Genomic DNA, 110,356 nt, shown 5'->3' on the forward strand with positions numbered 1-110,356 from the left:
CGGTTACATTCCGAACCCGGAAGCTAAGCCTCACAGCGCCGATGGTACTGCAGGGGGGACCCTGTGGGAGAGTAGGACGCCGCCGAACAATTTTTGAGGAGAGGGCTCCACACTATGGTGTGGGGCCCTTTCCGCATTTCTAGAGACTTTTTCGACCTCCGCTGACCCCTGCCCGCAGGGGGAACAGCCCGGGTCAGGCAGGGCTGACCAGCTTTGTGTCGTACGCCAGGATGACGGCCTGGACCCGGTCGCGGGCTCCCGTCTTCGCCAGGATCCTCGAAACGTGGGTCTTCACGGTGGATTCCGCGAGGTGGAGACGGGCGGCTATCTCCGTGTTCGTCCAACCCTGGCCGATGACCGTCAGGATTTCCTTCTCCCGCTCGGTGAGGGCGGCGATGCGCTGATCCGGGGCCGGGGTCTCCGTCGGGGCCGTCGTCGGGAGGTGGTGAGCGAACGTGTCCAGCAGCCGGCGGGTGAGGCTCGGGGCCACCACGGCGTCGCCCGTGGCGACGGCACGGATGCCGGCCAACAGTTCCTCGGGGAAGGCGTCCTTGATGAGGAAGCCGGAAGCGCCCGCGCGCAGGCCGTCGTAGGCATACTCGTCCAGGTCGAACGTGGTCAGGATGAGGACCCGAGTGCGGTCGCCGGCCGCCACGATGCGGCGGGTCGCCTCGATGCCGTCCAGGCCGGGCATGCGGATGTCCATCAACACGACGTCGGGGTTGAGCTGGGAGACGAGACGGACCGCCTCGGCGCCGTTCGCCGCCTCGCCCACGACCGTCATGTCGTCCTGGCTCTCCACGAGCATGCGGAAGCCGAAGCGCTGCATGGGCTGGTCGTCGGTGATGAGCACGGTCGTCACGGGGTGGTGTCCTTGGGTACGGGGAGGTGGAGGTGGACGCGCCAGCCGCCCCGCGGATCCGGGGCGGCTTCGAGGGTGCCTTCGTAGAGCGCGGTGCGTTCGCACATGCCGGGGATGCCGCGGCCGCCCACCGGCGACGGCGTCTTCCGGGGCGGGCCGGTGTCCGTGACCGTGGCGGTCAGCGAACCGGGGGCGTGGGTGAGCTGGACGGTGGCGGTGGCGTCCGGGCCGGCGTGCTTGAGGGTGTTGGTCAGGGCTTCCTGGATGACGCGGTACACGGTGAGCTGTTGGCCGGGCGGCAGCGGCTGAGGTCGTCCTTGGGCGATCAGGCGGACCGGGAGGCCGGCGGCGCGTACGCCGTCGACGAGCTGGTCCAGGTCGCTGAGGGCGGGCTGGGGCGCGCGGGGGGTGGACTGCGGCTCCCAGGGGCCCGTGCCCGCCACGGATGCGGTGTCCTCGCGGAGGACGCCCAGCAGCCGGCGGAGTTCGGTCAGGGCGGTGCGGCTGGTGGTGGAGATCGCGTCCAGCGCTTCCGCCGCGCGCTCGGGGGACTTGGCCGCCGCATAGCGACCGCCGTCGGCGAGACCGGTGATGACGGAGAGGTTGTGCCCGATGATGTCGTGCATCTCCCGGGCGATCCTGGTGCGTTCGGCTGCTGCGGCGAGTTGGGCCTGTTGATCGCGTTCGACTTCGAGGCGCTTGGCCCGCTCCACGAGGGAAGCGGTGTACTCCTGGCGGGAGCGCACGGCGATGCCGAACAGGGCGACGATCGTGAAGGCGTACAGCATGGGGACGAACTGCATGTCCCAACTGCCCACCGGATAGCGGGAGGTGCCGACCACGAGGGGGACGACTATCGCCCCCAGGATCAGCACGAGGATCCGCAGCCGGAGCCGGAGAGCGATGCTGAAGACGAAGACCATCTGGAGCAACGAGGCTTGGAGGTGTGCTCCGGTCCAGGCGCTCAGGATCGTGAACGGAAGCACCAACAGCATGGCCGTGAGCGGGCGGCGGCGACGTAGATAGAGCGGGAGCGTGAGACCGAAGGACATCACCCACACCAGCCACAGGGGGGTGTCGTCGTTGTTGTGGGGGATGCGCTGCCAGCCGCCGCTGGTGACGTCGATCAGGGCGGCCGTCAGCCAGAAGCCGGTGACGGCGGTGTCCCAGATCCAGGGGCGAGCGGTGTCCACGGCCCGGACGCGACGGGTGAGGTCGGTGATCCGGTGGGTGAGCGGATGGGCGCCTGCGGTCTGCTCGGCGGCCGGTGGTGGCCTCTTCAGCGTCTCCTCTCCCTTCTTCGCCTTCGCCATGTGCTTCTTCTCCCTTCCCTCCTTCTCCCGCTCGTCGTAGACGCTCGGCCCGTTGGCTCCTTCTGGCGCCTGCTCGCTGCCCTTCATCCTCGTACGCAGGGTGGTCACACGTCACGCCGTTTCAGCAGGAGCGCCGCCAGGACCAGGGAGCCCGCCGCCCACAGGGCGAGGGAGAGCAGCGCCGTGCCGGGGGAGGCCGCGTCCGCGAGGGGTTGTGCGGTGTTGAGCGAGGCGAAGGCTTGGGCCGGGAAGTAGTCGACGGCGTCGTCCAGGGCGTCGAACGGCAACATCATCAGGACCTCGGGAAGGATCAGCAGGAGGCCCACGAACGCGCCGATGGCACCGGGGACGGAGCGCAGGAGGGCGCCCAGCCCGAGCGCTATCACACCGAGCATGGTCAGTCCGGCGGCGCTGCCGAGGATGCCGCGCAGGATCCCGGCGTCACCGAGGGCCGCCTCCTGCTCGGTGCCGGAGAAGAAGAACTGGGCGGCGAGGAAGGTGACGAAGGTGGTCGCGAGGGTGACGGCGAACGTCGCGGCTCCGTAGACCGCCGCCTTGGACCACAGGACCGGGGTGCGGCGGGGGACCGCGGTCATGGAGGCGCGGACCATGCCGGTCGCGTACTCCCCGGCGGTGACGAGGACGCCGAGGACGGCGATGGCGACTTGGGCGAACTGGAAGCCGATGAGGCTGAGCGTCAGGACGTCCATGTCGGCGTCGCCGCCGCCCTCTTCGTAGGTGGCGCCCATCGTGATGCCCAGGCCCAGGGTGAAGGCGACGGCGACCAGGAACGTGATCCAGGTGGACCGTACGGTCCACAGCTTGTACCACTCGGAGCGGAGCAGACCCGTGGTGCTGAGGCGGTACGCGGTGCTCATGCGGCTGCTCCTTGGAGGACGGGGGTGGACGCCTGGTACTCGACGGAGCTGTGGGTGAGGTCCATGAACGCCTGCTCCAGGGAGGCGGTGCGCGGGGTCAGCTCGAACAGGGGGAGGGCGTGGGCGGCGGCGGTGCGGCCGATGTCTTGGCTGTCGAGCCCCTGGACCTCCAGGGCGTCGGGGGCGTCGGAGGTGATCCGTATGCCGGGGCCGGCCAGCAGCTCCGCGAGGCGGTCGGCCTCGGGGGTGACGACGCGGACGGACGCGGCGCCGGCGGAGCGGACGAACTCGTCGACCGTGGTGTCCGCGAGGAGCCGGCCGCGACCGATGATGACGAGGTGGTCTGCGGTCAGCGCCATCTCGCTCATCAGATGGGAGGAGACGAGGACCGTGCGCCCCTCGGCGGCGAGGGACTTCAACAGGGTGCGGATCCACAGCACGCCCTCCGGGTCCAGTCCGTTCACCGGCTCGTCGAGGATGACGGTGGCGGGGTCGCCGAGGAGGGCGGCGGCGATGCCCAGGCGCTGGCCCATGCCGAGGCTGAAACCCTTGACCCGGCGGTGCGCGACCTCGGTCAGGCCGGTGAGGTCGAGGACGTGGGCGACGCGGCTGCGGGGGATGCGGTGGGTGTGGGCGATGGCCGTCAGATGCTGGTGGGCGCTGCGGCCGGGGTGGACCGAGCGGGCCTCCAAGAGGGCGCCGACCTCGTGCAGCGGGGCGCCGTGCGCGGCGTACGACCGGCCGCCGACGGTGGAGTGGCCGCGGGTGGGGGCGTCCAGGCCGAGGATCATGCGCATGGTGGTCGACTTGCCGGCGCCGTTCGGTCCGAGGAAGCCGGTGACGGAGCCGGGCTTGACGGTGAAGCTCAGGCCATCGACGACGGTCTTGCCGCCGCGGCGCCCGCCCTTGCCGCCTTTGCCCTCGGCTGCGTCCCTGCCCTTTCCGACGCCGCGTGTGCGACCCGGGCCGTACCTCTTCGTGAGTCCGTGTGCTTCGATCATGTAATCGATGGTGATGCCGCGGCTCCGACGGATCGTCCGCCCACGGATGACACCTGAACCCCCGCACGTACAACCCGGGTACTACGGGCCGTAACCGCGTTGCCTCAGAGTTCGGGCATCGGACAGTATCCGTGGATGGAGCATGTGATTCGGGCCGTGCGGGCCGACGAGTGGGCGAAGGTCAAGGACATCAGGCTGGCGTCCCTCCGGGACCCCGTGGCGCACCTGGCCTTCCTGGAGACGTACGACACGGCGGCGGCGCGGCCGGACTCGCTCTGGCAGGAGCGGGCGGCGCGGGCGGCCGAGGGGGTCGCGGTGCGGCAGTTCGTCGCGGAGGCGCCCGACGGCCGGTGGGACGGCACGGTGACCGTGCTGGTGGAACGGCCGGGCGAGGACTCGGTGTTCGGTGAGCCGACGACGATGGACCAGACGCAGGTCGTGGCGGTGTTCGTCCGCCCGGAGGCCCGCGGCGCCGGGCTCGCGGACGAGTTGTTCCGCGCGGCCCTGGAGTGGTCGTGGGAGCTGGCGGGTCCGCCCGTCCTCCGCGTACGGCTGCACGTGCACGAGGAGAACGCGCGGGCCGAAGCCTTCTACCGGAAGTTCGGCTTCGTGGCGACGGGGCGGCGGGTGGACGAGCCCGGGCAGCCGGGCGTACAGGATCTGGAGTACGAAGTGCGGCGTCCCGCGTCCTGATCCGCCTGGTCCGGCCGCCACCGGTCGACTGCCCGCTCGGGGTCCGCTACTGGGGGAGCGGCTCCTGCCAGCGTGCGCGGGCCTGTTCCATCGAGCGGAGCAGGACGAACGTCGACAGGCCCTGGTCCGGGCCGGTGGTCAGCAGTTGGGGTAGGCGGGGGAGCGGGGCGACGGCTGCCGCGTCGTCGAGGACGAGCGTCATTGGTGGGTCGAGCCGGCCGGCGGATGACCGTGCGGCCATGCGGCGGCCGTGCTCGACCACGTCTGACGCCAGTGCGGTGAGCAGCGGCATCGCTCCGGGGTGGGCCTTGGGATCCTCAATGGGCTCGCCCACCAAATAGAGGGTTCCCCCTTCATTGATAAATGATTCCAAGGCGAGCGCATCAGTTCGGTTCGGAGTGCATGCCTCGCGGATGTGGATCGAGGAGAGCGAGGACAGCGCGCGGGCCACCAACTGCTGGGCGATCTCCCGCCGTTCCGGGTGCGCGGTCAGCGCGGCTTCGAGCAGCCCGGCGAGCCCGCTGGTGGCCTTGGGGTGGGTGCGGAGTATCCGTACGGACTCCTGCGCGTTGATGCCCTGGGCCCAGCGGTGCACCTGTTTGAAGGGCCGGCCGGCCACGGCGGCGGCGTGCAGCCAGCAGCGCAGCAGGGTCTCCGCGGTGTCGGCCATCGCCGCGTCGATGCGGGCGTGCGGGCGCACGGGCGCGAGGAGCGCCACGGCCCGCTCCTGGGCGCGGGCCACGTCCTCGCAGCCGACCGTGGGGTTCCAGTGCAGACGGGCGGGGGTGTCGCAGAGGTGGCCCGGGTCGTACACCAGCACCGGGCCGTACTTGGCGCGGGTGTCCTTGGTGTCCGCCCACACCGTCGGGTCGGAGGTGACGACGAGGGCGGGGCCGGCGGCGTCCTGGAGGGCCTGGAGGGCGGCGGGGCGGCGGGCGGTGGGGGTGCCGAAGAAGACGCGGGGGGTGCGGCGGGGCGCCGGTACGGACACGTCGTCGGACGCGACTTGGGCGTACACAACGTCCGCGCCGCCCGGGGGCCCCTGGTCGGCCGCGGCCGGCGCCGCCGGGGGCGGGAAGGCGTCCGGAGTGCTCTTCCCGGGGTCGTACGAGGGTTCGTCACCGGACTGGCGGGCGGGTTCGGGCGCGTGGGCGGGTTCGCGGGAGGGCTGGATCGGAATGCCGCCCGGCGTGGTCCTCTGATGCGCCGGGGGCTCTGGATGCGCCGGCTGCTCTTGAGGCGCCACATGCGCCTGAGACGCCTGCGGTGCCTGCGGTGCCTGAACCTCGTGTTGTTGTTGAGGAACCCGCCCCGCCGACCGCCCCGCCGCCCGCTCCGCCTTCCGCGCCGAGCGCACCGTCTTCCAACGCGCCAAGGTCCCCACCACGAAGACCGTCAGCACGGCGAGGACCATCAGCAGCCCGATCGCCAGCCCCCAGAAGAGCCCGTACTCCGACAGTTGGTCGGCCGGGGTGTTCGGCCAGGCCGCGGCGAGGTCCTTCGGGTCGCCCGCCAGCGAACGCACCGCCTGCGGCGCCCTGCTGAACGTGATGCCGTCGGGCCAGGAGCCCTTGGCGAACAGGCCGGCGAGCCCCGCGGCCACCCAGACCACGAACAACAGGCAGAGACCGAGCCCGAAGACCCCGACGATCAGCCCGTCCGGGACGCCGCCGCCCGAACGGCGCGGACCGGGACGCCCGCCGCCGTTCGGCCCGTACCCCGGTCCGTAACCGTGCTCGTCCCGCACGTCAGGCGACCGTGGACTCGGAGGAGTCGTCGTAGCGCTGTCGCTCGATGAGCGCGGCCCGCTGCTCGGCCTCCCACTCCGCCGCTTCGATCTCCGCCGGGAGCGGATGGGACGATTCCGTCATGGCGCGGTCGGTGAAGACCAAGGGCCGCTCGGCCTCGGTGACCAGGTGTTTGACGACCTGCACGTTGCCGTTGACGTCCCATACCGCGATGCCGGGGGTGAGCGTCGGAATGATCTCCACGGCCCAGCGCGGCAGCCCGAGCACCCGACCCGTCGCCCGTGCCTCGTCGGCCTTCTGCGCGTAGATCGTGCGGGTGGACGCCATCTTCAGGATCGCCGCGGCCTCCTTCGCCGCCGCCCCGTCCACGACGTCCGACAGGTGGTGCACGACCGCGACGAAGGAGAGCCCGAGCCGCCGGCCGAACTTCAGCAGCCGCTGGAAGAGTTGGGCCACGAACGGGCTGTTGATGATGTGCCACGCCTCCTCGACCAGGAAGATGCGCTTCTTCCGGTCGGGGCGGATCCAGGTGTGCTCCAGCCAGACGCCCACGATCGCCATCAGGATCGGCATGGCGATGGAGTTGCGGTCGATGTGCGAGAGGTCGAAGACGATCAGCGGGGCGTCCAGGTCGATGCCGACGGTCGTCGGACCGTCGAACATGCCCCGCAGGTCACCGTCGACGAGCCGGTCCAGCACCAGGGCGACGTCGAGCCCCCAGGCCCGTACGTCGTCTATGTCGACGTTCATCGACTCGGCGGACTCCGCCTCCGGGTGGCGCAACTGCTCGACGATGTCGGTGAGGACGGGCTGCCGGTCGGTGATGGACTCGTTGACGTACGCGTGGGCGACCTTCAGCGCGAAGCCGGAGCGCTCGTCCAGGCCGTGCCCCATGGCGACTTCGATGATCGTGCGGAGCAGCGCGAGCTGGCCGGTGGAGGTGATCGACGGGTCGAGGGGGTTGAGGCGGATGCCGCCGTCGAGCGCGGTCATCGGGTCGAGCCGGATGGGCGTGATGCCCAACTGCTCGGCGACCAGGTTCCACTCGCCGACGCCGTCCTCGCCCTGGGCGTCCAACACCACGACCTGGCGGTCCCGGAACCGGAGCTGGCGCAGGACGTACGTCTTCTCCAGCGCCGACTTGCCGTTGCCGGACTCGCCGAGCACCAGCCAGTGGGGGGCGGGGAGCTGCTGCCCGTACAGCTGGAACGGGTCGTAGATGTAGCCCTTCCCGCTGTAGACCTCACGGCCGATGATCACGCCGGAGTCGCCGAGGCCGGGGGCCGCGGTGGGCAGGTAGACGGCCTGCGCCTGGCCCGTGGAGGTGCGCACGGGCAGCCGGGTCGTCTCGACCTTGCCCAAGACGAAGGACGTGAACGCCTCGGTGACGGCGGACAGCGGATCTCGCACGGTGGCCCCTAACGGCGGATGCCGGTCGCGAACGGCAAGGTGTTCACAAAGGCCCGGTGGTGCTCCCGGTCGCACCATTCGAGCTTCAGATACGACTTGCCGGCCGAGGCCCGGATCGTCCGCTTGTCCCTGGCCAGGGCCTCGGGCGTGCGGGACGACACAGTGATGTACCCGACGAGGTTGACGCCGGCCGCACCGCTGGCGAGATCTTCACCCCGCTGGTCGAGACGGCCGTGGGCGGCGACGTCGCGCGGGTCGACCGTGCGGTTCATCTTGGCGGCGCGGCTGGCGTCGGCCTCGTCGTTGGTCTTCTCGGTCAGCATGCGCTCGATGGCGACCTCGGTGGGTTCGAGGTCCATGGTGACCGCGACGGTGCGGATCACGTCCGGGGTGTGGACGAGCAGCGGGGCGAGGAAGTTGACGCCGACGGGGGTCATCGGCCACTCCTTCACCCAGGCCGTGGCGTGGCACCAGGGCGCGCGGGTGGCGGACTCGCGGGTCTTGGCCTGGAGGTACGTGGGCTCCACGGCGTCGAGCTCCGCGGGCCAGGCGTTGCGCTTGGTCATCGCCTGGATGTGGTCGATGGGGTGGTCCGGGTCGTACATCGAGTGCACCAGGGAGGCGAGCCGGCCCTGGCCCAGCGGCTGGCGGACCCGGATGTCGGCCTCGGCGAGGCGGGCGCAGATGTCGGTGAGCTCGCGGGCCATGACGATGGCGAGGCCGGCGTCCTTGTCGAGGCGGCGGGCCTTGGTGGCCTGTCGGGTGGCGCGGGCCATGGCGTTGGCCTCGGCGGCGAGTTCGCGCGTGTAGTGCATGCAGGCGACGAGGTACGCGCGGTGCTGCTCGCTGGAGGTGGAGACCATGGACTGGAGCTGCTCGTACGAGTCGCGCAGCCAGACCGGGGAGCGCTGGTCGCCGCGCTGGGCGACGTCCTTGGCGTGCGCGTCGGGGTCCGCGGGCAGGGTGCGGGCGAGCATCTGGATGCGGGTGACGAAGCCGTCGCCGTTGGCGACGTGCTTGAGGAGGGTGCCGAAGCGGTCGACGAGGGCTTCTTGGTCCTCGCTGTCGCGCAGGCCGACGCCGGGGCCCTCGATCTCGATCGCGGCGGTGACGGTGCGCCGGTCGGCGTGGAGCAGCACGGCGATCTCGTCGGGGCCGAAGGGCGCGGCGAGCCAGCTGATCCGGCCGATGCCCGGCGGCGGGCCGACCTCCACCTCGCGCCCGTCGAGGCGGGTGCCGGCCTCGGCGGCGGTGGAGCGGTAGGCGGCGTTGGAGCGCACGGTGCGCTTGAAGCTGCGGTTGATCTCGAACCACCGGTAGAAGGTGCGCTGTTTGTACGGGACGTAGACGGCCGCGAGCGCGAGCATCGGGAAGCCCGCGAGCAGCACGATCCGCGGGACGAGGTAGGGGACCAGGAGTCCGCTCATCATGCCGAAGAACGCGCCGGCGACGATCAGGGCGATCTCGCCCGTCTCGCGGTTCTTGCCGATGATCGCGTTCGGCCGGGCCCGGCCGATGAGGTACGTGCGGCGGGGCGCGATGGGATGGGACTGGGTGGTCAACGCCCTCCACCTCCTGTGCTCTTGCGGTTGCTGTGCGGGGTGCTGCTGCCGGACACGCCGGAGGGGCTGCTACGGGGCGGGGGCGCGGCGGCCGGTGCCGCGCCGCCCGTGCCGCCGCCGGTGGGGCGGCTGCCGTGGGCGGCGACGCCGGTGCCGACGGGGTTGGCGGGGCGGGGCGTCGAGCTGCCGCCCTCGGCCTGCGCGCCGCCCGCGCCGCCGCGGGCGCTGTGGGTCTTGATGCCCTGGGAGACGAGGGCGGCGGGGGAGCTGATGACCGCGGCGGCGCGGCCCTCGACGGCGCCCTGGATGCGGTTGTTGCGGGAGGCCACGATCTCGTCGCCGAAGCCGGGCACGAAGCGGTAGATCATCGCGGAGGCCACGATCGCCAGGATGATGATGGCGAGTCCGGAGACGACGGCGGAGACGGAGTCGGGGCCGTCCTGGCCGGCGAGCGCGCCGGCGAGGCCGAGCACGATCAGGATGACCGGCTTGACCAGGATGATCGCGATCATGAGGCCGGCCCAGCGGCGGACGTGTCCCCACATGTTCTTGTCGACGAGGCCGGAGTAGACGACGACGCCGAGGAGCGCGCCGACGTACAGCAGCACGGCGCGGATGAACAGCTCCAGGTAGAGCACGCCGGCGGCGATGATCGTGACGAGGGAGACGACGATCAGCATGATCGGGCCGCCGCCGATGCCGGTGCCCTTCTCCAGGGCTTCGGAGAACGTGCCGAAGAACTGGTCCGTCTGGTCCTTGGTGCCGCCGGCGACGACGTTGGAGATGCTGTCGGTCGCGGAGACCAGGGTGTAGAGGATCAGCGGGGTGAAGGCGGAGGCGAGGACCGTCAGCCAGAGGAAGCCGACGGCCTCGGAGATCGCGGTGAGCAGGGGGACGCCGCGGATGGCCCGCTTGGCGACCGCCAGCAGCCAGATGATCAGCGTCAGGACGGTGGAGGCGGCGAAGACGACCGCGTACTGGGAGAGGAACGTCGTGTTGGTGAAGTCGACCGTGGCGGTGGACTTCACGGCCTTGGCGAGGGTGTCGACGGTCCAGGCGGCGGCGTCGGCGCAGCCGCGGGCGAGGACGTTCAGCGGGGTGAGTTCGTCGACGGGGTTGTTGGTGGTGCTGGCGCCGCCTTCGCCGGTGCCGTTCTCGCACAGGTCCCTGGCCTGGCCCTGGATGAGGCCGCACTGGTCGTTGCCGCCGCTGGGGCGGGGGCTCGGGGAGTTGCCGGGGGACGGCGTCGGCTCCGCGGCGGCGGACGGCGCGAGCACGACGGACGCGACGACGGTCGCGTGGAGGGCCGCGAGGGCGCCCAGGGCGCGCGCGTGGGAGCGGCGGAGCAGTTGGGGGGTGCGGCTACCGGGCATGGGTGAAGCCTCCGTATCCCGCGACGGCGCTGGCGATCTCCTCGGCAGTGGAGGCGCGGTTGTCGCCGTTGACCGGCGTCGGACCTTCCTGCTGGGAGGACGAGGTGATCTTCCAGTCGCCGTCGACCCACTTCAGGTTCTGGGTGAGGGTGAAGTAGGAGGAGGTGACCGGCTTGGTGGACTCGGGACCTGCGAGCCCGATGAGCCCGGTGCACCACACCTCGACCGTGGCCGTGCCGTCCTTCTGGTCGGTCACCTTGGTCCCGATGGGGATGGTGCGGGAGACGAAGGCGAGGCCGTCCGGGGCGGTGCCGTCCGGCCCGAGGCCGACGGCGCCGAGGAACTCGGTGGAGTACGCCTTCGCCAGCTTCGTCAGCAGTTCTTCGGCGACCGCCGGGTCGTGCACGGTCCGCACGATGTCGCCGCGGCTCTTCTCCTGGAACATGCCGTCGGACCCGAGGGCGACGGCGTAGTTCGCCGCCGCGCTCTGTGCGCCCTGGGCGTCCTTCGCGTATCCCGTGGGGATGCCCGTCCCCGCCGCCTTGCCCTTCACGGGCTTGACGCCCGTCGGCGCGGTGGGGGCCGCCTCCCGGCCCTTGGCGCCGTCGCCTTCGCCGCCGCCCCCGCCGTCGTCGCCGCCCCGGTTGGCGAAGGCGATCGCGGCGATGAGCAGCACGACGACGCCGACGACGGTGATGAGGGAGCGGGAGGTGCGGACGGGGCGGCGGGCGGCGCCGTAGCCGTCGTCCCCGCTGCCGGGCAGGCGGGTGCGGGTCTGGCCCGTGCCGCCGTAGGGGTCGTCCGGGTCGCTCCCGCCCGTGCGGTACCCGTGATCGTCGCCGTGGTTCATGGCGCCGCCTCTCCCTCGTGTCCCTCGTGCTCGCCCACGCGCCCGGGTACGCCGTCGTGCCCGGTGCGGGTGCCGTGTCCGGGGTGGGACGTCGTACGGCACGGTTCGGTGCCCGTGCCGCCGTCGTACGACGCTGGTGGTCGTACGGCGGTGCGCGCGGACGCGCTGTGGTGTCTCGACGTCAGGCGCAACGGGGACGTCGGCTCGGACGTCGGCTGGGACGTCGGCTGGGACATCGGCTGGGACATCGGGGGGACGCAACCTCTGAGGGTGGGCCGGGCTCGCTCGGGGAGGAGTGCGGATGGGGGAGTGCGGGCTTGGGTCTACGGGCTGATGGGGAGTGAGGTCACACGGCCATCCCGTAGACGATGGTGAACAGGGTCCCCAGGGAGCCGATGATGAAGACGCCGGTCAGTCCCGCGACGATCAGGCCCTTGCCCTGCTCCGCGCTGAACGTGTCCCGGAGCGCGGTCGCGCCGATGCGCTGCTTGGCCGCCCCCCAGATCGCGATGCCGAGGCAGATGAGGATGGCCACGGCCATCACCACCTCGATCATCACCCGTGCTTCGTTGCCCAGACTCCCGAACGGGCCCCAGTTCGGGGCGATACCGCCGATGATGGTGTTGATGTCGCCCTTTTCGGCTGCCAGGATCATGTGTAACTCACCGCCCCTGTCGGGTCTTTCGCCGCCCGTGCCCCTCGGCATGGGCCATCGCTCTATCTTCGCTGATGAAACCGCCCGCGTATGCCGACTTGGCGGGTCTCTTTACCCGATCTCCGCACGTATGACCGATGATCGCCGCTCTGACCTGCGGCGAAGCGGATCGGATCGGGTCGGAGTCATGGCGAGGAGCCCGTATTGTCACTCTGTGTATCACGCTGCGTGACTCCGGGCAATGACTGTCGTTGTTCCACCTTTGGGGCGCTCCTCACGTTTCGTCCGCGCGGTGTCCGCTTTGTTTGCCGCGCTGGTGCGTCGTCATGTGGTGAACGGGGCGGGGGCGGTAAGGGTGCCCGGGGGTGCGGCGGTGCCCATGGTCGCGCCGGCCCGATGGCCGGGACAGGGCGCACGGGGAGCGCAGGGTGGGAGGCGGCGGGCGGGCGCCGCCGGGCGGTGGCGGGTCGAGGGGGTCGGCGTGCGAAGGCGCGCTTCCCCGGCCGCCTCCTGAAAGCCCGGTCGTCGACCTACACTGACGCGAAGTGGACTCCGGTGGCGGGAAGGGCGGTTGACGGTGCGTAAGGCATGGGTTGTCGCGGGCCTCTCCGTCGGGGTGTGCATGGCCTTCCTCGCGCTGCTCTTCGTCGGGACCTTCACCATCGCGGGCGGGGCCTTCGGGGCCGGGGCCGGGGCGCAGGGCAAGTCCGTCGCCCTCGCCAAGGGCGCTGTCCCGGCGCGGTACCAGGCGCTGGTGCAGAAGTGGGGCAATCTGTGCCCCGCGATCAACCCGGCGCTGCTGGCCGCGCAGCTCTACCAGGAGAGCGGGTGGAACCCCCGGGCGCAGAGCCACGCGGCGGCCCAGGGCATCGCCCAGTTCATCCCGGGCACCTGGGCGGCGCACGGCATGGACGGGGACGGGGACGGGGACCGGGACGTCTGGGACCCGGCCGACGCGATCCCGTCCGCCGCTTCGTACGACTGCAAGCTGGCCGGGTACGTGAAGAAGGCGCCGGGCGACCCGACGGCGAACATGCTCGCCGCGTACAACGCGGGCGCGTACGCCGTCATCAAGTACGGCGGGGTGCCGCCGTACAAGGAGACCCAGCACTACGTGAAGATCATCCGCACCCTGGAGAAGAGCTTCGCGAAGCCGGTCGGGCGGGTGGATCCGTCCCGGCAGGCCGCGGGGGCGATCAACTTCGCGCAGCAGAAGCTCGGCACCAAGTACCTGTGGGGCGGCAACGGAACCCCCGAGCAAGACGGGCGGTTCGACTGCTCGGGGCTGACGCAGGCGGCGTACCGGACGGTGGACATCGAGCTGCCGCGGGTGGCGAACGACCAGTACAACGCCGGTCCGCACCCTTCGCGGGACGAACTGCTCCCGGGTGACCTGGTGTTCTTCTCGGACGACTTGACCAATTCGCGGGCCATCCGGCACGTGGGGCTCTACGTCGGTGGCGGGTACATGATCAATGCACCGCGACCGGGGGCCGTGATCCGCTTCGACAAGATCGACACCCCGGACTACTTCGGGGCCACCCGGGTCACCGAGGAGGGCGCGAAAGCGCTGCCCAAGCACCCCCCGACGGCCTGACGGGGCGTCCGGGGTGGCCGGAAGTCGCCTGATGGCCCCGGCCCTGAGCTGCGGCGATCTATCTCTCTTCGGTAACGTCATGGTGATCGTTCGGTGGAGAGTGGAACGCGGGCGGCCGGTTGACCGTTCCCTGGGAGCGGAGGCACCGCGAAAGACGATGCAGGATCCGCGACGGACGTGCGACCGTCACCACACGCTGATCACGGGGGTGCAGGGCGAGCGGCGCGCGCGGGCGCGCCGCCGTTCACGACAGGGCAATTGAGGCCGGTAGAAGGCCGAGACAAGGCAAGGGGCCGCATCAGATGGCTGGACTCGCCCCGGGGGTCTCCCCGGCGGAGTCGGAGGTGGGTTTCTCCCTCGCGGAGTCGAGTGGGGCCTCGGGGCCCGACGTCGACCTGCTCCACGGCATCAACGACCTCGCGAAGGCCGCCCCGCCGTGGTTCGACCGGATCATGGGCTTCGTCGGCGAGTTCGGCATCATGTTCGGACTCGTCGCCCTCGGCTTCTGGGCCTGGTGGCTGCTGCGCTCCCGCGGCACGGTCGAGGACTCGGTCTCCGGCGCCGCCGCGGTGGTGTGGGCGCCGCTGGCCGCGGCGGTCGCGCTGGTGATCAACATCCCCATCCGCGAGCTGGTGGAGCGGCCACGGCCGTTCGTCCACGACAAGTCCCTTGAGGTCCTCGTCGAGGGCAAGACGGACTTCTCCTTCGTCAGCGACCACTCGACGATGGCGATGGCGATCGCCGTCGGCATCTTCCTCGCCCACCGCAAGCTCGGCTTCGTCGCGCTCGGGCTCGGCTTCCTGGAGGGCTTCCTCCGGATCTACATGGGCGTGCACTACCCGACCGACGTGATCGGCGGCTTCGCGCTCGGCACGGCGGTCACCCTGCTCCTGGCGCCCCTCGCACAGCTCCTGCTGACGCCGGTGACGCGGGCGATCGCCGGCTCGAACAAGGCGGGATGGATGGTGCGCTCCAAGAAGGCGGCGTCCGGCGCGGACGGCCGACGCCAGGCGGAGCCCCTCGACATCCCGGAGCCGCGGACGGACGGCCCGCGCGACAAGGGCCTCGCGGCGTAGCCGCCTGCGGCGGTGCTCGGCCGGGGCGCCTCGGGGTGCCCCCGCCATGCCCCGCCCGGCTGGCCGGGGCTGGCGCCGCGCTTCTTCTCGGGGCCGCTTCAAGAGGGCCGTCGCCCAGCCTTCGCGGGCGCGGTTCGGCCGTGCGGCGAGCTGCGTTACGGCGTCTGCGGGCCGTCTGTGGCTTGTCGCGCAGTTCCGCCCCCCATGACCCAGAGGGCATGGGGGGCGGAACTGCGCGAACAGCCACAGACGGGCCGTGGAGACCGGCGTTCCCGCAGAGCAACGGCGGCTAGGTCCGAAGGCCGAAGAATCAGCGGCGGTTGCGGTGGCGGCGGATGATGTAGATCGCGCCGGCCGCGCCGAGGATTCCCGTCGCGCCGACGGAGAGCGAGCTCTCTATCGGGCCCTCCGGCTTGGACGCGACCGGCGCGGCCGTGGCCGTGCCGGTCAGCAGGGGGAGGGCGAGCGCGGTGGAAGCGGCGGCGGTGGCTATTCGACCGGCCGTGGCCAGGGGTGCGGGCATGGCGCGTCCTTAGAACGACGTGACGTTGCGAGGCGGCGGGACGGACGGGTACGGGCCGCGAACGGCACCGTCGTCCAGGGGTCCCGTAATCCAGCGCACCCGCACCCGCCCCGCCCGGCCATCCAGCCGCGCCCGTCCGGGCGACGCGCCGCCGTCGGCGCCCCGGTCAGAGGGACTGGGGGAAGGCGAAGACGCCCTCGGGGTCGTACTGCCTGCGCAACCGCCCCAGCCGGTCCGCCGCCGGGCCGAAGTACGCCGTGCGCCAGCCGCTCAGCGTCGCGTCGGCGTAGTTCTGGTACGCCGCGCCGGAGACGTGACCCCGCATCGCGCCGTGCGCGTCCCGCAGCCAGGAGCGTTCGGCCGCGCCCGCCGTCCCCTGCGCCCACGAGGCGAGGTACTGCACCAGCACCCGCGAGCGCCGGTGGACGAAGGACGTGGCCAGCGGATCCACCCGGTTGACCGCGCCGCCGAGCGCAGTGAGCTGGATCGAACCCTCGCCGCGCCCCGTCGGGAGCCGGGTGAACCGCTCGGTCCGCGCGATCAGCTCCCGTACCGCCGCGGCCGAAACCTCCCGGTCGAAGAAGTCGGACGCGGCGGCGTACGTCTCGCGCCCCAGCGCGCCCGCCCTGCTGCGGCCCGGGACCGCCCCCGGCAGCGCGCACTCCTCCGCGCTGCGGGTCGAGCAGCCCGCGTACCCGAGCATGGCGGCGAGGTGCGGGCGGGTGCGTAGCGACACGGACGACGCGCTGGAGCCCGCGGCGTCGGCGAGCCGGTCGACGGCGTTGCGCACGGTGCCCTCCGTCCCGAAGGAGCACACGGCGACCGAGAGGCGCGGCGCCGCCCCGCCCGCACTGCCCGCGGTCAGGTGCGCGGCGGACCAGGTCTCGTCCGGCTGGTCGGGCCCCCAGCGCTGCCAGGCCGTCAGCACGGCCGCCGCCTTCCGCCACGGCCAGCTCAGATGGGCCACGACGAGCGGCGGCGCCGGATGCGTGCGGAACCGCAGCTCCGTCACGACGCCGAAGGAGCCGTGGCCCGCGCCGCGCAGCGCCCAGAAGAGGTCCCCGTCCCGGTCGGCGCCGATCCGCCGCACCTGCCCGTCGGCGGTGACGACCGTGGCCCCGGTGAGGCTGTCGCAGGTCAGCCCGTACGCCCGGGAGGTCACCCCGTGCCCGCCGCCGAGCGCGAGACCGGAGACGCCGACGGACGCGCAGGAGCCGGCGGGCAGGGTGCGGCCCCGGGCGCCCAGCGCTCGGTAGACGGAGACGAGCCGTGCGCCGGCGCCGATCGTCGCGGCGTCGGAGCCGCCGGTGGTGACGCGGTCCAGCGGCGATACGTCGATGACGAGCCGGCCGTCGCCGGAGGAGTGGCCGGCGTAGGAGTGGCCGCCGCTGCGGACGGAGACGGGGACGCGGTGGGCGCGGGCGTAGCGCAGGCACTCCTGGACGTCGGCGGGGCCGGACACGTACGCGACGGCTGCGGGCCTGAGGGAGTCGAACCGGGTGTTGTAGAGCTGGCGCGCGGTCGAGTAGTCGGCGTCGTCGGGGAGCACCAGCCTGCCTTCGAGGCCGCGGCCGAGCGCCCGCAGGTCGCGGGCTGGGGACGGGGAGGGGCGGGAGCCCTGCGGCGGGGACGGGGACGTGCGCGGCGACGGCACGGTGGTCGCGGGGGCCGACCCCGACGGCGGCGCGCCGGTGGAGCCCCGCTCCTTGGTGCAGGCGGCGGTCGTCGCGAGGGCGACCGCGGTCGTGAGCAGCGCACGCCGATCCATCGGACCTCCTGGGCGTTCCGAGCGTTCTGGTGGTGCTCTTCGTGACCAGACGCACCGAAGGCGCCGTGAGGTTTCGCGGCCCGGCGCGGAAGTCGTGCGGGTGGACGCCGTCGATCCGGGTTTCAGGCGGCGGGCTGCGCTGCGGCGTGCGCGGTGGCGTCCGTACGGGCCCGGTCCCGCGAGCGGCGGGCCGGCCCGCTCCAGCCGCAGTCGCAACGGGCCAGCGCGAAGGAGCCGCGTTCCGTCGTCGAAGTGCGGTGGGGGGACGTGGGGGTGGAGGTGGGGGCGGGGCCGTCTTCCGTGGGGGCATGCGGTGGCACGGTTCCACGGTACTGGCCGCCGGCGCCCGTAGACAGTGCCGGTGGCGCCGCCGGCGTGACGGCGGCCCCCCGCGGTCGTTAGTGAGGACGGGTGGAGGTCTCTCGCAAACGAACGTGTCGAATCAGCGATCAGCGGTTTCGGTGTTGGTTGGGGGTCACAGGCCATGGTGGAGCAGCGGCAGGGGCGCAAGGGCGGGGCGGTCGTCGTCTCCGCGGCCGTCTTGGGAGCGTTCGCCGTCACCGGCTGCGCGGGCGGCGACGGTGCTTCGGGCCAGGCAGTGGCGGACGACCGACCCAGCTCGCGCGCGGTCAGCGATCGCGCGGTGCTCACCGCCGCGGACGCCCTCGTCGCGGCCGGCAGCGCCCGGGCGCGCACGTCGATGGAGACGGCGTCCGGCGGCACCCGGGTCACGATCCAGGGCGAGGGCGGCTACGACTTCCGCCGGGTGGTGGGGCAGCTCACGGTCGTGCTGCCCAGGGACCCGGCCGGCGCGGAGGAGCACCGTCCGGTCACCGAGCTGATGACCCCGGACGCGCTCTACATGAAGAACCGCGGTGCGGGGGTGCCCGCCGACAAGTGGGTGCGGATCGACACCGCGACCGTCCAGGACGGGAACCTGGTCACGGGCGGTGCGACGGACCCGCTGGCGGCGGCGGAGCTGCTGCGGGGGGCGCGCGAGGTGTCGTACGTCGGCAGCGAGCGCGTCGAGGGCGTGTCGGTGCAGCACTTCCGGGGGCGTACGGACATCGCGGAGGCGGCCCGGGCCGCCCGGTCGCCGGTGCGCACGGCGCTGGAGGCGGCGGCGAAAGGGTTCACCACGGTGACGGTGCCGTTCGACGCGTACGTGGACGAGGAGGGGCGGCTGCGGAAGGTGAAGCACCGCTTCAGCTTCAGCAACGGCAGGACGACCGTGGCCGTGACGTCGACCACCGTGCTGTTCGACTTCGGGGCGCCGGTGGCCGTGCGGCTGCCGGACCAACGGGACATTTATGCGGGAAGAATCAGGGCCTAAATGGTCCGGACGTGCCATGCGCGGTCCGTGCATCGCTCCCTACGCTAGGAAGTCGACACCGGAGGAAGAGGTGAATGCACGTGGCTCCGCCCAGTACGACGTTGGTCCAGGACCACGTGGCCCTCGCCGAGATCGAGCTGTGCGGTGAGTTGATCATCGCGGCGTCCGCCGCGGACGGGGAGCGGCTGAGCCCGGCCCGTATCGACGAGGTGCTGAAGGTCGCCACCGAGCGGGCGGCGCTCGGCCGACAGGACTGACGGACCGCGACCGGAACGACGGACGGCCCGACCGGACGACTGGACAGTCATCCGGAACGGGCATCCGGAACAGGCAATCGGAACGGTCGATGGGCGGGGACGCAGTGCGTCCCCGCCCGTCGGTGCGCTTGCGGGTGCGTCCGTGAGGACCGCGGGTGCGCAGGTCGACGCGTCAGGTGCGCATCATCCGGGCGATCGCCTTGGTGGCCTCCTCGACCTTCGCCTCGATCTCGTCGCCGCCCTTGACCGCCGCGTCGGCGACGCAGTGGCGCAGGTGCTCTTCGAGGAGTTGGAGGGCGAAGGACTGGAGGGCCTTCGTGGACGCCGAGACCTGGGTGAGTATGTCGATGCAGTAGACGTCCTCATCCACCATGCGCTGGAGGCCGCGGATCTGGCCCTCGATCCGGCGCAGGCGCTTGAGGTGCTCGTCCTTCTGCTTGTGGTAGCCGTGGATGCCGCGGTCGTGGTCGGTGACCGGGGCATCGGCGGGGTGGGTCTCGGTGACCGGGGGGCCGGCCGCCTCGGTGGTCGTCATCGGGTCCTCCCGTTGTCCTGGCGTGCTACGTGCTCGTGGTGGCGTGCTTCGTGCGCTCGTCGTGCGCGGCATGCGGGGTTCGTATACCCCTCATGGGTATATGGTACCGGGTCGTGCGTGATCACGGAGGAAAGCGTTTCACGAGGCACCGGCCCGGTGGACGGCTTCGTGACCTGCTCGGGGGAGTGCTCGGGCGGCCGGAGGGGAAGGTGCCACGGGGGGCCGTGCCGGTCGGGGCCGCCCATCGGCGACACTGAAGAACGCCGGTTCGCCGCGGCCGGATGAATGCGCCTAGCATCAGCCTGTCCGAATCCAGCGCACCACAGGGACCTCACGTGCGATTTCGTCTGACCCCACGGGAGACGAGCTTCTACGACATGTTCGCGGCCTCCGCGGACAACATCGTGACGGGCTCGAAGCTCCTGATGGAACTGCTCGGGGCCGACGCTTCCTCCCGGAGTGAGATCGCGGAGCGGATGCGGGCCGCGGAACACGCGGGTGACGACGCCACCCATGCCATCTTCCACCAGCTCAACTCCTCCTTCATCACGCCCTTCGACCGCGAGGACATCTACGCCCTCGCGTCGTCCCTCGACGACATCATGGACTTCATGGAGGAGGCCGTCGACCTGGTCGTCCTCTATCAGGTCGAGGAACTCCCCAAGGGCGTCGAGCAGCAGATCGAGGTGTTGGCCCGGGCCGCCGCGCTGACGGCCGAGGCGATGCCGCACCTGCGGACCATGGAGAACCTCACCGAGTACTGGATCGAGGTCAACCGGCTGGAGAACCAGGCGGACCAGATCCACCGCAAGCTCCTGGCCACGCTCTTCAACGGCAAGTACGACGCCATCGAGGTGCTGAAGCTGAAGCAGATCGTGGACGTCCTGGAGGAGGCGGCGGACGCCTTCGAGCACGTCGCGAACACCGTGGAGACCATCGCGGTCAAGGAGTCCTGACCTCCGTGGACACCTTCGCCCTGGTCGTGACGATCGCCGTCGCGCTCGGATTCACCTACACCAACGGCTTCCACGACTCCGCGAACGCCATCGCGACCTCCGTCTCCACGCGGGCGCTGACCCCGCGCGTCGCGCTGGTGATGGCCGCGCTGATGAACCTCGCGGGCGCGTTCCTCGGGCAGGGCGTGGCCAAGACCGTCAGCGAGGGGCTGATCGAGACCCCGCAGGGCAGCAAGGGGATGGGCATCCTCTTCGCCGCCCTCCTCGGCGCCATCGTCTGGAACCTCGTCACCTGGTACTTCGGGCTGCCGTCGTCCTCGTCGCACGCCTTGTTCGGCGGCATGGTCGGGGCGGCGCTGGCCGGTGGCACGGAGGTCATCTGGTCCGGTGTGCTGGAGAAGATCGTCATCCCGATGTTCGTCTCGCCGCTGGTCGGGCTGGTGGCGGGGTACCTGGTGATGGTCGCCATCCTGTGGATCTTCCGTAGGGCGAACCCGAACAAGGCCAGGCGCGGCTTCCGGATCGCGCAGACCGTCTCCGCCGCGGCGATGGCCCTCGGACACGGCCTCCAGGACGCCCAGAAGACGATGGGCATCGTGGTGATGGCGCTGGTCATCGCGGACGTCCAGCAGTCCGGCGACGAGATCCCGGTCTGGGTGAAGATCGCCTGTGCGGTGATGCTGTCGCTGGGCACGTACGCCGGCGGCTGGCGGATCATGCGGACGCTGGGGCGCAAGATCATCGAGCTGGACCCGCCGCAGGGCTTCGCCGCCGAGACGACCGGCGCCTCGATCATGTTCGGCTCGGCGTTCCTCTTCCACGCGCCGATCTCCACCACCCACGTCATCACCTCGGCGATCATGGGCGCGGGCGCCACGAAGCGGGTGAACGCGGTGCGCTGGGGCGTCGCCAAGAACATCGTCATGGGGTGGTTCATCACGATGCCGGCCGCGGCGGCGGTCGCCGCGCTGAGCTACGGCGTGGTGTGGCTGGTGTTCGGCTGACAGCTGGGCGGGGGCTGCGGCCCCGGCCCGGTGCGCGTGGTGCGTAGCGGGGTGGGTACGGCGGGCAGCACTTCAGGCGCGTATACGGGTCCACGGCACTTCAGGCACCGCGTACGAGGAGCGCGACGGGCGCGGAGGGCAGGCGCGTACGGATCGCACCGCGCCCCTTGGACGTAGGCGCACCCCTGGACGTAGGCGCACCCCTCCGAGAACGCAAGCGGGCCCGCCCCCGGGAAGGAAGTGGGGGCGGGCCCTTCGTCTTGCGGTGGCACCGCCATGCAGCACCGCAGGACGGCTGGAGCGGCTGGCGCGTACGGACTCGTGGGGCCCTCGGGCCCGCTGGTCCCGTACGCGCCGGGGCAGCCGGGGCTCGCGCGACCGGGGCTTGCTCAGCCGGGGCTCGTGCGACCGGAGCTCGCGCAGCCGGGGGCTTGCTCAGCCGAAGCGACCGGAGATGTAGTCCTCGGTGGCCTGGACGGACGGGTTGGCGAAGATCCGCTCCGTGTCGTCGATCTCGATCAGCTTGCCGGGCTGGCCCACGGCCGCCAGGTTGAAGAAGGCGGTGCGGTCGGAGACCCGGGCCGCCTGCTGCATGTTGTGGGTGACGATGACGATGGTGAAACGCTCCTTCAGCTCCCCGATCAGATCCTCGATCGCGAGGGTCGAGATCGGGTCGAGCGCCGAGCAGGGCTCGTCCATCAGCAGCACCTCGGGCTCGACCGCGATGGCGCGGGCGATGCACAGCCGCTGCTGCTGACCGCCGGAGAGGCCGGAACCCGGCTTGTTGAGCCGGTCCTTGACCTCGTTCCAGAGGTTGGCGCCCCGCAGGGACTTCTCCACCACGTCCGCGAGCTGGTTCTTCTTGTACGAGCCGTTGAGGCGCAGCCCCGCCGCGACGTTGTCGAAGATCGACATGGTCGGGAACGGGTTCGGCCGCTGGAAGACCATGCCGACCGTGCGGCGCACGGCGACCGGGTCCACGGAGGAGGCGTACAGGTTCTCGTCGTCGAGCATCACCTTGCCCTCGACCCGGCCGCCGGGGGTGACCTCGTGCATCCGGTTGAGGGTGCGCAGGAACGTCGACTTGCCGCAGCCGGAGGGGCCGATGAAGGCCGTCACCGAGCGGGGCTCCACGGTCATCGAGATGTCCTCGATCGCCTTGTGGGAGCCGTAGTAGGCGGTCAGTCCGCTGACGTCGATTCGCTTGGCCATGAGTTCAGTTCACTTCCCAGTTGCCGCGCGTCAGCGGCCGGTCTTCGGGGCCTTCCAGCGGGCGATGCCGCGGGCCACCAGGTTGAGGATCATGACGAAGGCGATCAGGACCAGGGCGGCGGCCCAGGCGCGGTCGTACGACGCCTCGCTGCCGACCCGGTACTGCTCCCAGATGTAGAACGGGAGCGAGGACTGGGCCCCTTCGAACGGGTTGGTGTTGATCAGCTGGCTGCCGAAGACCAGCAGCATGATCGGGGCGGTCTCGCCGGCGATGCGGGCGATCGCGAGCATCACACCGGTGGTGATGCCGCCGAGCGCGGTCGGGATGACCACCTTCACGATGGTGCGCCACTTCGGTACGCCGAGGGCGAGGGACGCCTCGCGCAGCTCGTTCGGCACGAGCTTCAGCATCTCCTCCGTGGAGCGGACGACGACCGGGATCATCAAGATCGCCAGCGCCAGCGCGCCCATCAGGCCGGACGGGCTCAGCTCGAACATCAGCATGATGGAGAGGAGGAAGAGGCCGGCGACGATCGACGGGATGCCCGTCATGACGTCGACGAAGAACGTCACGGCCTTGGCCAGCGCGCCCTTGCCGTACTCGACCAGGTAGATCGCGGTCAGCAGGCCGATCGGCACCGAGATGAGGGTGGCGAGGCCGACCTGCTGGAGGGTGCCGACGATGGCGTGGTAGACGCCGCCGCCCGCCTCGAAGCCGGGCACGCCGGCCATGGAGTGGGTCAGGAAGTACCCGTCGAGGACCTGCACGCCCCGGCTGACCGTCACCCAGATCAGCGAGCACAGCGGGATGACGGCGAGGATGAAGCAGACCCAGACGACGCTGGTCGCCAGCTTGTCCTTGGCTTGGCGCTTGTTCTCCACCACGGAGGTCGCCGCGTACGAGAGGGCCACGAAGAAGAGCGCGGAGAGCAGTCCCCACTGGATCTTGCTGTGCCAGCCGGCGACCGCGCCGAGGCCGCAGCCCAGGGCGATGCCGGCGGCGGCGAAGCCGACCGGGGCCCAGCGGGGGAGGGACCGGCCGCTGAGGCCGGCCGGGGCGATCGCGCCGGCGGGCGTGGGCGTGCTGTCGTGCAGTGCTGTCTGGCTCATGCGTTGGCCCCCGAGTACTCCTTGCGGCGGGCGATGATCATGCGGGCCCCGCCGTTGACCAGCAGGGTGAGGATGAAGAGGACGAGGCCGGAGGCGATCAGGGCGTCCCGACCGAGCTCGTTGGCCTCGTCGAACTTCGCGGCGATGTTCTGGGCGAACGTGCCGCCGCCGGGGTTGAGCAGGTGCCCGGAGATGATGAAGCTCGGCGACAGCACGGTCGCCACCGCCATCGTCTCGCCGAGTGCCCGGCCGAGGCCCAGCATCGAGGCCGAGATCACGCCGGAGCGGCCGAAGGGCAGCACCGACATCCGGATGACCTCCCAGCGGGTGGCGCCGAGCGCCAGCGCGGCCTCCTCGTGCATCTTCGGGACCTGGAGGAAGACCTCGCGGCTGACGCTGGTCACGATCGGCAGGATCATGATCGCGAGCAGGATGCCCACGGTGAACAGCGAGCGCGCGACGCCGATCTCGGTCTTCTCGAAGATGTACGTCCAGCCGAAGTAGTCGTCCAGCCAGAGGTTGAGCCCCTCCAGGTACGGAACGAGGAAGAGCGCGCCCCAGATGCCGTAGATGATCGACGGCACGGCGGCGAGCAGGTCGACGACGTACGCGATGGGCGCGGCGAGCTTGCGGGGCGCGTAGTGCGAGATGAAGAGCGCGATGCCGACGGCGATCGGGACCGCGATGACCATCGCGATGACCGAGCTGACGACCGTGCCGAAGAGCAGCACCGCGATGCCGAACACCGGCGGGTTGCCCGCGGGGTTCCAGTCGAACGTGGTGAGGAAGTTGCCCTCGTTCTCGGAGAGCGCGATGGCGGCGCGGTAGGTGAGGAACGCCGCGATCGACGCCATGATCACCAGGAGCAGGATGCCCGAGCCGCGGGACAGGGCGAGGAACACCTTGTCGCCGGCGCGCCCGGTCGAGGAGCTCTTCGCGGCGAGGGAGCCGGCGGGGCCGCCGCGGGGGGCACGGTCGCCGGCGCCGGGCCGGCCGTCACGGCCGGGGGGCAGGGGGTCCTGGGGTTCTATGGGTGTCGTGGAAGCCATGGTCTTTCCGGTCTGTGTGGGGGAGCGGGCTCCCCTGGCGGCGGTGCACCGGATGGGCGGACGGGTGCGGATGCGGACACGGAGCGGGTGGGGGCGGACGGTGGGTGGGGGGATGGGGCGCGGTCTGCGGTCTTCGGTGCGGCCCGGCGGGCGCGGACAGGCGGAGGGTGGTCGAGCCCTCCCCCCCCGCCTGTCCTGTTCCGTTGTGGTCCTGAGCGGTCCCGGTGGGCCGCGGCGCCCGGCCTACGGCCTACGACTTGCGGGTCTCGGGCGTCCGAGCCCGGGGCTCGGGCGTCCGGGTCCGGGTCAGTTCAGGCCGGCGACGGTCTCGCGGACCTTCGCGTTGATCTCGGCCGGGATCGGCGCGTAGCCCGCGTTCGACAGGACCTTCTGGCCCTCCTCGCTCGCGGTGTACGTCAGGAAGGACTTGACCGTGCTGAGGGTCTCGGGCTTGTTGCCGGTGTCGCAGACGACCTCGTACGTCACCAGGATGATCGGGTAGGCGCCGTCGGCCTTGGTGGCGTAGTCCAGCTCCAGGGCGAGGTCCTTGCCGGTGCCCTTGACCTTGGCGGCGGCGATGGCCTTGGAGGCGTTCTCCGAGGTGGCCTTGACGGGGGCCGCGGCGCCCGTCGCGATGTCGACGGTCGGGATGGACTGCGAGGTGGCGTACGAGAGCTCGAAGTAGCCGATCGCGCCTTCGACCTGCTTGACCTGGGCTGCGACGCCGGAGGAGCCGGAGGCGGCCTGGCCGCCGGGCGCCGGCCACTTCTTCTCGGCCTCGTACGGCCAGTCGGCCTCGGCGGTGGCGCCCAGGTACTTGCCGAGGTTCTGGGTGGTGCCGGAGTCCTCGGAGCGGTGGAACGCCTGGATCGCCTTGTCCGGCAGGGACTTGCCCTCGTTGAGCTTGGCGATCGCCGGGTCGTTCCACTTGGTGATCTTGCCGTTGAAGATCTTGGCGACGGCGGAGGCGTCCAGGGTCAGGTCGTCGACGCCGGGCAGGTTGTAGCCGATCGCGATCGGGCCGCCGACCATGGGCAGGTTGATGCCCTGGCCGCCCTTGCACATCTTCTTGGACTCGGCGACCTCTTCGGGCTTGAGCGCCGAGTCGGAGCCGGCGAAGCCGACGGTGCCCTGGTTGAAGGCGACGATGCCCTCGCCGGAGGACGAGGACTTGTAGTTGATCTCCACGCCGGAGCAGGCGGCCATGTAGTTCTTCACCCACAGGTCCATGGCGTTCTTCTGAGCGCTGGAACCGGAAGCGAGGAGCTTGCCCTTGGCGCCGTCGCAGGAGATGTTCGACGCTGCGTTGCTCTTGCCGCCGCCGCTGGCGCTGCCCGTGTTGTCGTCCGAACCACACGCCGTGAGGACCAGGGCACCGGTCACAGCGAGGGCACCGAGCGCGGTGGCGCGAAGCCCGTTCTTGCGCTGAAGCTTCACTTTCGGGTGTTTCCTTCCAGGAGCCGCCTGGGCGCTGGCCGTTGCCGGGACCTTGGGCGGCGTGTGTCGGGGGATGGGGCCACCGGCTCCGTGCCGGTCACCTCGTAGGGCCGAAATTAAGCAGATCAGGTGAAGTGCCCCAAGGTGGCGAGTGAACGGGAGGTGAACCGTGCTGGGCGGCTGGGTAATCGTGCCGAGCCACCCCGGAAGGGGCCGGTCCGCGCGTGTGGCCTGGGGTGTTGTCGCGCTACGGGTAAGTGCATGGTTCACGGGGTTCGTACGGGGAGGGGGGCGTCGGAGGGTGTCACCGAGCGCAACCTAGCGCGCTGCGGGGGGTGTCGTGACGGCCGTTACCCGTACGAGTGGCGGGCGTTCGGGCGAGACGCTCGGATGGGTTGACGCGGCGTTTCGGCGGGGGCAGCGCGGCGCGGGGCTTCCGGCGGGGGTGTGCGGCGGGTGCGCGGGGCTTCCGGCGGGTGCGCGGGGCCGGGTGCGTACGCCGGGTGCGTGCGACGCGGTCCGTGGGGTCAGGTGCTCACGGCGGACAGCAGGTCCGTGACCAGCTCCCGGTCCCGCTCCTGGGTGAGCCGCGCCCGGGCCTCGTCCGGGGGGAGCCAGACGATCCGGTCCACCTCGCTGTTGGGTGCGAAGGCGCCGCCCGTCGCCTCGGCGGCCCAGTAGCGCACCTCCTTGGGGCGTCCCTCGACCCGGTAGTGCGCGGTCGGCAGCGCGGGCCCGAGTGCACACGTCATCCCGGTCTCCTCCAAGACCTCCCGGAGTGCGCCGGCGTGCGGGGGCTCACCGCGTTTGAGCTTGCCCTTGGGGTGCGACCAGTCGTCGTACTTGGGACGGTGGACGACGCAGATCTCCAGGTGGTGGGCGGAGTCGCGGGGCGCGCGGCGCCACAGGACGCAGCCCGCGGCGAAGATGGGCGCGCCCTGGTCGGGGGCGTCCCGTTCGCGGCTTTCGGCGCTGGTCACGGGAGCCTCGCCGACAGCGCGACGGCGCCCGGCCAGACGTCCTGGAAGGCGAACCGCGCGGCTTCGACCTCGTGGCGCTGGTCGGCGTGGAGCACCCCGAGGGCGTACGCCGTGGCCGGGGAGATGCGCGGGGTGCGCGCAGCCGCGGCGGCGGCTTCGGCGGCCTCCGCCGCGTCGCGGTGGCGGTCGAGCAGCCGGCCGGCGCGGGCGAGGACGTCCGCGGTGGCGTTCGGGCGCAGCGGCACCAGCACCTCCAGCGCGTAGCGGTGCAGCCGCAGCAGTCGGCGGACCTGGTGCCAGGGGGCGTCCTGCGCCTCTTCGGCGGGCGCCGGGGCCAGACCGTACACCAGCGCGTCCGCGTTGTACGGGTGGCCGGCGCGGCTGAGGGGGAGCGTGGTGACGGCCTCCAGCAGCCGGCGCTCGGTCGTCTCCGCGGCGGGGAAGAGGGAGTCCTCGGCGCGGGCGGTGGCGACCGGTCCGAGGGGGAGTTCGGAGGCGAGTACGGCGACGGCGTCGGCGACCGCGTGGAAGCGGGCGGAGCCGAGGGCCTGGAGCGCGGCGGAGTGGGCCCGGGTCCTGGCCAGCGTCAACTGGCGTTCCAGGAGTGCGCCGGCGCGGGTGGCTCCGACGGTGAGGGCGCCGGCGCGGGACGCGGTGGTGGTCGCGGTCGCCGTGGGCTCACCGTGGGGCGGCTCCGCGGGCAGTACGTGCCGGGCCGCGGCCTCGTTGCGGGCGGCGGGGAGCGGGGTCGGGGCGGCGCCGGAGAGCCTGGTCAGGGCGTCGAGGAGGCGGGTCAGCCGAGAGGTGCAGGCGTGTTCCTGGGCGAGCGTGGTGGACAGCCAGGCCAGCTCCGTGCGCAGCCCGTCCGCCCAGACCGGGTCGAGGAGGGGCCGGAAGGTGTGCAGCGTGCCGCTGATGCGGCGGGACGCGGTCCGCAGCGAACGGGCCGCATCGGCGACCGCCGCGGTGTCGGCACCGCTCTCCTCGTACAGCCGCAGGCTGCGGAGGAAGTCACCGGCGCGGGCGTGCAGATAGACCGCGAGCACCTCGCCGGTGCCGGCCGGTGGGGTCGGGCCCTGGGGTGCCGTCGGGTCGCCCGCCTCCGCCGCCGCGTCCGGCATCGGCCCGAGTGGCACCGGCACCGGCATCGGCCCTGGCGGCTCCGGCGCCGCGCTCGCGACGGGGCCCGTGGTCATCACGGGTCCCGAGGTCGTGGTGCGCGCCGGACCGCTGCGGGCCGACAGTTCAGGGTTGTGCACGCCTGCGCCTCCGGGCGTCGATGAGCATCTCCTGGACGTTCTGCAACGGCCGCCCGTCCGCGTCGGTCGAGTGCCGGGTCCAGGCGCCGTCCGGGCCCAGGTGCCAGGACGACGTGGTGTCGGCCATCCCCGTCTCCAGCAGACGGGTCAGGGCCGCGCGGTGCGCCGGGTCGGTGACCCGGACCAGCGCCTCGATGCGGCGGTCGAGGTTGCGGTGCATCATGTCGGCGCTGCCGAACCAGACTTCGGGCTCGCCGCCGTTGCCGAACGCGAAGACCCGGGAGTGCTCCAGGAAGCGCCCGAGGACGGAACGCACCCGGATGTTCTCTGACAGACCGGGCACACCGGGGCGCAGCGCGCAGATGCCGCGTACCCAGATGTCCACCGGCACGCCGGCCATCGCCGCGCGGTAGCAGGCGTCGACGATCGCCTCGTCCACCATCGAGTTGACCTTGATGCGGACGTACGCGGGCCGGCCGGCGCGGTGGTGCGCGGCTTCCTTGTTGATCCGCGAGACCAGCCCGTCGCGCAGTGACTTGGGGGCGACCAGGAGCCGGCGGTAGGTCTCGCGGCGGGAGTAGCCGGAGAGGCGGTTGAAGAGGTCGGAGAGGTCCGCGCCCACCTGCGGGTCGGCGGTGAGCAGGCCCAGGTCCTCGTACAGCCGCGCGGTCTTGGGGTGGTAGTTGCCGGTGCCGACGTGCGAGTAGCGCCGCAGGATCTCGCCCTCCTGGCGGACCACGAGCGAGAGCTTGCAGTGGGTCTTGAGGCCGACGAGTCCGTAGACGACGTGGCAGCCGGCCTCCTCCAGCTTCCGCGCCCACTTGATGTTGGCCTGCTCGTCGAACCGGGCCTTGATCTCGACGAGGACCAGCACCTGCTTGCCCGACTCGGCCGCGTCGATCAGCGCGTCCACTATCGGCGAGTCGCCGGAGGTCCGGTACAGCGTCTGCTTGATGGCCAGCACGTCGGGGTCGGCGGCGGCCTGCTCCAGGAACGCCTGCACGGAGGTGGAGAAGCTGTCGTACGGGTGGTGCAGCAGCACGTCGCGCTCGCGCAGCGCCATGAAGATGTCCGGCGCGGACGCCGACTCGACCTCGGCGAGGTCACGGTGCGTGCCCGCGATGAACTTGGGGTACTTGAGCTCCGGCCGGTCCAGCGCCGCTATCCCGAACAGACCGGTGAGGTCGAGCGGCCCGGGGAGCGGATAGACCTCGGCGTCCGTGATCTTCAGCTCGCGCACGAGCAGGTCGAGCACGTACGGGTCGATGGACTCCTCGACCTCCAGCCGGACCGGGGGCCCGAAGCGCCGCCGCATCAGCTCCTTCTCCAGCGCCTGGAGCAGGTTCTCGGCGTCGTCCTCCTCGACCTCCAGGTCCTCGTTCCTGGTGACTCGGAACATGTGGTGCGCCAGCACCTCCATCCCCGGGAACAGCTCCTCAAGGTGGGCCGCTATCACGTCTTCGAGGGGCACGTAGCGCTGCGGCGAGGCTTCGAGGAAGCGGGAGAGCAGCGGCGGGACCTTGACGCGGGCGAAGTGGCGGTGCCCGCTGACCGGGTTGCGCACGACCACGGCGAGGTTGAGGGAGAGGCCGGAGATGTACGGGAAGGGGTGCGCCGGGTCCACGGCCAGCGGCGTCAGCACGGGGAAGATCTGCTGGCGGAAGAGGGTGAAGAGGCGGGCCTGCTCCTTCTCGGTCAGATCGGGCCAGCGGATGAGGTGGATGCCCTCTTCGGCGAGCGCGGGGGAGACGTCCTGCTGGTAGCAGGCGGCGTGCCGGGCCATGAGCTCGCGCGAACGGGTCCAGATCAGGTCCAGCACCTCGCGCGGCTGGAGGCCGGAGGCGGAACGGGTGGCGACGCCGGTGGCGATGCGGCGCTTGAGGCCGGCGACGCGCACCATGAAGAACTCGTCGAGGTTCGAGGCGAAAATGGCCAGGAAGTTAGCCCGTTCGAGTAGGGGCGTGGCCGGGTCCTCGGCCAGCTCCAGCACTCGTTCGTTGAACGCGAGCCAACTGCGCTCCCGGTCCAGGAAACGGCCCTGGGGGAGCTCCGCGCCGTTGCCGCCGTGGTCCTCTTCGTAGCCGTCGAGATCCGCGTCGAGGTCGGGCTCCAGATCGGACACCGTGGCGGCCACGGTGTGCGGCCGGTGCGCCGCGATGGAACCGACGGACGGCTGGGGGTGCTGGACCGATGCCTCGGCAGGCTGCTGACTCATGAACCCATTCTTCCGCGTCTGGGGCGCGATGGGCGCGTCGGAGCGGGGTACGAGGGTTCGTGCGGAATCCGCTCCTGAGCCCGATACGGGATCGGGTACGCCTGACTGCATTGAGTGATCGTCGCAGTGCAGTCTGAATGGCCGGTAACGACGACATGACGTCCGGGAATCGACGGCGGGACCGTGCGGGGCCCACCGTCGTCTCACCGGCCTCCGGCCCGGGCAAGCGATGGGCACGATGTCGATCGGGTGCTGCTGGGCGCCGGACACCAGTTGCCCGTTGCACGCCCGGGCCCTGGACCCCGGCCCCGGGCGTCGGAGCTCAGGTGTCTGGGCCCGGGTGTCCGGGCCCGGGGTGTCTGGAGGCCGGGTGTCTGGGCCTCGGGCTTCAGGACTCGGTGCGGTACATCAGGTCGACCTCGTGGGTCTTGAAGCCCAGCCGCTCGTACACGGCGACCGCGGCTGTGTTGTCCGCGTCGACGTACAGCATCCCCGTCGACAGCCCTTGCGCGGCGAGGTGGCGCAGCCCGATCGCGGTGAGCGCCTTGCCCAGGCCGCCGCCCTGCGCGTCGGGGCGCACTCCGACGACGTAGACCTCCCCCAACTGCTCGGCGGCGTGCACCTTCGTCCAGTGGAAGCCCACGACGACGCCGTCCCGCTCGGCCAGGAAGAAGCCCTTGGGGTCGAACCAGGGCTCGGCCTTGCGGTCGTCGAGGTCCCGCTGCGTGAGGGAACCCTGCTCGGGGTGGTGGGCGAACGCAGCAGCGTTCACCGCGAGCCAAGCGGCGTCGTCCACACCGGGAACGAAGGTGCGCACGGTGACTCCGGGCGGGAACACGGGCTCCGGAATGTCCAGCGGCGCCAGCGGACGCCGCATCTGCCGCAACTCCCGGAACAAGGTCAGCCCGAGGACCTGCGCCAGGTGCCGCGCGGCGGACTTCCCGCCGTGCGCCCACACCCGCAGCCGCTTGCCCGACGCGGCGAGCAGCGCACTGCCGAGCGCCCTGCCGTGTCCACGTCCTCGGTGGGCGGGGTGGACGACCAGCTCCGCCGCGGGGGCTTCGACGGGGTCGGTGTCCTCCAGCTGCGCGTAGCCGACCAGCTCCCCGCCGACGGTGAGCAGGAAGTGCCGAACGCCTTCGCGCGGGCCACCGCGCAGCTGGAGCCGGCCCTGCTCGGAGACGGCCTGCGTTCCGTCCGCGGCTGCGGCCTCGGCGAGCACGGCGAGAACGGCGTCCGCCTGGTCGGGAGCCAGTGCATCGAGGCTCTCGATCTGCCGGCCGGGCTCCGGAATCACTGCGTCAGTCGTCATGGTGGAAGCCTACGGCGGGGGCGCGGTCGGGCGGTGGGACGGGCGGCCACCAGGCCCGGCGGGGTGCCCGCGGGCGTGGGGTCACCCGGCGCCAGCGCAGCGGCGCGGCGATTTGCCGATATGGCAAAGGAGGCTCGCGTGCCCCGCCGGCCGGTCGCATCATCGAGCCGCAGGCACCGCACCCGCGAACGGAACCCGAGGAGTACTCATGGCGCAGCGCACCGAGGCATCCACGACCGGGAGGACGCACCGTCTGGTCCCGTCCCCGGCAGGCCGCACCCATGTCGTCGAGCAGGGCTCGGGCCCGCTCGTCCTGCTGGTGCACGGCTTCCCCGAGTCCTGGTACTCGTGGCGCCACCAACTGCCGGCCCTCGCCGCGGCCGGCTACCGCGCGGTGGCGATGGACGTCCGCGGCTACGGCCGCTCGTCGCACCCGACCGAGATCGGGGCGTACCGACTGCATGAACTCGTCGAGGACACCCTCGCCTTGGTCGAGGGCCTCGGGGAGTCCTCTGCGGTGGTCGTGGGCCACGACTGGGGCGCGACCATCGCCGCCAACTCGGCGCTGCTGCACCCGGAGATCTTCCGTGCGGTGGGCCTGATGAGCGTGCCCTACGCACCGTGGACCGGGCCCCGCCCCTCCGATGTCTTCGCTCAGATGGGGGGCGACGGCGAGTTCTACGTGTCCTACTTCCAGGAGCCTGGCCGCACCGAGGCCGAGGTGGAACCGGACGTGCGGGGCTGGCTCGCCGGCTTCTACGCGGGGTTGTCCGCCGACACCATGCCCTCCGACGACGTGTCCTCCTTCTACTTCGTGAAGCAGGGGGAGAAGCTCTCCGACGGCTTCCCGGTGGGGCGGCGACCGTCGTGGCTGACGGACGAGGTCTTGGACGTGTACGCGGGGGAGTTCGAGCGGACCGGTCTGACCGGAGGGCTGAACCGATACCGCAACATGGACCGGGACTGGGAAGAGTTCGCCGACTGGCGGGGCGCTCCGCTGTCGCAGCCCTCCCTCTTCATCGGGGGCTCCGAGGACGCGTCCATCGGTTGGCTGGCGGATGTGATCGCGGCCTTTCCCACCACCCTGCCCGGGCTGGTCGGTTCGCACATCCTGCCGGGGCGCGGTCACTGGATCCAGCAGGAGGCGGGCGACGAGGTCAACGACCTGCTCCTGGACTGGCTCGCGGGCCTCTGACGGCCTCCCCGCCGCTGCCGCGACGGCGACTTTGACCACGCGACACCGAGCGCTGAACGGCGTGCGCACCTGCGTACGCCGTTCCGTTGGCCGCGTCGCATTCGCTGTGGTCGATTCGGAGTTCATCACCGACGTCATTGGCCGAAAGTCCTTCCCTCTCTGCGGCGGCCCTGGAATCGCGTAACCCAGACATTGCGCAGTCCGCTCTGGTAGGAACGGGGGATGACCGCACAGGACGAGGAAGTTCCCTCGGTGGAAGACCTTGTGTGCTGTGTCCAACTCGGCCCCGGCTGGGTTGACTTGACGCTTGCCACAGGAGCGAGATCCGAGGCGGAGGCGCTGGCCGCGGCGACGGTGGAGCGCTACGGGCCGCGTGGACTGGCCATCGAGAAGAAGGCGTTCTTCGAGGACGTGGCCGATCGGGCCACCGCGCTCAACGCGGACGGGCCGATCATGGCCGCGGCCTTCTACTCCGGCGCTGGCGAAGCAGTCGTCGACTTCGTCATCGACTCCTATTTGGACGACGCGGACGCGGACGGACAGGGCCCGCCGCGACCCGACCTCGACGAGGCCCGCTCGCTGCTGCTGGACTGGGTCGGCAGCGACACCACGGGCGAGCCCGAAGTGACCTACCCGGACCTGGACGCAGGTCCCGCGGTGCGCCTTCGATCGCTGGTCACCACCAAGCAACTCTTCGGCCTCTGGCGCCAGGACACCGGGTCCCTCACCTACGCGGTGCTGCCGCCGGGAGTCCAGAGCGTCGTCCTCGCGTCCTTCACCTGGCGCAACATGGACCAGACCGGGAAGGTCGCCCAGCTCGCCGGCGAGCTGATGGCCACCTTGCAGGTCACCCTCGCCGAATCCGGTTGAACGCCGGCGGAACGGCCAGTGCGCTAAAAACCGAGTGATCCACCGCACCTCTCCTCCAATCCGAGCTGTTCATCAGGGGATCGATCAGGCGCCGACACTCCGCGTGCGGCGCAGAGCCATCGCGAGCGCACCGCATATCGCGCCCCAGAGAGCGTTCACGAGCAGCATCGGAACGATGGCGTAAGGCCGAGCGAGGGGACCTTCGAGCTGTCCCGAAAGGATGGGGGAGAGGACGGCGCTGAGGACCACGGCTGCCACGGCGTACGCCATACCCGTGGCGCCCAGGGTCAGCAGGGGGTCGTGCACCGGGCGGAGCCCGACGGCCGCTATCCACACCAGGGAGATGGCGGCCGTGAGGATCAGCGGTGTGGCTGGCTTCCCCAGGGCCTCGCTCAGGCCCGCGATGGAGAACAGCGGGCGGATGAGCGCGACGAGCGTGAGGACGCCGATCAGCGGCCAGGACAGGGCGCGCAGCCGCTGGGCGAGCGGAAGATCGGAGTGCGTTGCGTTCATGTCCATCAGAGTCGGCGTAGGTCGACCCTCGGCGCGTCCCCCCACGGCTGACACCCCATGTACTCCATCAGTTGCGGGTCGAGTGACTGTCCCTACCCCAGCGGTTGCGGAAGCGCGGTCGACAGTTCCATCGCTGGGGTGAAGGCGCAGGTGGCGGGCTCGACCTACGCTGGCTCCATGCCTGCTGGTGCTGTTGTTTCCCGGCTGCGCAGCCGGCTGCCGCGCAGCCCCCGCGTGGACGTAGCGGTCAACGTCGGGGTCGTCGCGGTGGTGGTGATCGGCGCGCTGAGACCTCTCATGGGCGCGCGGTCGGAGCCGTGGCCGCTGACCGTCGTCGGCTGGCTGCTGTCCGCCGTCGTGTGCGCCGCGCTGTTCTTCCGCCACCGCCGTCCGGTCGTGGTCGCCGCCGTAGCCCTCGTCGGCACCGGTGCGTTCTATCTGCTGAGTGAATACGACGGCCCGCTGCTGATCGCGTTCGTGGTGGCGCTGTACCAGGTCGCCGCGGACGGGCGCCTCCAGGCCGCGGTCGGTCTGGCCTCGCTGGCGCTGGTTTCCACCGCGATCGGCACCGCCGCGGGAAACGGCGACGTCAACGGCGTCGCGTTGTTCATGTTCACCGGCTGGCTGATCGGCGTCGTCGCCCTCGGCTGGGCGCGCCACGCCCGCCTGGCGTACGTGCGGGAGGTGGAGCAGCGCGCGGCGGGCGAGGAGCGGATGTGGATCGCCCGCGAGTTGCACGACGTCATCGGGCACCACATCTCCCTCGTGCACGTGCAGTCTTCGGCGGCCCTGCGCCGACTGAAGAAGGACCAGGTGGCCGGTGCAGCCCTGGCCGAGGAGGCCCTCGCGGCGATCAAGGACTCCAGCCGGGAGGCGCTGCGCGAGCTACGGACCACCCTGGGCGTGCTGCGGCAGGGTGACGAAGCCGCGCCCACGGCACCCCTCCCCGGTCTGGACCGCATCGACGAGCTCGTCGACGCCGCCCGGCTCGCCGGTCTGGACGTGCGGACCCTGATCCAAGGCGAGCAGCGGGAGTTGCCGACCGAAGTCGAGCTCGCGGCGTACCGGATCGTGCAGGAGTCGCTGACGAACGTCACCCGGCACGCGGTGCGCGTCACGGAAGCCACCGTGAGCGTCGAGTACGGGGTACAGGAGTTGACCATTGAGGTCGCGGACGACGGCCACGGCGCTGCGATCCACGGCTTCAAGGGCGCTGGTAGCGGGGTCGCCGGCATGCGCGAGCGCGCTCGGGCGCTGGGCGGAGAGCTTTCCGCGGGCCCTTGTCCACAGGGCTACGCAGTGCGGGCCAGTCTGCCCTACGGTTCCGATCACGGGTCCCAGCGGACCCGCTCGTAGCCCTCTGGGAGAACGGAGCGACCTGCACCGTGATCAAAGTCTTGCTCGTCGATGACCAGCGCCTGGTACGCGCCGGATTCCGCTCGATCCTGGAGGACGAGGACGACATCGAGGTTGTCGGCGAAGCCGGTGACGGGGCCGAGGCGCTGACCGCCTGCCGTGAACTCGCGCCGGACATCGTCCTCATGGACATTCGTATGCCCGGTGTGGACGGTCTTGAGGCGTCGCGCCGCATCGCCGCCGACAGCCGGCTCGCCGACGTCAAGGTCATCATCCTCACCACGTTCGACGTGGACGATTACGTCTACGGTGCGCTGCGCGCCGGGGCGAGCGGGTTCCTCGTGAAGGACACCGAGACGGAGGAGTTGCTCAAGGCGATCCGGGTGGTGGCCCAAGGGGACGCCCTGATGAGCCCGGGCGTCACCCGTCGGCTGATCAAGGAGTTCGCGGCCCGGGTGAAGGCGCCCCAGCCCGATCCGCGGCTGAAGGCGCTCACCGAACGCGAGCATGAGGTCATGTTGTTGGTGGCCGAAGGGCTGACGAACGATGAGATCGCCAAGCGGCTGGTCCTCAGTCCCGCGACAGCGAAGACGCATGTCAGTCACATCATGACCAAGCTGAACATCCGCGATCGGGCGCAATTGGTCATCCTGGCCTATGAGTCGGGGATGGTCAGGCCCGGCTGGCTGACTGCCTGAAGCCCGTCGTGGTGCCGCGGTGGTCCCGCGGCCGGAGGACGCCGTGGCCGCCGGCCGCGGCGTGGGGACGGTCAGGTCAGGTCAGGTGGGGTGCTTGATCCCTGCCTAACCGCAACTCCGGGTGTATGCAGGGCCGTCAGGCCGCAACTGGAGATGTACGACAGGTGCCCGCCGCAGGCTGATGTCCTCGGGCACACCTCAGCCCGACGCTGAGGCCATGAGCACACACACGCACTTCCCACCAGGCACGGCGGGCCGAGCCGTCGTCGGGCTGCTGGCAGGAGGCGCCGCAGGGTTCCTGCTGGCGCAGACCACGGCGGCGTTCTTGGACTTCCTCTTCGGCCGTGACCCCGGCGAAGGCCGCTTCGGGCCGGCTCTGCTGTTCGGCGTCGCGCCTGCGGTGTTCGCGGCCGTGGGTGCGTTCGTCGGATCCCGCTGGAGGAAGGGCGGGTGGCCGTCATGACGCAGCACACCTCCCCTTCGCCCCCGCGTCGCGCCCGTACGGGTGGGGGCGTCTTCGCGGGGCTCGCCACTTGGTCGCAGCGCAGGCGCTGGCTCGCGCTGTTGCTGTGGGTGGTGGCCATCGCGGCGATCACGGTCGGTTCCCAAGCCCTCGGCAGCCGCTATCAGAACGACTTCTCCCTGCCCGGTACGGATTCGCAGGCTGCGACGGACCTGCTGAAGAAACACGGATCGCTCCAGGCCGGCGCCAGCGTGGAAATCGTCTTCAAGGACGAGCGCGGCCTGGCCGGCGCCCGCCAGGGCATCGAGAAGATGCTCCACGAGGTCCGAGAGCTCCCCGGAGTGGCGGACGTCCGCAGTCCCTACGAGGACGGTTCCGCCCTCTCCAAGGACGGCACCGTCGGATATGCGACGGTCACCCTCGACGGCAAGGCAGAGGAGGTGCCGAAGGAGGACGTCACCGACGTCATCGACGTTGCGAAGACCGCAGGGACCGACCAGTTGGAGGTGCAGCTCGGCGGCGAAGCGGTGCGCGGAGCCGAGGAGGAGTCGGGAGGCGGCGCGGAGGGCGCCGGGATGCTCGCCGCCCTCGTCATCCTGGTCCTGCTGTTCGGATCGCTGCTGGCGGCGGCCGTGCCGCTGGTGACCGCGCTGTTCGCGGTGGGCGGTGCGATCGGGCTGATCACCCTGGCGTCGCGGGTCTTCACCGTCGCGGACTTCACCCCGCCGATCATGATGCTGGTCGGTCTCGGGGTGGGGGTGGACTATGCGCTGTTGATCTTCTACCGCTACCGCCACGAGCTGCTCGGCGGCAGCGATCGGGAGAGTGCCGTGGCGACCGCGCTGGCGGTCGCGGGGCGCACGGTCTTCTTCGCCGGCTGGACGGTCATCATCGCGCTGCTGGGGTTGGTGGCCCTGGGGCTGGGGTCGCTCCAGGGCGTGGCGCTGGCGGTGGCCCTCACCGTCCTCGTCACCATGGTCGCTTCGCTGACGTTGCTGCCGGCGCTGCTGGCGGTGTTCGGGCCTCGGATTCAGCAGACGGTGCTCAAGCGGGCAGCCGCGGCGCAGGCGAAGGGGCGCGAAGACGGGCGTCGTTGGAGGGTGCTCGCCGGCGCCGTCCAGCGCAGGCCGCTGCCCGCGCTGTTGGCCGCCGTGGTGGCGCTCCTGGCGCTCTCCGCGCCCGCGTTGGGGCTAAGGCTGGGATTCGCCGACGCGGGCAATGACGCGCCCGCGACGACCACGCGAAAGGCGTACGACCTGCTGGCGGAGGGCTTCGGCCCCGGGTTCAGCGGCCCGCTCGTCGTCGTCAGCCAGGGGGGCCGGGCAGCGGCGGAGGAAATGCGGTCCACGTTGGAGCGTACGGAAGGGATCGCAGCCGTGACGCCGCCGTTGCCCACCAAGGACGGCGCCGTGTCCACGGTGATCGCCTATCCGACGACCGCGCCACAGGACGCGAAGACCACCGACCTGGTCCATGCCCTGCGTGAGGACGTGTTGCCGCCGCTCGCGGAAAGGACGGGAGCGGAGTATCTGGTGGGCGGGCCGACCGCGGCGACGCAGGACTTCGCGGACGCGGTGTCCTCTCGGATGCCGCTGTTCGTCGCCATCGTGGTGGGGCTGTCCACACTGTTGCTGATGGCGGTGTTCCGATCGCTGTTGATCCCGTTGAAGGCGGCTCTGTTGAACCTGCTCTCGGTGTCGGCAGCCTTGGGTGCGATCACGTTGGTCTTCCAGCACGGCTGGTTCGGCGTGCAGCCCGGGCCCGTCGAGGCGTTCATCCCGGTGATGGTCTTCGCGATCGTCTTCGGGCTGTCGATGGACTACGAGGTGTTCCTCATATCCCGGATACAGGAGGAGTGGGAGAGCGCGGGGGATCCCGCGCGGGCAGTGCGGGAGGGGCTGGCCGCCACGGGCAAGGTGATCACGGCGGCTGCGGCCATCATGATCGTGGTGTTCGCCGCGTTCATCCTCAGTCCAGACCGGATGCTCCAGCAATTCGGGCTCGGCCTGGCCGTGGCCATCTTGTTGGACGCCGTCGTCATCCGGTGCCTGATCGTTCCGGCCGTGATGCAACTGCTGGGGGCGCGGGCGTGGTGGTTGCCCGGGCCGCTCGCGAAGGTGCTGCCCAAGGTGGCTCTGGAGCGGTCCAACGTCGGGTGACCGGACCGCGGCCCGCGACGGGAGAGCGTCCCGCCGGGCCGGGGCCCTGTTCCCCCGTGGTCGGGCCGGCAGCCCGGTCAGGAGGTGGGCTTGGCCGTGCCGCAGTACTCCGCTTCGATGACGGGGTACAGGCCGTCTTCTCGCCAGTCGCCGTTGGTGTTGTAGGCGAGCGAGTGCCCGCCGTCCTCGGTGGTCACGGCGACGGAGAGCGAGCCGATCCAGCCGCCGGCGTGGCCCCACACCGTGGTGCCGCACCGGGTGGGCAGGCGTTCGAGGCCGAGGCCGTGGCCGTCGGGGGTGGTGGTCTTCATCGCTTTGAGCTGCTGGGGCGGAAGGAGTTGACCGCGCAACAGGGCGCTGAAGAAGCGATTCAGATCGGCGGCGCTGGAGATCATGTCGCCGTCCGCCCAGCTCTGGGACGCGTTCTGGAGGGTGACGTCGTAGATCTTCGTCGCGGCCGGGTCCGTCGACAACTGAGAGTAGGCGCGGCTGCTGGGGCGGGGCATGTGGCTGCTGTTGCCGGGCATGGTGGTGGCGCGCAGGCCGAGCGGATTGATGATGCGCTTGCGCACCTCGTGCTCGTAGGTGTTCCCGCTGGCCTTCTCGATGATCAGGCCGGCCAGGACGTAGTTGGTGTTCGAGTAGGAGTACTCGCTGCCGGGCGGGGAGAAGGCGGGCGCGTGCCGCATCGCGACGCGTACGGCGGCCTGCGGTGTGCGGTTGTCAAAGCGGTGGACCAGGAAGCCCGGTGCGAGGGCGTAGGTGTTCAGGTACTCGGTGTCGGCCAGGTAGTCGTAGACGCCGCTGGTGTGGTTGAGGAGTTGGCGGACGGTGATCGTGCGGCCGTCGTGACCGTTGCCGCGGACGAGGCCGGGCAGCCACTTCTCCACGGTGTCGTCGAGGTCGAGTGCGCCTTCGGCCTCCAGTTGGAGGAGGACGGTGGCGACGAAGGTCTTGGTGATGCTGGCGATGCGGAAGCGGTCGTCGGCGCCGCGCGGGGTGCCCGTTCTGAGGTTGCCGACGCCTGCGGTGCCCTGCCAGACGCCGTGCCCGTCCGTGGCGGTGGCCGTCGCTCCCGGGAGGCCGCCGGCCACGAGGGCTTCCAGGGCGCGTTGGGTGGCCTGATGGTTGCCGCGCGAGCCGGGGGACGTGCTGCCACTGGCTCCGGCGCCGCCTGCGCCCGGGGCCTCGCTCCCGCCCGTGCCCTCGTCCCCGGTCTCGCTCGTGTCCGTGCGTGGGTCCCGGGCTTCGTTCCCGCTCGCGGCCGTGCCCCCGGCCTCGTTCCCGCCCGTGAGCCCGGCCGTGTTGGCGGGGGTGAGGATGGCGGTGGGGGCCGTGGGATCGGCCTGGGCGGTGGGGGCGGTGAGAGCGGTGAGGGTCAGCGTGCCCGCGACAAGACCCACCGCGCCCGTGCGTTTCAGTCGTCGTGCCGTCATGTCTGGCTCCTTACTGCCGACTGGCCATCGGTGGGATGGACCCAGGAGGGGCGCAGACGGTTGATCGAGGGGAATTCGATGGCTGAGTTGTGACCCGTGACCCCCTGTCGTGCTACGCGCGTTGACCCTAGGCTGCCGGGGCAGTCTCCGTCGTTCGTTGAAAGATCAAGGGGAGAGATGTCAGCCAGCTCGCACGCGACGAGTTCGCCCGGGCCCGAGGGCCCCCGCGTCCACAGAGCGACGCGCCCCCGAAAGGACCGCAAGTACCGTCGGGTCCTCGGTGCCGTCGCCGGCCTGACCACCGTCGGCGCGCTGTTCGCCGCGCTGCCCGCAGGGACCGCCGGCGCCCATGAGCGCGACCAGGCGGAGAAGGGGAGCGCGGGTGACCGGAGCCACGCGCGGACCGTGGACGTCCAGTTGCTCTCGTTCAACGACTTCCACGGCAATCTCCAGCCGCCGTCCGGCTCGGGCGGTCGGGTGACCCACACCAACCCCGACGGCACCACCAAGACCATCGACGCGGGCGGCGCCGAGTACCTGGCGACCCATCTACGCGAGGCCCGCAAGGGCAAGCGCTACTCGGTGACCGCGGCGGCCGGCGACCTCATCGGTGCCACGCCCATGCTCTCCGGCCTCTTCCACGACGAGCCGTCCATCGAAGCGCTGAACAAGCTGGGGCTGGACGTCTCCTCCGTCGGCAACCACGAGTTCGACGAGGGCGCCCGCGAGCTGGCCCGGATCCAGAACGGCGGGTGCCACCCCACCGAGGGCTGCTACGAGCGGGGCAGGAAGTTCAAGGGCGCGGAGTTCCCCTATCTGACCGCCAACGTGACCCACGAGAAGTCCGGCAAGCCGCTGCTCGACCCGTACTTCGTCTGGGAGCGCGGCGGGGTGCGCATCGGCTTCATCGGGGTGACCCTGGAGGGCACGCCCGACATCGTGAACGCCGAGGGCATCAAGGGCCTGAAGTTCGGCGACGAGATCGAGGCGATCAACAAGTACGCCAAGGTGCTGGAGCGCCAGGGCGTCAAGTCGATCGTCGCGCTGCTGCACGAGGGCGGGGCCCCGGCCTCCTCCTCGTACAACTACAACTGCGACAGCCCCGGTCCCGGTGACGGGATCTCCGGGCCGATCGTGGACATCGCCAAGAAGGTCAGCCCGCAGGTCGACGCGTTGGTGACGGGCCACACGCACCAGGCGTACGCGTGCACGATCCCCGACCCCGCGGGCAATCCGCGCACGGTGACGTCCGCGGCCTCGGCAGGCCGGCTCTACACGGACACCACACTGACGTACGACCGGCGCACCCATGACATCGTCCGCACGTCGGTGGCCTCCGCCAACCACGTCGTCACGCGTGACGTGCGGAAGGCGCGGGACATGACGCGGCTGATCGACCGTTGGAACGCGCTCGCCGCGCCGATCGCCAACCGGCCCGTCGGGTACATCTCCGCGGACATCGACAATCCCCAGGCGGAGGAGCGTCCGTTGGGGAACTTGATCGCGGACGCCCAGTTGGAGGCGCTCGCCGCGGCAGACAAGGGCGGTGCGCAGCTCGCGCTGATGAACCCGGGCGGCATCCGGGCGCCCATGGTGGCCGAGCCGTCCGGCAGCGAGGGGGCGGGCGTGGTGACGTACGGCGAAGCGTTCACGGTCCAGCCGTTCACCAACATGATGAACGTGGTCGACCTCACCGGAGCACAGTTGGTCACCGCGCTCCAGCAGCAGGTCAGCGGGTCGAACCAGGCGTCGCCGAAGATCCTCCAGGTCTCGAAGGGCTTCACGTACACCCTGGACATGACCAAGACGGGCGCCGACCGGGTGGTGGTGGACTCGATACGGCTCAACGGCGAGCCCGTCGACCCGGCGAAGACCTACCGGGTGGCGATGAACGAGTTCCTGACGGGCGGCGGTGACGGCTTCGCCGTGTTCAAGGAGCACAAGAACAAGCTCGTCGGCGCCTCCGACCTGGACGTGCTGATCGCCTACCTCGGGGCGCACTCCAGCCCGACGGCCCCGTTGGCGCCGCCGGCGTTGGGTCGGATCACCGTGGTGAAGTGACGTCGACCGTTCGGCGTCAGGACCACCGGTGCTGGCATCACCGGTGCTGGCATCACCGGTTCTAGCGCCACCGGCTCGCGTGCCGAGGGCTCTAGCACCAGAGGTTTGAGCACCAAGGGCTTGAGCACCGCCCGTCCGGGGTCGGTCACAGGGGTGACCAGCCCGGACGGGCGGGGCGGAGCTAGGAGAGGGTCGTCGGTGGGGGTGTGGTGGCGCCCGGGAGGGTGATCACCACGGCAGTGCCGCCGCCCGCTGCGGGTTCCAACCGCACCTGGCCGCCCGCCTGCTGGACCGTGCGCGCCACGATCGAGAGTCCGAGCCCGGAGCCGGGCAGGGCCCGTGCCGAGGGCGAGCGCCAGAAGCGTTCGAAGACGTGCGGCAGTTCCTCGGCGGGGATGCCGGGGCCGTGGTCGCGCACCGTCAGCTCGCCGTTCTGCAATCGCACCTCGATGGTGGCGCCGGGTGGGGAGAACTTCACCGCGTTGTCCATGACGTTCACCAAGGCCCGTTCCAGCGCCGCCGGTTCGGCCCGCACGTACCAGGGCGTCAGGTCCTCGACGAAGGTCAGCTCCGGTCCCCGCAGCCGGGCGCGCCCCAGCGCCGTCGCCGTGACCTCGTGCAGCCCGACGATCGACAGTTGCTGGCCGCCCTGTGCCGAGTCCGGCCGGGACAGTTCCTGGAGGTCGCCGATCAGCGACGCCAGCTCCACCATCTGCGCCCGTACGCTCTCCAACAGCGCGCGCCGGTCGGCGGGCGGGATGGCCCGGCCCGTCCGTTCGCTGCGCACGAGCAGGTCGATGTTGGTGCGCAGCGAGGTCAGTGGGGTGCGCAACTCGTGCCCGGCGTCCGCGATCAGCCGGGCCTGACGGTCCCGGGAGGAGGCGAGCGCCGCGGTCATCGCGTTGAACGAGCGGGAGAGCCGGGCGATCTCGTCGTCCCCGTCGGACGGGATCCGTACGGTCAGGTCCTCCGTGCGCGCCACGTGTTCCACCGCCTCCGTCAGCCGGTCCACGGGCTGGAGCCCCGCCCGGGCCACCCACAGCCCGGCCGCACCAGCGCCGAGCACGCCGAGTCCGGCGAGGGCGGTGAGCAGCAGCGCGAGACGGTTGAGGGAGGTGTCGATCTCGTCGAGGGGGCGGGAAACCGACACCGCGATCGACGTGTTGCCCGGGCCGATCTCGCGGACGGTGTGCACGCGCACGGGCTGGCCGTTGTCCGTGACGCTGTCGTGGAGGGCGCTCTCCCGCTGGCCGTTGGCGACGGCCACGTCCAGCGCGGTGACCTTCACCGGGACGTTGTACCGGGCCACGCAGCGCGAGCCGTCCGGCCCCACGATCTGGGTGTACGCGAAGGACTGCTTCTCGGTGACGTGGATCTGGGTGCCGACCTCGCACTGCTTCAGGGCGTCGACGACGACCTGCGTCGGCGCGCTGACGTTCTTCAGGGAGGTGTTCAGCTCGTCGTTGAGCTGGGCCCGCACCAGCAGCCAGGCGACGACCGCGACGGCGGCGACGGCGATGGCGACGGCGGTCGCCACCAGCAGCGCGAGGCGCGAGCGCAACGGCAGCCTGCGGAACCGGCGCACCAGGCGCCACCCCAAGCCCGTACCGCCGCCCGCGCTCGTACCGCCCGGGCCCACACCGCCCGCGCTCGTACTGCCCGCGCCGGTACCGCCTGGTCCCGTGCCGCCGAAGCCGGAAGGTCCGCGCTCGGCGTCCGTGGGAGGGGGACCCCCGGCCTGCGTCACGCGTCACCGCCGCCCGCGCGCAGCACGTACCCGACGCCCCGCACCGTGTGGACGAGGCGCGGCTCGCCGCCCGCCTCCGTCTTGCGGCGCAGGTACATCACGTACACGTCCAGCGAGTTCGAACTGGGCTCGAAGTCGAAGCCCCAGACCGACTTGAGGATCTGCTCGCGGGTGAGCACCTGGCGCGGATGCGTCAGCAGCAGTTCCAACAGGGTGAACTCGGTGCGCGTCAGCTCGACGGCGCGGCGGCCGCGGTGCACCTCGCGGGTGCTCAGGTTCATCGTCAGATCGTCGAAGCTGAGCACGTCGCCGGCGCCTTCGACGTCGCCGACCGCCTCGGCGAGCTGTGCGGCGGCGTACGAGCTGCGGCGCAGCAGCGCACGGATCCGGGCGAAGAGCTCGTCCAGTTCGAACGGCTTGACCAGGTAGTCGTCGGCGCCCGCGTCCAGGCCCGTGACCCGGTCGCCGACGGTGTCGCGGGCGGTCAGCATCAGGATCGGCACGGTCGAGCCGCCGGCGCGGATGCGGCGGGCCGCGGTGAGGCCGTCCATCCTCGGCATCTGGATGTCGAGGACGACCAGTTCGGGACGGTACGACGCCATCTTGTCGAGCGCGTCGAGACCGTCGACGGCGACCTCCGTCGCGTACCCCTCGAAGGCGAGGCTGCGCTGGAGGGCCTCCCGGACGGCGGGCTCGTCGTCGACGATCAGGATGCGCTCGTCAGTCATGCGGACAGCCTCGCACGTCCCGTCTCCGGCCGGCCGCCCCTCGCCCGCGGGCGCCGAAGCGTCGTCGGTGAGCCCGCCCCAGCCGTCCGTGAAACTCCTAGTTGCCGGCGCGCAGGTCATTGAGGCTGGCCTTCACGGTGTCGACGGGGATGGCGAAGCCGAGGCCGACGCTGCCGGCCGTCGAGCCGGTGGCCGCGCTGGGGGAGTACATGGCGGAGTTGATCCCGACGATCTCCCCGTTCATGTTGATCAGGGCGCCGCCGGAGTTGCCCGGGTTCAGGGAGGCGTCCGTCTGGATGGCCTTGTACGTGGTCGTGGACTCGCCGGTGTCGCCGTTGAACTGCCGGCCGCCGTACTCGAAGGGCCATCCCGTGTCCGGGCGCCGCTGCCCCGGGTCCGTCGCGACGGTCACGTCCCGGTCGAGCGCGGAGACGATGCCGCTGGTCACGGTGCCGGTCAGGCCCTCGGGGGAGCCGATGGCCACGACCTCCTCGCCGACCTTCAGCTTGCCGGAGTCACCGAGCGGTGCGGCCTTCAGACCGCTCGCTCCCCGCACCTTCACCAGGGCGAGGTCCTTGTCGGGCGCGGTGCCGACGACGTCCGCGGTGTACGTCTTGCCGTCGTCGAGGCGTACCTGCACGGTGTCGGCGCCCGACACGACGTGGTTGTTGGTGATGATCTCGCCGCTGGACGTGATGATCACGCCGGAGCCTGTGCTGGCGCCGTTGCCGCCGGCCGCCTTGATCTCCACGATGCTCGGGGACACGGCCTCCGCGACGCCCGCCACGGTGCCCTTGTTGCTGGTGGAGACGTTCGTACCGCTGATGCCGGAGCCGCTGCTCGCGCCGGTGCCGCCGCCGTCGCCGGTGAACCGGTCCACCAGGGCGGACGCACCGCCGCCGACGGCCGCGGCGGCGATCGCCACGGCCACGAGCAGCGCGACCGGCCGCTTGGCGCGGGCCGCCCGAGGCGCCGCGCCGCCCGACCAGGCCGCGGCCTCCGGGGGCCAGGCGGGCGGGGACTGCGGAGGCGGCGGCGCCTGGTGCGACGCGTACGGTTCGGTCGCGGCGGGCGCAGTGGCGTCGTGGGTCGTGGCGTCGTACCCGGTGGTGCCGTACCCCCCGGTGTCGTACGTCGTGGTGTCGTGACCCGGGGTGCCGTACCCCGTGGTGTCGTGACCCTGCCCGTACGTCGGTGCCTGCGGCTGCGGCTGCGACTGCGTGTGCGGGAACTCCTGCCGGCCCTCGGGCCCGGGCTGCGGCTGTGCGTCGTTGCGGTTGCGCGAGAAGTCCGTCATGGGAACGACTGTCGCCGCGCCAGATGAGAGGAGTCTGAGGCGGCACTGAGAAGCCGCGCAGAGTTCCGTACGGGCCGTGTAAAGCCGCGCCGCGAAGCGCCGCGCGGCCGAGCCCTACCCGACGTGCGTCAGCCGCAGCCGCACGAACGACGGATGACCAGCCCCGACGGGAACTGCCGCACCCGCTCCCGGCGCGAGCCCGCGACCCGCAGGCTGTCGTCGAGCACGAGGTCCACCGCCGCCCGCGCCATCGCCGGCCGGTCGGACGCGACCGTGGTCAGCGGCGGATCGGTCAGATGCGCTTCCTTGACGTCGTCGAAGCCGGCGACCGCCAGCTCGCCGGGCACGTCGATGCGCAGCTCCCGCGCTGCCCGCAGCACGCCGATCGCCTGGTCGTCCGTGGCGCAGAAGATCGCCGGCGGGCGGTCCGGCCCCGACAGCAGCTTCAGCGCGACCTGGTACGCGTCGTAACGGTTGAACGGCGCCTGGAAGAGCCGGCCCTCGACCGTCCGGCCGGACTCCAGCATCGCCCGCCGCCACCCCTCCACGTGGTCGGTGACGGGGTCGCCGACGGCGGGGGTCTCGTCCGGCCCGCCGAGGCACGCCACGTACTCGTGTCCATGCTCCAGCAGGTGCCGGGTGGCGAGCTGGGCGCCGCCGATGTCGTCGGTGACCACGGCCACGTCGTCGATCGCCTCGGGCCGCTCGTGCAGCAGCACGACCCGGGCCTCCCACGCCTCGATCTCCGCCGCCGCGCTCTCGGTCAACCCCTGGCTGACGAGGATCAGCCCGGAGACCCGCATGCCGAGGAAGGCCCGCAGATAGTGGACCTCGCGCTCGCGGCGGTAGTCGGAGTTCCCGACGAGGACCATCTTTCCGCGCTCGGCCGCGGCCTGTTCGACGGCGTGCGCCATCTCCGCGAAGAAGGGCTGGCGGGCGTCGGGCACGACCATCCCTATGAGGTCGGTGCGCCGGGAGGCCATCGCCTGGGCGACCCGGTCGGGCCGGTAGCCCAGCTCCTTGATCGCTGCGAGCACGCGCTCCCGCGTCGCCGGGGCGACCGGCCGGGGTCCGTTGTTGATGACATAGCTCACGACGGCGGTGGAAGTCCCCGCCAGTCGCGCAACGTCGTCCCGCGTCACCTTGGCCACGCGCGGCAGTCTACGCGTGGTGACCCCGCTCCGGGCAGGTCGTACGAGGGATCCCAACAGGTGGACAGGGCGGGCCCGCAGCCGGCCCGCGGTGCACGTCCTACGCGCGGGCTCCCGCGCCCGGAACCACCGTTCCGGCCTTCCCGGAGCCGCCTGCACGCGCCGGCCCGGAAGCTCCGGCCGAACCCACCGGACTCACCGAACCGGCCGAACCCACCGAACCCACCGAACCGGCCGATCCCACTGACCCGGACTTCGGCTTCTCCAGCTTCTCCGGACGCTCGGACTTCTCCGGCCGCTCGGGCCGCTCCGGCGAAACGAAGCGGTAGCCCACGTTCCGTACGGTCCCGATCAGCGACTCGTGTTCCGGGCCGAGCTTGGCGCGCAGCCGTCGCACGTGGACGTCGACCGTCCGCGTGCCGCCGAAGTAGTCGTACCCCCAGACCTCTTGGAGGAGCTGGGCGCGGGTGAAGACCCGGCCGGGGTGCTGCGCCAGGTACTTCAGCAGTTCGAACTCCTTGAAGGTCAGGTCGAGGACCCGCCCCTTCAGCTTCGCGCTGTACGTCGCCTCGTCGACCGACAGGTCCCCGTTGCGGATCTCCATGGGGGAGTCGTCGGCGCCGAGCTGCTGCCGGCCGGTGGCCAGTCGCAGCCGGGCCTCGACCTCGGCCGGTCCCGCGGTGTCGAGCAGGACGTCGTCGACGCCCCAGTCCGCGGTGACGGCCGCGAGGCCGCCCTCGGTGACCACCAGGATCAGCGGACAGCCGGGGCCGGTGGAGCGCAGCAGCTGACAGAGCGACCGCACCTGGGGGAGGTCGCGGCGCCCGTCGACGAGGATCACGTCGGCGCCGGGGGTGTCCACCAGCGCCGGGCCCTCGGCGGGGGCCACCCGCACGTTGTGCAGCAGCAGCCCGAGGGCGGGGAGCACCTCGGCGGAGGGCTGGAGGGCGTTGGTGAGTAGGAGAAGCGAGCTCATCGGGGGTCACCTGCTCCCGTCCTGGCTGTTCGCCGGTGGTGCACGGTTCGCTCACCCATGACGTCTGTTCCTCCTCGGTCCTGCGAGGACGTGGTGGTGCTGCGGCCCTGTGGTCGGTCCGCATTCCGAGTGTCCGTCCGGTCCGGTCCGGCCGGCCGGCTTGTTTCGTCCGTTCGGTCCGTCCGGTCCGTTCCCGGAATGCGGAAAAGCATTCTGCTCGCGCGTCCGTTCCGTTCACGTGCCTGTAACAACGGGCCGGAAACGCAAAAGGACCCGGGGGCTGCTTCGCCCGGATCCTCTTCGCAGCACAATAGCCCACATGCGTTCTGATCCAGAGGGCGAATTTCACACTGTGGACGTATCCCAGATCACGTCCCCGGCCCGGCGCGCATGGCTCCGGACTTCCGATGGTGTCCGTATTGAGGCGAATTATCAACCGTGTGCGGCCGTACCGGGGACGGCTGCCCCGGGCGGCGGAGCCGTGGTCGTCGCGCACGGTTTCACCGGCTCCGTCGACCGGCCGGCGGTGCGCCGCGCAGTGGCGGTGCTGGCCCGCCGCGCGGCCGTCGTCAGCTTCTCCTTCCGAGGTCACGGCCGGTCCGGCGGGCGCTCGACGGTCGGTGACCGCGAGGTGCTGGACCTCGCGGCGGCGGTCGAGTGGGCCCGGGCGCTGGGGCACGAACGCGTCGCCACCGTCGGCTTCTCGATGGGCGGCTCGATCGCACTCCGCCATGCCGCCCTCCACGCCTCCGGGCGCGGGGGGCGCACGGAGGCACGAACGGACGCCGTGGCCGCCGTGAGTGCTCCCGCGCGCTGGTACTACCGGGGTACGCCGTCGATGCGCCGGGTCCACTGGGTGGTGACGCGACGCCTCGGGCGGGCCGTCGGGCGCTACGGACTCGGCACCCGGATCGACGACCGGGACTGGGACCCGGTCCCCCTCTCTCCGGTCGAGGCGGTGCCGCTGATCGCTCCGACGCCGCTGTTGATCGTGCACGGCGACCGCGACCCGTACTTCCCGCTCGACCACCCGCGCATGCTGGCCGCGGCCGGACCTGCGGAGCTGTGGCTGGAGCGGGGGATGGGGCACGCGGAGAACGCGGCCGACGAGGCGCTGCTCGGCCGTCTGGCGGACTGGCTCACGGACCCGGGGGCCGTCTCCGATGGCTCATGATGGTCCCCGACGGAACCACGGAGTACGACACGGAGGACGAGGGGAGCGGCGCATGCCGGCGGGGACGATCCGCTATTGGGCTGCGGCCAAGGAAGCGGCCGGGGTCGCGGAGGAGCCGTATGCGGCGGACACGCTCGCGGACGCGCTCGCCGCGGTGCGCCGGAGCCACCCCGGTGAGCTGACGCGCGTGCTGGAGCGGTGCTCCTTCCTCGTCGACGGCGCTCCCGTCGGGACCCGTGACCATGAGACCGTACGGCTTGCGGAGGGCGGCACGGTCGAGGTGCTGCCGCCGTTCGCAGGAGGGTGAACCGGACAGCATGAGCAGCGAGCAGCAGTATCCGCCGTACGACCCGTACGCGCCCCCGCAGCCGGCCCCGCCGCCGTACGGGCAGGACCAGGAGCAGGGGCGGGGGCCGTCGCAGTCGCAGCCGCAGCCATACGCCCAGTCCCAGCAGCCGCAGCCGTACGCGCAGCCCCAGCAGCACCAGCACCAGCCGCCGCAACCGCAGGCGGGGGCGTACAACCCGTACGCGGGAGCGGGGTACGGGCAGCAGCAGGGTCACGGCGGCCACCCGGGTCACCCCAGCCACCCGGGTCACCCTCAGGCGTACCCGCCGCAACAGCCGTACGCCCAGCCTCAGCAGCCGTACCAGCCGCAGCCGTACCAGCAGCCCCAGCCCCAGCCTCAGCCCCCGCACGCCCAGCAGTCGTACCCCTCGCACCAGCAGCCCCAGGGATACGGTTACCCGCAACAGGCGCCGTACCAGGACACCGGTCGGGCCGGTCAGGCGAGCCCGACGGGGCAGGCGGGGCAGGCCGCGCAGACCTGGCAGGGCGAGACCTGGGACACCCAGTACCAACCGGGGCTCACCCCGCTCGGGACCACCCGGCAGCCCGTGGGCCCCGCCGAGGAGACGGCGTACCTGCCGCCGGTGCCGTCCGGGGCCGAGGAGACCGCCTATCTCCCACCCGTACCGCCCGCACCGTCCGGGCACAACGGGCACAACGGACCCACCGGTCACGCCAGTCACCCCGGCCACAACCCGCCCGCCAGGTCTGCTGCGCCGGCGAGCGCCGCCGAAGAGACCGCGTATCTCCCGCCGGTCCCGCCCGCGGGTGCGGGGGACGAGACGGCGTACTTGCCGCCCGTACCCCCCGGACCGGCCGCGCCGGCGAGCGCCGCGGAGGAGACCGCGTTCCTGCCGCCCGTACCGTCGGGGCCGCCCGGGCCGTCGGCCGGGGCGCGCGGACACGGGCGCACGCCCCAGGGCGCGTACCCGCTGCCGCCCGAGGCGCCGCACGCCGCGGCGCCCCCGCGTGTTGTGGCGATCACCCCCGAGGTGGTGCCCGCGGCCGCCGACACCGGCTACAGCTCCCCCAGGACCAGCGGCAACACCAGGATCACCGACGCCCAGCGCGCCCGCGCCGAGGGCCGGTCGCCGATCATCGCGCCCGGCATCCAGCCGGCCGGGCTCACCGCCGCGCTCGGCCTGCTGCTCGCGGCGGGCGCGGCGATCGGGTCGTACGCGCTGGTCGTACCGCTCGTACTGCTCCAGGCGGTGACCGCGGCCGGTTGGTTCCGGCTGAACGGCATGTGGCCCGCCCGCCAGGGCATCGCCCTGGCCTTCCTGGGCGGCTTCGTGGCCGACGTGGTGCTGCTGGCCGTCGGCCGGGAGCACGGGCCGGCCGCGATCATCGGCACGCTGGGCGTGTGGGTGCTGCTCACCGTGGTGCTCCAACTGCGCAGCCACGCCGGCGCCGACGAGCGGATGTACGGCCTGATGGCGACGGTCGCGTCCGCCGCGCTCGCCGTCGTCGCGGCCGGGTACCTGGCTGCGTCGGCCGACGCGGTCGTGGTCGGCGGGGTAGCGGTCGCCGTGGCGGTCGTCGCCCGGGCGCTGCCCGTGCCGGGCGTCGCGTCCGTGGCGCTCAGCATGCTGGGGGCGGCCGGCGCCGGCGCGCTCGTGGGCGGGATGACGGACCTGGGCGCGCAGGGCGCGCTCCTGGGGCTCGCGGCGGGCGTGCTCGCGCTGGTGGGCCTGCGCGCGGCCAGCTACGACTACCCGTCGCGGTTCGTGCACTTCACGGCGGGCGTCGCGCTGCCGCTGGCGATGGCGACACCCGCGGTCTACCTGGTCGGCAGGGTGCTCGCCTAGAGCGGGTCCTGAACGTCCCGCGCACGCGTCCCTGTGCGCGTGGACGTAGTCGCCGTTTCCCTGCGGGTGCGTTGGTCTCCGCGGTCCGGTGGTGGGTCGTTCGCGCAGTTCCTCGCGCCCCTGATTCGCCTCCCCCCGTCACTTGTCCGCGGGCGGAGGCATTCTTTGGGGGCGGAACTGCGCGAACAACCCACCACCGGGTGAGCCTTGCCACCCGTCCCTTTCGGAACCATCGTCCGCAGTCGTACGTCAGCTCTATTCGAAGGGTCTCGACGGTCGTTCGTCGACGACTTCCGGCCGGACGACTTGGGGGCCCTGGGCCATGCGCGCGTTGCGAATACTCCTGATCACCGCGGTCATACTCGGCGGCCTGTTCATCGCGGCCGACCGCATCGCGGTGAACGTGGCCGAGTCGGAGACGGCGGACAAGATCCGCAGCAGCCAGGGACTCTCCCAGACGCCGGACGTCTCCATCAAGGGCTTCCCCTTCCTCACCCAGGTGCTCGGCAAGCAGCTCGACGAGGTGGACGTCAGCGTCGAGGGCGTCACCGCCAAGGCCGACGGCCGCACGGTGAACGTGACCGAGGTGAAGGCCGACCTGCGGGACGTCAAGATCGGCAGCGACTTCTCGTCCGCGGTCGCGGGCCGGGCCGACGGCTCCGCCCGCATCTCCTACGCGGACCTCGCCAAGGCGGCGCCCGAGGGCGCGACCGTGGGTTACGCCGGCCCGGAGCGTGCGGCGAAGGGGCAGGTGAAGGTGACCGGAACCCCCAAGGACCTGCTGAAGAGCGCGGGTCGGGACCTGGGGAGCAGCCGTCTGGAGTCCCTGCTGACGGGCGAGGTCACGATCTACAGCACGGTCGAGCTGGTCGACGGCAAGACGGTCCGCTTCAAGGCGGAGACCCTGCCCGGCGGCATTCCGCTGCCGGGCTTCGACCGGCTGATGCGCGACGCCGTCGACTACGACATGACGATCGAGGGCGTGCCGTCCCGCATCACGCTGGACCGCGTGGAGGCGGCGGAGGACGGGCTGCGGTTCTCCGGCCGGGCGCAGGACGTCGCCGTCGGCTGACCGAAGGCGCGCGCCCGTGACGGCGCGCTCCTGACGGCGCACCCCTGAGGGGCGCTCGCGGAATCAGCTCTGGTAGGACGCGATGAGTCGGGCCAGGTGCGTTCCGGCCAGCCGCAGCGGCTTGTCGTCCCGGGCGACCTGGGCCGCGAGTTCGGCGCCCTCCAGGGTGCTGATGACGGTGCAGGCGAGGTCGTCCGCGTCCTGCTCGGGGATGCCCGCCGACCGGAGCTCGTCGAAGACCACCGACTGCCAGCGCGCGAACGCCTCGGCCGCGGCCCGCTGGATGTCGGGGAGCCGGCCGGCGGTCCCCAGGGCGGTGGCGGTGACGGGGCAGCCGTCGATCCAGTCGGACTCCCGCAGCCCGTCCGCGAGGGAGCGGGTGAGGGCGAGGACCGCATCGGCCGGGTCGGGTTCGCCGTCGAAGATCTCCCGCAGGATCTCGCTGAACTCCTCGTCGCCGCGCTGCACGGCGGCCACGGCCAGCTCCTGCTTGCCGCCGGGGAAGAAGTGGTACACCGAGCCCAAGGTGGCTTCGGCCTTCTGGGAGATCTGCTTGATGGGGGTGGCGTCGTACCCCTGGCGCTGCATCAGCAGAGATGCGGCGCGCACGATCCGCTCACGGGTGCCGGGGACGTCGGCGGTGGCCCCAGCGGTCCCGTTCGCCCCGTCCGTCCCGTCCGTCCCGTCCGTCCCGTCCGCCCCCTCGGGCCCGTTCGTACCGCCCTTCGGGGCGGACGCGTTCCTCGTCTGGTGCAGTGCCCTGGTCTTCATCCGACCCAATGTACCGCTACTAGATAGAACGTCCACTACAGAGGTCCGCCTCGGAGGTCGCTGTCAGGGGCACCCGTCGCGGGCCCGGCGTGGACGCCCTGGTTACGGGCTTCCGAGACATCCGGCCGCATGGTGAGACGGACCTGTCCGGTGGGTAGAAAGCGGACCCGGAAGCCCCCGCGGGAGGCGGTGCGGGGAGGGCCTCGGGCCGGTGAACGTATCGCATGCTGGTCGATCTCGTCTCAATATTCGACACACCGGTGACATCCCGCCCGCCGCGTCCCTACGATCGGACGCATGAAGCAGCGACAGGCGGATCTCACTAAGCGGCGGGCAGTCGACCTGTGCCGCGTGGCCGCCATGCTCTGTCGCGCCGTCTGAGCGGGAGCACCGCTCCCGTCCTCGCCCCGGCCCTCGCCAGAAGATCGGGGCCCGTGCCGCTGTGCGGTCCCCGGCGCCGCCGGTCCGCCGTCCGTCGTCGTCCGTGACCGTCCGTATAGACCGGGTACGCACGTACAACGCCCGCGAACCGAACGCACCGCACCACGCACCACCGCACCAGCACAGCAGGCACCCTTCCGCAGCACCGCTTCCACAGCGAGCACCGCTTCCACAGTGCTCTGGCGCCGAACCGCCGCAACTGCCCCGGAGGAGAAACAACATGAGCCGCAGCGACGTCCTGGTAGACGCCGACTGGGTCGAGGCCCACATCGACGACCCCAAGGTCGCGATCGTCGAGGTCGACGAGGACACGTCCGCGTACGACAAGAACCACATCAAGAACGCGATCCGGATCGACTGGACGAAGGACCTCCAGGACCCGGTCCGCCGCGACTTCATCGACCAGGACGGCTTCGAGAAGCTCCTGTCGGCCAAGGGCATCGCGAACGACACCACCGTGGTCCTCTACGGCGGCAACAACAACTGGTTCGCGTCCTACGCCTACTGGTACTTCAAGCTCTACGGCCACGAGGGCGTCAAGCTCCTCGACGGCGGCCGCAAGAAGTGGGAGCTGGACTCCCGCGACCTGGTCGACGGCTCGCAGGTGCCCGAGCGCCCCGCCACCGAGTACAAGGCCAAGGCGCAGGACGCCTCCATCCGCGCCTTCCGCGACGACGTCGTCGCCGCGATCGGCACGCAGAACCTGGTCGACGTGCGTTCGCCCGACGAGTTCAGCGGCAAGCTCCTCGCGCCGGCGCACCTCCCGCAGGAGCAGTCGCAGCGCCCCGGCCACGTGCCGAGCGCCCGCAACATCCCGTGGTCCAAGAACGCCAACGACGACGGCACCTTCAAGTCGGACGACGAGCTGAAGGAGCTGTACGCGGCCGAGCAGGTGGACCTGGCGAAGGACACCATCGCGTACTGCCGCATCGGCGAGCGCTCCGCGCTCACGTGGTTCGTCCTGCACGAGCTGCTGGGCGTGGAGAACGTCAAGAACTACGACGGCTCCTGGACCGAGTACGGCTCCCTCGTGGGCGTGCCGATCGAGCTCGGCGCCGCGAAGTAACCCCCGACCCGGAAGCAGTAGGAGAGCTGTATGTGTGGAGCGAAGGCCGGCGGCCCCGACGCCTCGACGATCAAGCCCGGTGAGACGACCATCCAGGGGCAGGTGACCCGCGACGGCGAGCCCGTGACGGGCTACGTCCGCCTGCTGGACTCGACCGGCGAGTTCACCGCCGAGGTGCCCACCTCGGCGACGGGCCAGTTCCGCTTCTACGCGGCCGAGGGCACGTGGACCGTGCGCGCCCTGGTGCCCGGCGGCACCGCGGACCGCACCGTCGTCGCGCAGACCGGTGGTCTGTCGGAGGTCGCGATCGCGGTCTGACCGCGTTGTGGACGGTCCGCGCGCGCCCGAGCGGCGTGCGCGGACGAACGGCCGGAGGGCCGCACCCCAGGGGGTTGGACGCCACTGGACCGGGTGCGGCCCTCCGGTCGTTTCCGCCGTCCGTTCGTTTCCACCGTCCGTTCGTTTCCGCCCTCCGGTCGTTTCCGCCCTCCGGTCGTCCGCCTGTTCGTCCGTCCGTGCTTGTTCGCCCCCGACACCGGCGGATGGCCGGTGTCGGGGCGTATCGGCGCCGGCCCGATCGCCGTACGCTGGACGTATGTACGCGCGGCGGCGTCGTGCCTATTTCCTGCTCATGGGCGGGTGCATCTTCCTCTTTGTCTCCGCCTGGGCGGTCGTGCGCCTGTGGTCCGTGCCGGCCGCGATCGCGATGTGCGTCGTCGCCATGGTCATCCCGCCGATCGCCGCGATCGTGGCGAACCGACGGGGCCCGGACGACCGCTGGTGGGACGACCCCACCGGCGATCCACAGTCCGACGAGTGGTGGGACGAACTCGACGGCAAGCGCCACCACCGCTGACCCGTCGGCGGGTGTCAGTACACGAGCGCCTTGGCGCCGTCGGCCATGACCTCGCTCACGAAGACCTGCGCCCCCGCGATCCGGACGCCCGCCAACACGTCCTGCTCCGTGATGTCACGGCGCGCCGCACACTGCGTGCACAGGGTGATCTGCCCGCCGGCCTGGATCGACGCGATGAGGTCGGGCAGCGGTGCGGCGTGCGGCAACTCGAACTCGGCGGCCCTCCCCGGCAGCGCGAACCACGCGGACTCGCCGGTCAGCCACAGGGACACCTCGACGCCGCTGGCGACGGCGACCGCGGCCACCGTGAACGCCTGCGAGCAGCGTTCCGGTGCGTCGGCTCCGGCAGTTACCTTGATCACGAGCTTTTCGGCCATTCCCGAACTGTAATCCCCGTGCGCACAACCCCCGTCGTCCGGTAGAGGTCTGCTCGGAGCAGGCGTCCACGGCTGCGGCCGTGGCGAAACCGGCCGCGCGCCGCGGGCGCCCTCGCGTTCCTTTCGTATCCCGTACGCGCATCGCGTACGTACCGGTCTCATTGGGGGGACTTGGGGCATTGGAGCACCAGAACAAACCGGAAGCACCGGAAGCACCGGAAACACCGGAAACACCGGAAACACCAGAGGCGGTAGAGGAGGCCGAGGCGGCAGCGGACGGGGGGTCCGCTGAGGCGCCGGCCGTACGACGTCGGCCGCGCGGCGCCACCGCCGTCCTGCTCGCCGTCGCGTCCGTCGTCGGCCTGGTCGGCGGCACGGCCGTCGGCTACGGAGTCCAGGCCGACCGCGAGCCGAAGCCGCTGCCGCCCCTGAGCCAGCCGGGCCTGGCCTACCCGGCGAAGCCGCTCCCCGCGGACCAGCGCCCGACGGCCCTCACCGCGGCCGAGGACCACCGGGTCAAGACGGAGGGCGACCTGCGCAAGCTGCTGCTACCGAAGCCGGCGGGGGCGCGGAGCGTCGGCGCGGAGTGGCTCGACGACGGGCTGATGGACGTCAGGTCCTACGCCCGGGGGTTCACGGACGAGCAACACACGGCGAACGAACTCCTGCGGGAGGACATGCGGCGCGGTGCGGGCGCTCGCTGGACCAAGGGCGACCGCACGTGGGTGGTCCACCTCGTCCAGTTCCGCAGCTACGAGGGGGCGGAAGCGTTCGCCTCACGGGCGCACTTCTACGACTCCGAGGTCGTCGGGGACGGCACGGGGGACCAGTTGGCGGGCACGGAGTCCAGTCGGACGTACCTCTTCAAGGTCCAGCGGGAGAGCGGATCCAAGCCGCTGTACCGGGCCCGGGCGGCCCTCCAACGCGGCGACATCATGGCCGAGATCAACGTCTGGGACTCCAAGCCCATCGGCAAAAAGGAGATCCGCACCCTCGCCGAGCAGCAATTGGAGCGCCTGTGAAGTCCGCGCGGTTCCGTCGAGTGCTGCCGGTGGCGCTCGCCCTCACGCTGGCCGTCGTGGTGGTCGTCGCCGGTGCGACGTACCTCGCGGTCACGGCCGAGGGCGCGGACCGGTCCGCGCCGACGAAGGTCTGGGACCAGGCGCAGGGGAAGCTTCCCGACGACCCGGCCGGCGACCTCGACAGGGGGAGGTCCGACACCCCCCTCAGCAAGCTGCTCCTTCCGGCCCCCTACGGCTACCGACTCGGTCCGGACCGGATGACGTCCGACGGCAACGACGGCGAACTCAGCGGTCCGCAGGCCCTCGAACGGTTCAAGCGGACGGGGGGCGGGCTGACGGGCAGCGAACGCCGCGAGTTCGAGCGGAACGTGGAACGGATGGGGGTGGAAGGCGTGGCGTGGCGCACGTACGTCTACGAGCGCGAGTTCCAGGCCGTGGGCGTGGACGTGGACGTGGTGCGGATGGCGGACGGGCGGAAGTCCCGGGGCCTGTACGCGGTGCAGACCTCGCTGGTCGAGGCCCTGGAGGTGCCCAAGGGTCCCAAGGTCGACGGCCACCGGAAGAACACGGCCTGCTACGTCGTGCACGACAGCCCGCTGTTCGCCTCGGGGGGCGAGTACGAGGACTACGAACTGCGGGAGTTCGTCTGCTACGGGTACGCGGGCACGGACTACGTGTTCATGCGGACCTACGGGAACAACCATCTGACTCCGTCCGACGCCAGCGACTTCATGAAGCAGCAGATGGACCACCTCACGATCCGCAGGGAGGCGGTATGACCGAGACCGGAACCGGGGCCGAGACCGGAACCGGAAGCGGGGCCGAGACCGGGGCCGGGGCCGAGCCTCAGTCGGTGCCGGCCGCTCGGGATCGTAGGGTGCTGCGTGCCGTCGGCCGTTGGAGCACGGCCCTACTGCTCTGCCTGGGCCTCGGCGCCGGCACGGCGTACGGCATCGGCTCGATGGAACGGGAGGACGTCCCCGGCCTCGCCACCGACGACGACGGCCGCTGGACGTACCCGAAGCTGTCGCTGCCCGCGCTCCCCAAGGGCAGTCCGCGCCCCTTCAGCCAGCAGAGCGACGCCGGGATCCACCACGCGGACCTGCGCAAGCTGCTGTTGCCGGCGCCCGAGGGGGCACGGCAGGACAAGAAGCTGACCGGCGGCTGGACGACCCGCGAACAGTTCCTGTCCGAGTACACCGAGGAGGCCCGTCCGCGGATCAGGCTGGCGCTCACCGAGTACGCCGTACGCCACGTGGCGGCCCGCGGCTGGACCATGCCGGACGGCACGGCCTCCCGCATCTACCTGCTCAGGTTCAACCACGCGGACACGGCGCTCCGGTTCGCCTACGAAGGGCCGGGCAGCTACGACAACTCGGACGCCGGCCAGCCGCTGAAGGGAACCCTCCCCATGAAAGAGGACGTCACCTGGGACACCCTGGGCGGCACGCCGGGGATCTCCGCGTACCCCTTCCTCGAACCCGGGGACGGCGGTGCCACGCACACCCGGCAGGCGTACGTCCACGCGGGCGACACGCTCGCGCTGGTCGTGCAGGAGAAGAAGGGCGGGGCCGCGGTCGTCCCGTTCCACCAGACGCTCGTGCTCCAGAGCCAGCTCCTGAGCTGACGCGCGTACGCCCCGCGCACTCCTTGCGCACCCGCTGACGCGCCCCCGCAGGGGCGACCGGGCCCCAACCCATTAGGCTGGGGCCCGGTCCGCATTCCGTCCGGACGTTGTCCCGTCCGAACCCGTACGAGGAGCACTCCGTGCTTATTGCCTTCTTCGAGGCCCTGCTGGTGCTGGTCTGCATCGGTGTCGCCGCGTTCTCCGTGCTGGCCGTGAAGAAGCTGTACCAGGGTCAGCGCTGACCCTGCCGGACCGCACCCGCAAGCCCGTCCGTCGTGTCGGCACCACCACCGGCACCCACTGACAGAAGTCGCTCATGATCGAGATCCCGTCCGACCTGAACCCGGACCTCGTCCCCCTCGCCTTCCTCCTCGGCACTTGGGAGGGCGCCGGCGTCTCCGACTTCCCGGGCGCCGAGAAGTGCAACTTCGGTCAGTCGGTCACCTTCAGCCACGACGGCCGGGACTTCATCGAGTACTCCTCGCACTCCTGGGTCCTGGACTCCGAGGGCAAGCAGGTCCGCCCGCTGGAGAGCGAGCACGGCTACTGGCGCATCGACAAGGACCGCAAGGTCGAGGTCGTGATGGTGCGTGACGACGGCGTCGTCGAGGTCTGGTATGGCGAGCTGGCGAACCAGAAGCCGCAGATCGACCTGGTGACGGACGCCGTCGCGCGCACCGCCGCGTCCGGGCCGTACAGCGGTGGCAAGCGGCTGTACGGATACGTGAAGGGCGACCTGATGTGGGTGGGCGAGAAGTCCACCCCCGAGGTGCCGCTGCGGCCGTACATGTCGGCGCACCTGAAGAAGACCGTCACGCCCGAGCAGGTCGCGGAGTGGGCGAAGGACCTCGGCGACCTCCCGGACGACGGCATCGCCTTCTTCAAGTAGGACCCCGCCCGCGCGGCCCTTCGCTCCCCGTAGCCGTAGCCGTAGCCGTAGCCTCAGTCGCAGCCGTCCCCGTCCGCTTCCCGCGGGCGGTGCGCCGCGCCTCCCTACACTGGGAGGTGTGGTGACCACCGACTGGCAGAGCGACCTGCGCAAGCGCGGCTACCGACTGACTCCACAGCGTCAGCTGGTGCTGGAAGCCGTCGACGCCCTGGAGCACGCGACGCCCGACGACATCCTCTGCGAGGTCCGCAAGACGGCGTCGGGCGTGAACATCTCCACGGTGTACCGGACCCTGGAGCTGCTGGAGGAGCTGGGGCTCGTCTCGCACGCCCACCTCGGGCACGGCGCGCCCACCTACCACCTTGCCGACCGGCACCACCACATCCACCTGGTGTGCCGGGACTGCACCGCCGTCATCGAGGCGGACGTGGAGGTCGCGGCGCCCTTCACCGAGACCCTGAAGCAGAGCTTCGGCTTCGACACCGACATGAAGCACTTCGCCATCTTCGGCCGCTGCGAGCAGTGCTCGGCGGCGGCGCCGCCGGCGGACGGGGCCACGGCCGACGAGTCCCCGTCGAGCGGGTCGTAGGCTTTCCCCATGGCCACTGTGAAGAGCCCGAAGCGTCCGCTGAGCCCGCTGCTGTCCCGTCCCGGTGCCGTTCCGGCCGAAGGCGTCGACGAAGGCGTGGCCGCGCACTACGGCGACATCTTCCGGGAACAGAGCGCCCTGGCCGACGGCTCCGGGCTGGTCGACCTCTCGCACCGCGGCGTCGTCACCGTCACCGGCTCGGACCGGCTGAGCTGGCTGCACCTGCTGGTCACCCAGCACGTCAGCGACCTGCCCGCCGGGCAGGCGACCGAGGCGCTGATCCTCACCGCGAACGGGCACATCGAGCACGCGCTCTCCCTCGTCGACGACGGCGAGACCCTCTGGGCGCACGTCGAGCCCGGCACCCAGGACGAACTCGTCGCCTACCTGGAGTCGATGAAGTTCTTCTACCGGGTGGAGGTGGCGGACCGCACGGACGACTTCGCGGTGGTGCACCTGCCGGCCGGGTCGATCGCGCCCGTGCCCGAGGGCGCGACGGTGCGCGAGGTGCCGTACGGCCGGGACGTCTTCCTGCCGCGCGCCGAGCTGGAGCCGTACGCGGAGCAGCACGGGCCGCTCGCCGGGATGCTGGCGTACGAGGCGCTGCGGGTCGAGGCGCACCGCCCGCGCCTCGGCTTCGAGACCGACCACCGGACCATCCCGCACGAGCTGGGTCTCATCGGCACCGCGGTCCACCTCCAGAAGGGCTGCTACCGGGGGCAGGAGACGGTGGCCCGGGTGCAGAACCTGGGCAAGCCGCCGCGTCGGCTGGTCTTCCTGCACCTCGACGGCAGCGAGGTGCACCTGCCGGGGCCGGGCACCCCGATCCGGCTCGCGGCGGACGGCGCTGAGGGGCGCCAGCTCGGCTTCGTCACGACGTCGGCGCGCCACTACGAGCTGGGGCCGATCGCGCTGGCGCTGGTGAAGCGGAACGTTCCGCTGGACGCGGAGCTGCTGGCGGGCACGACCGCGGCGGCGCAGGAACCGGTGGTCGAGCCGTAACCCCGCGGGCGCCCGCGCCCACGCGCCCCTTGACGTACCCGCCGTTTCCCAGCGGCAGCGCTGGTCCCTGGGGCCGGTGGGGGCCGTTCGCACAGTTCCGCCCCCTACGCCCTGGAGGCGTGGGGGACCCCCAGCGCCCCTGAAACCCCTGCCTCGGCCCGCAGGCAAGGTGCCGGGGGCGGGGGGAGCGGAACAGGGGCGCGGAACTGCGCGACAAGCCCACCACCGGGGCGCGGAGACCAGCGCTCCCGCAGGGCAACGGCGGGTCGTCAGGCCAGGCGGGAGATTCCGCGGGGCTCACACCTCCAGCAGCACCGTGAAGGGGCCCTGGTTCGTCAGGGAGACCCGCATCGCCGCTCCGAAGCGGCCCGTTTCCACCCGCGCGCCCAGCGCGCGCAGGTGGGTGACGACCGCGTCGACCAGGGGCTCCGCCACCGCCCCCGGCGCCGCCGCGTTCCACGTCGGACGCCGGCCCTTCCGGGCGTCTCCGTACAGGGTGAACTGCGAGATCACCAGCAGCGGCGCGTTCACGTCCGAGCAGGACTTCTCGCCCTCCAGGATCCGCAGCGACCACAGCTTGCGGGCGAGCCGTTCCGCCTGCTCCGCACCGTCCTCGTGGGTGACCCCGACGAGGACGCACAGCCCCTCGCCGACGATCTCCCCGACCGTCCGCGTCCCGGACTCGTCCGTCACGGTGACGCTCGCACCGTCCACCCTCTGCACCACCGCACGCATACCGCCCAACCTATCGGGGCTGAACGGGTGCAGAGCGCCTGCGTCGAATGGTTCCGGAATGGCACCATTCACCAAGGCGGTGCGGTCCCCCGGCCCAGCCCCCCGGTCTGCGGGGGGCCCGGGGAATCCCCCGCGCCGGTCGAGGGGACGGACAAACGGACATGAGCACTTCGGGCACCAGGCGGACGACGGTCAACCCCGCCCGTCCGCCGCACCAGCGCACGGGGCAGGCGCCGTCCCGGGCCGTCGACCACCTCGCCGAGCACTTCGCCGACCTCCCGCAGTACGAGCTGCCCGCCCTGCGCCTGCCCGAGCTGCGCGCGTTGCGCCGCCAGTCGCAGCAGGACGAGGCCGACCTCAGCTACGTACGCCGGCTGCTCCAGGGCCGCATCGACATCCTCCGGGCCGAGCTGGTCCGGCGCGCGCACCCGGAACCCGAACCGGACCCGGACCCGGCGCCGGACCGGTCCGCGGCCGGAGAGGGGTCCGCGGCCCGGGCGACGGCCGCCGACGGGCCGGTGGACGCGACCGGCGGCACCGGAGAGCAGGAGGCGGCGGCCTTCGTCGAACGGCTGTCGGGGATCCTCGCCGACGCGCCCTCCAGCCACCGTTCGTCCGCCCGGCACGTGACGGTGTCCACCCCGCACAGCGAGGAGTACCGGCTGCTGGCGGCGAAGATGCTCGCCGACGTGGAGCTGTCGGACCCGGCCGCCCGGACGGACGACGAGCTGCACGCCGCGATGGGCCGGCTGGTCCGCTACGAGCAGCAGGTCTCGCGCCGTCGGCACGTGTTGCAGCGCACGGCCGACGATTGCAGTGCGGAGATCGCCCGCAGGTACCGTGAAGGAGAAGCACAAGTAGACGACCTGCTGACCTGAAGCGATCCTTCCGGAGGCGGGTTCCCGCGCTGGAAGGCCGCCCCCACATGACCGTCGCCGAGTCGAGCAGCAGCAACCCCGCGATATCCCCGGGTCTGAACCCCGAAGCCGGGACCGGGGCCGTCTCCCCGGTCCTCGCCGAGGTCGTGCGGTCCGGTTTCGTCGAGGGCCGGCACCGCGGTTCCCTGGTCGTGCTGGCCCCCGACGGCGGGGTGGAGCTGGCCGTCGGCGACGTCGCCGCCCCCGTCTTCCCGCGCTCCGCCAACAAGCCGATGCAGGCCGTTGCGGTGCTGCGGGCCGGGCTCGACCTCGCGGGCGAGCGGCTGGCGCTCGCCGCCGCGAGCCACTCCGGCGAGGGCTTCCACCTGGACCTGGTGCGCACCATGCTCGCCGAGTACGGGATCCGGCCCGAGGAGCTCCAGACCCCGCCCGACCTGCCGCTGGACCCGACGGAGGCGGAGGCGTACCTGGCGGCCGGCCGCACCCGCGACCCGATCACCATGAACTGCTCCGGCAAGCACACGGCGATGCTCGCGGCCTGTGCGCTCAACGGCTGGGACCGTACGTCCTACCTCGCCCCGGACCACCCGCTCCAGCAGCTCGTCCACGAGGCCGTCGAGGAGGCGGCGGGCGAGCGGGTCGCGGCCGTCGGCACGGACGGCTGCGGCGCCCCGCTGATGGCGATCAGCCTCACCGGGCTGGCGCGCGCCTTCCGCTCCCTGGTGCTCGCCGACCCCGGCACCGCCGGACGGCGGGTCGCGGACGCGATGCGCGCCCACCCCGACTACGTGGCGGGCACCCGTCGCCCCGACACCTGGCTGATGCGCGAGGTCCCCGGGACGCTCTCCAAGATGGGCGCCGAAGCCGTCCAGGCCGTGGCGCTGCCCGACGGCCGCGCCCTCGCCTTCAAGATCGACGACGGTGCGGGCCGGGCGCTCGGGCCGGTGCTCGGGCGGGCGCTGGAGCTGATGGGCGTGACCGGTCCGGTGGTGGACCGCATCCGACGTGCGCCGCTGCTGGGCGGCGGCGTCGAGGTCGGCGAAATCGGCGCGACTTTCTGAGCGGTCTCTGCCTAGCGTGGCGGGATGACCTCCTCCACCTCCTCCTCCCGCCCCACTGACCTCGACGTCCGCGCCATCGACCCCTCCTCCGAGTACCCCGACTGGCTGCGGGCCGTCGGCGTCGGCTTCCAGCACTCCCCTTCGCTGGAGGAGGGCGAGGTGGAGGCGCGCAGCGAGGGGGCGGACCTGACGCGGGCGGTGGGCGCCTTCGACCGCGGGCGGATCGTCGCCACGTACCGCACCTTCGAACAGGAGTTGACGGTCGTCGGCGGCGCCGCGGTCCGGTCCAACGCGGTCACCAACGTCACCGTCACCGCCACCCACCGCCGCCGCGGCGTCCTCAGCCGGATCATGGGCGCCGACCTCGCGGCGGCGAAGGAGCGCGGGGAGGTGCTGTCGACGCTGATCTCCGCCGAGTACCCGATCTACGGCCGGTTCGGCTACGGGCCCGCCACCTGGGTCACCGAGTGGGCGGTGAACGTGGCCCGAGCCGGCGTCGACCGCCGTTGGTCGGGCCCGGCCGACGGCGGCCGGATCGACCTGGTCCAGGTGGCCGAGTTCCGCAAGATCGGCCCCGAGCTGCACGCCCGGTTCGCCGCCGGCCAGCCCGGCGCCGTCTCCCGCAACGAGCGCTGGTGGCGGGTGAACACCGGTGAGATCCGGATCCCGAGCCAGCCGTGGACCGAGCCCTTCTACGCGGTGTACCGGTCGGCTGCCGGCGAGGTCGAGGGCCTCGTGGCGTACGCCAACGACCGCAAGTGGGACGACGGCAAGCAGCCCGACAACACCGTGTCGGTGCAGGAGTTCCTCGCGGTGACCCCGGCGGCCGAGCGCGCCCTGTGGCGCTACCTGTGCTCGTTGGACTGGGTCACCACCCTGCGCACCGGCCGGCGCGCCCCCGACGACCTGCTGCCCCTCCTGCTGCCGGACCCGCGCGCGGCCCGCCCGGTCGCGCAGGCGGACTTCCTGTGGGTGCGGCTGCTGGACGTGGCGCGGGCGCTGGAGGCCCGGACGTACGACGTCTCCGCGTCCCTGGTCCTGGACGTGCAGGACCCCGCGGGCCTGGCGAACGGCCGCTTCCGGCTGGCGGTCGCGCCGGACGGGTCGAGCTGCGTTCCGACCGCCGATGCGCCCGACGTGACCTTGGACGTAAGGGAGTTGGGTGCGCTGTACCTCGGCGACGCGTCCGCGGTGCGACTGGCCGCGCTCGGCGCGGTGCAGGAGGAGCGCGCCGGGGCGGCGGCCGTGGCGGACCGGGTCTTCCGCACGGCGCGCCGGCCGTGGTGCCCGGACGTGTTCTGAGCCGGGTCCCGGCTCCGGGCGGCGCGTCCTACTTCGTACGGGCCCGGAAGAGCGCGCCGGACGCGGCCACGGACACGGCCAGGATGCCCGCGGACCACGCGAGCGCGGTCCAGGGCGCGCTGCCGGCGGCCTCGGACAGGAGCAGTGCCCGCAGGGACTCGATGAGCGGTGTGATCGGCTGGTGGTCGGCGAAGCCGTGCAGCCAGTCGGGCATCGAGTCGATCGGGACGAAGGCGCTGCTCGGGTAGGGCAGGAAGGTCATGAAGAAGGTGAAGCCGCCGGCCGCCTCCGGGGTGCGGGCGAGCAGGCCGATCGCGGCGGAGAACCACGAGATCGCGACCAGGAAGGTCACCAGCAGGCCGAGGGCGGCGAGCCAGCCGGCGGCGGTCGCGTCCGGGCGGAAGCCGATGAGCAGGGCGACGCCGAGGACGACGGCGGTGGCGGCCAGGTTGCGCAGCACGCTGGCGGCGACGTGGCCGGCGAGCACCGCGCCGCCGCCGACGTCGAGCGAGCGGAAGCGGTCCATGATGCCGCCCTGCATGTCGTCGGAGACGGCGACGGCGGTGTTGGCGGCGCCGAAGCAGGCGCAGACGACGAGGACGCCGGGGACGACGTAGGTGACGTACTCCGGGGCGTCGGTCTGGATCGCGCCGCCGAAGAGGTAGACGAAGACGATCATCAGCATCACCGGCAGGACCATGGCGGTGATGACGGCGTCGACGTTGCGCCGGCTGATGCGGATGGCGCGGCCGGCCATGGTCGTGGCGCGGACGAGGGCGTCAGGCATGGGAGGGCTCCTTGCCCGGGGCGCTGTGGGTGCGGTCCGCGGCGCCCGGTCCGTCGGTGCCGCTGTTGCCGGTGAGGGCGAAGAAGACGTCGTCGAGGGTGGCCTCGTGCAGGGCGAAGCGGACGACGTCGGTGCGGTCCGGGTCCGCGAGGTCGAGCAGGGCGCGGACGGAGTCCGCGGTGCCGTCGGTGGGCAGGGACATGGTGAGGTCCTGCGGTGACTGGTGGGCCGGTGCGCCGCCGTGGGCCGGCAGCCTGTGCGCGGTGCGGACGAAGGCGGCGGCGTCGGCGAGGACCAGCTCCAGGCGGTGGCCGCCGACCCGGGCCTTGAGCTGCTGCGCGGTGCCGTCGGCCACGATCCGGCCGCCGTCGACCAGGGCGATGCGGTGCGCGAGCCGGTCGGCCTCCTCCAGGTACTGGGTGGTGAGGAAGACCGTCGTGCCGGCCGCCGACAACTCCCGCACCACCGTCCACAGCTCCGCGCGGCTGCGCGGGTCGAGGCCGGTCGTCGGCTCGTCGAGGAAGACCACCTCGGGGTCGCCGACGAGGGAGGCGGCGAGGTCGAGCCGGCGGCGCATCCCTCCGGAGTAGGTGTCGGCGAGCCGGCCGGCCGCGCGGGTGAGGTCGAAGCGTTCGAGGAGCGCGGTCGTGCTGCGGGCGGCCGCGGGGCGCGACAGACCGCGCAACCGGGCCATCATCCGCAGGTTCTCCGCGCCGGTCTGCTTCTGGTCGACCGCGGCGAACTGGCCGGTGAGGCTGATGGCGCGGCGGACCTTCGAGCGCTCGGTGGCCACGTCGTGGCCGGCGACGAGGGCCGTGCCGGTGTCCGCTGCGGTGAGCGTGGTGAGGATGCGCACGGTCGTCGTCTTGCCGGCGCCGTTGGGGCCGAGCAGGGCGAAGACCGTGCCCCGGGCCACTTCCAGGTCCACTCCGTCGAGGACGGTGAGGTCCCCGTACCTCTTGGCCAGGCCGGTGGCCGTGATGGCCGGTGTCTCCATGACGTGGGACTCCCTTCTGCGTATGACATACGCGCTACTGCGTAAGGGTTACGCATTACTAGGATGGGCGTCAAGCGGGACCGGGCGGCGCAGTGCCGACGGGACGACCGGGTGGCAGGCGCGAAAGGGCGGACGGTGAGGGCGAGTGACGAACGACGGTGAGGGTGCGGGGGGCGCCGGCCGCGGCGGCGGGGGTCGGAGCGGCGACGGAGGCCGGGGCGTCGGGAGCGGCGGTGACGGCACTGCGCTGCCCGCCAGCGTCGAGGCCGCGTGGGGGCTGCGCGAGCGCCCGTCCAAGGGGCCCAAGCCCGGCATCGGCGTGGACCGGATCGTCGCCGCGGCCGTCGACCTCGCGGCGGCGGAAGGGCTCGGCGCGGTCTCCATGGGGCGGGTGGCCAAGGAGTTGGGCGTCTCGACGATGTCGCTCTACCGGTACGTGGCCGCCAAGAGCGATCTGTACCTGCTGATGCAGGAGGTCGCGGTGGGGCCGCCGCCCCCGCCGCCCCCGCCCGGCGACGACTGGCGCGGGGCGATCACCGCCTGGGCCGTGGCGCAGCGCGAACGCTTCCGGAGCAACCCGTGGGTCCTCCAGATCCCGATCTCGGGGCCGCCGGCCACGCCCCACTCGGTTGCCTGGTGGGAGCGCGGGCTCGTGGCGTTGGAGCCGACCGGACTCGACGACGGCGACCGGCTCTCGGTGGTCATGCTGATCAACGGCTTCGTCCGGCACGAGTCGATGGTCGCGGTCGACCTCGGGGTGGCGGTCGCGAACGGCGGCGGGGACCCCGATGCGTTCATGCGCCGGTACCTCGGCACGCTGGAGCGGCTGGCCGACCCCGAGCGGCACCCGTCGGTGACGCGGCTGCTCAGGTCCGGGATGTTCCTCGAAGGCGACGACCCGGACTACGACTTCATGTTCGGGCTGGCCCGGATCCTGGACGGGGTCGCGGAGTTGATGCGCCAGCGCGGCGTGGCGGAGGACGGGGTGGCGGAAGGTGAGCGGACGAAGGAGGGACGGGAGTGAACGCGGACGCGGAACGCGAGCGGGCACCTTCGCATGCGGACGGGCCTTCCGGTGCGGGCGGGTCTTCGGGCGGGGGCGGGTCTTCGGGCGGGGGCGGTTCCGCCGCCGCCGCGCGTGGCGGCGGGCTGCGCGAGCGCAAGAAGGAGCGCACCCGCCGCGCCCTCTCCGACGCCGCCATCGCGCTCTTCGTCACGAAGGGCTTCGACGCCGTGTCCGTCGCCGAGGTCGCCGCCGCGGCCGACGTGTCGAAGCCGACCCTCTTCCGGTACTTCCCGACGAAGGAGGACCTGGCGCTGGACCGGTTCGCCGACCACGAGGACGAGGCGGCGCGCGTGGTGCGCGGCCGCCCGCCGGGCGTCGCGCCGCTGGACGCACTGCGCCGGCACGTCCTCGACGGCCTGGAGCGCCAGGACCCGGTCACCGGCGTCAGTGACGCGCCGCAGGTGCTGGCGTATCTGCGGCTGCTGTACGGGACGCCCAGCCTGGTCGCCCGCATGCACGCCTACCAGTGCCGTTCGGAGGAGGCGTTGGCCGGTGCGCTGGGCGGCGGGACGGCGGGGCGGTTGGCGGCGGGTCAGATCGTGGCCGTGCTGCGGATCCTCGCCGAGGAGAACTGGCGGCGGATCGAGGCCGGGGAGGGCGCGGCCGAGGTGCGCTCGGGCGCCCGGGACGCCGTTGACCTGGCCTTCGACCAGCTCGCCGTCGGGCTGGGCGCGCTCATGGGTGGCGAAGAGGTTTCGTAAACGTATCTCGTTACCGAGTCAAAAAAGATATCTGGTTGCATTTATGCTGGATGGCATGAAGCAACTCGACGACGCACTCAGCCGTGCCCTGGCGGACGAACGCGCCCATCACGACGCCTGCCGCGCCGCCCTGCGCGGCATGGTCGACGACGCGGCGCAGCAAGTCGTCATCGGGGAGCACGCCTTCGCCTCCGGCGCCGACGCGGAGGTGCTCGGCCGGCAGTTGCGCAGCCGCGCCAAGGAGATGCGGGAGGAGGCGGCGGGCCCGCTCTTCTTCGGCCGGCTCGACTTCGCCGCCGACGCCAGCGCGGGGGAGCACCGGTCGCAGCGCTATCACGTCGGCCGCCGACGCATCACCGAGCGGGCCGGACCGGGCGCGCCGTCCGACCCGGGCGCGCTCCCGCCACCCCTGGTCATCGACTGGCGGGCGCCCGTCTCCCGCGCCTTCTACCAGGCGACGGCCGGGGATCCCCAGGGCGTCGCGGTGCGCCGCCGCTTCGGCTGGGCGCCCTTCAGCGAAGGCGAGTCCAGCGATCTGACCGGCTTCGAGGACGAGCACCTGCGCGGTGCGCCGGCTCCGTCGCCGCCGTCACCGGAGCCGCCGGATCCGCTGTGGTCACCGAACTCACTGCCGTCGCCAGATCCACTGTCATCACCGAACCCACTGTCGACGCGAGATCCACTGTCGTCACCGGAGTCGCCGTCGTGGTCTACGTCGCCGCGCTCTGAGCCGATGCGTACGGCGAGCGCGATCGTGGCGGACGAGATCGAGCGGCCCCGGGTCGGCCCCATGCGCGACATCGCCGCCACCATCCAGCCCGACCAGGACGACCTGGTCCGCGCCCCGCTCGCGGACTCGCTGTGCGTCCAGGGCGCGCCCGGCACCGGCAAGACCGCGGTCGGCCTGCACCGCGCCGCGTACCTCCTCTACACCCACCCGCAGCGCGTCAGCCGCGCCGGACTGCTGGTCCTCGGCCCCAACCGCGCCTTCCTCGCCTACATCTCGCAGGTGCTGCCCGCGTTGGGCGAGAGCGGGGTGCGCCAGTCCACCGTGGACGACGAGGTCGCCCGCCACGAAGTCCGGGCCGAGGACGCCCCGGCCGCGGCGGCCGTGAAGCACGACGCGCGCATGGCGGGCGTGCTGCGCCGCGCGCTGTACGCCCGGGTCGCCGTCCCCGCTGACACCGGGGCGGTGTTCGACGCCCCGCTCACGGTGCCCGAAGGCTCGTACCGCTGGCGGGTGCCGGCCGACGACCTGGCGCGGATCGTGGCCGAGGTGCACGCCGAAGCCCCGCCGTACGCGATCGGGCGCGAGCGGGTCCGCGCCCGCGTCGTGCGGCACCTCCAGCTCCAGGCGGAGCGCCGCGCCGATCCCAAGAGCGCCGCGTGGACGCAGCGGATCGGGCGGTCCCGCCCGGTGGCCGCCTTCCTGGACGCGGTCTGGCCGAAGGTCGCGCCGGAGGAGGTGTTGGCCGCGTTCCTCGCCGCCCCGGTCGACCCCGAGCTCACCGCCGCCGAGCAGGACGCCGTGCGCTGGCGCACCCCGCCGCGCTCGTACCGCTCCGCCCGCTGGAGCCGGGCCGACCTCGTCCTCCTCGATGAGATCGCCGGCCTGGTCGAACGCCCCGCGGGGTACGGCCACATCGTCGTCGACGAAGCCCAGGACCTCTCGCCGATGCAGTGCCGCGCCATCGCCCGCCGCGCGGACTTCGGCTCGCTGACCGTCCTCGGCGACCTCGCCCAGGGCACCACCCCCTGGGCCGCCCGCACCTGGCCCGAGCAGCTCGCCCACCTCGGCAAGGCGGACGCCCCCGTCACCCCGCTGACCACGGGGTTCCGGGTGCCGGCGGCCGTGGTCGAGCTGGCGAACGGACTGCTGGGCTGGCTCGACGTGGACGTGCCCGCGGGCCGTTCGCTGCGCGCCGACGGCGAGCTGACGGTCCGACGGGTCGACGACCTCGCGAAGGCGACCGTCGACGCGGTGCGCACGGCGCTCGGCCACGAGGGCTCGATCGGCGTCATCGCGGACGCGTCCCTGACCGCGCCGCTGCGCACCGCGCTCGGGGACGCGGGCATCGAGACCGCCGACCTCGCCGAAGGTGCCGGTGCCCCTGGTGCTGCCGGGGCGGCGTCGCTCACCGCCCGGGTGACCGTCCTGCCCGCTGCCCTGGCCAAGGGCCTGGAGTACGACCACGTCGTCGTCGCCGAGCCCGCGGCCATCGTGGCGGCGGAGGAGCGCGGACTGCACCGGCTGTACGTGGCGCTGACCCGAGCCGTCGCCCGGCTGGACGTGCTGCACGTCCGCCCGCTGCCGCCCGCCCTGACCGCCGGGAACCAACGGCCCGGCTCGAACGTGGGATCTGGTAGGGGGTTTTCGGAGTGACGGCGAGTCGGGGCGGGCTGATGACGGAGGACCGGGACGGACGCACGGCAGCAGTGACGGGCGGCCGCGCGGGCACGGCGCTCCTGGAGCGCATCGCGGACCAGCGCGCCGGCGTCGGTGACCCCCACGCCCTCATCGGAGAGCTGAGGCGCTCCCTCGTTCTCGTACCGCTCGACGGCGGCGGTCTGTGGACCGCACGGTTCGGCGGGGTGCGCTGGATCTGCGGCTTCACGGACGAGGAAGCGCTCGCCCGGTTCGCCGCTGCCCGCGAGGAGGGCGAAGGCGCCGACGGTGCCGGTCGGGCCGGTCAAGCCGGTCGATCGTGGGAGTTCGCCGAGCTGCGCGGGGCCCGGCTGCTGGACGAGATCATCCCGACGCTGGACGAGCCCGCAGGCGTCGCGTTGAACATCGCCGACCCCGACGGCTCGATGATGTTCCCGCCGGTCGCCGGCATCGTGCCCGAAGCCGTCGCCGTCCCGTCCGCGGGGCACGTCGCAAGCACCGACAGCGCCGGCACCACTGACACCACCGACAACGCCGGCTCCACCGACAACGCCGGCTCCACCGACAACGGCACGGGGAGGGAGCTTCGATGAGCGGCGGCGAGGACCTGAAGCTCGACGAGGAGAGCCGGCAGCGGATCACCAAGGGCCTGCGCGCTGCCGTCTCCGAGCTGCGCGACGCGGGCTCCAGCACCGGCGCCGCCCTCGGCAAGGGCTTCTCCGGCCTCTCGCTCACCGGCATGGAGATGGGCCACCACGGCTTGTCGACGGACTTCGAGGACTACTGCGAGCGCTGGGAGTGGGGCGTGCGCGCCCTCGTCCAGGACGCCAACGCGCTCGCCGCGAAGCTCGGGCTGGCGGCCGGCATCATCTGGGAGTCCGACCAGTACGTCCAGGGCATGATGAAGGTCGGCGTGAACTCGGTGATCGGCAATCCGCACGCCTCCGAGGACGAGGTCATCAAGCAGGACTGGGGCGACGTCCTCAGACCGGACGCCCTCGACCCCGACTACAGCGGTGCCTCCTTCGACCGTGCCCGTGAGGAGGCCGCCCAGACCTGGAAGGACACCGGCCGCACCGTCCTCACGGAGGGCAGCGTCGGCCAGCGCGTCGACCTCGTCAACGACGCGATAGGCGTCGACGACGCGGAGTTCGAGCGACAGCTCGACGACACCTTCGGCCCGTCCCCGGAGGAACGGGCCGAAGGCCAGTAACTGCGCCGCCGACCGAGCAGCCGCGCGTCCGGCGCGTCCCCGAGTCCGCTGAGGGCCCCGCCCGTCGACCCCCGCACGTCGGGCGGGTCCCCCTGAGATGCCCCTGTGCACCTGAAGGCACTGTCCACAAGGTCCCGCGTGGCCACCGCGGCTCCCCGTCAAGTAGGGGGCAGCAGGGAGCGCGGAACCTACGGCCGCGGCTGTGTGAACCGCAGCAGGTTGCCCGCCGGGTCGCGGAAGGCGCAGTCCCGTACGCCGTACGGCTGGTCGATGGGCTCCTGGACCACCTCGCCACCCGCCGCGCGGATCTGCTCGAACGTCGCGTCGCAGTCGGGCGTCCGGAAGATCACCCCGCGCAGCAGGCCCTTCGCCATCAACTCGGCCACGGCCTGCCGGTCGGCGGGGGAGGCGTTCGGGTCCGCCAGCGGCGGTTCCAGCACGATCTCCACGTCCGGCTGGGCGGGCGAGCCGAGGGTCACCCAACGCATCCCCTCGAACCCCACGTCGTTGCGGACTTCCAGTCCGAGCGCGTCCCGGTAGAAGCCGAGGGCCTTGTCGTGGTCGTCGACGGCGATGAAGCACTGTCCAATCGTGATGTCCATGTCCGTCACGCTACGGACCGGTCGGACGTTTCGCTTCTCCGTTCCTGACCGGTCGGGTGTAGATCTTGGCGAGGCACGCGGGGATGTCCGCGCCGTCGCCGTGGTCCCGGGCCCGGTAGGCGCTCGGGCTCTCCCCGACCAACTCGGTGAAGCGGGAGCTGAACGACCCCAGCGACGTACACCCCACCTCCATGCAGACCTCGGTCACCGACAGGTCCCCGCGCCGCAGCAGCGCCTTCGCCCGCTCGATGCGACGCGTCATGAGGTAGTTGTACGGGGTGTCGCCGAAGGCGGCGCGGAAGCTGCGCGAGAAGTGCCCGGGCGACATCAGCGCACCGCGCGCCAGCGCGGGGACGTCCAACGGTTTCGCGTAGTCGCGGTCCATCCGGTCGCGGGCCTTGCGCAGTCGGACGAGGTCGGGGATCGGCACTCGGGACACACCAGGCACGGTACCCACCGCTCGTAAAGTCGGACAAACCCTGCTGCCCGTTCTCGGGCCCGTTGACCTCAAGCCGGGTCGAGGTTCTAGCGTGCCGTGTACGTGATCTTGCGATGAGTCGGATGGCAGGGGGGAACGACCGTGATCCTTGTGGCGGGTGCGACCGGGAACGTCGGCAGCGCTCTGGTGCGGCAGCTCATCGGGCCGCCGCAGCGGACCGGGACCGGTGCGGCCGTACGGGTACGGGCCCTGACCCGTGACCCGGCGCGGGCGTCGTTCCCCGCGGGAGTCGAGGTCGTCACCGGCGACCTCACGCACCCCGAGTCGCTGCGGCCCGCGCTGGAGGGAGTGCGCGCGCTGTTCCTCCCGTCGGGCACGGGTGAGGAGGAGGCCGTCTTCGCGGCGGCCCGGCGCGCGGGCGCGGCACACGTGGTGCTGGTCTCCTCGATCACGGTCCTGACCCACCCGCACCTGCCGGCCGCGCGCGAGAACCTCGCCGTCGAGCGGCAGCTCCAGGACAGCGGCCTCGCCTGGACGGTCTTGCGCCCGACGCAGTTCGCCTCGAACGCCCTCTGGTGGGCGGAGGCGATCCGCGGGCGCGAGCCGGTGCGCGCTCCGTACGCGGACGTCGGCCTCCCCGCCGTCCACCCCGCGGACGTCGCCGCGGTGGCCCGCACGGCGCTGACCGAGCCCGGCCACCGCGGCCGTGCGTACGCCCTGACCGGCCCGGCCCGCGTGACGGCCCGCCGCCAGGTCGCGGCCATCGCGGCGGCCATCGGCCGCGACGTGCCCTTCGTCGAGATCAGCCGTGCGGAGGCCCGTGCGCGGCTCGCCCCCTTCCTGGGCGCGGAGACCGCGGACGCGGTGCTCGACCTGACGGGCGGCGACGTGAACGACGCGCTGCTCCGGGTGCGCGACACGGTGCAGCGGATCACCGGAGCCCCGGCCCGGTCGTTCGAGCAGTGGGCGACGGAGAACGCCGCGGCCTTCCGCTGACCCGTCGCGCCCCGAGCCGGCAAGCTCCCGCGCATGAGACTGAGCGCGATTACACTCGACTGCCCCGACCCGCTGGCTCTCGCTGACTTCTACCGACGGGCCACGGGCCTCGAAACCCATCCGAAGTCGGACGCCGACTTCGCCGGCCTCAACGGCCCGCACGGTCTGCACATCGGGTTCCAGCGGGTCGCCGACTACCGGGCTCCGAGCTGGCCCGACCAGGCCGTTCCCCAGCAGCTCCACCTCTGCTTCACGGTGGACGAGGAACTGACCGATGCGGAGGCCCGGCTGCTGGCACTGGGCGCCGGCAAACCGGACCACCAGCCGCACGAGGGCAGGTGGCGGGTCCTCACCGATCCGGCCGGGCATCCGTTCTGCATCGTCAGCAAGTGACCTGACGGCCCGGTGCGACCGGGGAGTTCGACGCTCCTTCAGCCGGCGTGCAGCACCCGGAAGCGGTCCGGTGCCGTCGGGTCGCGGTCGACGACCTGGACCGGGGGCCAGGCCCACTGCCACACGTCGCTGCCCGGCGGGCGGGAGAACGCGATCCGGCCGCGGGTGCCCTCGACGGCGACGCGCGACCAGGGCGCCCCGGTGCGCAGTGCTCCGGCGAGCACGGCGATCGTGTCGTACCCCTCGAAGGCGACGAACGAGGGCGCCCCGGACAGTCGCTCGCGCAGGGCCGCGTCGACGCGCGCGCCGAGCGGGCCGAGGCGTTCGGGCAGGTAGCGCAGGAACGGGACCCCGGCGCCGTCGGGGCCCAGCAGCGCCGCCCACTCGCCGAACTCCGGCTGCCCGGCCGGCGCGCCGATCAGGACGTCGGCCAGGCGCCCGTCGCGGCGGACGGACCGGACGATCGGCACCGCCGGCTCCGGGTGGCCGACCAGGAGCAGCAGGGCCGTCGCGCGGTGCTCGACGATCGCGTCGCACACCGCCGCGGGGGAGAGCGCGCCCGCGTCCAGTTCGACGACGCTGCCGCCGCGCGGCGCGAGGCGCTCCCGCAGGATGCGGGTCCCGGCGGCCCAATAGACGCTCGGCTGGGTCACCACCGCGACGCGACGGTGGCCCGCGCCGATGAGGAAGTCCGCGTACGTCCGCCAGCCGTGCGACTGCGCCGGGGCGAGGCGCGCGACCCGATCCGTCGGCCCCTCGGTGAGCGCGTCGAGCACCGCCGACGAGCAGAGGTACGGCACCCCGAGGGCGTCGGCCCGCGCGGCGACGGCCCGCGCGACGACGCTGTGGTACTCACCCGCCACCGCGGCAACGCCCAGCCGTACCAGCTCGTCCACCGCCGCCGTGGCGCGCTGCGGGTCCGCGGCGGTGTCGCGCACGACCAGTTCGAGCGGCCGTCCACCGCCCCCGCCGACTTCACCACCCCCGCCTGCCCTGCCTGCCCCGCCGATCCCGCCGGCGTCGTTGACGTCCCGTACGCCCAGTTCGAGCCCGGCGAGCAGATGCCGTCCCGCCTCGACCCAGCCGGGCCGGGACAGCGGCACGAGGGCCCCGATCCGTACGGACGCGTCCAACTCGTCCCGCCGCGGCGGGTGTACCTGGGTGACCATGCCGGTCATTGCATCCACGGCTCCCACGGCCGGCAACCGAATTTTGCACCCGCCTTCAGGTCATTCAGGCCCTTCGAGTCCGCCGGGACCGTCCGCCGCCGTCAACGCCGGCACGTCCCAACGGCCGGCGCTTTCTTACCCTCGTGGACCGGGTTTGGATACGGTGACGGGGTGTCTGCCACAAACGAACATGCCCAGCGGATCATCGCGGACCGCTACTTGCTGGGTGCCCGTATCGGCAGGGGCGGCATGGGCACCGTCTGGCGCGGGACGGACCGGCTGCTACAGCGCACCGTCGCGGTCAAGGAGGTCTCCCTCCAGTCCACCGGCGAGGAAGGCGCCGTACGGCAGCGGCGGGCCGTGCGGGAGGCCCGGGCCATCGCCCAGATCTCCCACAACAACGTGGTGGACATTCACGACCTCGTCCAAGAGGACGACCGCCTGTGGCTGGTGATGGAACTGGTCGACGGCCCCTCCCTGGCGGAGCACGTCGCGGCCGCCGGCCCGGTGACGCCGGCCCGCGCGGCCGAGATCGGGCTCCAGGTGGCCGCCGCGCTGGACGCGGTGCACGCCGTCGGCGTGCTGCACCGCGACGTCAAGCCGGCCAACATCCTGCTGCGCGCCGACGGCAGCGCCGTCCTCTGCGACTTCGGGATCGCCGCGCTGGCGGGCACGGAGTCCCTCACCGCGTCCGGCCGGGTGATCGGCTCGCTGCCGTTCCTCGCCCCGGAGCGCCTCAAGGACGGGCCCGTCGGGCCGGCGAGCGACCTGTTCTCCCTGGGCTGCACCCTGTGCGCGCTGCTGACGGGCCGGTCGCCGTTCACCCGCCCGGAAGCCGTCGGCGTACTGCACGCCGTCGCGCACGAGCGGCCGGAGCTCCCGCCGAACGCGGGGCCGCTGCGGAACCTGCTCGGCGCCCTGCTGCACAAGGACCCCGCCCAGCGGCCGTCCTCCGCCGAAGTCGCCCACGCGCTACGGGCCGTGGCGGCCGACGGCGCGGGCCGGACCGCCGTGGAGCCCCTGCGCCGTCGGCCCGCCCTGCGCCGCGTCGCCCTGCCGGCCGCCCTCCTCCTCGTCGCCGCGGGCATCGCGGGAGTCCTGGTGGACCGTTTCGGCGACGACGATTCCTCGTCCGGGGCGCAGGACGCGAAGCCGCCCGCCGGAACGCAGGCGTCCAAGTCGGCTCCCCCCGTGTCCTCGGGGCCCCCGACCCGGGTCGACGCGGCGCTGACCTACCCGTCCAACCCGGCCACCGGCGGTCCTGCGATCCGGTGGCTGTTCTCCGACGACGACCACGTCGAGATCGACAAACCCGGCAAGGACGGCCCGTTCAGCGGGAATCTGACCGAGGCGTTGCCGACCGGGGACTACTGGGTCGCCTTCGAGAACCTGCCGGGCTTCCGCGACCGCATCGACGCGGTGCTCCCGGTCCCGAAGCTCAAGGACGAGTACTGGGTGTTCTCCGGTGCCGAGTACGTCCGGATCCGCATCGACGCGGAGCTCAACGACGAATTGCTGGAGGGACCGAAGCCGCTCAAGGACTGGTCGAAGGCGTTCGGCGACCAGGACGACTTCCTCGACGGCATCGACTCCGTGATGCCCACCCCCGACGACCCCAGCCAGTTCTGGGTGTTCGCCGGGGACCGCTACATCCGCGCGGAGCTGAACAAGAGCGAGGCGGGCGGCGAACTGGTCCAGGGCCCGTCGTCGCTCGGCGAATGGCAGACCTTCGCCGAGCACGAGGACTTCTCCGGCAAGATCAACGCGGTGGTCGACATCCCGGACGAGACCAACGAGTACTGGGTGCTGTCCGAGGCCCGCTACATGAGGATCCGGGTGGCCAACGACAACGACCGCTACGCCGACACGGTCGTGGAGCCGCCCAAACCGCTCCCGAACTGGGACAACCTGGGCTGATCGGGGCCACGGGCCGGCCGCTCGGTCGGGGGCGCCCTACACCCCCAGTTCCACGACGTGCGCGACCACGCAACTGACGTTGTCGGGGCCGCCGCAGCCGTTCGCGAGCGCGACGAGTTCGCGGACCGCCCGCTCGGGGGTGCCGACCTCGGAGAGCACCCGGTGGATCTCGTCGCCCGGCACGACGGTCGTCAGCCCGTCGGAGCAGAGCAGATAGCGGTCGCCCCGGCGGACGTCGTGCAGGCGCAGGTCGGGGGTGGAGTCGGTCCCCCGGCCCAGCGCCCGGGCCAGCAGGGACCGTTGGGGGTGGGACGCGGCCTCCGCCGGGCTGATGCGGCCTTCGTCGATCAACGACTGCACCAGGGTGTGGTCGTGGGTGATCTGGAACAGCTCCCCGTCGCGCAGGAGATGGACGCGGGAGTCGCCGATGTGGACGAGGGCGAGTTGGGAGCCGGTCCAGAACATCGCGGTGAGCGTGGTGCCGGCCTCGTCGGTGACGTCCGCGGCGCCGACGACGCCGTCCACGGCCTGCCTGGCCTCCTCCACGACGTCCGAGAGCAGGTTGAGGAGGTCACCCGTCGGCACCCCGTCGGATTCGAGACGCTTGAACGCGTCGACGGCGGCGGCGCTCGCGGGGGCTCCTTCGCTGCCGTATCCGTCGGCGACCGCGAACAGCCGGGAGCCGGCGTAGGCGGTGTCCAGATTGCTCTCGCGGACCAGGCCGGTGTCGGAGAGGGCGGCATAGCGGAGGCCCAGGGGCGTGGCGGTCGATGACATGGTGGGGTCCTTCCACGACAGATGTCCCACGAGGAAGGCGGCGAGGTCGCGCCGCGCGGCGGTCTCCGCCTCGACCTGCTCCCAGTACGCGCGCACCTCCCGCGCCGCCTGCCCCGCCTCCAGCGTGCAGACGTGTTGGATGCGGGCCAGCGGCATCCCGAGGTGCCGCAGCCAGCAGACCAGCCGGGCCTGCTCCAACTGCTCCGGGGCGTAGTGGCGGTAACCGGTCACCGGGTCGACGCGCGCGGGGGCCAGCAGACCGAGTTCGTCGTAGAGGCGCAGCGCCTTCGGCGAGAGTCGGGACGCCTTCGCGAACGCCCCGATGGTCAGCAACTCCATGCTCGTCACCTTCCTCGTACCGGGCGGGTCGCCCGGCCCTGTCGATGCTGCGGGCTCCCCCAGGGGGAAGGTCAACCAAGGGCGCTTGCCGTCCTGCCCGGTCAAGTGCGGCTAGTGCGGCTAGTGCGAGGGACGTTGCCCGGGACGCTTCGTCCCGTCCGGAACGCACCGACCGAAGTCGTCCCGCTCTTGCGTGGCCGGGCCCTGGGGGTGTGTTAGGTGGCGGGTGAGTCTTGGGCGGCGAGTTCTTCCGCCAGTTCCATGCAGCGCAGGCGGGCCGGGGAGAAGTCGTAGGGCATCTTGCCGATGGCTTCGAACGCGCTCATGGAGTCGGCCTCCCGCCCGCCGGAGCCGGCGTCCGCCTCCTCATCGGCGGTGGCGGGGTGCAGCGCGTCCCAGGCGTCGAAGAGGGCATCGTCGTCCTCACTCAGGCCGGACTCCTCGATGACGGCGTGCAGGGCGCTTTCGAAGGCATGCCGCTCGGCGGCCACGTGAGCCACTCGCGGATCGTCCACGGCGACGCCGTCGTCGAGTGCCTCCTCGGCGGCATCGATGCGGTCGGAATCCTCCCGCAGAGCGGGGTGCGTGGCCAGCGCGATGAAGCGGCTGGCCTGGACGGCGGCGCCGAGCGGGCCGAAGATCCGCTCGGTGACCAGCAGACTGTCCAGGTCCGCTTGGCGCAGGGAGCCGTCGGGCAGGTTCTTCAGACGCTCGGTGACGAAGTCGGAAAGCAGGCCCATCCGGCTGCCTTCGGCGCGCATCCGCCGCACGGCGGTCCGTTGCCGCCGCAACTCCGCCTCCTGCGCGGCGAGGCTTTCCTCCAGCCGCTCCAAGATGCCCGCGATGCCCTCTCCGCCGTCCGCACCGACGGAGGCCGGGGCGGCGGTGAAGGCGTCACGGATGTCGTCCAGGGCGATCCCCGCGTCGGCCGTCTTGCGGATCCACAGCAAGCGGATCATGTCCTCGTACCCGTACCGGCGCCGGCCGTCGCCGCCCCGCTCGGGCTCGGGGAGCAGGCCGATCTCGTGGTAGTGGCGAATCGCCCGTGGGGTGCTGCCGGCGAAGGCCGCCGCATCGCCGATCTTGACCCGGCGGGGTGGCGTGAAGGGCGAATGCATGAGCAGGGACCTTTCCTCGAATCTGCAAGCGATCAGGACGCAAGTCCACCGGACCACATGCCGCTACGGAAGGTGCAACCCCGCACACCCGCCCCGCCCCGCCCTGGGCACCCGCTCCGCACCAAAGGTGCGGAATGCGCCCTTCCGCCATCATGACCGCGTGCCCGTCGATTCCTGCCGGTGCATCCGCACGGCGGCAAGGGCCGGACGGGGCGCAACGGCGCCGGAAGGTGGTGCCCCGAGTGGCATGGCGCACTTTTGCAAGCACTTGCTTGCAATAGTTAGCAGGCGGGTGCACGATCGGGGCATGGCATCGCTCAACGTCGGCAATCTCGGGGAGTACCTGCGCGAGCAGCGGCGCAACGCCCAGCTCTCGCTGCGGCAGCTCGCCGATGCCGCCGGGGTGTCCAATCCGTATCTGAGTCAGATCGAGCGCGGGTTGCGCAAGCCGAGCGCGGAGGTGTTGCAGCAGGTCGCGAAGGCCCTGCGGATCTCCGCCGAGACGCTTTATGTGCGCGCCGGGATCCTGGACGAGCGGGACCGGGACGAGCTGGAGACCAGGGCGGTCATCATGGCCGACCCCTCCATAAACGAGCGGCAGAAGGCCGTACTGCTCCAGATCTACGAGTCCTTCCGCAAGGAGAACGGGTTCGAGGTCCCGGAGGGCCCGCCTGCCGCCGACCCAGCCGCGACGGACACCACCACCGACTGAACGCGTCCGGGAGGACCACCACATGTCCATCACCGATGACCTGCGCGAACTGCGCAAGAACCTCAGCGACCCCACGCCCCTCTACTTCGCCGCCGGCACCGCCGACCTCGCCGTGCAGCAGGCCCGCAAGGTGCCCGCGCTGCTGGAGCAGATCGCGGCCGACGCGCCGGAGCACTTCGAGGGGCTGCGCAACGACCTGAACGACCTGCGCAACACCGACCCCAAGGTCGTCCAGGACAAGGTGGCCGACCAGGCCAAGGAGGCCCAGGCCACGGTCTCGGCGAAGTTCACCAAGGTGATCGGCGGGTTCGACACCGACCTGAAGAAGCTCGGGGAGACCGCGCAGGACCTGGCGCTGCGCGGGGTCGGCGTCGCCGCGGAGTACGCGGTGAAGGCCCGCGAGACGTACGAGCGGGTCGCCGAGCACGGCGAGCAGACCGTACGGAACTGGCGCGGCGAGGCCGCCGAGGAGATCACCGAGATCGCGGTCGCCGTCGAGCCCGAGCCGGTCGCCAGGCCGAAGGCCCAGCCGCGGACCCAGCCCGCCGGCACCGACGCGAAGGCCGGGCCCAGGACCGCCGCGCCGAAGACCGCGACGCCGAAGCCCGCGACCAAGGCGGAGCCGAAGGCCGACGCCAAGGTCCAGGCGGAGAGCAAGGCCGCGCCCAAGCCGGCCGCGCGGAAGACCGCCCCGGCGCCGCGTCGGGCGCCCGCCGCGCGCAAGCCCCCGGCGGCGAAGAAGACCACTCCGCCCGCCAAGGAGAAGTGAGGCCGCGGGGCGGCAGCGGTGTAGTCAGGAGCGGACCGGGCACCTTTGAGGCGTCCGGTTCGTTCTCCGTTCGCGCCAGGTACCGTTGCTGGCGAGGGCGCTCCCATCCACAGACCTAGGCGGTGCCACCAGCATGTTGCGCGAAGGCTTCGAGACCTCCCTTTCGTATTTCCTGTTCCTGCTCTTCACGGGTACGTCCGTGGTCGCGCTCATCATGGCCGCCCTGGCCCGAGAGGACGCCTACCGGGCGGCCGACAAGAAGACCAAGCCGTTCTGGCTGATCATCCTCGGTGTCACCGTCCTGGTGAACCTGTTGATTCCGATCCTCTTCCTGTCGATCATCGGCCTGATCGCCACGATCGTCTTCTTCGTGGACGTGCGGCCGGCGCTCCGGCAGGTCACGGGCGGCGGCAAGCGCCGCGGCGGCTCCAGCAGCGACGGTCCGTACGGGCCGTACAACGGCGGTAGGTAGCGGCCCCGGGGCCTCGCGGCCCCGGTCGTCCGCCCCCCGTACCTGCGTCTTTGAGCACCTGCGCCTCTGCGTCGCCGTGCCCGCTCAGCCCCTGCTCAGCAGCAGGACCGCCATGTCGTCGGTCAGCTCGCCGCCGTTCAGCTTGCGCACCCGGGCCACCGCCGACTCCAGCAGCGCCTCACCCTCCAGCCCCGCGGAGAGCTGCCGGGTGACCATCCGCTGAAGGCCCTCCTGGCCCAGCCGCTCCTTCTCACCCGGTCCCGTACGGCCCTCGATCAGCCCGTCCGTGTACATCATCAGCGACCACGCACTGCCCAGCTCGACCTGGCGGCGCGGCCAGCGGGCCCGCGGCAGCAGCCCGAGCGCCGGGCTTCCGCTCTGGTACGGCAGGAGCTGCGTCGCCCGGTCGCCGCGGATGAGCAGCGGCGCCGGGTGGCCCGCGAGGCACACCCCGGCGCGGCGCCCGTCCGGTGCGATGTCGACGGTGCAGAGCGTCGCGAAGATCTCCTCGCTCTCCCGCTCGTGCTCCAGCACCCGCTGGAGGGTGGAGAGCAACTCGTCGCCGCAGAGCCCGGCGAAGGTCAGCGCCCGCCAGGCGATCCGCAGCTCCACGCCGAGCGCGGCCTCGTCGGGGCCGTGGCCGCAGACGTCGCCGATCATCGCGTGGACCGTGCCGTCGGGGGTGCGGACGGTGTCGTAGAAGTCGCCGCCGAGCAGCGCGCGGGAGCGGCCGGGGCGGTAGCGGGCGGCGAAGCGCAGGTCCGCCCCCTCCAGGAGGGGGGTGGGCAGCAGTCCGCGCTCCAGCCGGGAGTTCTCCTCGGCCCGTAGCCGGGACTCGGCGAGCTTCATCTGCGCGGTGTCGGCGCGCTTGCGCTCCACGGCGTAGCGGACCGTACGGCTCAGCAGCCGCCCGTCCAGCTCGTCCCGGAAGAGGTGGTCCTGTGCTCCCAGCCGTACGGCCTCGGCGGCGCGGGGCGCGTCGGCGGAGGTGGTCAGCGCGAGGACGGCCTGTCGGGACGCGATCCGCAGCACGCGCCGGAGCGGGCCGAGCCCGTCGTCCCCGTCCTGGTCGCCGGACCCCGATCCGGAACCCGTGGGCAGCGCGAGGTCGAGCAGCACGCAGTGCACGTCGTCGGTGAGGAGTCGCTCGGCCTCGGTGAGGTTGCGGGCGGTGCGGATGCGCACCCGTGTGGCGGTGCCGCCCGCGGTCTCGGTCAGCTCGGGGACGGTGAAGGTGCCCGTGGGGTCGTCCTCGATCACGAGGAGCGTGAGGTCTCCGTCGGAGAGCCCGCTGCTGGCGGGCGCGTCCGGCGCGCCGCCGGCGGGCGCCGCGGCGGCGCTGTTCTCCGAGACGGAGGCGTTCCTCTGTCGCGGTACGGGTACGGACATGGGTCGGTTTCCTTTCCCTCCCCCGAGGGCGCGACGGGGGCGCCGATCGCCGACCCGCCAGACGGGGACCATAGCGTTAGCCGTGGCGGGAGCGGAATGGCAATCGGGGCGTCGTGGGCCCCATTGGCCCGGTACGGGACGGCAGTTGACCGTCCGGCCATGACGAACATCACGCCGTCGCCACGGAGGGTGATCCACCGCCACGCCCCGCGATATCCACGGCCCGGACGGCACCCTCTACGACGTCGTGCAACACCGCACGATGCGCGGGCGGCGTCGTACGCCGTCGGGGCGCGACGGACCGACCTGTGCCGACCCGCACCGACCCGGCGCGCCGGGCAGCCCCCGGCCCGACGCCGATGGCCGCCCGCCCTGCGCCCAGGGCAGCCCCGGCCCGTAGCCGCGCCCCGCCCCGCCCCGCCCTACGTGCTGGCACCTTCGACCCCTGCGCCCACCAACCGCCGCCAGCAACCACGCGCCCGGTCGTCAGGCGTCAGGCGGCAGGCGTCAGACGGCTCGCCCCGCTCCGTCAGCCACCCGGGCGGACCACGCCGAGGATCTTGTTCGCGCCCGCGCCGGTGATCGTCACCGTGCGGCCGGGGCGGGGGGAGTGCACTATCGCGCCGTCGCCCACGTACATCCCCACGTGGCTCGCGTCCGCGTGGTAAATGATCAGGTCACCCGGTCGCATGTCCTTGATGTCCACCTTGGGGAGCTGGCGCCACTGCTCCTGCGAGGTGCGCGGCACGGTGATCCCGGCCGCCTCCCACGCCTTCGACGTCAGCCCCGAGCAGTCGTACGACCCCGGGCCCTCCGCGCCCCACTCGTACGGCTTGCCCAACTGCGCGGTGGCGAACGCGACCGCCTTCTTGCCCTGCTCCGTGGCGGCGCCCTCCGCGCCCTTGGCCCCCTTGAGGGCGCCGGAGGCGAGCCAGGAAGCCTGGGCGCGCTGCGCCGCCTCCCGTTCGAGGACGAGCAGGCGCTCCTTCTCCTCCTTCTTCAGTCGGGCCTCGATCTTCTCCGCCGCGGAGATCTTCGCGGCTATCTCCTTGCGGGCCTTGGCCTGCTTGAGCCGGTTCTCCTCCAGCTTCCGCCACTGGGTGCTGGCGTCCCGCGCGTAGGAGTCCAGCTCCTGCTGGGTCTGTTCCATCTCCCGCAGCAGGTCCTTCGTCGCCTTCTGGCCCTGCCGGAACCTGTTCGCGCCGTCGAGGAAGAGCTGGGGGTCGTTGGTGAGCAGCAGTTGAGCTTCGGGGGGCAGCCCGCCGCCCCGGTACTGCGCGCGGGCGGTGGCGCCGGCCCGCTGCTTGAGGTCGTCGATGCGGTCCTGCGCCTTCGCGGCCTCCTGGCCGAGCTCGACGATCTCGGTCGACTGGCGCTGCACCTGGTCCTCGGCGAGGTTGTACGCGTCCGTCGCTGAGACCGCCTGGTGATACAGGCCCTCTATCTCCAGCCGGATCTGCTCCAGGGTCTGCTGCGGTCGGGCGCCGCCCGGCGGCCCCGGTGGCACGGGCTCGGCGGGCGCGGTCAACGCAGCCGGCACCATCGGTGCAGCCGGCGCGGCTGGCGCCGCGAAGGCCGTCCCCGGCGCGGCCAGCGCGGTCACGGCGCAGACCAGAGCGATCGCCGCGGCGACACAGTGACGTCGTCGCTCCACGATTCCCCCTCCTCCAGCTCCCCAGAAAACTGATTTACCGTCAGTAACTTCTCGCTGCTGTGGCGATGGTGCCACGGGGGACGTCAAAGCGACAGGGTCGTACGGGAGATCGCCCGCGCGGCCCCAGGCCGGCTAGCGCCGCCCCTCGCCGCCCCCGTACCGCCCCCTGGACCTCGTACGCCTCCCCGCACCCCTCGCCCTCCACCCTCAGTGACGAACGATTGGCACTCCGCGTTCCCATCGCACGTACGTTCACTCTTGTGAGGGGCGCACGCCGGAGCCGTACGGGGCGCACCGGGCCTCAAACGCCGGTGTCGGCTCCCTTGGGCGCGAGTTCCCCGGGCGCCAGCGCCGCCCAGGCCACCGTGACCTCGCCCTGCCGCCAGCGCCGCCGGTCGTCCACCACCGGCCAGTCCCGCGCCAACTCCCGCACCGCCGCGATCCACCGCTGCCGCGCACCCAGCGAGGCGTACGGCGCTGCGGACGCCCACGCGCGGTCGAAGTCCCGGAGGAAGGCGTGCACCGGCTCGCCCGGCACATTGCGGTGGATGAGCGCCTTCGGGAGGCGTTCCGCCAGGTCGGAGGGGCGGTCCAGGGAGCCGAGCCGGGTTGCGAAGGTGACCGTGCGCGGGCCGTGCGGCCCGAGCGCGACCCAGACGTGCCGCCGCCCGACCTCGTCGCACGTCCCCTCGACCAGCAGCCCGTCCGGCGCGAGCCGTCCGCACAGCCGCGCCCACACGGCCGCGACCTCGTCCTCCTCGTACTGGCGCAAAACGTTCGCGGCCCGGATCAGCGTCGGCGCCGTGTCGACGGGCACCTCGAAGCCGCCGTGCCGGAAGGTCAGCCCGTCCTCTTCATAAGGGCCCGCCGCCACGACCCGCGCCGGGTCGATCTCGATGCCGACGACCTCGCAGCGCGGATCGGCGCCGGCGCGCAGCCGTCGCAGCAGTTCGACGGCGGTCCAGGGCGCCGCGCCGTATCCGAGGTCCACCGCCAGGGGGCGCGCGGCGGCGCGCAGCGCGCGCCCGTGGACGGCCGCGATCCAGCGGTCCATCCGGCGCAGCCGGTTCGGATTCGTCGTCCCGCGGGTGGCGGTGCCGACGGGACGGGAGCTCATGCATCGAGGGTAAGCGCGCCCGGCGCCGCCCCGGCCCGGCGTCGTCCTGCCTGCCGGTGCCGCCCCGGCCCGGAGCCGTCCCGCCCGCCGGTGCCGCCCCTGCCCGGAGCGGTCCCGCCCGCCAGAGCCTTCCGCGCCCCGCCCCGCCCGGCCTGCTGGAATTGCCCCCACCCGGCGTCGTCCCGCCCGTCGGCCCCGCATGGTCCCGTGTGCCTCGCAGCCCCCGTACCAGCGACTTCGGCGCCAAGCGGCGGTACCCGACCGTGCCCGCCCGGTCACGATTTGGCAAAGTGGCGTGCGGGGGGAAATGGAGGGGCCCGATCCACTGTTGTGCCGTGGCGGAGGACCGAGCGCGTCCGCCGTTCGCCATGCCCGGAACGAGGAGGGTCTTCGCGTGAGCCAGTACGTCTCCCGCATCTCCACCGGTCTGGCCCCACGACTCAGACTGCCCGGCACGCACCGCAGACCGCGCCGCGTCGCCATGCTCAGCGTCCACACCTCGCCGCTCCACCAGCCCGGCACCGGCGACGCGGGCGGGATGAACGTCTACATCGTCGAGCTGGCCAAACGGCTCGCGGCGATCAACATCGAGGTCGAGATCTTCACCCGGGCCACCGCCGGCGGACTGCCCGACTCCGTCGAGCTGGCGCCGGGCGTCCTCGTGCGCCACGTGGACGCCGGCCCGTACGAAGGGCTCGCCAAGGAGGACCTGCCCGGCCAGCTCTGCGCCTTCACGCACGGCGTGATGCGGGCGTGGGCCCGTCAGCGCCCCGGCCACTACGACCTCGTCCACTCCCACTACTGGCTCTCGGGCCACGTCGGCTGGCTCGCCGCCGAGCGTTGGCGCGTCCCCCTCGTGCACGCGATGCACACCATGGCGAAGGTGAAGAACGCCGCGCTCGCCGAGGGAGACACGCCCGAGCCGTCGTCGCGGGTCATCGGCGAGACCCAGATCGTGAACGCCGCCGACCGGCTGATCGCGAACACGCGCGAGGAAGCGGGGGAGTTGGTCCGCTTCTACGACGCCGATCCGGACAAGGTCGCCGTCGTCTACCCGGGGGTGAACCTGGACCGGTTCCGCCCCACGGCCGCCGCATCGACCGGCACCGCCGCGACGGCCGACGGACCGGCGTCCGCCGTCGCCGACGCCGTCGCAGCCCGCGACCGCCTCGGCGTCCCCCGTGACGCCTTCGTCCCCCTCTTCGCCGGCCGCATCCAGCCCCTCAAGGCCCCCGACGTCCTCCTGCGCGCCGTGGCGATCCTGCTGGAGCGCGCCCCCGCCCTCCGCTCGCGGCTGTACGTCCCCGTCGTCGGCGGCCCCAGCGGCAGCGGACTCGCCAAGCCCGAAGGGTTGCAGAAGCTGGCGTCCTGCCTCGGCCTCGCCGACGTCGTCCACTTCCACCCGCCCGTCGGTCAGGACCTGCTCGCCGACTGGTTCCGCGCCGCGTCGGTGCTCGTCATGCCCTCGTACAGCGAATCCTTCGGCCTCGTCGCCATCGAGGCGCAGGCCACCGGCACCCCGGTGGTGGCCGCGGCCGTCGGCGGACTGCCCGTGGCCGTCCAGCACGACCGCACCGGCTACCTGGTCCAGGGCCACGACCCCGCCGACTACGCGGACGCGCTCCAGCGGCTGCTGGACGATCCCGCGCTGGCCGCCCGGATGGGCGCCGCGGCGGCCCGGCACGCCGAATCCTTCGGCTGGGACGCGTCCGCGGCGGCCACGGCGGACGTGTACGCGTCGGCCATGGCCGATCACCGCCGACGGGTACGCTCGCACCATGTCTGACGTACGCGAGCCCACCCCCGCCGCCGTCATCGAACAGACGCTGCGCGGCGCCGACCTGGAGTGGGAGAGCCCGGAGCCCGGCTCGTACGTCGTGACGCTCCCGGGCACCCGCAAGCTCGCCACCACGGTCGCGCTGCGCATCGGCGAGCACTCCCTCTCCGTGAACGCCTTCGTGATCCGCCACCCCGACGAGAACGCCGCCGCCGTGCACCGCTGGCTGCTGGAGCGGAACCTGAAGCTGTACGGGGTGAGTTACGCGATCGACCCGCTCGGCGACGTCTACCTCACCGGCCGGCTGCCGCTGGCCGTGATCACGCCGGAGGAACTGGACCGGCTGCTCGGGTCGGTCCTGGAGGCGTCGGACGGGGCGTTCAACACCCTGCTGGAGCTCGGCTTCGCCAGTGCGATCCGCAAGGAGTACGAGTGGCGGGTGTCGCGCGGTGAGTCGACGCGCAACCTCGACGCGTTCACCCACCTGACCGAACGTCCCTGACGACACAGACCCCTTCCCGTGACCCCTTCCGCGTCAGTGGCTGTGGTGGCATGCTCACGACTGACGTCAACATGAACTGCGTTCACATCCGTGGAAAGACGGAAGGGCGGGCGGGCTCATGGACACCACCCCCGGCACCCCCCCCGGGCATCGGTAGACGTACGGTCCGCGGCGCGGCGACGGCCGTAGCGGCTGCGGCGGCCACGGGCGCAGGGCCGGCCGCCGCTCTCGCGCACCAGGAGTCCCCCCTGTGGCGGGAGTTCCAGCGCAACCCCTACGACCACCCCCCCAGATCCCTTACATCGGCCGGGCCGGCAGCCGCGGCGCCCGCCGCGTCCCCGCCCGGCACCCAACTCCACGGCATCAACGTGGAGGGCCTGTCCAGCCACGACGTCTGGTCCCGCGGCCTGATGGGAACGGGCACCTCTGACCCCCACCGCGGCATGCCCTTCGCCAACGTCCGCACCGAGATCACCGTCTCTCCCGCGTCCGCGAGTTCGACCAGATCGACGCCCCCTCCACACCCGCCTGGAGTCCTGCGGCACCCCCGACGCGATCCACCCCCGCAACCTCCACCAGGCCCAACGGGCGCTGTGACACCTCCCCTTCTCCGGGCGGACCTTGAGCCCCCGGAGAGGGGGTGAAACACCTGGTCAGCCCACCTCCACCAGCCCGAGCTTGACCAACCGCGACCGAATGCCCCCAGACCTGCGCCCAAACCGCTCCCCGAGCACGGCGACATCGCGCTCCCCTTGCCGGTACAACTCGACAAGCCTCGCGTCGTCCTCGGCCGACCACGGCTGCCCCATCTGCGGATACCTCGCCCGCAGCTCCTCGGCGGACTCCTTCCTCCTCCCGGAGTCCCCTTGAGGACAGACGCACTCGACGCCGTCCACCGGGAACTGGCCCACCAGGCTCCCGCCGAGCCAGAGGAGCACGTGGCCGTCATCAAACGTGAGTCGATCGGCATGCACCGTGACTGCGCGCCGAAGGACATCGCTGTCGTGCGGGTCCTGGCGGTAGTCGGTGAAGGTGAGCCGGAACGCAGTGGACACAGCGGATTCCCCCATGCAGTGGCAGTACCCCGCCTACGGCTGTCAACGCGGTTCTCAGCCCGAGGGTCCACCTCTGAGCGGAATGCCGCCTCCCAGGCGCGGGGTCGACGCCGCGTCCCTGCGGTTCGCGGGGATGCCGCGTCCCTGCGGTTCGCGGAAGGTGTGCCGGGAACACCCCCGCATCTGCGGGGCCAACATGAGGAAGACCGTGCCGACCTCGGTGAGCCACGGAACAACCCCGCACCCGCGTGCCCACGCCGCGGTGGCCCCCGGGATGTGATCGCGCAGACTTGAGGCCCTGCGCGATCACCAGCCGCCGCCGTGGGCCCCTGGGTCGCTACTCGGGTTGAGTGACCGTCAAGGCCCAGCGGACGCTGTCCGTGGACGCGTCGACGCCGATCGTGAAGGACCCCTGCCGCACCACGCCGGCGTCCAGGGTGACCGAGCCCACCCCGGTACGACCCGCGGGGCAGTCCACCGTGAAGCCGGCGACCTGGGTCTGCTGCGACATCGTCACCGCGACCTGCCCGCCGCCCTCACACGCCACGGTCAGCACCGTCGCCAGTCTGTGTGATGCGCCACCGGAGGCGACGCCACCGTCCCCGGTGCGCTCCTCCACCCAGACCAGGCCGTCCGGACCCGGGTGCGGCAGCAGTTCTTGCGCCCCCGCTGCCGCGGCCGGCCCGATCCCGGCACCGACCACGGCGAAGGCCGCGAGTGCCGCTACTGAGACGCTTTTGACTGCGACGCTCTTGCTCACGCTCGCCACATCTACCCCTCCCAGCAACCGTCATGTCCCGCTCAGTATTGGGCGCGGCCGGTGCCGGCGCCTGAGTACGGCTACTCATGGGCGGGTGCTGGCGCCGCGGTCAGCGGGTCACCGGATGGGTCTTGCTGAGCGCTGAGAGGGTGTCCTCGTAGTGGTTGACGTGGAGCACGCCCTCCTGCGGGGAGTACAGCACCCCGTAGAACTCGAACTTCTGGAGGATCGGGTACTGCCGCGTGTCGTCGAGGAGCCCTGGCGTGTCCACGTTGAGCAGTTCCAGCGACCCGTCCGGAAGCCGCTTCTCCTGGTCCTGGAACTCTTTGCTGGGACCGTCGTACGACCACTGCGCCTGGGCGAAACCGGCGCCGACGACGGCGTTGAGGGCTGCGCGGTCGGCGTCACCGCGGTCGTTGGGGGCGCTGAGCGCCACCGCGTGGGGCTTGGGCGACACCCAGCTCACATAGCCGGGCCGGGTCCAGGTCAGGGTGACTTCGCCGTCCTTGTGACCCTGGTTGATCTTCGCCGCCTTCACAAAGCGGATGTAGTGGACCGCCTTTTTGTCCCGCTTGCCGACGTTGAACCGCGCCTCGTGCCGGGAGTTGACGCTTTCGCCTTCGCCGCCCAAGGGGGACGGCCGTCGGCCCGGTGTGCCGAGGTCGACGCTGCCCTCCACCCGTTGCTCGCCCTCGGAGAGCTCCCGGAGCTTGAGCAGGATCTCCGGCGGCAGGGCGAGTCGATCGTCCTCAGCGCCGCGCATGATGGAGCCCGGCCCGCTTCGGGGGCGGGTGCGCATCGGGTGCAGGACGTCGTTCACCAGGCTCTCGTCGGTGATCCGCTGGACGGAGCCGGTCGTTTCGCTCCCCTGCGGTGCCCGCTGCACCGGCTGGTGGTCGTGGCCGCAGCCCGTACCGTGCTCGTGTCGCTGCTCTTCGACGGCCCGGGCCACGGCGGCGTTGCCTGCCGCACGCTGCAGGGCCATCAGGGCTCCGGCCGCGCCGACGTGCGCCGGCTGAGGTTTCGCGCTGTGACGTGCGTTCAGCCCCGCATGGTCCTTGCTGGTCTGCTCTTCGTGCGTGCGCAAGGCTGCTTCCCTCCATGAGGTGGCTTCGCGTCACATCGTCAGGAGCGAGCCCCGTGGTGCGCGAGAGTCACGAGGGCAAGCTTTGAGAGCCACGAGGGCGACTTGGAACCCCGGCGTGCTCACAGGGCGAACCCGAGCCGGCTGAACGCGGCACCCAGTGCGCACACGGCGCCCCAACCGGCCACTGTGTAGGGCCAGGCGATGGCGCCGATCGCGTAGCGGACCACGTATCCGCCGATCAGCCTGCTGCCCGCGGCCGGGTGCCGTGCGTAGAGGAGTACCCCCGCAGGCGCGGGGCCGACCACTTGGAGTCCTTTCGGAGTTCGCGAACGGCGGGAACACCCCCGCACACGCGGGGCCAACGCTTCCCGACGCGGCACTCGGCCACCCCTCGTCGGGGAAGGACCGAGCGGCCTCGCCATCGTTCCCGACGCAGCCCGTCCCCGCCCAGGGGGACCAACAAGCCCCCCACCCGCAGGGAAACCGCAGGTAGGGGGCCAAGGGCGAAGCTACTTCTTCTTGCCCTGGTTCTTCACGGCCTCGATCGCCGCCGCCGCAGCAGTCGGGTCGAGGTACGTGCCGCCCGGGTTCACGGGCTTGAAGTCCGCGTCGAGTTCGTACGCCAGCGGGATGCCGGTGGGGATGTTCAGGCCCGCGATGTCCGCGTCGGAGATGCCGTCGAGGTGCTTGACCAGCGCGCGGAGCGAGTTGCCGTGGGCGGCGATCAGGACCGTGCGGCCGGCGAGGAGGTCCGGGACGATGCCGTCGTACCAGTACGGCAGCATCCGGTCGACGACGTCCTTCAGGCACTCGGTGCGCGGGCGTGCCTCGGAGGGGATCGTGGCGTAGCGCGGGTCGTCGCTCTGGGAGAACTCGGTGCCGTCCTCAAGCGGCGGCGGGGGGGTGTCGTACGAGCGGCGCCAGAGCATGAACTGCTCCTCGCCGAACTCCGCCAGCGTCTGAGCCTTGTCCTTGCCCTGGAGCGCACCGTAGTGGCGCTCGTTCAGGCGCCAGGAGCGGTGGACCGGGATCCAGTGGCGGTCCGCGGACTCCAGGGCGAGCTGGGCGGTGCGGATCGCGCGCTTCTGGAGGGAGGTGTGGAGCACGTCGGGCAGCAGCCCCGCGTCCTTCAGCAGCTCACCGCCGCGGACCGCCTCCTTCTCGCCCTTCTCGGTGAGGTTGACGTCCACCCAGCCGGTGAACAGGTTCTTCGCGTTCCACTCGCTCTCGCCGTGGCGGAGGAGGATCAGCTTGTACGGTGCGTCGGCCATGCGTACGAGCGTAATGGACCCCGTGCCGCGCCTGCCCTCCGGGACGTGCCACGGCGGAGGCCCGGACGTTTGACGGGAGCCGTCAAATGACTGGTCGGCGACCCGCCGCGTATGTAATGTGCAGAGCTGTAAAGCGACACTTACACGGGTGGGGGGACGGATGTCCGTAGTCGGAGGGCGCACCGCGGCGGTCAGACGGGCCGTGCGGGCGGGCGTCTCGGGGATGCCCCGGGACTTCTGGTGGCTGTGGGCGAGCACGCTGGTGAACCGGCTCGGGGCGTTCGTCTCCACGTTCCTGGTGCTGTACCTGACGAACGAGAAGGGGCACTCCGCCGCGTACGCCGGTCTCGTCGTCTCCCTCTACGGACTCGGCGGCATCGTCTCCTCCCTCGCCGGCGGCGTGATGGCCGACCGGCTCGGCCGCCGCCCCACCCTGCTCATCGCGCAGTCGTCGACCGCGGTCTCCGTCGCGGTGCTCGGCTTCGTGCAGCACCCGGTCGCGATCGCCGCCGTCGCGTGCGTCGTGGGCGCGGCGACCACCGCGTCCCGGCCCGCCGTGCAGGCGATGATGGCGGACATCGTGCCGCCCGAGGACCGCGTCCGCGCCTTCGCCCTCAACTACTGGGCCATCAACCTCGGCTTCGCGATCTCCGCCGTCGCGGCCGGCTTCATCGCCGAGTACAGCTACCTCATCGGCTTCCTGGGCGAGGCCGTGATGACGATGGCCTGCGCGATCCTGATCTTCATCAAGCTGCCGGAGTCCCGGCCGGAGCTGACGGCCGACGACGGCGCGGGCGCGGCGGCGGACGCCGAGGTCAGCCTGCGGACCGTGCTGCGCGACGGGCGCTTCATGGGCGTCGTCGGACTGTCGTTCCTGATCGCGCTGGTCTTCATGCAGGGGCACACCGGAGTGCCGCTCGCCATGGGCGCCGACGGGATGTCCCCCGCGGACTTCGGCCTGGTGATGGCGCTCAACGGGCTGCTGATCGTCGTCCTCCAGATCCCCATCACGCACCTGATCGAGCACCGCGACCCGCGCCGGCTGCTGGTCGTCTCCTCCCTGCTCGTCGGGTACGGCTTCGGGCTCACCGCCTTCGCCGGCTCGATCGGCTTCTACGCGCTGACCGTCCTCATCTGGACGCTCGCGGAGATCGTGAACGCGCCCACCCAGACCGGGCTGGTGGTGCGGCTGTCGCCGGTGCACGGCCGCGGGCGCTACCAGGGCGTGTTCAGCGTGACCTGGCCCGTCGCCACCCTGATCGCACCCCTGATGGCCGGCACGATGATCGACCGGCTGGGGGAGCAGTGGCTGTGGGCGACGTGTGCCGTGCTGGGGACCGTCGCGGGGCTGGGGTACTGGCTGCTGATGCGGAACCTGCCGGCAGCCGAGCCCGTACGCGGCAAGGACGACCCTGCACGCGGCAAGGACGACCCCGGACGTAGCAAGGACGAGCCCGTGCCGGCCACCGTACCGGCCCCCGTGCTGGCGGCTCCCGTCCCGGCCGCCGTGGAACCGCAGCCCACCGACGCCGTCATACAGCAGAAGTCGACGGCCTGAGGCGCACACCGACGCACGCCGACGCACAACGCACGACGAAGGGCCCGCCGGTCCCCTGACCGGCGGGCCCTCCCCGTACGCGCACGCCCGAAGCGCGCGCCCCGCACTCAGCCGCAGCCGCCGCCGCACTGGCACGGCGACCCCGACTGGCAGCCGCAGCCGCAGCCCGAGCCGCAGCCGCACGCGCCGAGCAACGGCAGTCGGCGGGCGTCGGCGGTCACTTCGATGAATCGTTCCTGCTGGGGTTCCGGAGCGGGGGACTCAGCCATGTGTTCCTCCTCATCGGCAGACCTCGTCGGCGAACCGGGGGCGTGCCCGCGCACGATGTGCGCCGCCTACCGCCCCTTGGCCAATTCCACGCCCACCGCGGCCGGCGCATCAACAGCGCGTCGAGGCACTCGCACCGACCGTGTCCGATTCGCGCGCCGGGGGCCGGAGCAACACGGTCCCCTGGGGTCCCATCGGGCCCCTACGCCCCCTCCACCGGCGTCGCCGGCTGCATCTCGTCCGCGTGCTCACCCGTCACCAGGTACACCACGCGCTTCGCCACCGACACCGCGTGGTCGGCGAACCGCTCGTAGTAGCGGCCCAGCAGCGTCACGTCCACCGCCGTCTCGATGCCGTGCTTCCACCGGTCGTCCATCAGGTGCTGGAAGAGCGTGCGGTGCAGCAGGTCCATCTCGTCGTCGTCCGTCTCCAACTGGAGCGCCAGGTCGACGTCCTTGGTGATGATCACCTCGCCCGCCTTCGCCATCAGGCGCTGCGCGAGCTGGCCCATCTCCAGGATCGTGGCCTGGAGGTCGCGCGGCACCGGCGACTGGGGGAACCGCAGCCGCGCCAGCTTCGCCACGTGCTGCGCCAGGTCGCCCGAGCGCTCCAGGTCCGCGCTCATCCGCAGCGAGGTCACCACGATCCGCAGATCGGTCGCGACCGGCTGCTGCCGCGCCAGCAGGGCGATGGCCCGCGCCTCCAGGTCGTGCTGGAGGTCGTCGACCTTCTGGTCGGCGGCGATCACGCTCTCGGCCAGCTTCAGATCCGCGTCGAGCATCGCCGTCGTGGCGCGCCCTATCGCCGATCCGACCAGTCTGGCCATGTCGACCAGGCCCTCGCCGATCGAATCCAGTTCCTCGTGGTACGCGTCCCGCATGGAGTTCCCTCTCTACAGTGAACGGGGTCCGGGTGGGGCTCTCGGACCCCCACGCTCCCACGTTCCGCGGCGAAGGCGTCGCGCCCCGCCATCCCAAATGAACCGACCCCGTCCCCTCGGTGAACTCTGGGCGACGAGTGCCGGCGGAAAGGCGATCGACGGGGACCACCGACCGGACCGTGCCTAATCTGGATGCATGGACGTGAACGCGGCGGTCGCCGCAGCGGCGGCGATCGCCGGTCTGCTGACCGGTGTCTTCGCCGTGCTCGCGTTCCGCTGGAGCGAACGCGAGCAACGCAGGCCCACCAGGTCTTCGCTGCACACCGACGCCGTGCTGCCGCCCGGAGTGGACACGGTGCTCTCCGTGCTGCGCTCGTCGGCGGTCGTCCTCGACGAGGCCGACGCGGTGGTCAAGGCGAGCTCGGCGGCGTACGCGCTGGGACTGGTACGTGGCGGAAAACTGACGGTCGACGCCATGCTCCAGATGGCCCGCGACACCCGCCGAGACGGCGAGATACGACAGGTCGAGCTGGACCTGCCGCGCCGGGGCGCCGGCCGCGGCGAGGCCCTCGCGGTCTCCGCCCGCGTCGCCCCGCTCGGCTCCCGCCTCGTCCTGCTGCTCGTCGAGGACCTCACCGAGGCCCGTCGCATCGAAGCCATCCGCCGGGACTTCGTCGCCAACGTCAGCCACGAGCTGAAGACCCCCGTCGGGGCGCTCTCGCTGCTCTCCGAAGCGGTCATGGACGCCTCCGACGACCCCGAGGCGGTCTCCCGCTTCGCGGGGCGGATGCAGATCGAGGCGATGCGGCTGAGCAACCTCGTCCAGGAGCTGATCGACCTCTCGCGCGTCCAGTACGACCACCCCCTCCAGGACCCGGAGCCGGTCCGGGTGGACGAACTGGTCGCCGAGGCGATCGACCGCTCGCGGCAGCCCGCCACCGCCAAGAACATCACCATGGCCTCCGGCGGCACCGCCGGGCTGTACATCTGGGGACACCGGGGCCAGCTCGCCGCCGCCCTCGGCAACCTCGTCGAGAACGCCGTCAACTACTCGCCGGCCCGCACCCGGGTCGGCATCTCCGCCCGCCGCGTCCCCGCGCAGGGCGGCAGCATGATCGAGATCGCCGTCACCGACCAGGGCATCGGCATCTCGGAGAAGGACCGCGAACGGGTCTTCGAACGCTTCTACCGCGTCGACCCCGCCCGCTCGCGCGCCACCGGGGGCACCGGCCTCGGCCTGGCGATCGTCAAGCACGTGGCCGCCTCGCACGGCGGGGAGGTCACGGTGTGGAGCTCCGAGGGTCAGGGCTCCACGTTCACCCTGCGGCTCCCGGAAGCGGGCGCCACGCGGGACCGATCCCCCACCGGCACGACCGCCGGCCCACCCACCGGCCCGGATCTCGCCGCCGACTTGGACGACGTCGACGACCGGCCCACCCCAACCGATCCGAACACCGAGATCCCAGCCCCGGAGGTCCTTCCGTGACCCGAGTGCTCGTCGTCGAGGATGAGGAATCATTCAGCGACGCCCTGTCCTACATGCTCCGAAAAGAGGGTTTCGAGGTCGCCGTGGCGACCACCGGACCCGAAGGACTCGACGAGTTCGAGCGCAACGGCGCCGACCTCGTCCTCCTCGACCTGATGCTGCCCGGACTCCCCGGCACGGAGGTCTGTCGCCAGCTCCGCGGCCGCTCGAACGTCCCCGTGATCATGGTGACCGCGAAGGACAGCGAGATCGACAAGGTCGTGGGCCTGGAGATAGGGGCCGACGACTACGTCACCAAGCCCTTCTCCTCCCGGGAGCTGGTCGCCCGGATCCGCGCGGTGCTGCGCCGCCGCGGCGAGCCGGAGGAGGTCGCACCGGCGGCGTTGGAGGCCGGTCCGGTGCGGATGGACGTCGACCGGCACGTGGTCACCGTCTCCGGCGGCAAGGTCGACCTGCCGCTGAAGGAGTTCGACCTGCTAGAGATGCTGCTGCGCAACGCGGGCCGGGTGCTGACCCGGATGCAGCTCATCGACCGGGTCTGGGGCGCGGACTACGTCGGGGACACCAAGACCCTGGACGTGCACGTCAAGCGGCTGCGCGCCAAGATCGAGCCGGACCCGGGCGCCCCGCGCTACCTGGTCACGGTCCGGGGCCTGGGCTACAAGTTCGAGCCGTAAGCCGTAAGCCGTAAGCCGCTGTCGCTGTCGCGGTCGTACGCGCGCAACGACGAGGGCGCCCCACCGGTCATCCGGTGGGGCGCCCTCGTCGCGTCGTACAGGAGGGTCGTACGGGCCGGCCGCAGGGGACCCGTCGGACGGGAAAGCCACACGGCCGGTCGTACGGGAAGGCGTACGGCCCGCTCAGCCCGCGGGGGTCTCGGACCCGGTGCCGCCCTCGGTGCCGCCCTGGTTCTCGCCCGTGCCGTTCTCGTTCCCGGCCGGAGCGCCGTCCTGACCGTCGGGCTGACCCGACTGGTCCTGCGACTTCTGCTCGTCCTTCTTCGCCGGGTCCGCGGCCTCGCCCTCGCCGCCGGGCTCGCCGGACGGCTTCGGGGCGGCCGGGGCCGGCGGCTGACCGCTCGGGCCGAACTTCGCGTACTCGGCGTTCGCCGGCACGACGAACGACTCCAGCGTGACGTCGCCGGTCTTGCTCAGCTTGAAGACGACGTTCTGGACGCCGCCGATCTTCTTCGTCAGCGCGTCGCCGTTGTCGATGACCGCGGACGCGTTGCCCTTGCCGCCGATGATCACCGAGCCCAGCGCGGGCACGGTGACCGGGCCGGAGCCGTTGGCGGCCGTGAGCTTCACGGTGCCGGCGCCGTCCGACAGGGTGATCGAGTCCAGGGTCTGGTCTTCCTGACCCTTGTTGAAGATCGTCGCGGAGACGGCCGCGGGCCCGGACTCCCCGGCCTTCGGCTGGGTGATCACGGTGGCGTTCTGGACGCTGATGCTGTCGACGGTCGCCGCCGCGTTGTCCGGCCTGACCCCGAGGGTCTGCGCGTTGTTGCCGGCGCCACACGCGGTGAGCGCGGTGAGCGACAGCGCGACGGCGGTCACGGCGAGGGCACCGCGTCGAAGGCGAGTAGCGCCCCCGGACGGAGTAAGGGGGAGGCTCACGGCGGCGGCATCTCCTTGCACGTACGGATCCGACTGGTGGACGGTCCTGCTCGGTACTGCGCGACCCGGCTGGTGCCGGGCCGGTGACCGCACCGGCGCAATAGCGGCCGGGACCGCGTCAGTTCGCAGTACCGGCCGGGCCAGGGCAGTCGGCCTCAGATTACAGAGCCCCTGCTCCGGGCTCGCACCCGACCCGCCCCTTACGGGCGCTTAGGGCACGTCCGCGGAGTCGCGCGCGGCGGGCGGTGCGCCCACTCGGCGCCGGTGGACGGAGCCGCCGCGGCCTCCGGGAGCGTCGGGCTCCGCGGCCCGGCGGGGGCTGTTCGCCTCTTCGTCGTTCGATTCGAAGTGACGTTTCGTGCGGCGTTCACATAAGGGCGGTGATCAATGGTGATCAATTTCCCGGAGATCCGTCCCGAGATCCGCATTGATTACCGGGGGCGAAACCGAGCCAATCGAAGATCAATTCCGGATTCTCGCCGGACGTCCGTCCGTACGGGTGACCGATGCCCGAACGGAGTACGGGAAGTTCACCGTCAAGAACCAGGCAAATCGGGACGTTCAGTCACCTCGGAGGGCGTCCCGCCTGGTGCGACGGGTGGGTTTCCGGCCGTCCGTACAGCGGCTCCGACCTGCGAATACCCCGCTCCGCAAGCCGTCCGCAGCACGTTCCCGGCGCTGTTGTCAAGCCCCGAGATATGCCCTGACCTGCGAAAACGCCATTCAGAAGAAGCCGTATCCGTGTTACCCTGGATAGCCACGGAAGGGGTACCTGTCACATGACGTTCAAGGTTGGCGACACCGTGGTCTATCCCCATCACGGGGCCGCGCTGATCGAGGCCATCGAAACTCGCCAGATCAAAGGCGTGGACAAGACCTACTTGGTGCTCAAGGTCGCCCAGGGCGACCTGACGGTTCGCGTACCGGCGGACAATGCGGAGTTCGTGGGCGTACGCGACGTGGTCGGCCAGGACGGGCTCGACCGGGTCTTCGAGGTGCTCCGCGCACCGTATGCCGAAGAGCCGACGAACTGGTCCCGTCGCTACAAGGCAAATCTCGAAAAGCTCGCCTCCGGCGATGTCATCAAGGTCGCCGAAGTGGTGCGTGACCTGTGGCGTCGTGAGCGCGAGCGCGGACTGTCCGCGGGTGAGAAGCGCATGCTCGCGAAGGCCCGCCAGATCCTGGTGAGCGAACTCGCCCTCGCGGAGAACACCAACGAAGACAAGGCCGAGGCGCTGCTCGACGAAGTCCTCGCGTCCTGACGCGCCCGCGCTGCCCGATCCGCTGACCTCCCCCATCCCGATCCGGGGTTCGATCTGGCCGAATCGGCTCCATCGGTTCGACCGGTCCCGATGATCTCCCCGACCTTCGTCCTTCCAGCCCTCCGGCTCTTCCAGAAGCCGTCGGGCCGTCAGGTCGTCCGGAATCCGGAAGGTCCTACGGAAGCGGACAGCAGGCCGCACGCACAACTGCCGCGGTGCCCGTTGACATGATGTGATCCCCTTTTGATCACTGACCTGTTGCCGGGCACTGCGGCATGTTCGTCTACTGTCACAGGGAACGTGCCCCAGTGGTGTGCCGGGCCCGGGCGGCTGGCGCAGACCATCGTCACGGAAGGGTCCGTCAAGGCGTCGCGCCCGGCACGCTCTGGCCATACCCATGTCGGCCGAGGAAACAAACCTGCCGGAGTGCAACCGATGTCAGACGAATCGCTCACGCCCCGCACCGCAGCCGTGATTCCGGCCGCCGGCCGGGGCGTGCGGCTCGGCCCCGGCGCCCCCAAGGCGCTGCGTACGCTCAGCGGCACGCCCATGCTGGTGCACGCCGTACGGGCCATGGCGGCGTCCAACGCCGTCTCCCTCGTGGTGGTCGTGGCCCCGCCCGACGACGCCCAGGGCGTGAAGACGCTCCTGGCCGACCTCGCCCTGCCGGAGCGCACGGAGGTCGCGGTCGTCCCGGGCGGCGAGACCCGCCAGGAGTCCGTGCGCCTCGGTCTCGCGGCGGTCCCCGAGGACGTCACCGTCGTCCTCGTCCACGACGCCGCCCGCCCGCTGGTCCCGGTCGACACGGTGGACGCCGTGATCGAGGCCGTACGGGACGGGGCGCCCGCCGTCGTCCCCGCGCTGCCGCTCGCGGACACCGTCAAGGAAGTCGAGCCGCAGGACAAGGGCGCGCCGGAGCCGGTCGTCGCCACTCCCGAGCGGGCCCGGCTGCGCGCCGTGCAGACCCCGCAGGGCTTCGACCGCGCCACCCTGCAGCGGGCGCACTCCGCCGTCGTCGCCGAGGGCGAGGGCGCCACCGACTGCGCCGGCATGGTCGAACGGCTCGGCGAGCCCGTCGTGGTCGTGCCCGGCCACGAGGAGGCGTTCAAGGTGACCCGTCCCCTCGACCTCGTACTCGCCGAGGCAGTGCTCGCCCGCAGGAGGGCCAACGATGGCTTCTGACCCGACCCGTCCGACCCCGCCGCTGCCGCTGGTCGGCATCGGCACGGACGTCCACGCCTTCGAGCCCGGCCGCGAGCTGTGGTGCGCCGGTCTGCTGTGGGAGGGCGAGAGCGCCGGGCTCGCCGGGCACTCCGACGGCGACGTGGCCGCCCACGCCGCCTGCGACGCCCTCTTCTCCGCCGCCGGCATCGGCGACCTCGGCGCCCACTTCGGCACCGACCGCCCCGAGTGGTCCGGCGCCTCCGGCGTCACCCTGCTGACCGAGGCGGCCCGGATCGTCCGCGCCGAGGGCTTCGCCATCGGCAACGTCGCGATCCAGGTCATCGGCGTCCGCCCGAAGATCGGCAAGCGGCGGGCGGAGGCGCAGCAGGCGCTCGGCGCGGCCGTCGGCGCGCCGGTCTCCGTCTCGGGCACCACGACGGACGGACTGGGACTCACCGGCCGCGCCGAAGGGTTGGCGGCGATCGCGACCGCGGTCGTCTTCCGCACCGGAGCCTGAGCCCGCACCGGAGCCCGGTGTGCCCGAGCGCCCGGGCGGCCGGTCCGCCGTACGGCTCGCGGGTGTTCACGCACCGGCAATGGACGGACAGAAATATCCGGCGGTGTGGCGTGGTTCACGTGGCGGGTACGGGTATCCGACGTACCCCATTCACTTCTCGTCGTGACCAGGAAGGCACCTCCATGTCGGCTCAGCTCTCGGAGAAGCTCAAGGAACTGCTCGACGGCCCCGTGTTCGTGAACATCGCCACCATCCAGCCCGACGGCAGCCCCCAGGTGTCACCGGTGTGGGTGAAGCGGGACGGGGACGACCTGCTGGTCTCGACGACGGTCGGCCGCCAGAAGGAGAAGAACCTGCGGCGCGACCCCCGGATCACCGTCGTCGTCCAGCCCTTCGACGCCCCCTACACGTACGCCGAGATCCGCGGCAGCGTGGAGCTCACCACCGACGGCGGCCAGGAACTCATCGACGAGCTGGCGCTGAAGTACACCGGCAAGACCTACGCCGACTTCAACCCCACGGCCGTCGACGACGCGCCCCGGGTGGTCGTCCGCATCACCCCGCGCAAGGTGGTGGGCTCGATCTGACCCCTTGCGCGCCCCGGCGTCCGCCCCGCGCGGCCGGAAGCCGGGGCGCCCTTGCCGATAGGCGTCCGTGACCGGTGGGGGCGCCGGGCACGGCCCTGCGCCCACTACCCTGGGGGGGTGACTATTCGGCTGTACGACACCAGCGCCCGGCAGATCCGTGACTTCACCCCGCTCACGCCGGGCTGCGTCTCGATCTACCTCTGTGGTGCGACCGTGCAGGCCGCCCCGCACATCGGGCACATCAGGTCGGGACTGAACTTCGACATCATGCGCCGCTGGTTCGCCTACCGCGGCTACGACGTCACCTTCATCCGCAACGTGACCGACATCGACGACAAGATCATCCGGAAGTCGGCGGACCAGAACCGCCCCTGGTGGTCCATCGGTTACGAGAACGAGCGCGCGTTCAACGCCGGCTACGACGCGCTCGGCTGCCTGCCCGCCACCTACGAACCGCGCGCCACGGGCCACGTCCCCGAGATGATCGAGATGATGCGCGGTCTGATCGAGCGCGGCCACGCGTACGCCGCCGAGGGGAACGTCTACTTCGACGTCCGTTCCTACCCGGACTACCTCAGCCTCTCCCACCAGGACATCGACGAGCTGCGCCAGCCCTCGGGCGAGGGCGAGACCGGCAAGCGCGACCCGCGCGACTTCGCGCTGTGGAAGGCCACCAAGCCCGGCGAGCCCGACTGGGAGACCCCGTGGGGCCGCGGCCGCCCCGGCTGGCACCTGGAGTGCTCCGCCATGGCGCACAAGTACCTGGGCGAGGTCTTCGACATCCACGGCGGCGGGCTCGACCTGATCTTCCCGCACCACGAGAACGAGATCGCCCAGGCCAAGGCGTACGGCGACGAGTTCGCCCGCTACTGGGTGCACAACGCCTGGGTCACCCTGGCCGGCGAGAAGATGTCCAAGTCCCTGGGGAACTCGGTCCTCGTCTCCGAGATGGTGCAGCGCTGGAAGCCCATCGTGCTGCGCTACTACCTGGGCACCCCGCACTACCGCTCCATGATCGAGTACAGCGAGGCCGCGCTGGACGAGGCGTCCGCCGCCTTCGGCCGGATCACCGGCTTCCTGACCCGGGTCTGCGAGAAGGCGGGCACCGCCATCGAGCCGGCCCCCGAGGTCCCGCTCGCCTTCGCCGAGGCGATGGACGACGACCTGGGCGTCCCGCAGGCCCTCAGCGTCATCCACACCACCGTCCGCCAGGGCAATTCGGCGCTCGCCGCGGACGACAAGGAGACCGCGATCGCCCGCGCCGCCGAGGTGCGCGCGATGCTCGGCGTCCTCGGGCTCGACCCGCTGGACGCGCAGTGGGCCGGGGACGCCGAGGAGGGCGAGGACCTGCACGGCGCGGTCGACAGCCTCGTCCGGCTGGTGCTCCAGCAGCGCGAGGCGGCCCGCGCCCGCAAGGACTGGGCCACCGCCGACGGGATCCGCGACCAGCTCCAGCAGTCCGGCCTGGTCATCGAGGACGGCCCGGACGGACCCCGGTGGACGCTCGGGTAGGGCGCTTCTGATGGATCAGGCTGGATTAGGTGGGGGTCCCCCCACGCCCTTCGGGCGTAGGGGGAGGGGTCTGGTGCCGTGGATCTCAAGGCGGAGGAGGGAGTCAATGCGGAGCATTGACGACCGACGACAACGCGGAGAGGCATGGTGCCAGGGCACGCGAGCCCAGCAAGATCCATCAGAAGCGCCCTGGCGCTGAGCCGACGCAGGTGATGTGCCGCCCGCACCCGCGGGCGGCACACTTGCGTACGTACGCTTGACATCAACAGTCACAAAGCAAAAGAAGCAGGAAGCAGACAGCCATGGCCGGGAACAGCCAGCGCAGGAACCGCCGCACGTCCAACAAGAAGGGCGCGCAGGTCGGCAGCGGTGGCAAGCGTCGCCGCGGCCTGGAGGGCAAGGGCCCCACTCCGCCCGCATCCGCCCGCAAGGGCCACGTGAAGAACCGCATCGCCAACGCGAAGGCCAAGCAGACGTCCGGCCAGCGCAGGCCGGTCGCCCGACGCGGCGGCAAGGGCGCGTCCGAGATGGTCGTCGGTCGCAACCCGGTCTTCGAGGCGCTGCGCGACGGAGTGCCCGCGTCCACGCTGTACGTCCAGCAGTTCATCGAGAACGACGAGCGGGTCCGCGAGGCCATCCACCTCGCCACCGCCCGCGGCAACCTCCACATCATGGAGGCTCCGCGTCCCGAGCTGGACCGGATGACGAACGGGCTGAACCACCAGGGGCTGGTGCTCCAGGTCCCGCCGTACGAGTACGCGCACCCCGAGGACCTGGCCGCGGCCGCCTTCGACGACGGCGAGGACCCGCTGATCGTCGCGCTCGACGGGGTCACCGACCCGCGCAACCTCGGCGCCGTCGTGCGCTCGGTCTCCGCCTTCGGCGGCCACGGCGTGGTCGTGCCGGAGCGCCGGGCCGCGAGCATGACCGCCGGCGCCTGGAAGACCTCGGCCGGCACCGCGGCCCGCACCCCCGTCGCCCGGGCCACCAACCTCACCCGCGCCCTGGAGTCGTACCAGAAGGCCGGGCTGACGGTCGTCGGGCTCGCGGCGGACGGCGACCACGACGTCAGCGAGCTCGACGCGCTCGACGGCCCGGTCGTCATCGTCATCGGCAGCGAGGGCAAGGGCCTGTCCCGGCTGGTCGGCGAGACGTGCGACTTCCTGGTGCGCATCCCGATGCCGGGCGGCGCTGAGTCGCTGAACGCGGGCGTCGCGGCCGGCGTCGTGCTGTACGAGGCGGCCAAGCGCCGCGCCTGACCGGGAACGACCGATCGCGGCCGATCGGCCGTTCCTGATCGGGTGATGCTGCGACACGCCCGGCGCGGCGCGCTTGCGCCGGGCGTCGCGCACCGTCCCCCGCCCCTCTCACCTGGGCTTGACGGGTCTCGGACACATAGGGGGCGTCAGGGCAGTGTCCTAACGCGATGTCACTCGGTTAGATGAGCGTGGACACCAGAAAGCCCGGGCCCGGGTTCGACGATCAGCCTGCACTGAGCATGGTGAAGGTGCACTCCGACCCCGCGCAGGTCATCGTGAACCACGCCAGCTTCCGCGTGCAGCTCGCCCCGAGCACGCGCCCCCGCCCCGCGCGCCCCGCGCCGGGCGGCGCCCGCGGCCCGGCCGCCCGGCGGCGCACCCCCGTGGTGTGGAGCGGCAGGTCGGCGCCCGGTGACACCGCCGCATCCGGCCTGCTCCAGGCCGTGCGCGACACCGCCGCCGCCACGACGGCCCTGCCCGCGGCCGCGGCCACCGCGACCGCCACGCGCGAACGCGGCGCGTACCACGGCGACGGCCACGCCGGTACGACGACGCAGGTCATCCCGCGCGTCGAGGCCGACGTCGACACCGCGCCCACCCCGCTGCTGCCCCCCATGCGCCAGGCCGTCGGCGCGTACGACGCCCATCCCCCGTACCACCACCGCGGCGGCGGTCCGGAAGTCGACCCGTACGACCCGGACACGGAAGAGCTGGACGAGACGGTCACCGCCGGCCGTTCCCAGCGCCACGGCAACGACGCGGTCAGGCACGCGTACTACCCCGGCCGTCGGATGCACCTGGGCGTGGTGCTGCTGCCGCTGCGGGTCTTCCTCGGCTTCATCTCCATCTACGCCGGCATGGGCAAGCTCTGCGACCCCGTGTACTTCGACGGCGGCGAGCGCGGCTCGATGGTGAAGTGGCTCAACTCGCTGCACCCCTGGGCGCTGGCCGAGCCGCTGCGGGACTTCGCGCTCTCGCACCCCGTCGGCGCCGGGCTGACCGTGGCGTTCCTCCAGGTCGTGGTCGGCGTGCTGACGGTGCTGGGCCTGTGGCAGCGGATCGCGGCCAGCGTCGGGGTGCTGCTCTCGGCGGCGCTGCTGCTCACCGTGAGCTGGAAGACCGTGCCCGCGTACGACGCACCGGACATCATCTACCTGGCCGCCTGGTCGCCGCTGATCATCGCGGGTGCGCCGGTGTACTCGATCGACGGCCACCTGGCGAGCGAGGCGTGGCGCCGGCTCGGCCCGCGCTCGGAACTGTGGGAGCTGCGCCGGCGCGTGCTGCGGCGCGGCGGGCTGGTGGCGGCGGTGGTCGTCGGTCTGACGCTGCTGATCGGCTCGGTGCTCGGCGGGGCGGTGCGCTCCACCGAGATGGTCACGGTCCCCGGCCCGAACCAGGACCCGACGAACCACCTGCCGGGCTCTCCGCTGCCGCAGGACCGGCCGAGCGGCGGGCGGACGTCCGCGGGTCCGGCCGGCGACAGCGAGAAGCCCTCGCCGTCGGCGAGCCGCAGCGAGGAGACGAAGGAGAAGGCGTCCCCGACGGCGGGGACGAGCAGCCCGGCGCGGGAGTCGGGCCGGATCGCGGAGCAGCCGAGCCAGACGCAGGGCACGACGGGCGGGCAGGAGGCCCCGCGCTCGGCGCCGGAGGCGCCCCCGGCGTCGTCGTCCGGTCCGTCGTCCACGGGCGGCGGCAGCGGCGGGACGAGCAGCGGCGGTTCGTCGGGCGGCAGTTCGGACGGCGGTTCGTCCGGCGGCGGTTCCACGGGCGGCGGTTCGTCGAGCGGCGGCCGGGTGATCGGCGGCCTGCTGGGCTGAGCCCGTGTCGTAACCCCTCACACGCCTTCGGGGCGCTCAGGTGGCTGAGCGCCCCGAAGGCGTTTCGGCGTCGTGCTGTGCCGTGCTGTGCTGCCGTGCGGCGGCGTGGCGCTTGTGTGCGGACGGCGCGTCAGGAACCCTGCGCGGCCAGCTCCTTGGCCGCCTCGGTGAGGTCCTTCGCCGTGTCGATGGCGCGCCAGTACGCGCCCTGGGGCAGCGGGAAGCCGGCCAGCCGGCGCTCTCGGGCCAGCCCGGGGAAGGTGGTGCGCTCGTGGTCGCCGACGGTCGGCAGCAGCTCGCTGAAGGCCGCGGAGAAGACGTACACGCCCGCGTTGATGAGGAACGGCGACGGCGGGGCTTCGATGAAGTCCGTGATGTGCCCGAACGCGTCGGTCTCGACGGCGCCCCACGGGATCCGGGGGCGGGCGAGGGCGAGGGTCGCGGTGGCGGCGCGCTCGGTGTGGAACGCGGCCATGTCGCGGAGCGAGAACCGGGTCCAGATGTCGCCGTTGGTGGCGTACCAGGGCTGGTCCGGGTGGGGCAGGTGGGCCGCCGCGTACTTGAGTCCGCCGCCGCGGCCGAGCGGTTCCGTCTCGATGACGGTGGTGACCTTGACCGGCAGGTCAGCCGAGTCCAGCCAGTCCTGGAGCACTTCGGCGAGGTGGCCGCAGGAGACGACGACGTCGGTGACTCCCTCGGCGGCCAGCCACGACAGCTGGTGGCCGATGATCGGGGTCCCGGTTCCGGGGATCTCGACCATCGGCTTGGGGCGGTCGTCGGTGTACGGGCGCAGCCGCGACCCCTGGCCGCCCGCCAGGATCACGGCCTGCGTCGGATACGTGGGCATATGCATGCCCCGAACGATATGCGGCGCGCTCCGTAGCGGAAGGGGGTGGGCGGCGCGGCGTGCTGATGATGGCTGCGGTGATGCCGGTCAGATGCCCTGCGCCTGCTGGACGACGCCGGAGGCGAAGGAGGTGTCGCAGACGGGCTTGGAGTACGTCTGGGCGCGGGTGGGGCCGAAGCGCTCGACGGCGGCGCGGCCGAGGTCGCGGGCGATCGACATGCAGTGCTTGGCGAGGGAGGGCCGTGCCTCGACCTCGCGCTGGAGCTGGGTGAGGGCGACGCCCGGGTCGTTCTCCTGGAGTTCGGCGAGGAGCCGGTCGCGCAGCACGTCCTGCGCGGGGCGCGGTTCGGCGCGCACGGAGACGTTCTGCGAGGACGAGGTGAGCATCTGGGAGGACTCGGCGGGCTGTCCGGCCCAGGGGACGCTGGTGACCGCGAGGGTTCCGGAGAGCACCAGGACGACGGGCAGGACGAGGGCGAGGGAGCGGCCGATGCGGCGTGCTGAGTGGGTCACGCGAGGAGCGTAGCGGCCGGTGATGATTTGGCGACATTTAGTCACCCCCTCGGGGGATCGTTCTGGGAAGCCTTTCGAATTGGCCGTTGACGCAAGGCGGCCAAAGCGCGCGAAACGGCCCCGGGGAGCCCGGGGCCGTTCCGTGTGGCTGTGGTGGTGCGTCAGTCCGTGAGGCGCTCGCCGGTGGAGGTGGCGAAGACGTGGATCTCGCCGGGCCGCGGCACGACGTGCAGCTTGGTGCCCTTCTCCGGCACGGAGCGCCCGCCGACGCGGACGACCAGGTCCTTGTCCTCGCCGTTGACGTTGGCGGAGCCGTACACGAAGCCGTCGGAGCCCAGCTCCTCGACGACGTTCACGAGCACGGCGAGCCCGGCCGGCGCGTCCTCGGAGTCCTTGGAGAGGGACTTGGCGGCGGCGCCGTTGTGCTCGACGACGTCGAAGTGCTCGGGGCGGACGCCGACGGTGACGGTGGTGTCACCGCGGTCGGCGGCGGCGGTGAGCGCCTCGCGGGAGACCGGGACGACGCTGTTGCCGAACTTCACGCCGCCGTCGGTGATCGGGACCTCGACGAGGTTCATCGCGGGGGACCCGATGAAGCCGGCGACGAAGAGGTTCGCCGGCTTGTCGTACATGTTCCGCGGCGAGTCGACCTGCTGGAGCAGTCCGTCCTTGAGCACGGCGACCCGGTCGCCCATGGTCAGGGCCTCGGTCTGGTCGTGCGTGACGTACACGGTGGTGATGCCCAGGCGCCGCTGGAGCGAGGCGATCTGGGTACGGGTGGAGACGCGGAGCTTGGCGTCGAGGTTCGACAGCGGCTCGTCCATGAGGAACACCTGCGGCTCGCGCACGATGGCGCGCCCCATCGCGACTCGCTGCCGCTGACCACCGGAGAGCGCCTTCGGCTTGCGCCCCAGGTACTCGGTGAGGTCGAGGATCTTCGCGGCCTCTTCGACCTTCGCGCGGATCTCGCTCTTGTTGACCCCGGCGATCTTGAGCGCGAAGCCCATGTTGTCGGCGACGGTCATGTGCGGGTACAGCGCGTAGTTCTGGAACACCATGGCGATGTCCCGGTCCTTGGGCGGCAGGTGCGTCACGTCCCGGTCACCGATGCGGATCGCCCCGCCGTTGACGTCCTCAAGCCCCGCGAGCATGCGCAGCGAGGTGGACTTGCCACAGCCGGAGGGCCCGACGAGGACGAGGAACTCCCCGTCCGCGATCTCGATTTCGAGCTGGTCGACGGCGGGCTTGGTGCCGCCCGGGTAGATGCGGGTGGCCTTGTCGAAGGTCACGGTAGCCATGGTGGCCTTTCCCTTCACCGGCAGGAACGTGCCGGACGATCCGAGTAAAGGATTGGTGTAGTCCACTGCCGCGGACTGCTGGTGACGCTACCTGGCGTTCCCCGTTCTGTCAGTAGCGGTGGGGAAACGAAAATCCGCGGAGGGGGTGGGTGGGGGTGCGGTTACACTGCTGGGGCTGCCTCCTTAGCTCAGCTGGCCAGAGCAACGCACTTGTAATGCGTAGGTCGTCGGTTCGAATCCGACAGGGGGCTCTTTTCATGCCCAGGTCAGGACGCCTCTGACCTGGGTCTTTTTAGCGATCATGGCCTTTGCGTGGAGAGGTTGGCGGCTCCTGCTCGTGCCGCCCTGTCCACAGGGAGCGCAAGGGGAGCGCGTGTGCGCAGTCGGCGTGCGGAGGGGTGCGCGTGGACGTGCGCGGGGTCGCGGTGCTCCGGCTCGACAACGCTTACCGCATGATCAGCGCCGACCTCCACCGTCTTCTCGGCATCGCTCCGGAGTCGGACGCCGAGTCGGGCGGGCAGGCGCGCTTGTAGTGGTCGTCAATTCCACGTAGCCGTGGGCGAATCCGTGGCTGATGGCGTACTTCTGGTCGAGTGAGAGACGAAGAGATCAGGGGTACGGGCGCGCTGCTGGTGAACGGAAGCGGACAGTACCTGCTGCACCTGCGTGACG

Annotated in this window: 107 protein-coding genes, 1 tRNA gene, 1 rRNA gene and 3 pseudogenes (1 of these 112 cut by a window edge); 59 read left to right on the forward strand and 53 right to left on the reverse strand. The window is 71.9% G+C overall.

Going from position 1 to position 110,356, the window contains the following annotated elements; genetic code table 11:
• Positions 1-88: ribosomal RNA gene (gene rrf, locus ACH4E8_RS05855) — 5S ribosomal RNA — on the forward strand; the annotation flags it as partial.
• 105 nt (positions 89-193) lie between these two features.
• On the opposite strand, the gene ACH4E8_RS05860 is transcribed toward rrf, so the two are convergent.
• The 4 genes from ACH4E8_RS05860 to ACH4E8_RS05875 all read right to left on the reverse strand — a co-directional run bounded on the left by ACH4E8_RS05860 (position 194) and on the right by ACH4E8_RS05875 (position 4,054).
• On the reverse strand, positions 194-862 hold the full coding sequence (locus ACH4E8_RS05860; protein ID WP_398444782.1) for a response regulator: 669 nt from the start codon (positions 860-862) through the stop codon (positions 194-196).
• A complete protein-coding gene (locus ACH4E8_RS05865; RefSeq protein ID WP_398446031.1) occupies positions 859-2,175 on the reverse strand; it encodes a sensor histidine kinase in 1,317 nt (438 codons plus the stop codon). The genes ACH4E8_RS05860 and ACH4E8_RS05865 overlap by 4 nt, the downstream gene beginning before the upstream one ends.
• A gap of 104 nt (positions 2,176-2,279) precedes the next feature.
• Positions 2,280-3,053, reverse strand: a complete 774-nt coding sequence (locus ACH4E8_RS05870; RefSeq protein ID WP_398444784.1) for an ABC transporter permease subunit — start codon at positions 3,051-3,053, stop codon at positions 2,280-2,282.
• Positions 3,050-4,054: an ABC transporter ATP-binding protein gene (locus tag ACH4E8_RS05875; protein ID WP_398444786.1), complete on the reverse strand. Its 1,005-nt coding sequence runs from the start codon at positions 4,052-4,054 to the stop codon at positions 3,050-3,052. The genes ACH4E8_RS05870 and ACH4E8_RS05875 overlap by 4 nt, the downstream gene beginning before the upstream one ends.
• Before the next feature lie 135 nt (positions 4,055-4,189).
• Between ACH4E8_RS05875 and ACH4E8_RS05880 the strand changes: the two genes are divergently transcribed.
• Entirely contained in the window at positions 4,190-4,747 is a 558-nt protein-coding gene (locus ACH4E8_RS05880; protein ID WP_398444788.1) for a GNAT family N-acetyltransferase, read from the forward strand.
• Positions 4,748-4,793: 46 nt separating this feature from the next.
• On the opposite strand, the gene ACH4E8_RS05885 is transcribed toward ACH4E8_RS05880, so the two are convergent.
• The 6 genes from ACH4E8_RS05885 to ACH4E8_RS05910 all read right to left on the reverse strand — a co-directional run bounded on the left by ACH4E8_RS05885 (position 4,794) and on the right by ACH4E8_RS05910 (position 12,345).
• A complete protein-coding gene (locus tag ACH4E8_RS05885; RefSeq protein ID WP_398444790.1) occupies positions 4,794-6,494 on the reverse strand; it encodes a type VI secretion protein in 1,701 nt (566 codons plus the stop codon).
• A 1-nt stretch (position 6,495) separates the two neighbouring features.
• Positions 6,496-7,905 carry an ATP-binding protein gene (locus tag ACH4E8_RS05890; RefSeq protein ID WP_398444792.1) on the reverse strand — a complete coding sequence of 470 codons (1,410 nt, stop codon included), beginning with the start codon at positions 7,903-7,905 and terminating at the stop codon, positions 6,496-6,498.
• An 8-nt stretch (positions 7,906-7,913) separates the two neighbouring features.
• A complete protein-coding gene (locus tag ACH4E8_RS05895; protein ID WP_398444793.1) occupies positions 7,914-9,467 on the reverse strand; it encodes an SCO6880 family protein in 1,554 nt (517 codons plus the stop codon).
• Complete coding sequence (locus ACH4E8_RS05900; protein ID WP_398444795.1) at positions 9,464-10,840, reverse strand: hypothetical protein; 1,377 nt, start codon at positions 10,838-10,840, stop codon at positions 9,464-9,466. The genes ACH4E8_RS05895 and ACH4E8_RS05900 overlap by 4 nt, the downstream gene beginning before the upstream one ends.
• Positions 10,830-11,690: a hypothetical protein gene (locus tag ACH4E8_RS05905; protein WP_398444798.1), complete on the reverse strand. Its 861-nt coding sequence runs from the start codon at positions 11,688-11,690 to the stop codon at positions 10,830-10,832. Before ACH4E8_RS05905 ends, ACH4E8_RS05900 begins: the two co-directional genes overlap by 11 nt.
• Positions 11,691-12,036: 346 nt before the next feature.
• Positions 12,037-12,345 (reverse strand): hypothetical protein, encoded by a 309-nt coding sequence (locus ACH4E8_RS05910; RefSeq protein WP_361536442.1) that lies wholly within the window; start codon positions 12,343-12,345, stop codon positions 12,037-12,039.
• 577 nt (positions 12,346-12,922) lie between these two features.
• Between ACH4E8_RS05910 and ACH4E8_RS05915 the strand changes: the two genes are divergently transcribed.
• Both ACH4E8_RS05915 and ACH4E8_RS05920 read left to right on the forward strand, forming a co-directional pair.
• Positions 12,923-13,942, forward strand: coding sequence for an NlpC/P60 family protein (locus ACH4E8_RS05915; RefSeq protein ID WP_398444800.1), 1,020 nt, complete (start codon positions 12,923-12,925; stop codon positions 13,940-13,942).
• 302 nt (positions 13,943-14,244) lie between these two features.
• Positions 14,245-15,018 (forward strand): phosphatase PAP2 family protein, encoded by a 774-nt coding sequence (locus ACH4E8_RS05920; protein WP_398444802.1) that lies wholly within the window; start codon positions 14,245-14,247, stop codon positions 15,016-15,018.
• Positions 15,019-15,328: 310 nt separating this feature from the next.
• Here the strand turns inward: ACH4E8_RS05920 and ACH4E8_RS05925 are convergent, their stop codons facing one another.
• From ACH4E8_RS05925 to ACH4E8_RS05935, 3 genes are all read right to left on the reverse strand, one after another.
• Entirely contained in the window at positions 15,329-15,541 is a 213-nt protein-coding gene (locus tag ACH4E8_RS05925) for a hypothetical protein (RefSeq protein ID WP_398444803.1), read from the reverse strand.
• Between the two features lie 166 nt (positions 15,542-15,707).
• Complete coding sequence (locus tag ACH4E8_RS05930; RefSeq protein WP_398444805.1) at positions 15,708-17,309, reverse strand: FAD-binding oxidoreductase; 1,602 nt, start codon at positions 17,307-17,309, stop codon at positions 15,708-15,710.
• 122 nt (positions 17,310-17,431) lie between these two features.
• Complete coding sequence (locus tag ACH4E8_RS05935) at positions 17,432-17,629, reverse strand: hypothetical protein (RefSeq protein WP_398444807.1); 198 nt, start codon at positions 17,627-17,629, stop codon at positions 17,432-17,434.
• A 164-nt stretch (positions 17,630-17,793) separates the two neighbouring features.
• Here ACH4E8_RS05935 and ACH4E8_RS05940 point away from each other — a divergent pair, with 164 nt between their 5' ends.
• Together ACH4E8_RS05940 and ACH4E8_RS05945 are read left to right on the forward strand one after the other, a co-directional pair.
• Positions 17,794-18,642, forward strand: coding sequence for a hypothetical protein (locus ACH4E8_RS05940; protein WP_398444809.1), 849 nt, complete (start codon positions 17,794-17,796; stop codon positions 18,640-18,642).
• A gap of 74 nt (positions 18,643-18,716) precedes the next feature.
• Positions 18,717-18,899: a hypothetical protein gene (locus tag ACH4E8_RS05945; protein ID WP_398444811.1), complete on the forward strand. Its 183-nt coding sequence runs from the start codon at positions 18,717-18,719 to the stop codon at positions 18,897-18,899.
• 172 nt (positions 18,900-19,071) lie between these two features.
• Here ACH4E8_RS05945 and ACH4E8_RS05950 read toward each other — a convergent pair whose 3' ends face one another.
• Positions 19,072-19,434: a metal-sensitive transcriptional regulator gene (locus ACH4E8_RS05950; protein WP_398444813.1), complete on the reverse strand. Its 363-nt coding sequence runs from the start codon at positions 19,432-19,434 to the stop codon at positions 19,072-19,074.
• A 335-nt stretch (positions 19,435-19,769) separates the two neighbouring features.
• Between ACH4E8_RS05950 and ACH4E8_RS05955 the strand changes: the two genes are divergently transcribed.
• Positions 19,770-20,390 carry a DUF47 domain-containing protein gene (locus tag ACH4E8_RS05955; RefSeq protein ID WP_398444815.1) on the forward strand — a complete coding sequence of 207 codons (621 nt, stop codon included), beginning with the start codon at positions 19,770-19,772 and terminating at the stop codon, positions 20,388-20,390.
• A 5-nt stretch (positions 20,391-20,395) separates the two neighbouring features.
• Positions 20,396-21,394 (forward strand): anion permease, encoded by a 999-nt coding sequence (locus ACH4E8_RS05960; RefSeq protein WP_398444817.1) that lies wholly within the window; start codon positions 20,396-20,398, stop codon positions 21,392-21,394.
• 435 nt (positions 21,395-21,829) lie between these two features.
• On the opposite strand, the gene pstB is transcribed toward ACH4E8_RS05960, so the two are convergent.
• From pstB to mshD, 8 genes are all read right to left on the reverse strand, one after another.
• Positions 21,830-22,606 (reverse strand): phosphate ABC transporter ATP-binding protein PstB, encoded by a 777-nt coding sequence (pstB, locus tag ACH4E8_RS05965; RefSeq protein ID WP_361962009.1) that lies wholly within the window; start codon positions 22,604-22,606, stop codon positions 21,830-21,832.
• A gap of 30 nt (positions 22,607-22,636) precedes the next feature.
• Positions 22,637-23,716 (reverse strand): phosphate ABC transporter permease PstA, encoded by a 1,080-nt coding sequence (pstA, locus tag ACH4E8_RS05970; protein WP_398444819.1) that lies wholly within the window; start codon positions 23,714-23,716, stop codon positions 22,637-22,639.
• Entirely contained in the window at positions 23,713-24,765 is a 1,053-nt protein-coding gene (gene pstC / locus ACH4E8_RS05975) for a phosphate ABC transporter permease subunit PstC (RefSeq protein WP_398444821.1), read from the reverse strand. The genes pstA and pstC overlap by 4 nt, the downstream gene beginning before the upstream one ends.
• Positions 24,766-25,071: 306 nt before the next feature.
• On the reverse strand, positions 25,072-26,202 hold the full coding sequence (gene pstS, locus ACH4E8_RS05980; RefSeq protein ID WP_398444823.1) for a phosphate ABC transporter substrate-binding protein PstS: 1,131 nt from the start codon (positions 26,200-26,202) through the stop codon (positions 25,072-25,074).
• 527 nt (positions 26,203-26,729) lie between these two features.
• Positions 26,730-27,182, reverse strand: coding sequence for an NUDIX hydrolase (locus ACH4E8_RS05985; protein ID WP_398444825.1), 453 nt, complete (start codon positions 27,180-27,182; stop codon positions 26,730-26,732).
• Positions 27,179-28,303: a CHAD domain-containing protein gene (locus ACH4E8_RS05990; protein ID WP_398446033.1), complete on the reverse strand. Its 1,125-nt coding sequence runs from the start codon at positions 28,301-28,303 to the stop codon at positions 27,179-27,181. The genes ACH4E8_RS05985 and ACH4E8_RS05990 overlap by 4 nt, the downstream gene beginning before the upstream one ends.
• Before the next feature lie 124 nt (positions 28,304-28,427).
• Positions 28,428-30,656, reverse strand: coding sequence for an RNA degradosome polyphosphate kinase (locus tag ACH4E8_RS05995; RefSeq protein WP_398444826.1), 2,229 nt, complete (start codon positions 30,654-30,656; stop codon positions 28,428-28,430).
• A 388-nt stretch (positions 30,657-31,044) separates the two neighbouring features.
• Positions 31,045-31,968 carry a mycothiol synthase gene (mshD, locus tag ACH4E8_RS06000; RefSeq protein ID WP_398444828.1) on the reverse strand — a complete coding sequence of 308 codons (924 nt, stop codon included), beginning with the start codon at positions 31,966-31,968 and terminating at the stop codon, positions 31,045-31,047.
• A gap of 208 nt (positions 31,969-32,176) precedes the next feature.
• On the opposite strand from mshD, the gene ACH4E8_RS06005 reads away from it, so the two are divergent.
• Both ACH4E8_RS06005 and ACH4E8_RS06010 read left to right on the forward strand, forming a co-directional pair.
• The gene (locus ACH4E8_RS06005) at positions 32,177-33,163 is read left to right on the forward strand and encodes an alpha/beta fold hydrolase (protein ID WP_398444830.1); all 987 of its coding nucleotides are present in this window, start codon (positions 32,177-32,179) and stop codon (positions 33,161-33,163) included.
• Between the two features lie 300 nt (positions 33,164-33,463).
• Positions 33,464-34,033, forward strand: coding sequence for a hypothetical protein (locus ACH4E8_RS06010; protein ID WP_398444832.1), 570 nt, complete (start codon positions 33,464-33,466; stop codon positions 34,031-34,033).
• Positions 34,034-34,117: 84 nt separating this feature from the next.
• Here ACH4E8_RS06010 and ACH4E8_RS06015 read toward each other — a convergent pair whose 3' ends face one another.
• On the reverse strand, positions 34,118-34,546 hold the full coding sequence (locus ACH4E8_RS06015; RefSeq protein ID WP_398444833.1) for a hypothetical protein: 429 nt from the start codon (positions 34,544-34,546) through the stop codon (positions 34,118-34,120).
• Positions 34,547-34,723: 177 nt separating this feature from the next.
• Here ACH4E8_RS06015 and ACH4E8_RS06020 point away from each other — a divergent pair, with 177 nt between their 5' ends.
• The 4 genes from ACH4E8_RS06020 to ACH4E8_RS06035 all read left to right on the forward strand — a co-directional run bounded on the left by ACH4E8_RS06020 (position 34,724) and on the right by ACH4E8_RS06035 (position 39,222).
• Positions 34,724-35,902 (forward strand): sensor histidine kinase, encoded by a 1,179-nt coding sequence (locus tag ACH4E8_RS06020; protein WP_398444835.1) that lies wholly within the window; start codon positions 34,724-34,726, stop codon positions 35,900-35,902.
• Between the two features lie 29 nt (positions 35,903-35,931).
• Positions 35,932-36,600 carry a response regulator gene (locus ACH4E8_RS06025; RefSeq protein WP_398444837.1) on the forward strand — a complete coding sequence of 223 codons (669 nt, stop codon included), beginning with the start codon at positions 35,932-35,934 and terminating at the stop codon, positions 36,598-36,600.
• Between the two features lie 217 nt (positions 36,601-36,817).
• Positions 36,818-37,063, forward strand: coding sequence for a hypothetical protein (locus ACH4E8_RS06030; protein ID WP_398444839.1), 246 nt, complete (start codon positions 36,818-36,820; stop codon positions 37,061-37,063).
• Complete coding sequence (locus ACH4E8_RS06035; RefSeq protein WP_398446035.1) at positions 37,060-39,222, forward strand: MMPL family transporter; 2,163 nt, start codon at positions 37,060-37,062, stop codon at positions 39,220-39,222. Before ACH4E8_RS06030 ends, ACH4E8_RS06035 begins: the two co-directional genes overlap by 4 nt.
• A gap of 77 nt (positions 39,223-39,299) precedes the next feature.
• Here ACH4E8_RS06035 and ACH4E8_RS06040 read toward each other — a convergent pair whose 3' ends face one another.
• Positions 39,300-40,658, reverse strand: a complete 1,359-nt coding sequence (locus ACH4E8_RS06040) for a serine hydrolase domain-containing protein (RefSeq protein ID WP_398444841.1) — start codon at positions 40,656-40,658, stop codon at positions 39,300-39,302.
• Between the two features lie 177 nt (positions 40,659-40,835).
• Between ACH4E8_RS06040 and ACH4E8_RS06045 the strand changes: the two genes are divergently transcribed.
• Positions 40,836-42,719, forward strand: a complete 1,884-nt coding sequence (locus ACH4E8_RS06045) for a bifunctional metallophosphatase/5'-nucleotidase (protein ID WP_398444842.1) — start codon at positions 40,836-40,838, stop codon at positions 42,717-42,719.
• 181 nt (positions 42,720-42,900) lie between these two features.
• Here ACH4E8_RS06045 and ACH4E8_RS06050 read toward each other — a convergent pair whose 3' ends face one another.
• The 5 genes from ACH4E8_RS06050 to ACH4E8_RS06070 form a co-directional block, all read right to left on the reverse strand.
• Positions 42,901-44,319 (reverse strand): sensor histidine kinase, encoded by a 1,419-nt coding sequence (locus ACH4E8_RS06050; protein ID WP_398444844.1) that lies wholly within the window; start codon positions 44,317-44,319, stop codon positions 42,901-42,903.
• A gap of 143 nt (positions 44,320-44,462) precedes the next feature.
• Positions 44,463-45,194, reverse strand: coding sequence for a response regulator transcription factor (locus ACH4E8_RS06055; protein ID WP_398444846.1), 732 nt, complete (start codon positions 45,192-45,194; stop codon positions 44,463-44,465).
• A 97-nt stretch (positions 45,195-45,291) separates the two neighbouring features.
• Positions 45,292-46,491, reverse strand: coding sequence for a S1C family serine protease (locus ACH4E8_RS06060; protein WP_398444848.1), 1,200 nt, complete (start codon positions 46,489-46,491; stop codon positions 45,292-45,294).
• Positions 46,492-46,619: 128 nt separating this feature from the next.
• Positions 46,620-47,642, reverse strand: coding sequence for a LacI family DNA-binding transcriptional regulator (locus ACH4E8_RS06065; protein ID WP_398444850.1), 1,023 nt, complete (start codon positions 47,640-47,642; stop codon positions 46,620-46,622).
• A 100-nt stretch (positions 47,643-47,742) separates the two neighbouring features.
• Entirely contained in the window at positions 47,743-48,618 is an 876-nt protein-coding gene (locus ACH4E8_RS06070; protein ID WP_398444852.1) for a response regulator transcription factor, read from the reverse strand.
• A 319-nt stretch (positions 48,619-48,937) separates the two neighbouring features.
• Between ACH4E8_RS06070 and ACH4E8_RS06075 the strand changes: the two genes are divergently transcribed.
• From ACH4E8_RS06075 to ACH4E8_RS06090, 4 genes are all read left to right on the forward strand, one after another.
• Entirely contained in the window at positions 48,938-49,792 is an 855-nt protein-coding gene (locus ACH4E8_RS06075) for an alpha/beta hydrolase (RefSeq protein WP_398444854.1), read from the forward strand.
• A 52-nt stretch (positions 49,793-49,844) separates the two neighbouring features.
• On the forward strand, positions 49,845-50,099 hold the full coding sequence (locus tag ACH4E8_RS06080; protein WP_398444856.1) for a MoaD/ThiS family protein: 255 nt from the start codon (positions 49,845-49,847) through the stop codon (positions 50,097-50,099).
• Between the two features lie 625 nt (positions 50,100-50,724).
• Positions 50,725-51,948 carry a hypothetical protein gene (locus ACH4E8_RS06085; protein ID WP_398446037.1) on the forward strand — a complete coding sequence of 408 codons (1,224 nt, stop codon included), beginning with the start codon at positions 50,725-50,727 and terminating at the stop codon, positions 51,946-51,948.
• A gap of 322 nt (positions 51,949-52,270) precedes the next feature.
• A complete protein-coding gene (locus tag ACH4E8_RS06090; protein WP_398444858.1) occupies positions 52,271-53,020 on the forward strand; it encodes a DUF2993 domain-containing protein in 750 nt (249 codons plus the stop codon).
• Positions 53,021-53,083: 63 nt separating this feature from the next.
• On the opposite strand, the gene ACH4E8_RS06095 is transcribed toward ACH4E8_RS06090, so the two are convergent.
• Positions 53,084-53,791, reverse strand: a complete 708-nt coding sequence (locus tag ACH4E8_RS06095) for a TetR/AcrR family transcriptional regulator (RefSeq protein ID WP_398444860.1) — start codon at positions 53,789-53,791, stop codon at positions 53,084-53,086.
• Between the two features lie 297 nt (positions 53,792-54,088).
• On the opposite strand from ACH4E8_RS06095, the gene ACH4E8_RS06100 reads away from it, so the two are divergent.
• The 4 genes from ACH4E8_RS06100 (at position 54,089) to ACH4E8_RS06115 (ending at position 56,154) form a co-directional block, all read left to right on the forward strand.
• On the forward strand, positions 54,089-54,172 hold the full coding sequence (locus tag ACH4E8_RS06100) for a putative leader peptide (RefSeq protein ID WP_350807544.1): 84 nt from the start codon (positions 54,089-54,091) through the stop codon (positions 54,170-54,172).
• Between the two features lie 280 nt (positions 54,173-54,452).
• Positions 54,453-55,298, forward strand: a complete 846-nt coding sequence (locus tag ACH4E8_RS06105; RefSeq protein ID WP_398444862.1) for a sulfurtransferase — start codon at positions 54,453-54,455, stop codon at positions 55,296-55,298.
• Between the two features lie 30 nt (positions 55,299-55,328).
• The gene (locus ACH4E8_RS06110; RefSeq protein ID WP_003953525.1) at positions 55,329-55,616 is read left to right on the forward strand and encodes a DUF1416 domain-containing protein; all 288 of its coding nucleotides are present in this window, start codon (positions 55,329-55,331) and stop codon (positions 55,614-55,616) included.
• Positions 55,617-55,893: 277 nt separating this feature from the next.
• Entirely contained in the window at positions 55,894-56,154 is a 261-nt protein-coding gene (locus ACH4E8_RS06115; protein ID WP_398444864.1) for a DUF3099 domain-containing protein, read from the forward strand.
• A 14-nt stretch (positions 56,155-56,168) separates the two neighbouring features.
• Here the strand turns inward: ACH4E8_RS06115 and ACH4E8_RS06120 are convergent, their stop codons facing one another.
• The gene (locus ACH4E8_RS06120; protein ID WP_398444867.1) at positions 56,169-56,531 is read right to left on the reverse strand and encodes a DsrE family protein; all 363 of its coding nucleotides are present in this window, start codon (positions 56,529-56,531) and stop codon (positions 56,169-56,171) included.
• Positions 56,532-56,710: 179 nt separating this feature from the next.
• Between ACH4E8_RS06120 and ACH4E8_RS06125 the strand changes: the two genes are divergently transcribed.
• The 6 genes from ACH4E8_RS06125 (at position 56,711) to ACH4E8_RS06150 (ending at position 61,660) form a co-directional block, all read left to right on the forward strand.
• Positions 56,711-57,553, forward strand: coding sequence for a hypothetical protein (locus ACH4E8_RS06125; RefSeq protein ID WP_398444868.1), 843 nt, complete (start codon positions 56,711-56,713; stop codon positions 57,551-57,553).
• Positions 57,550-58,332, forward strand: coding sequence for a hypothetical protein (locus ACH4E8_RS06130; RefSeq protein WP_398444870.1), 783 nt, complete (start codon positions 57,550-57,552; stop codon positions 58,330-58,332). Before ACH4E8_RS06125 ends, ACH4E8_RS06130 begins: the two co-directional genes overlap by 4 nt.
• The gene (locus tag ACH4E8_RS06135; RefSeq protein ID WP_398444872.1) at positions 58,329-59,180 is read left to right on the forward strand and encodes a hypothetical protein; all 852 of its coding nucleotides are present in this window, start codon (positions 58,329-58,331) and stop codon (positions 59,178-59,180) included. The genes ACH4E8_RS06130 and ACH4E8_RS06135 overlap by 4 nt, the downstream gene beginning before the upstream one ends.
• A 316-nt stretch (positions 59,181-59,496) precedes the next feature.
• A complete protein-coding gene (locus ACH4E8_RS06140) occupies positions 59,497-60,069 on the forward strand; it encodes an FABP family protein (protein WP_398444873.1) in 573 nt (190 codons plus the stop codon).
• Positions 60,070-60,187: 118 nt separating this feature from the next.
• Positions 60,188-60,658 carry a Fur family transcriptional regulator gene (locus ACH4E8_RS06145; RefSeq protein ID WP_398444875.1) on the forward strand — a complete coding sequence of 157 codons (471 nt, stop codon included), beginning with the start codon at positions 60,188-60,190 and terminating at the stop codon, positions 60,656-60,658.
• Positions 60,659-60,667: 9 nt separating this feature from the next.
• Positions 60,668-61,660: a YgfZ/GcvT domain-containing protein gene (locus tag ACH4E8_RS06150; protein WP_398444877.1), complete on the forward strand. Its 993-nt coding sequence runs from the start codon at positions 60,668-60,670 to the stop codon at positions 61,658-61,660.
• A 297-nt stretch (positions 61,661-61,957) separates the two neighbouring features.
• On the opposite strand, the gene dtd is transcribed toward ACH4E8_RS06150, so the two are convergent.
• The gene (gene dtd, locus ACH4E8_RS06155) at positions 61,958-62,395 is read right to left on the reverse strand and encodes a D-aminoacyl-tRNA deacylase (protein ID WP_398444879.1); all 438 of its coding nucleotides are present in this window, start codon (positions 62,393-62,395) and stop codon (positions 61,958-61,960) included.
• Positions 62,396-62,556: 161 nt separating this feature from the next.
• Here dtd and ACH4E8_RS06160 point away from each other — a divergent pair, with 161 nt between their 5' ends.
• The 3 genes from ACH4E8_RS06160 to ACH4E8_RS06170 are packed head-to-tail and all read left to right on the forward strand — an operon-like array spanning position 62,557 to position 65,636.
• On the forward strand, positions 62,557-63,273 hold the full coding sequence (locus ACH4E8_RS06160; RefSeq protein WP_398444881.1) for a hypothetical protein: 717 nt from the start codon (positions 62,557-62,559) through the stop codon (positions 63,271-63,273).
• A 47-nt stretch (positions 63,274-63,320) separates the two neighbouring features.
• A complete protein-coding gene (locus tag ACH4E8_RS06165) occupies positions 63,321-64,334 on the forward strand; it encodes an asparaginase (protein WP_398444883.1) in 1,014 nt (337 codons plus the stop codon).
• Positions 64,335-64,358: 24 nt separating this feature from the next.
• A complete protein-coding gene (locus ACH4E8_RS06170; protein WP_398444885.1) occupies positions 64,359-65,636 on the forward strand; it encodes a GNAT family N-acetyltransferase in 1,278 nt (425 codons plus the stop codon).
• Between the two features lie 28 nt (positions 65,637-65,664).
• Here the strand turns inward: ACH4E8_RS06170 and ACH4E8_RS06175 are convergent, their stop codons facing one another.
• Complete coding sequence (locus tag ACH4E8_RS06175) at positions 65,665-66,423, reverse strand: ABC transporter permease (protein ID WP_398444886.1); 759 nt, start codon at positions 66,421-66,423, stop codon at positions 65,665-65,667.
• Positions 66,416-67,420, reverse strand: a complete 1,005-nt coding sequence (locus ACH4E8_RS06180; RefSeq protein WP_398444888.1) for an ATP-binding cassette domain-containing protein — start codon at positions 67,418-67,420, stop codon at positions 66,416-66,418. Before ACH4E8_RS06180 ends, ACH4E8_RS06175 begins: the two co-directional genes overlap by 8 nt.
• A 247-nt stretch (positions 67,421-67,667) precedes the next feature.
• On the opposite strand from ACH4E8_RS06180, the gene ACH4E8_RS06185 reads away from it, so the two are divergent.
• The 5 genes and pseudogenes from ACH4E8_RS06185 to ACH4E8_RS06205 all read left to right on the forward strand — a co-directional run bounded on the left by ACH4E8_RS06185 (position 67,668) and on the right by ACH4E8_RS06205 (position 72,786).
• A complete protein-coding gene (locus tag ACH4E8_RS06185; RefSeq protein ID WP_398446039.1) occupies positions 67,668-68,444 on the forward strand; it encodes a TetR/AcrR family transcriptional regulator in 777 nt (258 codons plus the stop codon).
• A 125-nt stretch (positions 68,445-68,569) separates the two neighbouring features.
• On the forward strand, positions 68,570-69,187 hold the full coding sequence (locus ACH4E8_RS06190) for a TetR family transcriptional regulator (protein ID WP_398446041.1): 618 nt from the start codon (positions 68,570-68,572) through the stop codon (positions 69,185-69,187).
• Between the two features lie 55 nt (positions 69,188-69,242).
• Positions 69,243-71,570, forward strand: a complete 2,328-nt coding sequence (locus tag ACH4E8_RS06195) for a HelD family protein (protein ID WP_398444890.1) — start codon at positions 69,243-69,245, stop codon at positions 71,568-71,570.
• Positions 71,571-71,590: 20 nt separating this feature from the next.
• Positions 71,591-72,070, forward strand: a pseudogene (locus tag ACH4E8_RS06200) (hypothetical protein); the annotation flags it as partial.
• A gap of 92 nt (positions 72,071-72,162) precedes the next feature.
• Positions 72,163-72,786 (forward strand): hypothetical protein, encoded by a 624-nt coding sequence (locus ACH4E8_RS06205; RefSeq protein WP_398444892.1) that lies wholly within the window; start codon positions 72,163-72,165, stop codon positions 72,784-72,786.
• Positions 72,787-72,974: 188 nt separating this feature from the next.
• Here the strand turns inward: ACH4E8_RS06205 and ACH4E8_RS06210 are convergent, their stop codons facing one another.
• Both ACH4E8_RS06210 and ACH4E8_RS06215 read right to left on the reverse strand, forming a co-directional pair.
• On the reverse strand, positions 72,975-73,388 hold the full coding sequence (locus tag ACH4E8_RS06210) for a VOC family protein (RefSeq protein ID WP_398444894.1): 414 nt from the start codon (positions 73,386-73,388) through the stop codon (positions 72,975-72,977).
• 10 nt (positions 73,389-73,398) lie between these two features.
• A complete protein-coding gene (locus tag ACH4E8_RS06215; RefSeq protein ID WP_398446043.1) occupies positions 73,399-73,818 on the reverse strand; it encodes a helix-turn-helix transcriptional regulator in 420 nt (139 codons plus the stop codon).
• A 150-nt stretch (positions 73,819-73,968) separates the two neighbouring features.
• Between ACH4E8_RS06215 and ACH4E8_RS06220 the strand changes: the two genes are divergently transcribed.
• Positions 73,969-74,823: an NAD(P)H-binding protein gene (locus tag ACH4E8_RS06220; protein WP_398444895.1), complete on the forward strand. Its 855-nt coding sequence runs from the start codon at positions 73,969-73,971 to the stop codon at positions 74,821-74,823.
• A gap of 33 nt (positions 74,824-74,856) precedes the next feature.
• Positions 74,857-75,216: a VOC family protein gene (locus ACH4E8_RS06225; protein ID WP_398444897.1), complete on the forward strand. Its 360-nt coding sequence runs from the start codon at positions 74,857-74,859 to the stop codon at positions 75,214-75,216.
• 38 nt (positions 75,217-75,254) lie between these two features.
• Here the strand turns inward: ACH4E8_RS06225 and ACH4E8_RS06230 are convergent, their stop codons facing one another.
• A complete protein-coding gene (locus tag ACH4E8_RS06230) occupies positions 75,255-76,394 on the reverse strand; it encodes an ABC transporter substrate-binding protein (RefSeq protein ID WP_398446045.1) in 1,140 nt (379 codons plus the stop codon).
• Positions 76,395-76,556: 162 nt separating this feature from the next.
• Here ACH4E8_RS06230 and ACH4E8_RS06235 point away from each other — a divergent pair, with 162 nt between their 5' ends.
• Positions 76,557-78,302 (forward strand): serine/threonine-protein kinase, encoded by a 1,746-nt coding sequence (locus ACH4E8_RS06235; protein ID WP_398444899.1) that lies wholly within the window; start codon positions 76,557-76,559, stop codon positions 78,300-78,302.
• Between the two features lie 36 nt (positions 78,303-78,338).
• Here ACH4E8_RS06235 and ACH4E8_RS06240 read toward each other — a convergent pair whose 3' ends face one another.
• Together ACH4E8_RS06240 and ACH4E8_RS06245 are read right to left on the reverse strand one after the other, a co-directional pair.
• Positions 78,339-79,418 carry a MerR family transcriptional regulator gene (locus ACH4E8_RS06240; RefSeq protein WP_398444901.1) on the reverse strand — a complete coding sequence of 360 codons (1,080 nt, stop codon included), beginning with the start codon at positions 79,416-79,418 and terminating at the stop codon, positions 78,339-78,341.
• 215 nt (positions 79,419-79,633) lie between these two features.
• Positions 79,634-80,536, reverse strand: a complete 903-nt coding sequence (locus ACH4E8_RS06245; protein WP_398444903.1) for a MerR family transcriptional regulator — start codon at positions 80,534-80,536, stop codon at positions 79,634-79,636.
• 307 nt (positions 80,537-80,843) lie between these two features.
• On the opposite strand from ACH4E8_RS06245, the gene ACH4E8_RS06250 reads away from it, so the two are divergent.
• The 3 genes from ACH4E8_RS06250 to ACH4E8_RS06260 all read left to right on the forward strand — a co-directional run bounded on the left by ACH4E8_RS06250 (position 80,844) and on the right by ACH4E8_RS06260 (position 82,489).
• Positions 80,844-81,248, forward strand: a complete 405-nt coding sequence (locus tag ACH4E8_RS06250) for a helix-turn-helix domain-containing protein (RefSeq protein ID WP_398444905.1) — start codon at positions 80,844-80,846, stop codon at positions 81,246-81,248.
• A gap of 22 nt (positions 81,249-81,270) precedes the next feature.
• Positions 81,271-82,017, forward strand: a complete 747-nt coding sequence (locus ACH4E8_RS06255; protein WP_398444906.1) for a hypothetical protein — start codon at positions 81,271-81,273, stop codon at positions 82,015-82,017.
• A gap of 133 nt (positions 82,018-82,150) precedes the next feature.
• Positions 82,151-82,489, forward strand: coding sequence for a DUF2516 family protein (locus ACH4E8_RS06260; RefSeq protein WP_361961911.1), 339 nt, complete (start codon positions 82,151-82,153; stop codon positions 82,487-82,489).
• Positions 82,490-82,573: 84 nt separating this feature from the next.
• Here ACH4E8_RS06260 and ACH4E8_RS06265 read toward each other — a convergent pair whose 3' ends face one another.
• The 3 genes from ACH4E8_RS06265 to ACH4E8_RS06275 all read right to left on the reverse strand — a co-directional run bounded on the left by ACH4E8_RS06265 (position 82,574) and on the right by ACH4E8_RS06275 (position 86,649).
• Entirely contained in the window at positions 82,574-83,878 is a 1,305-nt protein-coding gene (locus ACH4E8_RS06265) for a PP2C family protein-serine/threonine phosphatase (protein ID WP_398444908.1), read from the reverse strand.
• 529 nt (positions 83,879-84,407) lie between these two features.
• Positions 84,408-85,532 (reverse strand): NlpC/P60 family protein, encoded by a 1,125-nt coding sequence (locus ACH4E8_RS06270; protein ID WP_398444910.1) that lies wholly within the window; start codon positions 85,530-85,532, stop codon positions 84,408-84,410.
• Between the two features lie 301 nt (positions 85,533-85,833).
• A complete protein-coding gene (locus tag ACH4E8_RS06275; RefSeq protein WP_398444912.1) occupies positions 85,834-86,649 on the reverse strand; it encodes a class I SAM-dependent methyltransferase in 816 nt (271 codons plus the stop codon).
• A gap of 394 nt (positions 86,650-87,043) precedes the next feature.
• Between ACH4E8_RS06275 and mshA the strand changes: the two genes are divergently transcribed.
• From mshA to ACH4E8_RS06290, 3 genes and pseudogenes are all read left to right on the forward strand, one after another.
• The gene (gene mshA / locus ACH4E8_RS06280) at positions 87,044-88,435 is read left to right on the forward strand and encodes a D-inositol-3-phosphate glycosyltransferase (RefSeq protein ID WP_398444914.1); all 1,392 of its coding nucleotides are present in this window, start codon (positions 87,044-87,046) and stop codon (positions 88,433-88,435) included.
• Positions 88,428-88,928 carry a YbjN domain-containing protein gene (locus ACH4E8_RS06285; RefSeq protein ID WP_398444916.1) on the forward strand — a complete coding sequence of 167 codons (501 nt, stop codon included), beginning with the start codon at positions 88,428-88,430 and terminating at the stop codon, positions 88,926-88,928. Before mshA ends, ACH4E8_RS06285 begins: the two co-directional genes overlap by 8 nt.
• Before the next feature lie 335 nt (positions 88,929-89,263).
• Positions 89,264-89,525: pseudogene (locus ACH4E8_RS06290) on the forward strand (hypothetical protein); the annotation flags it as partial.
• Between the two features lie 56 nt (positions 89,526-89,581).
• Here ACH4E8_RS06290 and ACH4E8_RS06295 read toward each other — a convergent pair.
• From ACH4E8_RS06295 to ACH4E8_RS06315, 5 genes and pseudogenes are all read right to left on the reverse strand, one after another.
• On the reverse strand, positions 89,582-89,983 hold the full coding sequence (locus ACH4E8_RS06295) for a hypothetical protein (RefSeq protein ID WP_398444917.1): 402 nt from the start codon (positions 89,981-89,983) through the stop codon (positions 89,582-89,584).
• 337 nt (positions 89,984-90,320) lie between these two features.
• Positions 90,321-90,743, reverse strand: a complete 423-nt coding sequence (locus tag ACH4E8_RS06300; protein WP_398444919.1) for a hypothetical protein — start codon at positions 90,741-90,743, stop codon at positions 90,321-90,323.
• A 109-nt stretch (positions 90,744-90,852) separates the two neighbouring features.
• A complete protein-coding gene (locus ACH4E8_RS06305; protein ID WP_398444921.1) occupies positions 90,853-91,728 on the reverse strand; it encodes a hypothetical protein in 876 nt (291 codons plus the stop codon).
• Positions 91,729-91,949: 221 nt separating this feature from the next.
• Positions 91,950-92,108, reverse strand: a pseudogene (locus ACH4E8_RS06310) (MFS transporter); the annotation flags it as partial.
• A 231-nt stretch (positions 92,109-92,339) separates the two neighbouring features.
• Complete coding sequence (locus ACH4E8_RS06315) at positions 92,340-93,101, reverse strand: phosphoglyceromutase (protein ID WP_398444922.1); 762 nt, start codon at positions 93,099-93,101, stop codon at positions 92,340-92,342.
• A 160-nt stretch (positions 93,102-93,261) separates the two neighbouring features.
• Here ACH4E8_RS06315 and ACH4E8_RS06320 point away from each other — a divergent pair, with 160 nt between their 5' ends.
• Positions 93,262-94,659 (forward strand): MDR family MFS transporter, encoded by a 1,398-nt coding sequence (locus ACH4E8_RS06320; protein WP_398444924.1) that lies wholly within the window; start codon positions 93,262-93,264, stop codon positions 94,657-94,659.
• Between the two features lie 107 nt (positions 94,660-94,766).
• Here ACH4E8_RS06320 and ACH4E8_RS06325 read toward each other — a convergent pair whose 3' ends face one another.
• Complete coding sequence (locus ACH4E8_RS06325; protein WP_398444926.1) at positions 94,767-94,928, reverse strand: hypothetical protein; 162 nt, start codon at positions 94,926-94,928, stop codon at positions 94,767-94,769.
• 200 nt (positions 94,929-95,128) lie between these two features.
• Entirely contained in the window at positions 95,129-95,806 is a 678-nt protein-coding gene (gene phoU / locus ACH4E8_RS06330; protein ID WP_398444928.1) for a phosphate signaling complex protein PhoU, read from the reverse strand.
• 196 nt (positions 95,807-96,002) lie between these two features.
• Here phoU and ACH4E8_RS06335 point away from each other — a divergent pair, with 196 nt between their 5' ends.
• Entirely contained in the window at positions 96,003-97,292 is a 1,290-nt protein-coding gene (locus ACH4E8_RS06335) for a sensor histidine kinase (protein WP_398444930.1), read from the forward strand.
• Complete coding sequence (locus ACH4E8_RS06340) at positions 97,289-97,969, forward strand: response regulator transcription factor (protein WP_017945954.1); 681 nt, start codon at positions 97,289-97,291, stop codon at positions 97,967-97,969. Before ACH4E8_RS06335 ends, ACH4E8_RS06340 begins: the two co-directional genes overlap by 4 nt.
• 183 nt (positions 97,970-98,152) lie before the next feature.
• Here the strand turns inward: ACH4E8_RS06340 and ACH4E8_RS06345 are convergent, their stop codons facing one another.
• A complete protein-coding gene (locus ACH4E8_RS06345; protein ID WP_398444932.1) occupies positions 98,153-98,848 on the reverse strand; it encodes a hypothetical protein in 696 nt (231 codons plus the stop codon).
• Positions 98,849-99,687: 839 nt separating this feature from the next.
• On the opposite strand from ACH4E8_RS06345, the gene ACH4E8_RS06350 reads away from it, so the two are divergent.
• From ACH4E8_RS06350 to ACH4E8_RS06380, 7 genes are all read left to right on the forward strand, one after another.
• On the forward strand, positions 99,688-100,170 hold the full coding sequence (locus ACH4E8_RS06350) for a CarD family transcriptional regulator (RefSeq protein WP_003953493.1): 483 nt from the start codon (positions 99,688-99,690) through the stop codon (positions 100,168-100,170).
• 435 nt (positions 100,171-100,605) lie between these two features.
• Positions 100,606-101,352 (forward strand): 2-C-methyl-D-erythritol 4-phosphate cytidylyltransferase, encoded by a 747-nt coding sequence (gene ispD / locus ACH4E8_RS06355; RefSeq protein WP_398444933.1) that lies wholly within the window; start codon positions 100,606-100,608, stop codon positions 101,350-101,352.
• Positions 101,342-101,851: a 2-C-methyl-D-erythritol 2,4-cyclodiphosphate synthase gene (gene ispF, locus ACH4E8_RS06360; protein ID WP_398444935.1), complete on the forward strand. Its 510-nt coding sequence runs from the start codon at positions 101,342-101,344 to the stop codon at positions 101,849-101,851. Before ispD ends, ispF begins: the two co-directional genes overlap by 11 nt.
• 182 nt (positions 101,852-102,033) lie before the next feature.
• A complete protein-coding gene (locus ACH4E8_RS06365; RefSeq protein ID WP_398444937.1) occupies positions 102,034-102,438 on the forward strand; it encodes a PPOX class F420-dependent oxidoreductase in 405 nt (134 codons plus the stop codon).
• A gap of 117 nt (positions 102,439-102,555) precedes the next feature.
• Positions 102,556-103,950 carry a cysteine--tRNA ligase gene (cysS, locus tag ACH4E8_RS06370; RefSeq protein ID WP_398444939.1) on the forward strand — a complete coding sequence of 465 codons (1,395 nt, stop codon included), beginning with the start codon at positions 102,556-102,558 and terminating at the stop codon, positions 103,948-103,950.
• A gap of 302 nt (positions 103,951-104,252) precedes the next feature.
• On the forward strand, positions 104,253-105,209 hold the full coding sequence (gene rlmB, locus ACH4E8_RS06375; RefSeq protein WP_398444941.1) for a 23S rRNA (guanosine(2251)-2'-O)-methyltransferase RlmB: 957 nt from the start codon (positions 104,253-104,255) through the stop codon (positions 105,207-105,209).
• Between the two features lie 182 nt (positions 105,210-105,391).
• Complete coding sequence (locus tag ACH4E8_RS06380; protein ID WP_398444943.1) at positions 105,392-107,026, forward strand: DoxX family membrane protein; 1,635 nt, start codon at positions 105,392-105,394, stop codon at positions 107,024-107,026.
• A 130-nt stretch (positions 107,027-107,156) separates the two neighbouring features.
• Here ACH4E8_RS06380 and ACH4E8_RS06385 read toward each other — a convergent pair whose 3' ends face one another.
• The 3 genes from ACH4E8_RS06385 to ACH4E8_RS06395 all read right to left on the reverse strand — a co-directional run bounded on the left by ACH4E8_RS06385 (position 107,157) and on the right by ACH4E8_RS06395 (position 109,684).
• Positions 107,157-107,873, reverse strand: a complete 717-nt coding sequence (locus ACH4E8_RS06385; protein ID WP_398446047.1) for an NDP-sugar synthase — start codon at positions 107,871-107,873, stop codon at positions 107,157-107,159.
• An 87-nt stretch (positions 107,874-107,960) separates the two neighbouring features.
• Complete coding sequence (locus ACH4E8_RS06390) at positions 107,961-108,386, reverse strand: hypothetical protein (RefSeq protein ID WP_398444944.1); 426 nt, start codon at positions 108,384-108,386, stop codon at positions 107,961-107,963.
• A 161-nt stretch (positions 108,387-108,547) separates the two neighbouring features.
• Positions 108,548-109,684 carry an ABC transporter ATP-binding protein gene (locus tag ACH4E8_RS06395; protein ID WP_398444946.1) on the reverse strand — a complete coding sequence of 379 codons (1,137 nt, stop codon included), beginning with the start codon at positions 109,682-109,684 and terminating at the stop codon, positions 108,548-108,550.
• 177 nt (positions 109,685-109,861) lie between these two features.
• Between ACH4E8_RS06395 and ACH4E8_RS06400 the strand changes: the two genes are divergently transcribed.
• From ACH4E8_RS06400 to ACH4E8_RS06410, 3 genes are all read left to right on the forward strand, one after another.
• Positions 109,862-109,935: transfer RNA gene (locus ACH4E8_RS06400), tRNA-Thr, on the forward strand.
• A gap of 153 nt (positions 109,936-110,088) precedes the next feature.
• Positions 110,089-110,217, forward strand: a complete 129-nt coding sequence (locus ACH4E8_RS06405; protein WP_398444948.1) for a hypothetical protein — start codon at positions 110,089-110,091, stop codon at positions 110,215-110,217.
• 60 nt (positions 110,218-110,277) lie between these two features.
• On the forward strand, positions 110,278-110,356 hold the start of the coding sequence (locus tag ACH4E8_RS06410; protein WP_398444949.1) for an NUDIX domain-containing protein. The gene runs 344 nt beyond the window's last position; only the first 79 of its 423 coding nucleotides appear in the window; it begins with the start codon at positions 110,278-110,280; the stop codon falls past the right edge of the window.

Source organism: Streptomyces sp. NPDC017979, from assembly GCF_044328175.1.
GTDB lineage: Bacteria > Actinomycetota > Actinomycetes > Streptomycetales > Streptomycetaceae > Streptomyces.

What these genes read in the sequence shown, in the direction of transcription:
- ACH4E8_RS05865 (WP_398446031.1), bottom strand. Translation starts at nt 2,175, where the DNA reads ATGGCGAAGGCGAAGAAGGGAGAGGAGACGCTGAAGAGGCCACCACCG.
- ACH4E8_RS05870 (WP_398444784.1), bottom strand. Translation starts at nt 3,053, where the DNA reads ATGAGCACCGCGTACCGCCTCAGCACCACGGGTCTGCTCCGCTCCGAG.
- ACH4E8_RS05875 (WP_398444786.1), bottom strand. Translation starts at nt 4,054, where the DNA reads ATGATCGAAGCACACGGACTCACGAAGAGGTACGGCCCGGGTCGCACA.
- ACH4E8_RS05880 (WP_398444788.1), top strand. Translation starts at nt 4,190, where the DNA reads ATGGAGCATGTGATTCGGGCCGTGCGGGCCGACGAGTGGGCGAAGGTC.
- ACH4E8_RS05900 (WP_398444795.1), bottom strand. Translation starts at nt 10,840, where the DNA reads ATGCCCGGTAGCCGCACCCCCCAACTGCTCCGCCGCTCCCACGCGCGC.
- ACH4E8_RS05905 (WP_398444798.1), bottom strand. Translation starts at nt 11,690, where the DNA reads ATGAACCACGGCGACGATCACGGGTACCGCACGGGCGGGAGCGACCCG.
- ACH4E8_RS05910 (WP_361536442.1), bottom strand. Translation starts at nt 12,345, where the DNA reads ATGATCCTGGCAGCCGAAAAGGGCGACATCAACACCATCATCGGCGGT.
- ACH4E8_RS05920 (WP_398444802.1), top strand. Translation starts at nt 14,245, where the DNA reads ATGGCTGGACTCGCCCCGGGGGTCTCCCCGGCGGAGTCGGAGGTGGGT.
- ACH4E8_RS05925 (WP_398444803.1), bottom strand. Translation starts at nt 15,541, where the DNA reads ATGCCCGCACCCCTGGCCACGGCCGGTCGAATAGCCACCGCCGCCGCT.
- ACH4E8_RS05930 (WP_398444805.1), bottom strand. Translation starts at nt 17,309, where the DNA reads ATGGATCGGCGTGCGCTGCTCACGACCGCGGTCGCCCTCGCGACGACC.
- ACH4E8_RS05940 (WP_398444809.1), top strand. Translation starts at nt 17,794, where the DNA reads ATGGTGGAGCAGCGGCAGGGGCGCAAGGGCGGGGCGGTCGTCGTCTCC.
- ACH4E8_RS05945 (WP_398444811.1), top strand. Translation starts at nt 18,717, where the DNA reads ATGCACGTGGCTCCGCCCAGTACGACGTTGGTCCAGGACCACGTGGCC.
- ACH4E8_RS05950 (WP_398444813.1), bottom strand. Translation starts at nt 19,434, where the DNA reads ATGACGACCACCGAGGCGGCCGGCCCCCCGGTCACCGAGACCCACCCC.
- pstB (WP_361962009.1), bottom strand. Translation starts at nt 22,606, where the DNA reads ATGGCCAAGCGAATCGACGTCAGCGGACTGACCGCCTACTACGGCTCC.
- pstA (WP_398444819.1), bottom strand. Translation starts at nt 23,716, where the DNA reads ATGAGCCAGACAGCACTGCACGACAGCACGCCCACGCCCGCCGGCGCG.
- pstC (WP_398444821.1), bottom strand. Translation starts at nt 24,765, where the DNA reads ATGGCTTCCACGACACCCATAGAACCCCAGGACCCCCTGCCCCCCGGC.
- ACH4E8_RS05990 (WP_398446033.1), bottom strand. Translation starts at nt 28,303, where the DNA reads ATGCCGGACGCGGCGGCGGAGGCGGGCGACCCGACGGCACCCCAGGGC.
- ACH4E8_RS05995 (WP_398444826.1), bottom strand. Translation starts at nt 30,656, where the DNA reads ATGAGTCAGCAGCCTGCCGAGGCATCGGTCCAGCACCCCCAGCCGTCC.
- mshD (WP_398444828.1), bottom strand. Translation starts at nt 31,968, where the DNA reads ATGACGACTGACGCAGTGATTCCGGAGCCCGGCCGGCAGATCGAGAGC.
- ACH4E8_RS06005 (WP_398444830.1), top strand. Translation starts at nt 32,177, where the DNA reads ATGGCGCAGCGCACCGAGGCATCCACGACCGGGAGGACGCACCGTCTG.
- ACH4E8_RS06015 (WP_398444833.1), bottom strand. Translation starts at nt 34,546, where the DNA reads ATGAACGCAACGCACTCCGATCTTCCGCTCGCCCAGCGGCTGCGCGCC.
- ACH4E8_RS06020 (WP_398444835.1), top strand. Translation starts at nt 34,724, where the DNA reads ATGCCTGCTGGTGCTGTTGTTTCCCGGCTGCGCAGCCGGCTGCCGCGC.
- ACH4E8_RS06030 (WP_398444839.1), top strand. Translation starts at nt 36,818, where the DNA reads ATGAGCACACACACGCACTTCCCACCAGGCACGGCGGGCCGAGCCGTC.
- ACH4E8_RS06035 (WP_398446035.1), top strand. Translation starts at nt 37,060, where the DNA reads ATGACGCAGCACACCTCCCCTTCGCCCCCGCGTCGCGCCCGTACGGGT.
- ACH4E8_RS06040 (WP_398444841.1), bottom strand. Translation starts at nt 40,658, where the DNA reads ATGACGGCACGACGACTGAAACGCACGGGCGCGGTGGGTCTTGTCGCG.
- ACH4E8_RS06045 (WP_398444842.1), top strand. Translation starts at nt 40,836, where the DNA reads ATGTCAGCCAGCTCGCACGCGACGAGTTCGCCCGGGCCCGAGGGCCCC.
- ACH4E8_RS06055 (WP_398444846.1), bottom strand. Translation starts at nt 45,194, where the DNA reads ATGACTGACGAGCGCATCCTGATCGTCGACGACGAGCCCGCCGTCCGG.
- ACH4E8_RS06060 (WP_398444848.1), bottom strand. Translation starts at nt 46,491, where the DNA reads ATGACGGACTTCTCGCGCAACCGCAACGACGCACAGCCGCAGCCCGGG.
- ACH4E8_RS06070 (WP_398444852.1), bottom strand. Translation starts at nt 48,618, where the DNA reads ATGAGCTCGCTTCTCCTACTCACCAACGCCCTCCAGCCCTCCGCCGAG.
- ACH4E8_RS06075 (WP_398444854.1), top strand. Translation starts at nt 48,938, where the DNA reads ATGCGTTCTGATCCAGAGGGCGAATTTCACACTGTGGACGTATCCCAG.
- ACH4E8_RS06080 (WP_398444856.1), top strand. Translation starts at nt 49,845, where the DNA reads ATGCCGGCGGGGACGATCCGCTATTGGGCTGCGGCCAAGGAAGCGGCC.
- ACH4E8_RS06090 (WP_398444858.1), top strand. Translation starts at nt 52,271, where the DNA reads ATGCGCGCGTTGCGAATACTCCTGATCACCGCGGTCATACTCGGCGGC.
- ACH4E8_RS06095 (WP_398444860.1), bottom strand. Translation starts at nt 53,791, where the DNA reads ATGAAGACCAGGGCACTGCACCAGACGAGGAACGCGTCCGCCCCGAAG.
- ACH4E8_RS06100 (WP_350807544.1), top strand. Translation starts at nt 54,089, where the DNA reads ATGAAGCAGCGACAGGCGGATCTCACTAAGCGGCGGGCAGTCGACCTG.
- ACH4E8_RS06105 (WP_398444862.1), top strand. Translation starts at nt 54,453, where the DNA reads ATGAGCCGCAGCGACGTCCTGGTAGACGCCGACTGGGTCGAGGCCCAC.
- ACH4E8_RS06110 (WP_003953525.1), top strand. Translation starts at nt 55,329, where the DNA reads ATGTGTGGAGCGAAGGCCGGCGGCCCCGACGCCTCGACGATCAAGCCC.
- ACH4E8_RS06115 (WP_398444864.1), top strand. Translation starts at nt 55,894, where the DNA reads ATGTACGCGCGGCGGCGTCGTGCCTATTTCCTGCTCATGGGCGGGTGC.
- ACH4E8_RS06120 (WP_398444867.1), bottom strand. Translation starts at nt 56,531, where the DNA reads ATGGCCGAAAAGCTCGTGATCAAGGTAACTGCCGGAGCCGACGCACCG.
- ACH4E8_RS06135 (WP_398444872.1), top strand. Translation starts at nt 58,329, where the DNA reads ATGACCGAGACCGGAACCGGGGCCGAGACCGGAACCGGAAGCGGGGCC.
- ACH4E8_RS06140 (WP_398444873.1), top strand. Translation starts at nt 59,497, where the DNA reads ATGATCGAGATCCCGTCCGACCTGAACCCGGACCTCGTCCCCCTCGCC.
- ACH4E8_RS06150 (WP_398444877.1), top strand. Translation starts at nt 60,668, where the DNA reads ATGGCCACTGTGAAGAGCCCGAAGCGTCCGCTGAGCCCGCTGCTGTCC.
- dtd (WP_398444879.1), bottom strand. Translation starts at nt 62,395, where the DNA reads ATGCGTGCGGTGGTGCAGAGGGTGGACGGTGCGAGCGTCACCGTGACG.
- ACH4E8_RS06160 (WP_398444881.1), top strand. Translation starts at nt 62,557, where the DNA reads ATGAGCACTTCGGGCACCAGGCGGACGACGGTCAACCCCGCCCGTCCG.
- ACH4E8_RS06165 (WP_398444883.1), top strand. Translation starts at nt 63,321, where the DNA reads ATGACCGTCGCCGAGTCGAGCAGCAGCAACCCCGCGATATCCCCGGGT.
- ACH4E8_RS06170 (WP_398444885.1), top strand. Translation starts at nt 64,359, where the DNA reads ATGACCTCCTCCACCTCCTCCTCCCGCCCCACTGACCTCGACGTCCGC.
- ACH4E8_RS06175 (WP_398444886.1), bottom strand. Translation starts at nt 66,423, where the DNA reads ATGCCTGACGCCCTCGTCCGCGCCACGACCATGGCCGGCCGCGCCATC.
- ACH4E8_RS06180 (WP_398444888.1), bottom strand. Translation starts at nt 67,420, where the DNA reads ATGGAGACACCGGCCATCACGGCCACCGGCCTGGCCAAGAGGTACGGG.
- ACH4E8_RS06195 (WP_398444890.1), top strand. Translation starts at nt 69,243, where the DNA reads ATGAAGCAACTCGACGACGCACTCAGCCGTGCCCTGGCGGACGAACGC.
- ACH4E8_RS06205 (WP_398444892.1), top strand. Translation starts at nt 72,163, where the DNA reads ATGAGCGGCGGCGAGGACCTGAAGCTCGACGAGGAGAGCCGGCAGCGG.
- ACH4E8_RS06210 (WP_398444894.1), bottom strand. Translation starts at nt 73,388, where the DNA reads ATGGACATCACGATTGGACAGTGCTTCATCGCCGTCGACGACCACGAC.
- ACH4E8_RS06225 (WP_398444897.1), top strand. Translation starts at nt 74,857, where the DNA reads ATGAGACTGAGCGCGATTACACTCGACTGCCCCGACCCGCTGGCTCTC.
- ACH4E8_RS06230 (WP_398446045.1), bottom strand. Translation starts at nt 76,394, where the DNA reads ATGACCGGCATGGTCACCCAGGTACACCCGCCGCGGCGGGACGAGTTG.
- ACH4E8_RS06240 (WP_398444901.1), bottom strand. Translation starts at nt 79,418, where the DNA reads ATGGAGTTGCTGACCATCGGGGCGTTCGCGAAGGCGTCCCGACTCTCG.
- ACH4E8_RS06245 (WP_398444903.1), bottom strand. Translation starts at nt 80,536, where the DNA reads ATGCATTCGCCCTTCACGCCACCCCGCCGGGTCAAGATCGGCGATGCG.
- ACH4E8_RS06250 (WP_398444905.1), top strand. Translation starts at nt 80,844, where the DNA reads ATGGCATCGCTCAACGTCGGCAATCTCGGGGAGTACCTGCGCGAGCAG.
- ACH4E8_RS06255 (WP_398444906.1), top strand. Translation starts at nt 81,271, where the DNA reads ATGTCCATCACCGATGACCTGCGCGAACTGCGCAAGAACCTCAGCGAC.
- ACH4E8_RS06260 (WP_361961911.1), top strand. Translation starts at nt 82,151, where the DNA reads ATGTTGCGCGAAGGCTTCGAGACCTCCCTTTCGTATTTCCTGTTCCTG.
- ACH4E8_RS06265 (WP_398444908.1), bottom strand. Translation starts at nt 83,878, where the DNA reads ATGTCCGTACCCGTACCGCGACAGAGGAACGCCTCCGTCTCGGAGAAC.
- ACH4E8_RS06275 (WP_398444912.1), bottom strand. Translation starts at nt 86,649, where the DNA reads ATGAGCTCCCGTCCCGTCGGCACCGCCACCCGCGGGACGACGAATCCG.
- ACH4E8_RS06285 (WP_398444916.1), top strand. Translation starts at nt 88,428, where the DNA reads ATGTCTGACGTACGCGAGCCCACCCCCGCCGCCGTCATCGAACAGACG.
- ACH4E8_RS06305 (WP_398444921.1), bottom strand. Translation starts at nt 91,728, where the DNA reads ATGGCCCTGCAGCGTGCGGCAGGCAACGCCGCCGTGGCCCGGGCCGTC.
- ACH4E8_RS06315 (WP_398444922.1), bottom strand. Translation starts at nt 93,101, where the DNA reads ATGGCCGACGCACCGTACAAGCTGATCCTCCTCCGCCACGGCGAGAGC.
- ACH4E8_RS06320 (WP_398444924.1), top strand. Translation starts at nt 93,262, where the DNA reads ATGTCCGTAGTCGGAGGGCGCACCGCGGCGGTCAGACGGGCCGTGCGG.
- ACH4E8_RS06325 (WP_398444926.1), bottom strand. Translation starts at nt 94,928, where the DNA reads ATGGCTGAGTCCCCCGCTCCGGAACCCCAGCAGGAACGATTCATCGAA.
- phoU (WP_398444928.1), bottom strand. Translation starts at nt 95,806, where the DNA reads ATGCGGGACGCGTACCACGAGGAACTGGATTCGATCGGCGAGGGCCTG.
- ACH4E8_RS06335 (WP_398444930.1), top strand. Translation starts at nt 96,003, where the DNA reads ATGGACGTGAACGCGGCGGTCGCCGCAGCGGCGGCGATCGCCGGTCTG.
- ACH4E8_RS06350 (WP_003953493.1), top strand. Translation starts at nt 99,688, where the DNA reads ATGACGTTCAAGGTTGGCGACACCGTGGTCTATCCCCATCACGGGGCC.
- ispD (WP_398444933.1), top strand. Translation starts at nt 100,606, where the DNA reads ATGTCAGACGAATCGCTCACGCCCCGCACCGCAGCCGTGATTCCGGCC.
- ispF (WP_398444935.1), top strand. Translation starts at nt 101,342, where the DNA reads ATGGCTTCTGACCCGACCCGTCCGACCCCGCCGCTGCCGCTGGTCGGC.
- ACH4E8_RS06365 (WP_398444937.1), top strand. Translation starts at nt 102,034, where the DNA reads ATGTCGGCTCAGCTCTCGGAGAAGCTCAAGGAACTGCTCGACGGCCCC.
- rlmB (WP_398444941.1), top strand. Translation starts at nt 104,253, where the DNA reads ATGGCCGGGAACAGCCAGCGCAGGAACCGCCGCACGTCCAACAAGAAG.
- ACH4E8_RS06380 (WP_398444943.1), top strand. Translation starts at nt 105,392, where the DNA reads ATGAGCGTGGACACCAGAAAGCCCGGGCCCGGGTTCGACGATCAGCCT.
- ACH4E8_RS06385 (WP_398446047.1), bottom strand. Translation starts at nt 107,873, where the DNA reads ATGCCCACGTATCCGACGCAGGCCGTGATCCTGGCGGGCGGCCAGGGG.
- ACH4E8_RS06395 (WP_398444946.1), bottom strand. Translation starts at nt 109,684, where the DNA reads ATGGCTACCGTGACCTTCGACAAGGCCACCCGCATCTACCCGGGCGGC.